Genomic DNA, 113,955 nt, shown 5'->3' on the forward strand with positions numbered 1-113,955 from the left:
CATCCACTTGAGCGCCTTGAGCGGCGCCTCGCGGTTGGCCCAGGGCTCGCAGTAGCTCACCGAGATCTGTGCTGCATTGGCAAAACTGGTTTCGAGCGCAGCATCGGGCTGGCGGTCGACCACGATGACCTCGTGACCGCGTTCAAGCAGGTGCCACGCCGTGCTGATGCCGATGATGCCGGCGCCGAGAACAATGGTTTTCATATGCGTAATGCCTTGTGAGCCTTTGCGTGCCACCCGCCCCAGTGCGGGACACGATGGGGCGCAGTGTGCGCGACATTGCATTCAACTAAAAGCAAAATTAAACTTACTCCAAAAACATCAGCGCACCTAATAAACGGTGCGGTAGAGACAACCCTCTTTTGTTCGAGCCCGAGACCATGAGCACCTACGATCCCGCCGCCCTGGAATGCCTTGCCGCCATCGTTGAAGAGGGCGGCTTCGAGCGCGCTGCGCAGCGCCTGAACGTCACACAGTCGGCCGTCTCACAGCGCCTGCGCGCCCTGGAGGCGCAGGTGGGCTCGGTGCTCATCGTGCGCAGCCGACCCCTGCGGCCCACGTCGGCCGGGCAGCTGCTGCTCAAGCACACCAAGCAGATGCGCCTGCTGCGCGCAGACCTGGAGCGCGACCTGCACGAGCTGGCGCCCAGCGCCCCGGGCGGCACGCGCGAGGATGAGCGCATCTCGATTGCCATCAACGCCGACAGCATCGCCACCTGGGCGATGGGCGCGCTGCACGAGCTGGTGCGCCAGCGCCTGCCGCTGGAAATCATCGTGGACGACCAGGATTTCACGCAGGAATGGCTGCGCTCAGGCCAGGTGCTGGGCTGTGTGACCACGCTCAAGCAAGCGCTGCGTGGGTGCAAGATGGTGCCGCTGGGCGCCATGCACTACGTGGCCGTGGCGTCGGCCAGCTATGCGGAGCAGTACTTGCCCCAGGGGCTCACGCCGCACAACTTTCGCGAGGTGTCGTTCCTGTCGTTCAACCGCAAGGACGACATGGCTGCCGAGTTTGTGGCGCGTGCATTCGGGCTCAAGCGCGTGGCACTCAATCACCTGTTCGTGCCGGGTTCCGAGGCGCAGATGCGCGCCGTGGCCGCAGGCTGGGCCGTGGGTGTGATGCCCGAGCTGATGGCGCGCGAGGCGCTGGCGGACGGCAGCATGGTGAATCTGGCACCGGGCCGCTCTCTGCCCATCCAGCTGTACTGGCACTGCTGGAACCTGGAGTCGGCCGTGCTGGACGCCCTGACGGCGGCCCTGACCGCCACCGCCGCGCGGACGCTGGAAGCGCCTGCGGCATGATTCCTGCAGGGTAAAACGTGAACGACGTAGTTGTATTGCAACTTAGTCATTTATTTTTTTACTGCAATGTATAAAATACAAGCCATGCAAACGCCGCAACCCAAAGTTTCGTTCAAAGAGCAGATGCACCAGGCGCGCGAGGATGCCATCCTCCAGTCCACCTGCCAGCTCCTGGGCGAAAAGGCCTTCGATGCCATGACCATGGACGACGTGGCCAATGCCGTGGGCATTGCCAAAGCCAGTCTGTACAAGCACTTCTGCAGCAAGGAGGAGCTGTGCAGCGCCGCCATGGTGCAGATTCTGGGCCGTGTGCAGGCCTACCTGGCAGATCTGCCCACCGAGATGCCCCCGCTTGAAAAGCTCCATGCGCTGGTGCGCTGGTCGCTGGAGCGGCTGCTGAGCAACGAAATGCCGCTGCTGCCCAGCCGCAACTCCACGCTGCGCGCGGTGCTGATGGCCAACAAGGACTACCTCAACGGCCTCGTGGCCGTGAGCGACCAGATTGGTGAATGGATCACCCAGGCCCAGGCACAGGGCGTGATCAGCCCCACCTTGCCGCCGCTGGTGGTGCTCTACACGTTGTATGCGCGCGCCTGCGACCCGGTGGTGAGTTTTCTCAAGGAAGGCGGCCAGTATTCCGATGCGGAAATCGTGGATCTGGTGGTGCGCACCTGTTTCGACGGGCTGGCAGCGCGGTAGTCGCGTCTCCTTTCCAGCGTTTCGTACGCACCCAAAAAAGAAAGCCCGGCATGCCGGGCTTTCTTGCGTGGGGCTCACGGGGCTCACAGCCACCGGCTTACTTGGGCAGGATCACCTTGTCCACGACATGGATCACACCGTTGCTGGTGAACACGTCGGCCATGGTGATGTTGCTGGTGCGCAGGTTCTGGTCGGTGATCACGAGGCTTGCGTTCACCGTGAAGGTTTGTCCCTGGACAGTGGCAATGGCGGTATTGATAGGGACCTCGGCCTTGAGCACGCGCGCGGGTACCACGTGGTAGGTCAGTACCGTGGTCAGCAGCGCAGTGTCCGCCAGCAGGGCTTCCTTGGTCACCCCCAGCTCGGCCAGCAGCGCTGCAAACGCGGCGTTGGTCGGCGCAAACACCGTGAACGGGCCGGCTCCTTGCAAGGTGGTGGCCAAGCCGGCCGCCACCACGGCTTCCACCAGGATGCTGAAGTCCGGCAGCGCCGAGGCGGTGGCGACGATGTCCTTGTTGGCTGGCAGCAGCACGCGGTCCACCAGATGCACCACGCCGTTGCTGGCCTGGATGTCCGTGGCCGTGATGGTGGAAACGCGGTTGCGACCATCGGTGATCTTCAGGCCGTTGGCCGACTCGATCTTGAAGAAGCCGCCTGACACGGGCGTGATGGCCTTGCCCAGGGGGACGTCTGCACGCGGGACCCTGCTGCCGAGCACGTGGTAGGTCAGTACCGCTGTCAGCAGGGGCTTGTCGGCCAGCAGGGCCTCCTTGGTCACGCCCAGCTCGCTGAGCAACGCTGCAAAGGCGGCGTTGGTCGGGGCGAAAACCGTGAGCATGCCGGTGCTCAGAGTGGGCGCCAGACCGGCGGCGACCACTGCTTCGACGAGGATGCTGAGGTCAGGATTGTTCTGGGCGACTTCGACGATGTTGCGCTGGGGCTCATCGTCGCCGCCGCCACAGGCCTGCAACAAGGTGGCGCTGGCGCCCACGGCGGCGGCCAGCAAGACGGTACGGCGGTTGAATGCGGTGTTCATGGGGCTTCTCCTCGCTAGTGGATGGTGGTGGAAGGGACGAGCGGTTAGTCCGCGGGCTTACTTGGGCATCAGAACGGTGTCGATGGCGTGGATCACGCCATTGCTGGCAGCCACATCGGTCGCGATGACTTTGGACTGGTCCACCATCACGCCCATGCTGGTGGACACGGTGATCTCCTGGCCCTGCACGGTCTTGACCTTTCCGGCCTTGACGTCCTTGGCCATTACCTTGCCGGGGACCACGTGGTAGGTCAGCACCTTGGTCAGTGCGGCCTTGTCAGCCAGCAGGCCGTCCAGGGTGGCCTTGGGGATCTTGGCGAAAGCCTCGTCGGTGGGCGCAAACACCGTGAAGGGGCCTGGGCCCTTGAGGGTGTCCACCAGGCCCGCAGCCTGCACGGCCGCCACCAGGGTCTTGAAATTACCCGCCTTCACGGCGGTATCGACAATGTCCTGGGCCATCACGGTGAAGGTGGCGCCTGCGGTCAGGGCCAATGCGATCAGGGTTTTTTTCATGGGTCGTTCCTCGGTTTCGATGGAAATGACACGCCAGGATGGGCGCAGGGAGAATGTATAACCAATTGGTCGTTAAGTAAACCAACAAGTTATATTGTAACCGATTGGTTTCATTTGGGCAAAAAAAAGCCCTGCCGGAGCAGGGCTTTGGTGGTGGGCCGGGCTGTTTGTGGTGCGGCTTAGCGAACGATCAGCAATGGCACCTTGCAATGGGCCAACACCTGTGTGGTGACCGAGCCCATGACCAAGGTAGCCAAGGCTCCATGGCCGTGGGAGCCCATCACCAGCAGGTCGAACTTGCCGCTGTCAGCCACCTTGGCGATGTTCTCACCCACGGCGCCCACCTTGACGACGCGCTTGGCGTCCACACCATGGCGCGCCAGGAATTTGCAAACGGGCGACAGGATTTTTTCCGCCTCTTCGGCGTGGTAGCTGTCCACCACTTCCTTGCCCAGAGCGGCGCGCGCGCGTGTCGGCAGCGGGGCCTGCACGGTGAGCGCGGTGTACTGGTGGTTGCCACCGAGCAGCTCCTCGTGAGTAGCCAGATAGGCCAGCATTTTTTTGGTGTAGGCGCTGCCATCGACAGCAAGCAGGATGTTCATGGTGTTCTCCGGAATAGGGTTGGGTCAGACTACCGTGCGCGGACTTCTGTTGTCTTGACCTGGGTCATGTTTTTCTTCTGCGCTGCGGGGCGGCAGAGCCCCGTCTCTTGATCATACGGGGATGCAGCATTGCGCCTTGAAAGCCGCCTGTTCGCCTTTGCGCGCATAGCCCAGGGGGTTGGCCACCACGCGGCACTGCCAGGGGGTGCCGTCGCCGTGAAAACCTTGCACCGTGTAGTCGCTCGGGGCGTGCAGATGGCCGTGCAGCCACAGCTGCGCGTGGGGCAACAAGCTGTCCAGGGCGTTGCAGAACCCCGCAGTGCCGGGCACCAGTCCGTAGCGTGGATCGGCACTGCGCAGGCTGGGTGCAAAGTGGGTTACGGCCACCGTGGGGCCCTCAAAAGGCACCGCAAGTGCTTGCGCCAGCCACTGCTGGCAGACCAGTGCGTGGTCGCGCATGGCTTCGGCCAGAAAGGGCTCTGCGTGGCGGGTACCGCCCGTCTTGCGCAGGTAGAAGTTCGCTGCGCGAAAGGCCTTGTCGCGCAGTTTCAGTCGCCTGCCAAGGTCGGTGCTGCCTTCATGGTCTGCGAGTGCATCGAAATCACTCCAGAGTGTGGTGCCCACAAAGCGCACACCTTGAAGCTCGACGGTCTCGCGCTCCAGCCAGGTGATTCCCAGGCGGTCACAGGTGCGGCGCAGCCGCTCGTGGGCAGCGTCGAAATCCTGTGCATCGTATTCGTGGTTGCCGGGCACAAAAAGCACGGGGGTGGGCCAGCCTGCGCCCCCAGGCAATGGTGAAAACCGGGCCAGGCCAAAGTCTTCGTCGCCCAGCTGCGAGCCTTCCTGGTAGGAGCCCACGTCGCCAGCAAGCACCAGCACATCGGCTCCAGGAGCCGGTTCGGGGACGAAGTGGGGATGCGCCTCAAGGTGCAGATCGGACAAAAGCTGGATATTCATGCTGGGCGCAGTCTACGGGTTCAGGCTGGGCGCCTCACTCCTCGGGGAAAGTCCGGCGCGCCGAGCGCGCCAGGGCGTGCAGCAGCCAGGTCATCGCGGCCTGCTGAGGCCCACGCCGGCGCCAGAGTGCGTCTACATGCACGGGTGGGACATCCAGCGGCAGGGCCCGCTGCACCAGCGCATCGGCAATGCCGGTCACGGGAACAAAGTGGCGGGGCAGCACCGTCAACAGGTCCGAGCCCGAGACTACCCGGCCGGCAGTGAAGAACTGGTTGACCGTGATCACCACCTTGCGCTCGCGGCCCAGGGATGCCAGGGCCTCGTCGATGAAGCCGAAGGGGCGCCCTGAGAAGCTCACGAGCATGTGGCGTGCGGCGCAATAGGTGTCCAGCGTCAGGGGCGCATCGGCCAGAGGGTGGCCTTGCCGCATCACGCACACGTATTCACCGTCGTACAGGCGGCGGCTTTCAAAGGCCACTGCGCCCCCGGATTGCGCGCGGGCGGTCAGGTCTGCCAGCACCGCTGGGAAATAGCCCACCGCCATGTCGGCCGCCTCTTCGTCCAGCAGGCGGCGGGGGTCGCGCGTGGTCAGGGGTAAGACGCGGATCGAAATGCCGGGAGCCTCCCGCTCGATGATTTCGACCAGGGCCGGGACCAGGGTGGCGGCCGTGGCATCGGCCATGGCCAGCACAAAGGTGGATTCGGCCGTGGCGGGCTCAAAGTGTCCCGGTGCCAGGGATTCTTGCAGGTGGGCCAGGGCTTCGCGCACAGGGGGCCACAGGGCCAGCGCACGCGCAGTGGGCTCCACGCCCTGGCCGCTGCGCACCACCAACTCATCCCCCAGCACATCGCGCAGGCGCCGCATGGCGTTGCTCACGGCAGGCTGGGTGACGGACAGCTTGTGCGCTGCGCGTGTGAGGCTGCGCTCGGCCATGACCTCGTCAAAAACACGCAGCAGGTTCAGGTCCAAGGAGCGGAAGTTCAAGGGCGTCATGGTCAATTCATCATCAATATGAATATCAATGATTCAAAATATAAACTTGAACATGCAAAGGGTAAACCCTAATATCACCCCATCGCCCGGCAATCTCGCCACAAGCGTTAGAAAAGGGAAACCGAAATGACCAGCTTTGCACACGTTGAGTACCCCACCGAACACCCCGGCGTTGTCCGCGCCGAAAACGCCGCTGCCGCCCTCAAGAGCGTAGCCGCCAACTTTGATGGCGCCCGTGGCGCTGCCACCCTTCTGCTCGCGGCCGTGGTATCGGCTTTGCTGGTAGTGGCCAACCAGGTCATCGACACCTGGAGCGAAGGCCACCTGCTCGCGGCTTGGATGGTGCTGTGGCTGGTCGCGTTTGCGGCCCTGGCTTTGCTGACCGCCCCCGCACGCCGTGCCGGTGCTGCCCTGCGTGTGGCCGCCCTCGGCTGGGCCGAAGCCCGCCGCCGCGCTGCGGATGACGAGCGTACCTGGCAAGTGGCTGTGAAGGACCCCCGCATCATGGCCGAACTGAACCACGCCATGGGCATTGCCACCGTGGAAGACATCCGCAAGTACTACTGAGAAGATGATGCACGGTTCGCCGTGCAGTGATCGGATTTTTTGAAGCCGTGGCGAGTGTTCGCCACGGCTTTTTTCATGGCCGCGGGACAGATCGCGCTGATCCAGTATCCGCATCCACAAGCGCAAAAAAACCGCCCCTCCTTTTCAGAAGGGGCGGTTGTCAGGACTGAGAAGATCCGGGAATCAGCTTGCCAGGCGCTTTTCGAGCGCAGCCTTGGTGGCGAGCAAAGCCGGGGGCAGGTGGTAAGCCAGCTGCTCAAAGTGGGCATCGTGCAGCTTGAACTCATCGGCCCAGGCTGCCTTGTCAATGCTGGTCACGGCAGCAAACTGCTGGGTATTGAAATCCAGCCCCGTCCAGTTGATTTCGGCGTACTGCGGAGCCACGCCGAACATGGTTTCCTGGCCTTGGGCCTGGCCTTCGATGCGGTCGATCATCCACTTGAGCACGCGCATGTTGTCGCCATAACCCGGCCAGACGAACTTGCCGGCTTCGTCCTTGCGGAACCAGTTTACGCAGAACACCTTGGGCAGCGCTTTGCCGGTGGCGGCGATTTGGCCTTCCATGTTCAGCCAGTGCTGGAAGTAGTCGCTCATGTTGTAGCCGCAGAACGGCAGCATGGCGAAGGGGTCGCGGCGCACCACGCCTTGGGCGCCAAAGGCGGCTGCGGTGGTTTCAGAGCCCATGGTGGCAGCCATGTACACGCCTTCCGTCCAGGTGCGGGCTTCGGTCACCAGCGGCACGGTCGTGGAGCGGCGGCCGCCGAAGATGAAGGCATCAATTGGCACGCCATTGGCATCGTCCCACTGGGGGTCGAGCGCGGGGTTGTTGGTGGCAGCCACCGTGAAGCGCGAGTTGGGATGCGCGGCCTTGGCGCCGGTTTCCTTGGCGATCTGGGGCGTCCAGTCCTTGCCTTGCCAGTCGATCAGGTGATCGGGCAGTTTGCCGGTGTCCTTTTCCATGCCTTCCCACCACACATCGCCGTCGTCCGTCAGGGCCACGTTGGTGAAGATCACGTCCTTGTCTAGGCTCTTCATGCAGTTGGGGTTGGTGTGCATGTTGGTGCCGGGGGCCACGCCGAAGTAGCCGGCTTCGGGGTTGATGGCGACCATCTTGCCGTCGGCGTTGGGCTTGATCCAGGCGATGTCGTCACCGATGGTGGTGACCTTCCAGCCGGCAAAGCCTGCCTCGGGCGGCACCAGCATCGAGAAGTTGGTCTTGCCGCAGGCGCTGGGGAAGGCCGCTGCCACGTGGTACTTCTTGCCGGCGGGGTTGGTCACGCCCAGGATGAGCATGTGCTCGGCCAGCCAGCCCTGGTCGCGGCCCATGGTCGATGCGATGCGCAGGGCCAGGCACTTCTTGCCCAGCAGCGCGTTGCCGCCGTAGCCCGAGCCGTACGACCAGATCTCGCGCGTTTCAGGGTAGTGCACGATGTACTTGACCTTGGGGTTGCAGGGCCAGCTCGTGGTGTCCTTCTCGCCGTCGGCCAGGGGGGCGCCTACGGTGTGCATGCAGGGCACGAACTCGCCTTCCACGCCCAGCACGTCGTACACGGCCTTGCCCATGCGGGTCATCAGGCGCTGGTTCACGGCCACGTAGGCGCTGTCGGTCAGCTCCACGCCGATGTGGGCGATGTGGCTGCCCAGCGGGCCCATGCTGAAAGGCACCACGTACATGGTGCGGCCCTTCATGCAGCCGTCGAACAGGGGCTGCAGCGTGGCGCGCATCTCGGCGGGCGCCATCCAGTTGTTGGTGGGGCCGGCGTCTTCCTTGGCGGCCGAGCAGATGTAGGTGCGGTCTTCCACGCGGGCCACGTCCGACGGGTCGGACCAGGCCAGGAAGCTGCCAGGGCGCTTGGCGGGGTTGAGCTTCTTGAAGGTGCCGGCATCGACCAGCTGCTGGCACAGGCGGTCGTACTCTTCCTTCGTGCCATCGCACCAGTAGATGCTTTCGGGCTTGCACAGGGCGGCCATGTCGGCCACCCAGGCGAGCAGCCGGGCGTTCTTCACGTAGGTGGGGGCGTTGAGATTCAGGCCCTGCATGGTGGGTGCGTTCATCGGGGAGCTTCCTAAGTTGAAAAAACGTTTTTTCAAAGGAAGCGGACCGGGCGGGTCACGGCGAGGCCTGGCGCAGTTGCGGTGCTGAGCGCTGCCTTTGAAAAAACGGCTTTCGTGCTCAGTCGGCGGGCGGGAGCGTGTGTCAGCCCCACGGGTGGAGGCTAGTTCCACGGATTCCGCGGGTCGGCTGGGATGTCAATTTTATGAACCTGCCGCCCTTTTGTCTGTCAGACAGGGGTCAAAACCATGCAAAAAAAACATGAGGTTATGCATGGCTGTGTCCGCTCCCTCGCCTCAAACGCTGGCCGAACCGCCCTTCCACCGTTCGTAGCCGCTCCTGCGCAGCGCGCAGGCCGGGCACGTGCCACAGCCGTATCCCCAGGCATGCAGCGTGTCGCGCACACCGTGGTAGCAGGTGTGCGAGTCGTTCACGATCAGATCGACCAGCGCTTGTCCGCCCAGGGACCGGGCCAGTTCCCAGGTCTCGGCCTTGTCCAGCCACATCAGCGGGGTGTCGAAGGTGAAACGCTGGCCCATGCCCAGGGACACGGCCACCTGCAGGGCCTTGAGCGTGTCGTCGCGGCAATCGGGGTAGCCTGAAAAATCGGTTTCGCACATGCCGCCCACCAGGGTGTGCAGGCCACGCCGGTAGCCCACGGCGGCAGCCAGCTGGAAGAACAGCAGGTTGCGCCCCGGCACAAAGGTGTTGGGCAGGCCGGCAGCGGTCATCTGGATTTCGGTGTCGCTGGTCAGCGCGGTGTCACTGATGTGGCCCAGCACCGCCAGGTCGAGCATGTGGTCGTCCCCCAGCTTGGCCGCCCAGTGCGGGAACTGCGCACGCAACGATGACAGCACCGTCTGCCGTGCCTGCAGCTCGATGTGGTGGCGCTGGCCGTAGTCAAAACCGATGGTTTCCACGTGGGCAAAGTTTTCCAGCGCCCAGGCCAGGCAGGTCGTGGAGTCCTGACCGCCGGAAAATAAAACGAGTGCGTGTCCGGGTCTCATGGGGTTCTCCAGGTCAGACGGGATGAGGGGGTGGTGCAGGACGAAAAAAAGCCCCGCGCTGCGGGGCTGTGGGTGACGGCCGCAGAAGCGTTCAGGCCATCGTCACGGCAATAAAGGCCAGCAGGAACATCATGATGCCACCCACCACAGGCAGCACCACGGGGACCAGGTGAACCACGTTTTCCACGGGGTCGTTCGATGGTGTTGCGGGGGCGTGCGAGGTGTTGTGGTCGGACATGGTGGGCTCCAGATGCTTAAAACTTGCGCAATTCTAGCTGCGACTGTCCCTTCAGGGCGCAAAACCCTGCTGTCGCTCAGATCAGATCGGCCTGCATGCCCGCCGTGCGCAACTGCCCCAGCACCTCATCCACATGGGTCTTGCCCCGGGTTTGCAGCACCAGTTCGATCTCCACGTTCTGCGCGGCCAGCATGGTGAAGGCGCGCTGGTGGTGCACCTCCTCGATGTTGGCGCCTGCGTCGGCCACGGTGGCGGTGATGCGCGCCAGCACGCCGGGCACATCGCGCGCGCTGACCTTGATGCGCGCCAGGCGCCCCGAGCGCACCATGCCGCGTTCGATGATCGCCGCCAGTAGCAGCGGGTCGATGTTGCCGCCGCACAGCACCAGTCCCACGCGCTTGCCCTTGAAGCGCTCGGGGTAGCGCACCAGCGCAGCCAGGCCCGCAGCACCAGCGCCCTCGACCAGGGTCTTTTCGATCTCCAGCAGCATCAGCACTGCCTGCTCGATGTCGCCCTCGTCCACCAGCACCAGGTCGTCCACCAGGCGCTTCACGATCTCCTGCGTGATTTTGCCTGGCGTGCCCACCGCAATGCCTTCGGCGATGGTGGATGTGCCCTGTGGATGGCTTGTTCCTTTGACGGCATTCACCATGGCCGGGAAGCGCATGGTCTGCACGCCGATGACCTCGATGCCTGGCTTGAGTGCCTTGGCCGCCGTGGCCACGCCCGAGATCAGCCCGCCGCCGCCTACGGCGATCACCAGCGTGTCCAGGTCGGGCACGGCCTGCAGCATCTCCAGGCCCAGCGTGCCCTGGCCGGCGGCCACGCCTTCATCGTCATACGGGTGCACAAAGGTCAAGCCCTGCGCATCGGCCAGCGCGTAGGCGTGGGCGCGTGCCTCTTCCAGGGTGTCGCCATGCAGCACCACCTCGGCGCCAAAACCGCGCGTGCGCTCCACTTTCACACCGGGGGTAAAACGCGGCATCACGATCACGGCGCGCAGGCCCAGTCGCTGCGCGTGGTAGGCCACGCCCTGCGCATGGTTGCCCGCACTCATGGCCACCACGCCGCGTGCGCGCTCAGCGTCCGTCAGCAGCGTGAGCCGGTTGCAGGCGCCGCGTTCCTTGAACGAGGCGGTGAATTGCAGGTTCTCGAACTTGAGAAACACCTGCGCGCCCACGATTTGCGAAAGCGTTTTGGATTCAACGCACGGAGTGTCCAGCACGTGGCCTTGTAGGCGGGTGGCGGCATCACGGATGTCTTGAAGGGTCAGCATGGGCCGATTGTGGCGCAGCGGCGTTCGCAGGGGCCCGACGACGTGTGATTTGGCATCAAATAGGCCGCTAGCGCTTATCTGGAAAGCGCTAGTCGCTATCATTTTTGAATTTGCTTGGGGCGGCTCACAAAACTCAGCGCAGCGGCCCTGGCCAGGCCTTCCGTCGCAGGCAGCATCGGCGGTTCGACAAGACGGAACAACGACGCCAGGGGAGTTTGTGAATCGCTCTTATTTGATGCCCAGCCTGCGCGCCAGCTTGTGCAGGTTGCTCGCGTCCACCTCCAGCGCACGCGCGGCTTGGGCCCAGTTGCCCTGGTGGCGGGCCAGGGCCTGCGTGATGGCGAGCCGCTGGCAGGCATCCACGGCGTCGCGCAGCGGGCCTTCGGCGGTGGTGGGGGTGGGCGGCATGGTGGCCACAGCGGGGGCATCGGCATCCAGGGGGGCGTGGGCCACGCTGGCGGCGTCGGCGTCCAGGTCGAGCAGCGCGGGCTCCAGCGTCACGATGTCGGCGCGACTCACGCCCCGGCTCAGGGCCTTGAGGGCGGCGCGGCTGACCACATGCTCCAGCTCGCGGATGTTGCCGGGCCAGGGGTAGCGGCGCAGTGCGTCCTGCGCGCTGGCCGACAGCCGCAGGCTGCGCAGGCCCAGGCGGGCACGGTTCAGTTCCAGAAAGCGGCCTGCCAGCAGCAGCACATCGTTGCCCCGTTCGCGCAGCGGCGGGATGGGCACGGGGTACACCGACAGCCGGTGGTACAGGTCGGCGCGGAACGCGCCATCGCGCACCTGCTCGCGCAGGTTGCGGTTGGTGGCGGCGATCACGCGCACGTCCACGCGGCGCGGTCGGTCGGCGCCCAGGCGCTGGATCTCGCCGTTCTGCAGCGTGCGCAGCAGCTTGGCCTGCACGGCCAGTGGCAGCTCGCCCACCTCGTCGAGGAACAGCGTGCCGCCCTCGGCCGCCTCGAAGCGCCCTGGCCGGTCGGCCACCGCGCCCGAGAACGCGCCGCGCACATGGCCAAACAGCTCGCTCTCGGCCAGCGACTCCGGCAGCGCCGCGCAGTTCACGTGCACCAGCGGGCGGGCAGCGCGCGTGGACTGGCGGTGCAGCAGGCGTGCAAACAGCTCCTTACCGACACCGGTTTCGCCCAGCAACAACACGGGCAGGTCCGAGCCCGCCACCACCGTGAGCTCGTGCAGCAGGCGCAGCAGGGGTTCGCTCTGGCCGACGATCTCCATGTCGCCATCGCCCGCGCGGGTGGTGCGCTCGTCGTCAGCGCTGCGGGTGTGGGGGGCGCTGCGCAGCGCCTGCACCTCGCGCTCCAGCCGCGAGATGCGCACGGCCGCCTCCACCAGCACCTTGCAGTCGGCCAGCGCGGCGCGTGCGGCCTCGCCGAAGGTGCCGGTTTGCAGCGCGTCGAGCGTCAGCACGCCCCAGGCCTTGCCGTCCACCCACAGGCTCACGCCCATGCAGTCGTGCACGGGCAGGGGCTCGCCCACCAGGGTGTCGAGCAGGCCGTCGTAGGGGTCGGGCAGGGTGCTGTCGTGGTCGAAGCAGGTCACCTCGCGCCGCGCCAGGATGGCCGCGAGCCGGGGGTGCTGGCTGACCACAAAGCGCCGGCCCAGCGCCTCGCGCACCAGTCCCTCCACGGCCACGGGGCGCAGGTGGTCTTCTTCCAGCTGCAGCAGGGCCACGGCGCCGCAGTGAAAGCGGGTGCGCAGGTGGTCCACCAGCCGCTGCAGGCGCACAGCCTGGGGCAGGTCGGTGGCCAGGTCGGCCAGCAGGGGGCTATGGTCCATGGTGATATTTACCTTCAATGGGTGAATTAAACCCCATTTGAGAAGGGTCAAAAAAACCATGACCAGTGTAAGTGGTTGATTTGATAGGCCTGCAGCCCTGGCCCGGCGCTTGCGATGTGGTCAGTGACACCGATTCACTCGTTCCAAAAAGCCATGACCACAAGACCCCGACCCCACGCCGCCAGCGCACGCTGGCGCTGCCCCTTCGTTGTTGTTCTGTTGAAGCAGGAGGCCCGCCATGGGTAACTACCGCAAGCTCTGGTTCACGCTGATCGGCGTGCTCATCGTCACCTTCAGCCTGCTGGGCTACTACGGCGCCGAGGTCTACCGCACCGCGCCGCCCATCCCCGCGAAGATCGCCACTGCAGGGGGCGAAGTGCTTTTCACCCACGACAGCATCCTCGACGGACAGACCGCCTGGCAGTCGGTGGGCGGCATGCAGCTGGGTTCCATCTGGGGCCACGGCGCCTACCAGGCACCTGACTGGACGGCCGACTGGCTGCACCGCGAGCTGCTCAACTGGCTTGACGTCGCCGCCGAGCGTGCGCATGGCAAGCCCTTTGCCGAGCTCGACGCCGCCGCCCAGGCCGTGCTGCGCGACCGCATGAAGACCGAGTACCGCACCAACACCTACAACCCCGAGACGGGCGTGGCCACGGTGTCCTCGGTGCGGGCCGACGCGATCGCGATGACCGCGCTGTACTACGACCAGCTTTTCAGCGACGTGCCCGCGCTGCACAAGACCCGCGAGCACTTCGCCATGAAGGAGAACACCCTGCCCAGCGCCGAGCGGCGCGCGCAGATGACGGGTTTCTTCTTCTGGACGGCCTGGGCCGCCGCCACCGAGCGCCCCGGCACCACGGCGACGTACACCAACAACTGGCCCCACGAGCCGTTGATCGGCAACAAGCCCACGGCCGAGAACATGGTCTGGTCGGTGATGAGCGTGGTCGTGATGATGGCGGGCGTGGGCTTCCTCGTGTGGGGCTGGTCCTTCCTGCGCAAGCACGACGAGGTGGAACCCACGCCACCCCAGCACGACCCGCTCTCGCGCGTGCCGCTCACGCCCTCCCAGCGCGGGCTGGGCAAATACCTGTTCCTCATTGTTGCGCTGTTCAGCTTTCAGGTGCTGCTGGGCGGCTTCACGGCCCACTACACGGTGGAAGGCCAGCAGTTCTACGGCATCAACGTGTCGCAGTGGTTCCCCTATTCGCTGGTGCGCACCTGGCACATCCAGAGCGCGCTGTTCTGGATCGCCACGGGCTTCCTGGCAGCCGGCCTGTTCCTCGCGCCGCTCATCAACGGCGGCAAGGACCCGGCCTGGCAGAAGCTCGGTGTGGACATCCTGTTCTGGGCGCTGGTCGTGGTGGTGGTGGGCTCGTTCGTCGGCAACTACCTGGCCATCGCGCAGATCATGCCGCCCGAGTGGAACTTCTGGCTGGGCCACCAGGGCTATGAATACGTGGACCTGGGCCGCCTGTGGCAGATCGGCAAGTTCACCGGCATCGCCTTCTGGCTGGTGCTCATGCTGCGCGGCATCGTGCCGGCGCTGCGCACCCCCGGCGGCGACAAGAACCTGCTGGCGCTGCTGACAGCGTCGGTGGTGGCCATCGGCCTGTTCTACGGTGCGGGCTTCTTCTACGGCGAGCGTACCCACCTATCGGTGATGGAGTACTGGCGCTGGTGGGTGGTGCACCTGTGGGTCGAGGGCTTCTTTGAAGTGTTCGCCACCACGGCGCTGGCCTTCATCTTCTCGACGCTCGGCCTCGTGTCGCCACGCATGGCCACGGCCGCCAGCCTGGCCTCGGCCTCGCTCTTCATGCTGGGCGGCGTGCCCGGCACTTTCCACCACCTGTACTTCAGCGGCACCACCACGCCGGTGATGGCCGTGGGCGCATCGTTCAGCGCGCTGGAAGTGGTGCCCCTGGTGGTGCTGGGCCATGAGGCCTGGGAACACTGGCGCCTGCAGCACCGCGCGAAGTGGATGGCCAACCTCAAGTGGCCCCTCATGTGCTTCGTGGCCGTGGCCTTCTGGAACATGCTGGGCGCGGGCGTCTTCGGCTTCATGATCAACCCGCCGATTGCGCTGTATTACCTGCAGGGACTCAACACCACGCCGGTGCATGCCCACGCTGCGCTGTTCGGTGTGTATGGCTTCCTGGCGCTGGGCTTCACGCTGCTGGTGCTGCGCTACATCCGCCCGCAGCTGGTGTTCAGCGAGCGGCTCATGAAGTCGGGCTTCTGGTGGCTCAACGCGGGCCTGGTGCTGATGATTGCCACCAGCCTGCTGCCCATCGGACTGTTCCAGTTCCACGCCAGCGTGAGCGAAGGCCTGTGGTACGCACGGGGCGAAGCCTTCATGCAGCAACCCTTCATGCAGACCCTGCGCTGGGTGCGCACCTTTGGCGACGTGGTCTTCATCGTCGGCGCGCTGGCCATGGCCTGGCAGGTGGTGAGCGGGCTGTTCGGCTCGCGCGCCCCGGCGCAAGCGGGCCCCTACCTGGCACAGGCCCGTCGCTGAAATGGACTGTGCGCGGCGGCTGCCACAAGCGGCCACCGCGCTCACACACCGTTTGCCCACAAGGACTGACCATGAACCTCGACAAATTCAAACACCAGCACACTGACATTCTGCGCAGCATCGCCACCTTGCGCGCCCTGGCCCAGGCGGGCGTGGAGGCCAATGCCAGCGCCATCGCGCAGGGCATCGTGGCCATGAGCGGCACCATCAAGCTGCACCTGGCCGTGGAAGACCAGGTGCTGTACCCTGCACTGCAGCGCGGCGGCAACGCCGAACTGGCGCGCCTGGGCCGCCAGTACCAAAGCGAGATGGCATCGATCGCCAGCGCCTACGATGCGTTTGCACGCCGCTGGAACACCGCCGAGGGCGTGCGCCGCGATGCCCAGGGCTTTCGCAACGAGGCCAACGTGGTGCTGCGCCGTGTGTTCGAGCGCATGCAGCGCGAAGACCATGACTTCTATCCGCGCATCGAGGAGGAAGAAGCCACCGCCTGCCATTGAGCAGCACCCTCCTGCACCCCACTGCATGCCTGCGCATGCACCTCTGATCCATCGGTAGGGCCTGACGGCACCTTCCTTTCTGCCGGCCCCTGTGCCGGCATTTTTTTACCCCTGCTTACCGCCTCGATTGTGTTGAATCAAACTACCTATAGTGTTTGATGGGTATCGTGGACACCATAGGTAGTGTTTTTAATCCGTTCCACAGATTGGTCGAACCCATGGCGTCCACCCTTGCCACCTTGCCCCGCGAAGTCGTTTTGCGCAGCGGCCAGCGCGTTCCGTTTGATGCCGAACGCATCCGCGCCGCGCTGGCCAGCGCCGGGCAGGCCTCGGGTGAATACGGCGCCGCCGAAGCAGCGTTGCTCACCGCCCAGGTCACCAAGGTGCTTATCCACCGCTTCCAGGGCGAGGCCCCCACCATCGAGCAGATCCAGGACGTGGCCGAGCAGACGCTGATCGCCGCCAACCACCTGGCCACGGCGCGTGCCTACATCGTCTACCGCGAGCAGCACGCCACACTGCGCGCCGACAAGCAGACGCTGGTGGATGTGGAAAGCTCCATCAACGAATACCTCACGCGCGCCGACTGGCGCGTGAACGCCAACGCCAACCAGGGCTACTCGCTGGGCGGGCTGATCCTGAACGTGGCGGGCAAGGTCACGGCCAACTACTGGCTGTCGCACGTCTACACGCCCGAGATCGGCGAGGCGCACAGGAGCGGCGACCTCCACATCCACGACCTCGACATGCTCAGCGGCTACTGCGCGGGCTGGTCGCTACGCACGCTGCTGCACGAGGGGCTCAACGGCGTGCCAGGCAAGGTCGAGGCGGGGCCGCCCAAGCACATGAGTTCCGCCGTGGGGCAGATCGTGAACTTCCTGGGCACGTTGCAAAACGAGTGGGCGGGCGCGCAGGCGTTCTCGTCGTTCGACACCTACATGGCACCCTTCGTGCGCAAGGACGGCATGGACTACGCGCAGGTGCGCCAGTGCATCCAGGAGCTGGTCTACAACCTCAACGTGCCCTCGCGCTGGGGCACGCAAACGCCGTTCACCAACCTCACGTTTGACTGGACCTGCCCCGACGACCTGCGCGAGCAGGTGCCGGTGATCGCGGGCCAGGAGATGCCCTTTGCGTACGGCGACCTGCAGGCCGAGATGGACCTCATCAACCGCGCCTACATCGACGTGATGACCACGGGCGACGCCAAGGGCCGGGTGTTCACCTTTCCCATCCCCACGTACAACATCACCAAGGATTTCCCGTGGGAGAGCGAGAACGCGCAGCTGCTGTTCGAGATGACGGCCAAGTACGGCCTGCCGTACTTCCAGAACTTCATCAATTCCGAGCTGGAGCCCAACATGGTGCGCTCCATGTGCTGCCGCCTGCAGCTGGATTTGCGTGAATTGCTCAAGCGTGGCAACGGCCTGTTCGGCAGCGCCGAGCAGACGGGCAGCCTGGGCGTGGTGACGATCAACTGCGCACGCCTCGGGTATTTGCATGCGGGCGATGAAGCCGGTCTGTTTGCCGCGCTGGACCGCCTCCTGGAGCTGGGCAAACAAAGCCTGGAGACCAAGCGCAAGCTGATTCAGCGGTTGATGGACCAGGGCCTGTTCCCCTACACCAAGCGGTATCTCGGCACTTTGCGCAACCACTTTTCCACGCTGGGCGTGAACGGCATCAACGAGATGGTGCGCAACTTCACGGCGGACCAGCACGACATCACCAGCGAGTGGGGCCATGCGTTTGCCTTGCGCCTGCTCGACCACGTGCGCGAGCGCATGACCGCCTTCCAGGAAGAAACCGGTCACCTCTACAACCTGGAAGCCACGCCCGCCGAAGGCACGACCTACCGCTTCGCCAAGGAAGACAAGAAGCGCTGGCCCGCCATCCTGCAGGCGGGCACATCCGAGCAGCCTTATTACACCAACTCGTCGCAACTGCCCGTGGGCTTCACCGACGACCCGTTCGAGGCGCTGATGCGGCAGGAGGCACTGCAGGGCAAATACACCGGCGGCACCGTGCTGCACCTGTACATGGGCGAGCGTGTCTCCAGCGGAGTGGCCTGCCGCGAGCTGGTGCGGCGCGCGCTGACGAACTTCCGCCTGCCCTACATCACCGTCACGCCCACGTTCTCCATCTGCCCCACGCACGGCTACCTGGCGGGCGAGCACCCGTTCTGCCCCCGCTGCGACGAAGAGCGGCTGGACGCCAAGCGGCGGCGTCTGGCCGCCTAGATCTTGAGCAAAAAGTGGCCCTGGCGCTGGATGGTCAAGCGCAAGCAGCTATCAAAACAGAAGCAAACCATTCCCTCCACCCCTGAAAGGACCCCGGCATGAGCCATTTCTCCGCTACCGAACACACCGCCATCTCCAGCGCCGCCGCCGTGCAACTCACCGACGACGAGCGCCAGCCCTGCGAGGTCTGGACCCGCGTGATGGGCTATCACCGCCCCGTGGCCAGCTTCAACACGGGCAAGCAGGGCGAGCACGCCGAGCGCCGCTTCTTTTCAGAGCAGACGCGTGGTGGAAGCAACGCCTGCTGAGGCGCCGCCAGCCGCGGCGCTGCGGCTGGGCGGCATGACACCGCTCACCACCATCGATTTCCCCGGCCGCCTCGCGGCCGTTTTGTATTGCCAGGGCTGCCCCTGGCGCTGCGGCTATTGCCACAACCCCGAACTGCTCGATGCCACCGAACCGCCCTCGCAGCCCTGGGCGCAGGCGCTGGCCTTTTTGGAAAGCCGGCGCGGCCTGCTGGACGGCGTGGTTTTCTCGGGCGGCGAGCCCACGCTGCAGGCGGGCCTGGGCGCGGCGCTGAACGCAGTGCGCAGCCTGGGCCTGCAGACCGCCCTGCACACCGGCGGCATGTACCCCGAGCGGCTGGCGGCACTGCTGCCGCAACTCGATTGGGTGGGTCTGGACATCAAGGCCCTGCCGCAGCGCTACAACGCCATCACCGCCACGCCCGGCAGCGGTGCGCGCGCCTGGGCCGGGCTGGAGGTGCTTCTGGCCTATGGCACCGACCACGAATGCCGCACCACCTGGCACGCGGGCCTGTTTGGTGTGGATGAGTTGCTGGACCTGGCCCAGGCCCTGGCCGCGCGCGGCGTGCGCCGCTGGGCGCTGCAGGAATGCCGCGCACCTGGCGCACCGGCCTGGGCGCTGACCACGGCGCACCAGCAGCAACTGGCCGCGTGGTTCCCCTCCTTCACGCTGCGCCGGGCCTGAGCGGGCGGGGCTCCGGGTTTGGTCGGTGCTTCGCGCAGATTTGTTGCGCTTCTAGGTCGAAAACAGAACGAATCTGCGAACTCGCGCTAGGAGTCGCTGGGTTTGATGCGCATCAGAGCCGCCTTGGTCACGCCGCGTGGATCATCCGCCACCGCCGCACACCGGCATCACCCGCAAGGAACACGTCCATGACCCCCCTCGGCCTCCAGCTGCTGCACGCGCTCAAAACCCATGGCGCGCGCGAAATCTTCGGCATCCCCGGCGACTTCATCCTCCCCCTGTTCAAGCAGATCGAGGAGAGCGGCATCCTGCCCCTGGTCACGCTCAGCCACGAGCCCTCGCTGGGCTTTGCCGCCGATGCCGCCGCGCGCATGCACTGCGGCCTGGGCGTGGTGGCCGTCACCTACGGCGCGGGCGCGCTCAACGTGGTCAACGCCGTGGCGGGGGCCTATGCCGAGCGCTCGCCGCTGGTGGTGCTGGCCGGCTGCCCCGGCGAGGTCGAGGCGCACTCGGGCCTGGTGCTGCACCACCAGGTGCGCCATGTCGATTCGCAATGGCGGATCTTCCGCGAGATCACCTGCGACCAGGTGCGCCTGTCCGACCCTGCCACCGCGCCCGCCGAGCTGGCCCGCGTGCTGCGCAGCTGCCGCGAATACTCGCAGCCCGTGCTCATCGAGGTGCCGCGCGACATGACGTTGCACCCCATGGCCGAGGTGCCCCTGCTGCCGCCCAGCCCCTTCAATGAAGCCGCCGTGGCCGAGTGCGCCGACGAATGGATGGCCCGCATCCAGGCAGCCCAGCGCCCCGTGCTGGTGGTGGACGTGGAGGTGCGCCGCTTTGGCCTGGAAGCCCGCGTGGCCGAACTCGCGCGGCGCCTGCAGCTGCCGGTGCTCACCACCTTCATGGGCCGGGGCCTGCTGGCGGAGGAGGGCGTGCACTCCGGCGTACAGCTGCACGGCACCTACCTGGGCGTGGCGGGCGCGCCCGAGACCAGCGCGCTGCTCGACGACTCCGACCTGCCCGTGATGCTGGGTGCCATCCTGTCGGACAGCAACTTTGGTGTGAGCGCCCAGCGCATGGACTTTCGCCGCGCGCTCATCACCGCGCACCGCGAGGCGCGCGTGGGCCACCACCTGTACCCGAACATCCCGCTGGCCGCGCTGGTGGAAGCGCTGCTGGCCCGCGCCCCGGCCGCAGGCGCCAAGCCGCCGCGCGCCCTGCCGCCCCCGCCCACTTGCCCCGAAGGCCTGGTGGCCGACGATGCGCCCGTGTGTGCGGCCGACCTCTCCCGCGCGCTCAACGACCGCATCCGCGCGCACGGCCCCATGAACATCGTCGCGGACATTGGCGACTGCCTGTTTGCTGCGATGGAGCTGCTGCCCACCCCGCTGGTGGCGCCGGGCTACTACGCGTCCATGGGCTTCGGCGTGCCGGCCGGCATCGGTGCGCAGGTGGCCACGGGCCAGCGCAGCCTGATCCTGGTGGGCGACGGCGCCTTTCAAATGACGGGCTGGGAGCTGGGCAACTGCCCGCGCCTGGGGCTGGACCCCATCGCCATCGTGCTCAACAACCAGACCTGGGAAATGATCCGCGCCTTCCAGACCGAATCGCGCTGCGCCGCCCTGGGCGACTGGCACCTGGCCCAGGCCGCCGATGCGCTGGGCGGGCGCGGCCACCGGGTGCACACGCGGGCGCAGTTCAAGGCGGCGCTCGATGCCGCGTTTGCCGAGCGCGGTCGCTTTCAGCTCATCGAGTTGATGGTGCCACCGGGCGACAGCACGCCCACGCTGCGGCGTTTTTCAGAAGGCATCCGGGCCCTGCGGGCGCGGGCGGCGTCGGGCGCCTGAGCGCGAAGGATCTGTTCACGTAGGCCCGCACGCATCGCATCGCGGGGCAGCAAAGCGCGGCAGCGGGGCTACCCCGCGCGCACCACGCGCAGCACGTCTGCCCCGTACGCCTCCAGCTTTTTCGCCCCCATCCCGCTGATGCCCTGCAGGTCGTCGAGCGTGCCGGGGTTGCGCTCGGCAATCGCGGCCAAAGTGGCATCGTGAAAGATCACATACGCAGGCAGGTTGTGCTCGCGTGCCACCTCGGCGCGCCAGGCCTTGAGGTTGATGAAACGCACCTGCGCATCGGGGCCAAGATTGGCGGCCGCGGCGGGCGGCGCGCTGCCCGTGCCCTTGCGGGTGCGCGTGCGTTTGGCCGGTGCGGACGACACCGACTCGCGCAACTGCACCGGCACCTCGCCCTTGAGCACCGCGCGCGAGCCTTCGGTGAGGCACAGCGTGTCAAAGCTGTGGCCGCTGTCCAGCATCACCTTCTGCAGGCCTAACGCGCCGGTGGCGATCAGCTGGCGCAGCACGCCGCGCAGCTGGGGCTCGGTCAGGTCCGCGCCGATGCCGAAGGTGGAGATTTTTTCGTGCCCGAACTGCGCGACCTTCTCGGTCTTCTTGCCGCGCAGGATGTCCATGATGTGCCCCGTGCCAAAGCTGATGCCGCTGGCCTGGTTCACGCGGTAGATGGTGGAGAGCAGCTTGCGTGCCGCATCCGTGGCGTCCCACACCGCCGGTGGGTTCAGGCAGTTGTCGCAGTTGCCGCAGGGCGTGGACTGCTCTCCAAAATACGCCAGCAGCCGCACGCGGCGGCAGTCGGTGGCCTCGGCCAGCGCCAGCAGCGCATCCAGCTTGCCGCGCAGCGCCTGCTTGAACTCCTCGCCCGCCGGGCTTTCGTCGATCATGCGGCGCTGGTTGACCACGTCATTCAGGCCGTAGGCCATCCAGGCATCGGCGTTCAGCCCGTCGCGGCCCGCGCGGCCCGTTTCCTGGTAGTAGCCCTCGATGTTCTTGGGCATGTCCACATGGGCCACAAAACGCACATCAGGCTTGTCGATGCCCATGCCGAACGCGATGGTGGCCACCATCACGATGCCTTCCTCGCGCAGGAAGCGATCCTGGTTCTTCTGACGCACTTTCGTGTCCAGACCCGCGTGGTAGGGCAGGGCGGTGATGCCCGCGTCGCTCAGCGTGGTGGCCAGCTCTTCCACGCGCTTGCGCGACTGGCAATACACCACGCCCGCCTCGCCCGCATGCTCGCGCTCGATGAAGCGCAGCAGCTGCGTGGTGACGTCCTTCTTTTCCTCGATGCGGTAGCGGATGTTGGGCCGGTCAAAGCTGCTGATGAACAGCCGTGCATCCTGCAGCTGCAGCCGCTCGACGATGTCCTCGCGCGTGAGCGCATCGGCCGTGGCGGTGAGCGCAATGCGCGGTACTTGCGGGTAACGCTCGTGCAGCAGCGTGAGCGCGCGGTATTCGGGGCGGAAATCGTGGCCCCACTGGCTGACGCAGTGCGCTTCGTCGATGGCGAACAGGCTCAGGTGGCCGCCGCTGTACAGGCTGTCGAGCAGGCCCAGGAAACGCGGCGTGTTCAGCCGCTCGGGCGCGGCATACAGCAGCGTGAGGTCGCCGGTCTGCAGGCGCAGCTCCACGTCCTGGGTCTCGTCGTAGCTCAGCGTCGAGTTCAGGAACGCCGCATCCACCCCCGCCTCGTGCAGCGCGCCCACCTGGTCGTGCATCAGCGCGATCAGCGGCGAAATCACGATGGTCACCCCGCGCCCCTGCTGCTGGCGCACGATGGCCGGCACCTGGTAGCACAGCGACTTGCCTCCGCCCGTGGGCATCAGCACCAGCGCGTCGCCGCCGCCAATCACATGCTCGACGATGGCTTGCTGCGGGCCGCGGAACTGTTCGTAGCCGAAGACATCCTGCAAGACAGACTGGGCAGGGGACAACACGGAAGACGGGCGAGACACCAAGCGAATACTCTGAAAATGAGAGCGCCCCACGCTGGACCCACCTGCGCTGGACGCCAATAAAGCCAAAAATTTGTGTGCGGGCCCGTGCTACGAACCGTGCGATGCAAGGCCCGTATTGTGCGCTGCGGGCCTGCGCCGCTGGTTGGGGGTCAGCGCAGCGCGCGGACAGCGCTTTCGATCACCTCAGGCGGGATGGCGGCAAAGCCCAGCCGCCATCCCGCGATGGGAGGCGCTGCATGGTAGAGCTCGCTGAGGCTGGGGGTTGCAATGCCGCGCGCCAGCGCGCGGCGCGTTTGCTGCTGCTCGCTGCCCTCGGTCAGCCGCACGGCCATCTGCAGCCCGCCCCGGCTGTCCAGCGGCTCGGCCCACGGCAGGTGGGTGTGCAGCGCCTGCAGCAGGGCGTCGCGCCGGCTGCGGTAGAGCTGGCGCATCAGCCGCAGGTGGGCCGCAAAGTGGCCCTGGTCCATGAAGTCGGCCGCCACCGCCTGCATGGGCTGCGAAGGGTGGCCGTCGTAGATGGTGCGGGCGGTCACCAGGGGCTTTACCAGCGGTTCGGGCAGCACCATGTAGGCCAGCCGCACCGAAGGAAACAAGGACTTCGAGAACGTGCCGATGTAGAGCACGCGGCCGTGCGCGTCGAGGCCCTGTAAGGCGGGCGTGGGCTGGTGGTCGTAGAGGAATTCGCTGTCGTAGTCGTCCTCGATCAGCCAGGCCCCCGTGGCCTGTGCGTGGTCGATGAAGGCCAGGCGGCGCTGCAGGGACATGGCGCGCCCGGTGGGGAACTGGTGCGATGGCGTGAGGTAGATCAGGCGTGGCGGCGTCTGGGTGGGCACCAGCTGGGCGCCTTCGCCGTCCAGCGGCATGTCCACCACCTGGGCCCCGCTGGCGTGGAACGCGGTGCGCGCGCCTGCGTAGCCCGGGTCCTCCATCCAGACGGTATCGCCTTCGTCCAGCAGCGTCGCGGCCAGCAGCTGCAGGGCCTGTTGCGAGCTGGTCAGCACCAGCACCTGGCCCGCATGGCAACGCACGCCGCGCGACTGCGCGAGGTAGCGCGCGATGGCCTCGCGCAGTGCGGGCAGGCCTTGGGGGTCACCGTAGAACAGCAGGGGCCCGGCGTCCTGGCGCAGGCGGCGCTGCATCAGCTGGCGCCACAGATCGACCGGGAAGGCCCCAAGGTCCGGGCTGCCCGCCACGAACGCGCGGGCGCGGTCGGGCTCGGCGCAACCGCCGGTATCGACCATGCGCTGCCCGCGCCGAGACAGCGCGGGCAGTGCCGCCGCCGGGGCCATACGGCCCGCCCGGGACCGCGCCGCCCCGGCACGCTGCATGTCGATGGCCACGAAGCTGCCCTGGCCGACATGCCGGTGCAGGTAGCCCTCGGTTTCCAGCTGGGCGTAGGCCGCCTCCACCGTGACCCGTGAAAGACCCAGGTCGCGCGCCAGATCGCGGGTGGAGGGCAGGCGTTCGCCCAGCACGGCCTGGCCGGTGCGCACGGCCTCGCGCAGCGCCGCGCACAGGCGCTCCCGGCGGCCGCCTCCGTGGGCGTCCTCCAGCAGCGTGAGCAACAGCCGTGGTTTCATCGGTAATTGGTCTTATTTGTGACGGAGGATTGGCATTATCAATCAGGCCAAATCGTCGGACACTTCATCCCACCGCAACACCACACATCCACACGAGAGGACTTTTCCATGACCCACGCCGCCCCCGTCTCCGCCCCCGCCTCCGCCGTCCTGGCGTTCCCCGCGCCCAGCCCCGAGCAGTCGCGGGACTTCATGGCCGCCAAGCTCAGCTACCACGCCGATGCCTGGGACGTGGCCGAAGACCTGCGCAACGGCATCGACGCCATCGTGGTGGTCGACACCCGCTCCACGGCGCATTACGAACAGGGCCATGTGCCGGGCGCCATCAGCTTTCCCCACCGCACCATGGACGAGCAGAGCACGGCGCACCTCGACCGCAGCAAGGTCTACGTCACGTATTGCGACGGCATCGGCTGCAATGGCTCGACCCGGGGCGCGTACAAGCTGGCGCGGCTGGGCTTCACGGTCAAGGAGATGCTGGGCGGGCTGGACTTCTGGATCCGCGACGGCCAGCCTGTAGCCACCGGCCCGGAGCGCGGCGCCATGCCGTCGGCCCGCCCCGCCATCGAGTGCGCATGCTGAGCCATCCGCCGCATCGCACCGGCTGGACCCTGCGCGCCGCAGGCGCCGCTGACGCGCCCGCGCTGGCCGACCTGTGCGCCGCCCACGCGGCGTACGAGCGCATCCCGTACAGCGCCGACGGCCATGCCCACCGGCTGGCCCAGGGGCTGGAGGCGGGGCGGTTGTTCGCCTGGCTGGGCTATTGGGGTGAGCAGGCAGTGGGATATGCCAGCGCCACGCTGGACTATTCGACTCTCGCCGCGCGCTCTTACCTGCATCTGGACTGCCTGTACCTGGAGCCTGAAGCGCGTGGCTGCGGCCGGGGCGCAGAGATGATGGCCGCTGTGCGGCACCGCGCCCAAATGCTGGGCTGCGAGGCGATGCAGTGGCAGACGCCCGTGTGGAACGAGGGCGCCATCCGTTTCTATGACCGCCTGGGCGCCACGCGGCTGGCCAAGCAACGCTACACGCTCGTGTGTGGGTGAGAAAGCCCCTGGGCCACCGGCAGCCCCGGGGGGCTTTCTACAATCGGGGGATGAAAACGCTTGCCTACACGCGCGCCGCGCAACTGCCCGACATCCTTGCCCAACGCATCGTCATCCTCGACGGCGCCATGGGCACCATGATCCAGCGCTTCAAGCTGGGCGAGGCGCAGTACCGGGGCGAAGGCTACAACGGCCCGGATGGGGCGGGCGACCGGTTCAAGGACTTCCCGCGTGACGTGAAGGGCAACAACGAGCTGCTCAGCATCACCCGGCCCGATGTGATCCGCGACATCCACGAGCGCTACCTGGCTGCAGGCGCCGACCTGATCGAGACCAACACCTTCGGCGCGACAACCATCGCGCAGGAGGACTACAAGATGGCCCACCTGGCGCGCGAGATGAATCTCAAGTCCGCCCAGCTGGCCCGCGCCGCCTGTGACAAGTTCAGCACGCCTGACAAGCCCCGCTTTGTCGCAGGCGCCCTCGGCCCCACGCCCAAGACGGCCAGCATCAGCCCCGACGTGAACGACCCCGGCGCGCGCAATGTGGACTTCGAGCAGCTGCGCGCCGCTTACTACGAGCAGGTGGAAGCGCTGGTCGAGGGCGGCTCCGACGTGCTGCTGGTCGAGACGATCTTCGACACGCTCAACGCCAAGGCCGCGCTGTTCGCCATCGACGAGTACTTCGAGAACAGCGGCCAGCGCCTGCCGCTCATCATCAGCGGCACCGTCACCGATGCCTCGGGCCGCATCCTCTCGGGCCAGACGGTCACGGCCTTCTGGCACAGCGTGCGCCATTCCCGCCCGCTGGCTATAGGCCTGAACTGCGCCTTGGGTGCCACGCTGATGCGCCCCTACATCCAGGAGCTGAACCGCGTGGCCGAGGACACCTTCATCAGCTGCTACCCCAACGCCGGCCTGCCCAACCCGATGAGCGACACCGGGTTTGACGAAACGCCCGAGATCACGAGCCGCCTGGTGCATGAGTTCGCGGCCGAGGGGCTGGTCAACATTCTGGGCGGCTGCTGTGGCACCACGCCGGACCACATCGGCGCCATCGCCAAGGCAGTCGAGAACGTGCCCACCCGCAAGATGTTCTACCCAGCAGAAGCCTAGAGTAGCTGCCCCCCTGAGTCGCCTGCGGCGCCTTCCCCCAAGGTGGACGCCGCCAGCGCGGCGGGGCGGCCCTTGCGCGGCGGCCTTTGGTCTGGGCCGCGCCGGTTTCGCGCGCTGCGGGTTTTGCAACGCCCACCCAAGGGTGAGAGATTCGCGCTGAATGAACGGTTTGTAGGAAAATTGGCACCTGGCGCTTGATGGTCAAGTGCCAGGTGCTATCTAATTAATAGCAATTGTTGCCGCTCTGAAGTGCGGCAACGCAGTGCCGTTCCAGGCAGCCCACCATGATCGACAACGCTATCTTGCCCGCCGACACGGCACCTGCCGACGATGCTGCTCAAAAAGCCGCCGCCCACGCCGCGCTCAAGCTCGAAAAGCGCCTGGTGCGCCAGGTCGCGCAGGCCATCACTGACTTCGGCCTCATCGAAGACGGTGACAAGGTGATGGTGTGCGTGTCGGGCGGCAAGGACAGCTACGGCTTGCTCGACGTGCTGCGTTTGCTGCAGCAGCGCAACGGCCACAAGTTCGAGCTGATCGCCGTCAACCTCGACCAGAAGCAGCCCGGCTTTCCGGCCCATGTGCTGCCTGAGTACCTGACCCAGGTGGGCGTGCCCTTTCACATCGAGACGCAGGACACCTACAGCGTCGTCAAGGAGCACATCCCCGAGGGCAAAACCATGTGCAGCCTCTGCAGCCGCCTGCGCCGGGGCATCCTCTACCGTGTGGCCGACGAGCTGGGCTGCACCAAAATTGCGCTCGGCCACCACCGCGACGACATGCTGCAGACGTTCTTTTTGAACATGTTCTTCGGCGGCAAGCTCAAGGGCATGCCGCCCAAGGTGCAGAGCGACCGCGGCGACCACCTCATCATCCGCCCGTTGGCTTATGTGGCCGAGGACGACCTCACCCGCTGGGCCGAGCACCGCAAATTCCCGATCATCCCCTGCACGCTCTGCGGCAGCCAGGAGAACCTGCAGCGCAAGCAGATCGGCCAGATGCTGCGCGACTGGCAGCAGCTGTACCCCGGCCGCATCGAGAACATGGCCGTGGCGCTGCGCAACCTGGTGCCCTCGCACTTCATGGACCCGCGCCAGTTCGACTTCAAGGGGTTGGTACCCAACGGCGTGGCCGACGCCGATGGTGACAAGGCCTTTGACGCCGAAGAACTGCCTGCGCAGGCCGTGGGCATGCTCGCGGGCCTGCCCCTGATGCCCCGCTGAACCCGACCCCCGACGATTTTTAGATTGGGCCACCCCATGACCACCCTCAAAGCCCCCGAACTGCTCCTGCCCGCCGGCTCACTCGACAAGATGCGCGCCGCCTACGACTTTGGCGCCGACGCCGTGTACGCCGGCCAGCCGCGCTACAGCCTGCGCGCGCGCAACAACGAGTTCCGCCTGGAGCAGATCAAGCAAGGGATTGACGAGGCGCATGCACGCGGCAAGAAGTTCTTTGTGACCAGCAACCTCATTGCGCACAACGACAAGATCCGCACCTACCTGCGCGACATCGAGCCCGTGATCGACTGCAAGCCCGACGCCCTCATCATGGCCGACGCGGGCCTGATCATGATGGTCAAGGAAAAGTGGCCCGAGCAGGTGGTGCACCTCTCGGTGCAGGCCAACACCACCAACTGGGCGGCCGTGAAGTTCTGGCAGAAGATGGGCGTGGAGCGCGTCATCCTGTCGCGCGAACTGAGCTTGGACGAGATCGAAAAAATCCGCCAGGAATGCCCCGACATGGAGCTGGAAGTGTTCGTGCACGGCGCGCTGTGCATTGCGTATTCGGGCCGCTGCCTGCTCAGCGGCTACTTCAACCACCGCGACCCCAACCAGGGCACCTGCACCAACGCCTGCCGCTGGAACTACGCCACGCACGACGCCGACATCGACCCCACCACGGGCGAAGCCATTGCGCAGAAGATGGAAGGCGACTTCAACTTCGAGGCCGCGCAGCAAAAGGCCGAGCAGTCGTTCTCCACCACCGGCAACGGCCAGCGCCACCCCAAGGCCGACAAGGTCTACCTGATCGAAGAGGCTGGCCGCCCCGGGCAGATGATGCCCATCATGGAAGACGAGCACGGCACGTACATCATGAACAGCAAGGACCTGCGCGCGGTGGAGCACGTGGCGCGCCTGGCGCAGATCGGCGTGGACTCGCTCAAGATCGAAGGCCGCACCAAGAGCCTGTACTACGTGGCCCGCACTGCCCAGGTCTACCGCCGCGCCATTGACGACGCCGTGGCGGGCCGCCCCTTCAACCCCGAGCTGCTGATCGAGCTGGAAGGCCTGTCCAACCGCGGCTACACCGGCGGCCTGCTGGAGCGCCGCCCCAGCAACGATTACCAGAACTACATCAACGGCCACTCGGCCACGCAGCGCAGCCAGTATGTGGGTGAGGTGTTGGGTGCTGAGGGGCAGGCCGATGTGGGCTTGCAAGGGGACTGGGTGCAGGTGGAGACGAAGAACCACTTTGCGGTGGGAGACCTGATTGAGGTGGTCCACCCGAGTGGGAATATCACCGTACGGCTGCAGGAGATGCGCAATGTCGAAGGCCAGCCGGTCAACGTAGCCCAGGGCAGCCCCGTGCGTGTGTGGATTGCGCTGCCTGCGCACTACAGCGGGGCCTTGCTGGCGCGCGTGATCGAAGCGCAACCGCTTGCACCAGCGGCTGCCGAGCCTGCCCTGGCTGCATAGCCTGCCAGGGCGCTCCTGTTTGCTGTCCGTTGGCTGCTGCCGTTGTGTGAGCAGATTGGACGGCCTACCAGGCGACTATTACATGCACCGTGGCCCAGGCCATGACGCCGTAGGCGCCCATTGCCGCCAGGGTGGTGGCCTTGGATGCTTGGCGGTCTCGCAGCAAGACCCAGAGCGCAAGGAAAGACATCGCATACATCACCGCAGACAGGATGTAGGCCTCGGGCGCCGGTACGAAGGTGGACGGCCCGCCGCGCCGTGGTGATGTCGCAAAGCCTGCGTGGGCCACGATCAGCGATCCGCCCAGCAGACCCAGCACCGCGAGCGCGGCGATCGAAATCTTGGCGGGTAGGTTCAACGGGGTAGGCGCTGGCATGGTGAGGGCGCCACAAGGTGGCGCGGTTGTGGGGTCGGGCTTCGGGGGGGGGGGCGGGTTTTTGGTAAATTACCTGCTAGCGCTTTACTGTATTGGATTTGTTGCTATCAAAATAGAAGTAATTGCCCTGGCGTGCAATCGCCTGCCCGTGTTCAGCCGGGGCACATCGCGCCAGGCTCGGGCTCTTTGCCGATGGCCAACACGTCAAGCACACCGAGCACATGCTCGATGAATGCACGACAGGGATGTGAGCTATCCGCCCACACCGCCGCTTTCACCAACACACCCAGAGGGCTCACGTCCTGGGGTTTCCACGACAAGACGGCCAGATTTTTGCGCCGCACCAAGGGCCGCACAAGGCTCGCTGGCACGCAGACGAGCATGTCGCTGTCCGCCAGCATGGCGTAGATGATTTCCGTCGAGCGGCTCGACACGCGACACAGTTCCGGCACCCCGCCTAAATCGTCGAACAGGCTATCCACCTGTTGTGGGCCCAGCCCTGTGAGTGGTGGGCTCAGCCAGCGTTGTGACAGCAGCTCGGCGGACGTGACGATTGCCTGTTGCGCCAAAGGGTGCTCAGGGCGGCAAGCGATGACGAATTCATCCGGCAGCGCGGCGTGAAACTCGAACCCCTGCGGCAGCGGGGTCGGTTCGCGGCAGATCGCCAGGTCCAGGGTTCCTTCCTGGATGCTCTCCAGCAGGTTGTCGATGGTGACTTCGTGAACATCGATGGCGGCGCTGGGGTGCAGGGCGCAATAGGCCGGGATGGCGGCCGTCAGCAACCCGTTGATGCCCGCCGCGATGCTGCCAATGCGGATCAGCGCGGACGCGGCCCCTTGCTGCATCAGCGCCGCATTGCCAGCAGCCGCTTGCAGGGGCACCAGCGAAGCGCGCAGCAGCGGTAGGACCGCCTCCCCCAGGCGGGTCAGGCGCATGCCCTTGGCGTGCCTTTCAAAGAGGGCGCCGCCCATAGAACTCTCCAGCTCCGCCAGCGCATGCGTCGCTGCGGGCTGGCTCAGGCCAATGGCAGAGGCCGCGCGGTGCAGGCTTTGCAAATCGGCAATCGCAATCGCCAACTGCAGGTGCTTGAGGCGCACACGGCCCAGGATGCGATTGAACAGGACGGAGGGCGTCAGGTCTGGCATGGGGTATTCAAAATTTGAATCTTGTTGAAAAAGAAGCATTGGCCCTGTGGTGACTGCTGTGCAACGATCGCGTGCCTTCGGGTGGACGCAAGCCTGCCCGGGGTTCATTCAACTAACGAATCTTATTCCCGCAGATGCGCAAGCTAGTGCGCAGGAACTCAGGAGACAAAACCCATGCCGTCATTGCAGCGCCCCACCTTGGGCGAGATCACCTCGCGCCCGTCCCGTTTCCTCATCGCCCCGGTGATGGCCGCCATCTTCGCCATGGGCCATGCCCACGCGGCCGATACCCTCGACACCGCGTGCAAGACCACGGCCGAGTGCCAGGCGCAGGTGGCCAAGATCCAGGGGGTGGTCAAAGGGGACGCCACCAGCGCGCTGTCCAAGTCGCAAGACACGTTCTACTGGTTCGGTCGCATCAACATGGCATCGACGGTGGTGAATGCCGAGCAGGGCATCATCCCCAAGGCCCAGGCGGGTCGCATCGCGCGCGGTGTTGAGCTGTCGATCACCCAGGCCACCACACCCGGTGGCAAGCGCCCCACCGACGTGCTGCAGGTCGAAAAAATTATCACGGATGCAGTGGGCCCGGAGGCAACGCTGATCCACACCGGGCGCAGCCGCCAGGACATCCATTCCACCTTGAATGCCGCGCAGTTGCGTCTGGAGATGCTGGACTTTGCCGATGCGCTGGACCAGGTGCGCGCACGGCTCATCAACACGGCGCAGGCCCACACCGCCACCTATGTGCCCGCATACACCAACGGCGTGCAGGCCATGCCCATCAGCTACGGGCACTATCTGATGGCCTGGGCCGATTCGTTCGCGCGCGACTCGGCGCGCATTCGCGAGGCCTACGCCCGCATCAACCTCAGCCCCATGGGCACGGCGGTGCTGTCCAACTCCAGCTGGGGGATCAATCGGGAGCGCCTGGCGCAGTTGCTGGGGTTCGACGGTCTCATCGTGAACTCGCTGGATGCGGGGCAGATCAGCACCTACGACATCCCCATCGAAGCCACGTCCATCGCCAGCTCCACCGCCATCCGCGTGGGGGCCTTCATGCAGGATGTGCACACCCAGTACCACCAGACGCGGCCCTGGCTGCTGCTGGCCAGCGGCAAGACCTACACCAGCAGCGCCATGCCGCAGAAGGCCAACCCCGGCATCATCCAGAACACGCGGGCCAAGGCCAGCGATGTGGTGGCCTCAGCCCAGGCGTCGCTGTGGCGGGCGCATAACGTCACGCCCGGCATGATCGACTACAAGAACACTTGGAGCCCGGCCAGCGCCAAGACCTTTGTGCAGGGCGTGGAGATGCTGCAGCAGTTTGCCGATGTGCTGGACTCATTGCGCATCGACCCCGCACGCGCGTTGGACGAACTCGAATCCGAGTGGACCACTTCGATGGAGCTGGCTGAAGCGCTGCAACGCAGCCATGGCGTGCCGTTCCGGGTGGGGCACCACTTTGCGTCGGATGTGGTGGTGTATGCCAAGGAGCGCAACATCCGGCCGAAAGACTTTCCGTACGCCGAAGCCGTGCGCATCTACCGCGAAGCGGGCAAAAAATACGACCTCAAGGACCAGCGCCTGCCGCTGGGTGAAGCCGCATTCCGCCGCGCTTTGTCGCCCGCAGACATGGTGACCACACGCACCGGCACAGGCGGGCCGCAGCCGCAGGAGGTCACGCGCATGGCGACCGTTGCCAAGGACACCCTGGCCAAAGACCGCGTGTGGTCGGGCGAAGCGCGGCAGCGGCTGCTGGCGGCTGAGGCAGCCTTGAATGCGGCGTTTGAGGGTGTGAAGTCGTTGCCTTGAGTGTGGGCTCACGGGCTGTGTGCTTCTGACAGGCCGAAGGGTTCGACCGGAGTGGGTCTCTCGGGCGGGCGATACTCACGCCCATCGCGAAGGGAGTCAACACACATGAGCACGACATCGAAAGCCCAGCAGCGCTTCCGAGTTCCCGCCGCGTTAGCGGTCGCCATAGCGGCTGCGGCGGTTGCCGCGCTGGCGGGCGTCAGCGCGTGGGCCCAGGCCCAGGCCCCGGCCCCGGCCCCGGCTGTAGCACCCGCCAAGCAGCGCTATGTGCAAGGCTCGTGGGTCAACCTGCGCGAGTCGGCTCAATCCCAGGCCCGCATCGTCGCCCAAGTACCCGCCAACACCGTGCTGCAACAGCTCACCGAGCGCGACGGCTGGTGTGCAGTGCTCTATGCGGGCGATGCCCGCCTGGGGACCCCGCTGGCAGAGCCGCTCCAGGCTCACATCGCCTGCAACCTGCTGGCCGACCAGCCCCTCACCCTGGCCCAGGCGGGCAAGGACGCGGCCCGCGCCTTTTGGGTGGCGCCGTCACCCAACCGCCTGCGCGCTTACGGCAACGCTCTGCCGCGTCCGCCAGCCCTGCAGCTGCCCGCGCTGGTCAAGAGCCACGCGCATGAAATGCCGGTGCAGTATCCCATGCGTCCTGAATGGGAGGCCGCCAAAAAGCTCATGCGCGCTGGCGTGGTGCTGCGGCCCGAGCAGGAGATCGACCGGGGCCGCCCCGTCAACCCGCTGGACGACCTGAAGCTGGCCACCCGTGCCGTGGACCACATTCCCGCCGTGACCCCTTTGGCCGCCAAGCCGACCTTGCCGACGATTGCCCCGTCGTACTTTCGCAGCCACACCAGCGTGGCCCTGCTGCATGAGACCGATGCCGACGGCCTGGCTGCCGTGGCGGGCGCCCGCATCAGCGTAATTCCTACCGGGGCGCCCGTGGGCCGGTTCAACCGCCACAATGGGCCTGAAATCGAATACATCACCGGCTTCTGGGACGTGGGCTCTGCCGACCAGGCCTTTGCCCCTGCGCTGACCCTTTATGCCATCACCCACCAGGGCCTGGTGGGGGCCCACACCGTGCGCCAGCGCTATTGGGACATCAGCAACGAAGACCATTACTGCGGCGGCCACTACCCCGGCCGTGGGTTCAACGACCCTGGCGAAGAAGCCCAGCCCGTGCGCGGCTATGCCAGGCTGTCCGACAGTGCCGAGGTGCTGACCCGCCTGGTGCTGCCCGGAAAGCTGCCGCCTGACGCGGTGAAGGTGAAGACCCGGCGATACGCCACGAGCTGGATGCAGCCCGCCGACCCGCCCATCCGGGACAAGCCCCAGCGCAAGAACACTGCCGTGCTGGTGCACGAGATCGACCTGGACCGCGATGGCATCGCAGACATCCTGCGCATCGACACCCCTTCGCCCGGCGGCATGAGCTTCGAGCCGATCTTTGAATGGCGCTGGTACCTCAATATCGGTGGCCAGTGGTTCCGGGCGGGGCACTGGGTGGATGAGGAGTGCACTTGATAGCTGAGCGAGGTGTGTGGGTGCCTCGACTCACTTTTGCGCTCCCTCGAAAGTCCTGCGATATCTGACTTCGCGGCCAACGATGTTGTCGTTCACCACGAACTCCGATGTTTCCGCAGAGACGAGCGTAAAAGTGGCGTACCGCATTCGTCCGCCAGAAAATTGACGTCCGTTCTCCTGCAGAAATCGGCGTTTGAGGTTTTTCCCGTCATAAGACCATTCGCCAGAAAGCTCAGTGCGCTCTATGCGGCCCTCTGAATTTGACATTGAAATGCTGTCGACGAATTTGCCATCGGCGCCTAGATAGAGCAACCGGAGCGACTTTTCCCCGTCCGTACCATCGTCCCTCAGCCAAGTACCGACTAATTTGCTTCGTGTTTCCTCAATGCGCAAACTATCAGCGTTTTCGCACCCTGCTACGAGAAATAAAGCAGCGATAGATAGGAAAAGAGCACGTGCCATCGACGTTCCTGTGTTGAAAATAATCGTACGCAATGCAGCTATGTGCGGCCGACAACGTGGCAGAGCGACCTTTGCGTTGGCACGAACCGCTCGCATGCAAAGTATCCGATGCGCGTACGGGAAGGTGGAAATTCGCATACAGATTCCGGTTAGACAGCTGCCGTCGTTTGGCTTGTCCTGGTGACCGCCGGTTGCCGCAACAACGCTCCCAGCACCAGTGCCTCCGCCATCACCTCCAACGCTTCTTCCAGCGTAGCCAGCAACTCCGGAACCTCTGGTAACCAGGGCCAATACGGCCGCACCTCGGGCCATTGGTCCACCGCAATGGCCACTAGCCCCACGGCAAACCCTGCCCACAGCAGGCAGCGGGTGCTGCGGTGGCTCAGTGCCCGGTGCAGCCGGGCCAGCGTGACCAACCCCACCAAGGGCACCGCCAGCATCGGCACCTCGCGCACGGCGCTCCAGCGGCATGCATCCATCCATTCGTGGCAGCGGAACTTCCACAGCTCGTGCAGCATGAACTGTTCGTCCAGCGCCAGCGCGCCGAAGGCCAGCACCAGCCACACACCCAGCCGCCAGGGCAGACAGCGTTCGGCCGTGAGGCGCAGCGCGGTGACGCACAGCGTGAGCAGCAGCGCGCTCGATAGCCACGATGCGGGCGAGTTGTCGGAGCGGAATGCGCGCTCCCAGCCCGGTGAAAAGATCCACGCGCTGAACAGCAGAAATCCCGCCACTGCGCCCAGCAGGGTGGGTGCGACCCAGCGGTGAGGCGCTGGTCTGGGGCCTGGCGTGTTGTCGGACAACGGGAGGGAGGGGTGCTGGGGCATGGCGGGGTTTGGAACCACGGGGTGCTGGCGTCGGGCAGGCAGGCGGGGCGATAAGATTTTGAATCAAATAGGCCGCTGGCGCTTTACTGTATTGTATTTTATGCTATGTATTTAATAGCGCATTGGTGAGCTGCCGCGCTGTGGGCAGCGCGCCCTGTTCACACTGGCGGAATCGCTACAGAATCGGGCATCCCTTTGCACGTACGGTATGTCCCTCCCCATCGACCCCTCCCGCAACGCGCTTCCGCCCGTGGCCCAGTTTCTGGCCGAGGCGGCGCTGCAGCGGCAGAGCGCACTGCTGGGGCTGGACAAACCCACGCCTGCGCCCGCACCGCTGCCCACGGCCGACCCGAGCGCGCCGCCGCCCACAACCACCTCGCCCAGCCCCCCCGCTGGGCCTTTGCCCGCACCGGCCGACAAGGCCAGCATTTCAGCCCAGGCGCGCGAGCAGTTGGGCGCGGGTTTTGACCCACGGCGCGAAGTAGCGGGCCATGCTGCCGGTTCAGGGGTGAAGGCGGGACCTGCGCCGCGTGGGCCGTTAACGCCGCTGGCGTCGCCCCCACTTCCCGCGGGGGCGCCAACGTCGGCACCCGCCGTGTCCACCCCTTCGGCGGCGTCGTTGTCAGGCGCTGACTGGCCTGCCACGGGGCTGGGTGCGCCGCTGCAGCGTTTGGTGAGCGCGCTCGTGGCGCAGGTCACGGCCCAGGCCGGGGTGCCGCAGCGCGTAGTGGCCGCGCAGCCCTGGCCCATTGGCATGGCGCAGGCGCTGGAGAGTGGGGCGCTGGATGCCGACCAGCCGCCGCTGCAGACCTGGCTGGTACGTCAGGGCGTGGTGTTGACACCCGAGGGGCCGCGCGGGCTGGCGCTGACCTTGCGTGCACCGGTGCCATGGCTGGCGACGCAGGCGTCGCCAGCGACCGGTGCAGCCGCAGCACAGGCCAGCGCAAACGCCAGTGCTGCAGGCGGCGCGCTGCAGGTGCCGTTTGCCGGGGGCGGCCAGCCGCTGCAGTCGGGCGTGATGGCTTTGGTGTTGCAGGGCATGGACGCCGCCGCACCGCGCACCAGTGCGCTGCTGGTGCTGGACCTGCAGCCGCAACTGGCCGCCACGGTGTACGGCCGCGACATGCTCCAGCAGGCCACGGGCCGTCTGGACCCGTGGACGCAGATGGCCGTGCTGCAGGCCAGCGGCCAGGTGCCGCGTGAGGATGAGCGTGCGCGCAATGGCGCATCCGGCCTGTGCGAAACGGTGGGCTGCCCCTATGCCGCGCGGGCTGAATGTGTGCAGCCGTTTTGCCTGGCAATGCGCGGCGTGCTGCCGCCCGAACCGGTGGGCCCGGCGTCCAGCGCTTGAGGGCAATCCGGGCGCCAGTCAGGCTCATTGCACACAGGCCATTTGCAAGCAATGGCCTGTGTGAGGTCAAATCCAGCCCTACCCCCTTGTTTGGTGAATCGAACGGAGAATCCAGGCCATGCGCGTGCTTCCCCTCTCCCCGTCCAATGCCTCTTTCCCCGCCGGTTTCGTCCCGTTGGACGGCACTCCGAAGGACTGCGAGGATTGCGGCAAGGCCGTGGGGCTGGGGTTTCAGTTTGACTACGCGTACCAGCCCATCGTGGACGTGGAGCGCCGTGTGGTCTTTGCGCACGAAGCACTGGTGAGGGGGCCGGGTGGCGAGGGCGCGATGACCGTGCTGGCGCAGGTCAACGACCACAACCGCTACCGCTTTGACCAGGCCTGCCGGGTCAAAGCCATCAAAGGCGCAGCAGAGCTGGGGATGGCGCAGCCGGTGTCGATCAACTTTCTGCCCAATGCGATCTACAAACCTGAGGTGTGCATCCGCACGACCCTGGAGGCTGCCAAGGCGAACGGTTTTCCGCTCTCTCAGATCATCTTTGAGGTGACCGAGGGCGAGCGCATTGAAGACGGCCCCTGGTTTGCCCAGATCCTGCGCGAGTACAAGCGCTGCGGTTTCCAGACCGCCATTGACGACTTCGGTGCAGGCTATGCGGGCATGAAGCTGCTGTCGGATTTTCAGCCCGACATCATCAAGATCGACATGGACCTGATCCGCAACGTGGATGCCAACCGCGCCCGCCAGGCCATCGTGCGCAGTCTTGTGCGGCTGTGCGAGGAAATGAACATCAAGGTCGTCGCCGAAGGCATCGAGACACCTGCCGAGCGTGACTTTCTGTTCGATGTGGGGATACACTTGATGCAGGGCTATCTGTTTGCCAAGCCGGCTTTTCGTTCGGTGGCCACGGTGGACGCTTCGGCGTACGGCAGCGCATCGCGCTGAACGCCCTCAGGCGGTTCACGCCGTCACCACGCGGTTTCGCCCGGATTTCTTGGCGGCGTACAGCGCTGCGTCCGCCCGTGCAAAGAGGCTGCACGCGCTCTCTGCATCCCGCAAGCTGGCCGCACCAATGCTGATGGTGGTGGGCTGGCTCAGCCAGCCGGCCTGGGCCACCGCAACACGCATGCGCTGGGCGACTTCGTGGGCGCCCTGTGCATCCGTGTGGGGCAGGATCACGGCAAATTCCTCGCCGCCCACCCGGGCCACGATGTCGATGATCCTGACGCAGCCGCTGAGCACCTGCGCGATGGACCGCAGCACCTTGTCGCCAGCCTCGTGGCCGAAGTTGTCGTTGATCTGCTTGAAATGGTCCACGTCCAGCATGAGCAGGCTCAGGGGCGACTGCGTGCGCTCCACCACGGCCAGTTCCAGCTCCAGGCTGTCGTCAAATGCCCGCCGGTTGCGCAGGCCGGTGAGCGGGTCGGTCCGGGCCAGCTCGTTGAGCGCCAGGTTCAGTGCGTCCACCTTCTGGATTTGTTCGACCAGCTGCTGGTTGAGCACCTCGGCGTCGCGCAATGCCCGGCGCAGCCGGATCTCGCGCATCGTGGAGTGGGCCAGTTCGACCAGGATTTCGATGTCCTTTTCCGTCCACTGCTTGGCCTTGAAATCAACCGCACAAAAGCTGCCCAGAACCTCGCCCGCTTCGGTTTTCAGGGGGATGCCTGCGTAGGCGCGCACCCCGAGCGACGCCACGGTGGGCACATCGCGGAACACGGGCAACTGCGTGGCATCTTCCAGCACCAGGGGCCCGTCAGACACCATGGAGTAGTGGCAGAACGTCCGCCCGGTGAGCTGTCGCAGTGTGCTCAACGGCTCGCCCATGCCAAATGTGCTTTTGTAGAAGTCGCGGTGCGCGTCGAGCAGCGAGATGAAGGTGACGGGAGCGCCAGTGATCGTGGAGGCCAGCCGGGTCAATCGGTCAAAGCTCTCTTCGGCGATGCTGTCGAGCAAGCCGGTTTCGCGCACCGCAGCCAACCGCAGAGGGGCGGTGAGCGCCGCCTGTATCAGGGCGTCGTCGGCAGGCAGGGGAGGCGGCAATTCCGTCATGGGTGTCGTACCGGGTACCGAGTTGAGCTACCGAAAGTTACACGATCCCCTCTGGCTGCGATGCTCTTGAGCGCAAAGACCCTCCACCCATGCCCCATCCTGGGTATTCGAAGTCCGTTTGAAGTCCCTTCGGGCGGATTCGGCGATGGGTTTTGAGGGGTTTTTTCCGAGCGGGCCACCGGGCAAGGCCAGCGCTGACACACTCGGCGTTTTGGAGACACACATGTTGATACAACTGATCTACGCGAGCCGGTCTTCGCGTGTGCTGGGGCCTGCAGACGTCAAGGACATTTTGGGGGCCTCGCAGCGCAACAACACCCGCGCCGGGATCACGGGCGCCCTGTGCCTGAACAACGGCATCTTTCTGCAGCTGCTCGAAGGTGACCGGGCTGCCGTCAACGCGCTGTACCACCGCTTGCTGAAAGACGGCCGCCACCGCGACACGGCGGTCCTGGACATGAGCGAAATTCCTTGCCGGCGCTTCACCGGCTGGTCGATGGGGCTGATTGCGTCACTCGAATCCAATCGCCAGCTGTTCCTGAAATACTCAGGGACTGCAGATTTCGATCCCTACAGCATGTCTGCAGTCACCTTGCGCAGTTTCTTCGACGAGATTCTGCAGAACGTACGCTGGCTGGAATGACCTGGCGACCCACTGCCCGCAACAGGCCGTGTAGGGCGGGGCGATTGCCGGGGCTCAGTGCCTGCCACTGCGCTCCAGTATGTCTGCGTGGCGTGAACGGGTGATCGGATAGGCCACCAGCAGCGGAATGGCCAGCACCAGGCACACCGCCGGCAGGATGCCCGTCATCAGCGTGATGCCCTGCAGCGCCGTGGCGGACTGCGCCACGTTGGGCACATAGCCCGTCACGTCCAGCATGCCAGCCACCAGCACGGTGGCCAGCGTGCGTGCCAGCTTGTCCATCAGGCCGTACAGGCCGTAGTACATGCCGGTCTTGCGTTCGCCCGTTTGCATGTGGCCGTGGTCGATGGTGTCGGGCACCATGGCAAAAGGCACGATCCAGTGGGCTCCCATGCCGATACCGACCACCACCAAAATGGCGGTGACCAGGCGCTGGTCACCCGGGCCCACCCAGTACAGCGCCACCAGCCCGGCCGCGCAGAACACCAGGCCCAGGATGTAGGCCAGGTTCTTTTCCCAGCGGTCGACCACGCGCTTCCACATGAACAACGAGAGGCCCACCACGCCCAGCAGGGTGCCCATGAAGCGCGGCAGGTCGCCCTTGTCGCCCTGCAGCTGGTAGATCACGAAATACGCGAGCGAGGCCTGCACGAGCGTGAGGCCCAGGCGCACCAGCGTTGCAGCGCCCATCAGCATCAGGAAGGGGCGGTTGTGCAGCGTGGTCCGCAAGGTCTCGCGCACCGACTCCCACATTGCGGGGGTATCGGCATCCACAGGCCGCACCGCCTGTTCCGCCACACTTTCTGCCGGTTCGCGCACGCGCCAGGCCACCACGGCGACGGCTACGCCCGCGACCAGCCCGAAACACGAGCCCGCCAGCGCATAGCCCGTGCGGGCGTCCGGGGCTGCGCGCACCAGCACGGGCATGAAAACGCTGCCCGCAAAAAAGCCCAGCAGGGCGCCCATCGATGAATAGGCCGTGAGGCTGGTGCGCTCGTCGTAGTCGCGGGTCATGTTGGCAGCCATGGCCTGGTAGGGCAGCTGCACTAGGGTCATGAGCGTGTCGAACACGGTGTAGGTCAGGGCGATCCACAGGAACGCGGCCCACGGGCTGAGGCCCGGGGGCACCATCCACACCGCTGCTGCAGCGATGGCGAGCGGAGCCGCGCCATAGATCAGATAGACCCGGTGGCGGCCAAGGCGCGAGCGGGTGCGGCCGGTCATCCAGCCAAACAGCGGGTCGTTGATGGTGTCCCACACCTTGCCCACCAGCAGCGCCGCGCCAGCCACGGCAGGCGCCACCAGGGCCACGTCGGTGTAGAAGATCATGAGCATGAAGTTCATGGCGGCAATCTGCATCTGCAGGCCGACATTGCCGGTGGCATAGCCCAGCTTGGTGCCCAGCGAGAGCCGGGTGGTTGGGGCCGTCATGGATGCGCGGCCGAAAGAGACGCCGTCGGGCTCGCAGTGGTGGGGGCAGGGGCCATGCGGGGCGGGGCGGCCTCCAGCATCAGGCGCACCTCGCGGCGCAGCATCTTGTTGAGGAAGCTGCGCGGGATCTCTTCGACGATGCGTACATCGTCCGGCTGGTGGTCGGCGGGCAGCTTGTGTGCCAGATACTGGGCAATGTCGTGCTCCAGCGCTTGCCAGTCATGCCCGGTGCGCCAGCTCTGGCGCAGGCTCAGCACCAGCACAGCACGGGCACCGTGCTGCACCAGGCAGGCCTCCTTGACGGCGGGGTGGGTGTGCGCCACCTCTTCCACCTCGCGGGGGTTGAGCCACTGCCCGTGGCGCAATACGCGGTCGGCGCTGCGGCCCAGCACATGCAGGTAGCCAGCCGCGTCGAAATAGCCCACATCGCCCATCACCACCCAGCCGTCGCGCAGCGTCTCCTGGGTTTTTTCGGGGTCGAGCCAATAGCCGTCAAAACGCACCGGCGTCAACACGGTGATGAGGCCCATCTGGCCCAATGGCAGGGGCGCAAACTGTTCGTCGCGGATGACCACCTGCACCCCGGGCATCACCCGGCCCACAGTGGAGAGGATGTCATTGCCCAGTGGCTGGCCCTGCGCGTCCACATGCTGGTGAGGCAGCAGCCAGGTGATGGGCGGCAGCGCCTCCAGGCAGCCATAACCTTGCTGGAAGATCGGCCCGAAACGGCGGATGGCCTCGGCAATCTTGGGCGCCGGCATCATCTCGGAGCCATAGGGCACGTGCGTAAGGGACGAGAGGTCGTACTGGCCCAGCGTGGGCTCGTCGAGCAGGTCGATGATGGCCGAGGGCGACAGAAAGGCGCGCGAGACGCGGTGCTTCTGGATCAGCGCGGCCAGCGTGGCGGCGCTGAAGTCTTCGGGCATCACGAGCGTGGCGCCCGCCAGCAGGGTGGGCAGCACCAGGCCCGAGCCAGGGCCGGTGAGGGGCAGGCCCAGCATGTTCACATCCTGGCGGCTGGCGGGGGGGCGGAAATCGATGGACTTGGAGATCAGCCGCACGCTGTCGAGGTACTTGCGGTTGCTGTAGCCGATGGACTTGGGCAGCCCCGTGGTGCCCGAGGTCATGTGCAGCGCAAAGATATCGTCTTCGTGCAGCGCGGCCGTGCCGGGGGCAGGCGCATGCTGCGCCAGTGCCTGCTCGTAGTCTTCGCCCAGCGCCAGCAGGTGTATCCCTGGCAGTTGTTCGCGCACGGCCTGGAGGATGGGCGCGCTCAGCAGCGGGTCGTGGATGAGCACCGCCGGCCGGACGCGGACCATGGTGGCCAGCGCCGCATCGGCCGGCAGGTGTTTGTGAAAGCTCGCGAAGATGGTGCCGTTCTCGAACGTGGCGAGCCGGGCTTCGTACTGTTCACCGGTCTCGGGCAGCAGGGTGAACACAACGTCGCCCTTCTTCACGCCCTGCGCCTGCATCCAGGCCTGCAGCCGCTGCACGCGCTCTTGCAGCTGTGCGTAGGTGAGGGTGCCACGCCGGTCGATGAGCGCGGGTTTGTGGGCATGGCGGCGGTAGGCCAGGCGTGCCACCGACCGCGCCGTGCGCAGGCGGCTGAGCAGAAAGCGCACCACCAGGCTGCGCAGGGATGGAAAGGCCACGGAAGTCTCCGACAGAAGGCATGGCCAGCCAGTCTTTCATGTACGCAGGTTGCAAGCCGCCACAATTTGTATGTGCACGTATCTTGTTGTTGCTGGCGTGGCTGTGCGGTCGGTTTGGACCAGCCAACGGCACACGGCATCCCGGCACCGTCGCTGCGGCGCCACAGCGCCACAGCGCATGTGTGCCAACACGGAGAAAAGCAAAAACCGCCAGGACCGGATCGCGGTGCTGGCGGTTTTGAAAGGGACTCGCCGCCTGGATGGGCGTGGCCTTTGCGGGGCGCGCAGCCCTCACACCAGTGCACCCGTGGAACTGGCTCCGCCAGGCCACCGGGTGCGTCCCCCTCGGGGGAAGCGGCGCAGCCGCTCAGGGGGGCTTACGGATACAGCCCGCGCATTTCGCGCGCATGGAGAATGCGCTGGCAGGCCACGATGAAGGTGGCGGTGCGCAGGCTCACCTTGTGCTCTTGCGCCACTTGCCAGATGCCCGCAAAGGCCTCCTGCATGATGCGCACAAGGCGGGCGTTGATCTCGTCCTCGCTCCAGAAGAAGCTGGAAAAATCCTGCACCCATTCAAAGTAGCTCACCGTCACACCGCCCGCGTTGGCGATCACGTCGGGCAGCACCAGCACGCCCTTGTCGTGCAGGATGTCATCGGCCTCGGTGGTCGTGGGGCCGTTGGCGCCTTCAATCACGAGCTTGGCCTTGATCTGGCCTGCGTTGTCCTTGGTGATCTGGCCTTCCAGCGCTGCCGGGATCAGGATCTCGCAATCCACGCCCCAGAACTCCTCGGCCTTCATCACATCGGCGCCGGCAAAGCCGCCCACGCCGCCACGGGTCTTCACATGCGCCAGCAGCGCGGGCACATCGAGGCCCTTGCTGTTGAAGATGGTGCCGGTGTGATCTTGCACAGCCACCACCTTGGCGCCTGCTTCGGCGAAGAGCTTGGCCGCAATGCCGCCCACGTTGCCAAAGCCTTGGACTGCGATGCGGGCACCTTCCAGCGCCAGGCCGGTCAGCTTGGCGGCTTCCACGCCCACGGTGTACACGCCGCGGCCGGTGGCCTCGACGCGGCCCAGCGAGCCGCCCAGGTCCACGGGCTTGCCGGTGACCACGCCGGTGGCGGTGGCGCCGGTGTTCATCGAATACGTGTCCATCATCCAGGCCATGATCTGGCCGTTGGTGTTCACGTCGGGTGCGGGGATGTCTTTGGACGGGCCGATCAGCAGGCCGATCTCGCTGGTGTAGCGGCGCGTCAGGCGCTCCAGCTCACCCATCGACAGCTTCTTGGGGTCCACGCGGATACCGCCCTTGGCGCCGCCGTAGGGCACGTTCACCGCAGCGTTCTTCACCGACATCCAGGCCGACAGGGCCATCACTTCCGACAGCGTCACGTCCTGGTGAAAACGCACGCCGCCCTTGCCGGGGCCCCGGCTCAGGTTGTGCTGCACGCGGTAGCCTTCGTAGTGGGCGATGGTGCCGTTGTCCAGCTCGATCGGCACGTCCACGATCAGGATGCGCTTGGGACGCTTGAGGGTTTCCACCCAACGCGCCAGGCTGCCCAGGTAGGGGGTGACGCGGTCTACCTGCTGCAGGTAGTTGCCCCAGGGGCCGAGGTGGTCGGCCTGCAGGTACGAGGGCAGGGGGTGGGATTGTGCGGCAGGGGCGCCGACGGGTTGCGACATGGTGAATTCCTTGTGGGATCAGTTCAGGCTGCGAAGCTTATGCCTGCCGCTGCACGCTGTCTAAGGCCGTAGTGTTTTGGTGCTATGCAATTAATGCATAACCACGGGAAAACACCGCCCAATGCGGCACTGCAGCAAAAATGTGACCAGTGAAAACGCCGAGAAGGCAGCGTGCTGCACTGCCGCACGAGCGGTCATTTCACCGTGAAGCCGGTCAGCGCGGGGTCGCCAGCCGGGTAGCGGAGGTCCAGCTTCTGCAGCACCTCGCGCAGCACCGTGGCGATCATCAGGTTGCGGTGCGTCTTGGAGTTGGCGGGCACGATGGTCCAGGGCGCCCAGGGCGTGTGGGTGGCAGCCAGCAGGGTGCCATAGGCATCTTGGTACTGCGCCCACTGCTTGCGCACTTCAATGTCGCCCATGCTGAACTTCCAGTGTTTGGCCGGGTCATCCAGGCGCTCTTGCAGCCGCTCGCGCTGCTCGTCAAACCCGATGTGCAGCAGAAACTTGAGCACGATGGTGCCCGTCTCGCTGAGCATGCGTTCAAAGTCGTTGATGTGCGCCAGACGCTGCTGGTGCTGCTCCGGCGTGATCCAACCGTTGACCACGGGCACCAGCACGTCCTCGTAGTGGCTGCGGTTGAACACGGTGATGTCGCCCGCCTGCGGCACCTGCTGGTGGATGCGCCAGAGGTAGTCGTGTGCGCGCTCGGTTTCGGTGGGGGCCTTCCAGCCCACGGCGTGTACGCCCAGGGCGCTCATGCGGCCAAACACGCCACGGATGGTACCGTCCTTGCCCGAGGTGTCGGTACCTTGCAGCACCACGAGCAGCTTGTAGCGCTTGTCGGCGTAGAACAGGTTCTGCAGCCCGTCCAGTTCCACCGCCAGGTCTTCGACGGCTGCCTTGTCCTGGGCCTTGTCACCCAGCGAGAAGGGTTTGGCGCCGGGATCGAAGTCTTCCAGTGACACGGTGTGCCGTTGGGGCTCGCGGCGCCGTTCGTCGGTCGCAGGCTCTGCAGGCGCAGGCTGCCAGGGCAGCAGGCGCTGCATCAAAGAGGACTTGCTCGGATCAAGCGGAAAAGGCATGGAGACTCCAGGCAGGGCAGCGGCAGTGGCGCTATTGGAACACTGCGGGGCCCTCAAAGATATCCGCTGTGCGCCGGTGCCTGCTGCCACTGGTCGTGTAGCCCATCCACCCGCACGATGGCCAGGCGCGCAAGGTCTTCGTCGGTCAGGCCATTGATGCAGCCCACGTTCACGCCGTACATCTCGCCCATCGGTGTGTCGGTGCCGTGGCCGAACACGCGCACGCCGCAGTGGCGGCAGAAGTAGTGGTGGTTCTTGTGGCTGCCGAAGGTGTACCGCGTGAGGTCGCCTTCGCCCCGGGTGATGCGAAAGCCCCCGGGCAGTGCCACGGCAGGCCAGAAGCGCGTGCGGCGGCAGATGCTGCAGTTGCAGCGGTAGGTGGTTTGGGCCAGGTCCAGCGCGGCCTCGACTTCGACGGCGCCGCAGTGGCAAGTAGCGGTGTAGGTGGAAGCAGGCATGGGTGTTCGTCCTGTCGTGGTGCTGAGGGTTGATGCAGAGGGAGCGGGTACATGATCGCAAACTTGGCGCTCGGCGGCATCCTCCTTGTGAACGATCCGGTGCGCTGGCTGCACCCGCCCCTGCACCTTCACCCGTGCGCCATGCGGTAGGCCAGCGGCGTCTGCCCCGTGGCCTGTTGAAAAGCGCGGTGCAGGCCCGCCTCGCTGGCAAAGCCCAGGTCCTCTGCAATGCGCTTGAGCGGCAGGGGTGTGTCGCACAGGGCCTCGCTCACCTGCCGCAGCTTGATGCGCCGCATCCAGTGCGCGGCAGAAAGACCCGTGTGCGCCTGCACCCGCCGCGCCAGCGTGCGGGGCGACAGGCCCAGCGCCTCGGCCAGCGCGGGCAGGCGCAGTGCGGTGGCGGGGCAACGCTGCACCCACAGCATCGCGCGCCGCAGTTCGGCGTCGGCCACTGCCATGAGGTCGTGCCCGGCAAACGCCGGGTGGGTGGTGCGCGGGCGGGGCAGCATCAGCAGCGACTGCAGATCTGCCAGGGCTTCTGCGTCCAGCCGCGTTGCCAGCGCCTGCAGCATCAGCGGCAGGTAGCCGTTGGCGCCTGCCGCGGTGGTGATGGGGCCGTCTTCCACCAAAGGTTCGTCAAAACGCCAGTGCACCGCGCCAAACTGCTGTTGCAGCGGGGCCCGCAGCCACCAGGTGGCCGTGGCGCCGCGCCCGCGCATCCGGCCGCTGGCCGCAGCCAGCGCTACGCCGGCGCAATAGCTCCACACCTGGGTGCGGCGGGGCAGGGCGCGCAGTGCCGCGATGGCGGGCGCGATGTGCTGTTGCTGCTGCGGCGCCTGCAGTCCGTCGGGCGAAGACAGCCACAGGCCTGGCACCAGCACCGCGTCCACCTCGGCCTGCACCAGGCTGACGCTGGGCGTGAGAGCGGGGCCTTGCCAGGTGGGCACAGGCTGCAGGTCTGCGCCGGTCCAGCAGGTGGTGATCACCGGGCGCTGCGCACGCAAGTTGGCGGCGCGGGCCAGGTCGGCGGTGGCAAAGAGGCCTGCGGGCATGCAACCGGGGTACAGCAACAGTGCCAGGCGCAAGGGTGGTGCAGGTGGTGCGGTGGTGCGGCGCATGGTGGCGGGGTAGTTTGGCTAGAAATGGAAAGAAATTGTCAAACCAGGCCATTCTCGCCGGGCGTTCGATTCCCAACAATCCACTGCATACCCACTGGCTTCGGAGCCCACACCATGCAGATCACCCAATTGCGCAACGCCACCGTGCTTCTTGAATTCCAATCCCAGGGCCGCCCCGTGGGCCTGCTGGTGGACCCCATGCTCGCCCCCCGGGGCAGCCTGCCCGCGCTGCGCTATCTGGGCACGGGCCGCCAGCGCAATCCCATTGTGGAGCTGCCTGGGGGCACCAATGCGCTGCTGGAGCGCGTGACCCACGCCCTCATCACGCACTGCCAACGCGGCCATTTCGACCACCTGGACCGCGCTGGCAAGCGCTTTCTGCGCGAACGGCAGATTCCGGTGATCTGCATGCCACGCGATGCCGACTACCTGGCGCAGCGCGGCCTGCTGGTGTGGCCGCTGGCGGGGCCAGCGCGCCAGCCGTGGGCGCTGGGCGGCCATGTCACGCCGATCCCGTGTGTGCACGGTACCGGCTGGGTGGGCCGCTTCATGGAGCACGGCCACGGCTACCTGCTGGAGCTGCCGGGCGGGCCCAGCGTCTACCTGGCGGGCGACACCATGCTCACGCCCACGGTGCGCGACTGCCTGGCGCGCCTTCAGCCCGAGGTGTCGGTGCTGCCTGCGGGCGGGGCCCGGTTCGATGTGGGGGCAGAAATCCTCATGGACGCCGCCGACATGGCCGAAGCCGCGCAGCTGGCCCACGGCACGCTGGTGGTGAACCACCTGCAGGCGCTGGACCATTGCCCCACCATGCGCGAAACGGTGCGCCAATTGGCGGTGGACGGTGGCTGGGCAGACCGTCTCTGGGTGCCGGAGGATGGTGACAGCAGAAGTTTTCCTTGTCGTGCAGCAGTTGATTGCTATTAAATGTATAGCTATTAGCGCTTGATAAATAAGCGCTAGAGTCCTATTTGGCTCAAAATACCACCTGCACCCCCGCCACCACCTGGCGCCCCAGGCCCGGGATCACGGTGAGTGCGCCCCACGAGGCCGTGTAGTACGCCTTGTCGAACAGGTTGTGGACGTCCAGCGTCAGGCGCATGCGCTTGTCGATCTGCCAGTAGCCTGTGATGCGCGCCGTGGTGTAGGCGGGCAGGCGGTAGGTGTCGGTGGCGGTGCCCGTGCGTTCGCCCACATGCACCAGGCCGCCGCCGATGCCGTAGCGGCCGCCCCAGGGCGCCTGGTCTTCGCGGATGGCAAACAGCCCGGCGCTCACGCGCGGCACATTCAGCAGGCGCTTGCCCAGCAGTGCGGGGTTGTTGTCGCGGGTTACCTCGGTGTCGGTGTAGGCCATGTTGGCGGTCATGCGCCAGTGGGTATCGATCTGCCCGGCCACATCCAGCTCCAGGCCCCGGCTTTGCACCTCGCCCGCCGCAATGCTGAAGTTGGCGTTGGTGGGGCTGCGCGTGAGCACATTGGTCTTGCGGATATCGAACAGCGCCACGCTCGCGTTCAGGCGCTGGTCGGCCGACTGCCACTTGGCGCCCAGCTCCAGCGCCTGGCCCTTTTGCGGGTCGAACGCCTTGCCGCTTTCATCGGTGCCTGCGTTGGGACGGAACGAGCGCCCGGCCGATGCGTAGACCGAGGTGTTGGGGTTGATCAGGTAGGTCAGCCCGATGCGCGGCGTGGTGGCCGAATGCTCCTGCACTTGGCGGGTGGCGGCCAGGCGGTTTTCGCTGTCCTGGTGAAAGCGGTCAAAGCGCACGCCCGCCAGCAGCTTCCACTTCGCGCTCAGGTCGATCTGGTCCTGCACAAATACGCCCGTGGCGCGGGTGCGGTCCACCAGGTCAAAACCCGGCGTGAGGTTGCCCACGGGCTGGTTGTAGACCGGGTTGTAGATGTCGATGGCAAACGGCTGGCTGGCCAGGCTGGAGTAGCGGATGTCCTGCGCCGCAGTGAGCCGCCAGGTCTCCACACCTGCCAGCACGGTGTGGCTGAAGCCGCCCGCTTGCAGCTTGCCTTCGACTTCGCCCTGCAGCGATGCATCGCGTGCGGGCAGGCTGCGCCAGCTGTCGCGGCGGGTCAGCGTGCGGCTGTCGGCGGCCAGGGTGCCGGTCAGGTCCACGGCGGCGCCATACAGGTCCGTCTCGCGGTACGACGCCCCCAGGCGCGTGCGCCAGCCCTGGCCCAGGTCATGGTCCAGCGTCAGCTGGTGCGTGTCGCCGTTGACATGCAGGTTCTCGCGGCTGGGGTCGCCCAGATACCGGTCGGACGGCAGCGCGCCCACGTTGCCCCGCACCTGCACGATGCCCCGGTCCAGCGGGGTGCGGATGCGGATGAACTCCGCCTCGTAGTTCAGCACCGTGTTGGCGCCCAGGTTCCAGGTGAGGGACGGGGCCACCACCATCTTGCGGTTGTCCACCAGCGCGGTACGGCTCGCGCCGTCCTCGGCCGCCACGTTCAGGCGGTAGGCAACGTCCGTGCCCAGCGGGCCGGTGGTGTCGAGCGTGGCACGGCGGTAGCCATGCCCGCCCACCTGCACACCCGCCTTGTGCGCGGGAGTGAACTGCGGCTTTTTGGTGACGATGTTGAGCGTGCCGCCCGGCTCGCTGCTGCCATACAACGCGGCCGCCGGGCCTTTGAGAAATTCAATGCGCTCGACCGAGCTCACGTCGCGCTGCGGGCCATAGCCCCGGTTGGAGGCAAAGCCGTTGAGCAGCTGGCCGCCGTCGGTGTTGCTGAAGCCACGGATCGCATAGTTGTCCCAGGTGCCGCCAAAGTCGTTCAGGCGGGTGATGCCGCTCACATAGTCCACGGTGTCGGCCAGGCGCGTGGCGCCCAGGTCTTCCATCAGCTGCTGGGGCACCACGCGCACGGACTGCGGGGTTTCGATCAGCGGCGTGTCGGTGCGTGTGGCTGCGGTGTTGCGCTGCACGCCCTGGTAGCCGGTGGTGGCGCTGCTGTCACGCACCTGCACTTCCGACAGGGCGGGGCTGGTGGGGACGGCGTCGGTCGGTAGAGCCGATGAAACAGGGGGTGCCGTCTGGGCCATGGCGGCGCTGGCGGTAAAGGCGCACAGCGCCAGGGTGGCGCGGGCCGTAGCAGTCGGCCGGGCGGGCCGGGGAATCGAGGGATGCATGGTGCAGATCGGTAGAGAGAAAACGGCGGGGCTAGCTCCCGCGCGCCGTGCAAACCGCCGCACGGGAGAGAGGTCGCGTTGAACGGGGCACGGGCGGGGTGCAAATGAAAGGCCGCCATTATCCATGCAAATGCAAACAATTCGCATTTGCTTTTGCGGCAACGCTCCCTTGCCTTCTGGGTGCGCATGGGGGCGGGCAGCGCCTGCCTTGCAGGAGCGCTCAGCGGGGTGCTGCCTTGGCCGCCGTGGCCATCAGCGCCACAAACCGCGCCGCGCCCAGGCCCAACGGCCGCTCCTTCGACCACACCACATCCACCCACAGGGCGGTGCCGTTGCTCAGGTTCTCAAACGGCATCTCCACCAGTCGCCCTGCCTCGATGCGCGGCTGCACCAGCGCCCGGGGCTGCCAGCCCCATCCAAGGCCTGCTTCGATCATGCCCAGCGCGGCCAGGTGGTTGTCGGTGCGCCAATGGTGGCGGGCAAACACAAAACGGGGGTCGGTTTGCCCCAGGTCGCGGCTGGCCACCACGATCTGGCGCGTGGTGGTCAGGTGTTCTTCGCGCAGCATGGCGCGCTCGGGCGGCTCGCCCCGGGCCAGGGCCGAGGCGCGCGCGCCCTGCAATACCGCATGGTCCGGCGCCATCACCGCCACCAGGGTTTCGGTGCCCACCTCCTGAAAACCCTCGCGCCCGTCGATGCTGGGCCGCTCGAACACCAGCGCCAGCTGTGCGCGGCCGCTGTGCAGCAGGGCCAGCGCATCCACCTGCGGGGCGGTCAGCACCTCCACCTGCAGCAGCGGGTATTCCGACGCCAGCGTGGCCAGGGGGCCTGTCCAGCGGGCGGCCAGCAGCTCGGGCGCGATGGCCAGCGTCAGCCGCTCTTCCAGCCCCTGCGTCAGCGCCAGCGCCTGGGCGTTGAGCTGCTGCAGCTGCCCGGCGAGCAACCGGGCCTGCGGTTCCAGCGCGCGTGCGGCGGCGGTGGGCCGGGGCTCGCGGCCGCTGCGGTCAAACAGCTGCACATCCAGCTCGGCTTCCAGGTGGGCAATGGTCATGCTCACGGCCGACGGCACCCGCGACAGCGCCCGCGCCGCCGCCGAAAATGAGCCGTGGTCCAGCGCTGCCAGGAACACCTGCACGCTGTCTGAAGAGAAGGCCATGGGTGTGATCTATCAAATAAACTGAAACAAGCTGACTTTATATATCAGCTGCAGGCACATAAAGTCGCCCCCATGGACAAGCAACCCACCCTTTTCGGCCTGCAGGGCCTCAAGCGTCGACTGATCTATGTGAGCCTGTACGAGCTGATCGCCATCGCGGCGGCCACGGCCGGGCTGGCCTTGCTCTCGGGCCAGGGTGCGGGCCATTCGAGCGTGGTGGCCGTGGCAGCCTCGGTGATTGCCATCGTCTGGAACATCGTCTTCAACTGGGCGTTTGAGCGCTGGGAAGCTCGCCAGCTCGTGCGCGGTCGCAGCGTTGCGCGGCGCGTGGCGCATGCCATCGGTTTTGAAGGCGGGCTGGTCTTCACCCTCGTGCCGCTGTTTGCCTGGTGGTTTGACATCACCCTGTGGCACGCGTTTGTGATGGACCTGGGGCTGATCGTGTTCTTCCTTTGCTACACCTTTGTTTTCAACTGGGTGTTCGACCACCTGTTCGGCCTGCCGGCGTCGGCCATGGAGCCGGTGTCTGTTTGAGGTTGCAAGATGTTTTGCTATTGAGTTAATAGCTATACATTCCCGTCAGACAAGCGCCAGATGCCAATTTGACCCATAAACCACCTGATGTGGCGCTGGCTCAGGAATATCGGACGAATCGTTCGCCCTGAGCCCGTCGAAGGGCCCTGGCTTTGGCAGGCTCAGCTCGCAGGGACGGGGCAGGTGTGGCCCATCCGGAAAATCCGAACTCAGGCCTGCAGTAGCTGCCCCGCAATGGCCGCAGCGGCGGTGCGTGTCTCCACCCCCAGCTTTTCAAAAATGTGCTCCAGGTGTTTGTTCACCGTGCGCGGGCTCATGCCCAGGATGTCGGCGATGTCGCGGTTGGTCTTGCCCTTGCTCAGCCACGACAGCACCTCGGTCTCGCGCGGGGTCAGTGCCACCTGCTGCAGGTGGCGCGGGGCGATGGCCTCGGGCGTGGTGCGGCTGAGCAGCAGCATCGACTCGGCCAGGCCGCTCGCGCCCAGGTGGCGGGCCAGCAACTGGCGGCCGTCGGCCAGCGCCAGGGTCTGGTCGCCGGTGGCTTGCGCGCGCACCAGCCAGGCAGCGGCGGCATCTGCGGGGGCGGGGTCGGCGGCAAAGGCGGCTTCCAGCCAGCGCAATGCCTGCGGGGAGCGCCAGGCCACGCGGCCCTGGCCGTCCAGCACCACCACCCCCAGCCCGGCCACGTCGACCGCCTCGCGCGCCAGCCGCGTGGCCTGGGCGTTGCGCACATGGGTGGCGAGCCGGGCCAGCACCTCCGGGATGCGCAGGGGCTTGACCACATAGTCCACCCCGCCACTGGCAAAGCCCCGCAGGATCTGCTCGGTGTCCGACAAGCCCGTCATGAACACCACCGGCACGTGCGACCAGGGCGGCGTGGCTTTCAACAGGCGGCACAGCGCAAAGCCGTCCATGCCGGGCATCACGGCGTCCAGCAGCACGCCGTCGGGCACGGTCAGGTCAAAGCGCTGCAGGGCTTCTTCGGCGTCGCGCGCGGCCAGCACGGCGTAGCCCTCGGCGGCCAGGGCGTCGCACAGCATGCGCAGGGTGTCCAGCGCGTCGTCCACCACCAGGATCACGCGCTGGCTGACCTGCTGGCCTGGATGGGATTCGTCGTTCATAGGGTTCCCTCTTCGGGCTCGCGCAGGTGGTGGGCCAGGGTCTCAAAGTCGAAGCGGTCGGCACTGGCCTGCAGCAGCGCCAGCGTGGCGGCGTGGCCGGGCAGGTCGCCGCGGGCGCGCCGCAGCCGCTCGCGCAGCGCGGCGGCCTGGCCAGACCGCGCCAGGCGGGTCAGGTCTTCGCGCAGTTCGTCGGGCAGCGTGGCCGGGGTGTCGTTCGGGTTGGAGGGGCCCGCGGCGGGCTCGGGGCTGGGCGCAAGCGGCGTGTTGTCGCGCACCCATTCCAGCTGCAGCGCGTGCTCCAGCGCCTGGAGCAGTTCGGATTCGATCACCGGCTTGCCCACAAAAGCCTGGCACTGCTGCGCCGCCAATCGTGAGGCCTCGTGCTCGAACAGATTGGCCGATACGAACACGATGGGCAGCTCCGACGCAGGCCGCAACTCGCGCAGCAGGGCGGCGGTCTGCCAGCCATCGAGGTCATCCATGGTGATATCGAGCAGCACCAGGTCGGGCGGTGTCTGGCGCACGATCTCGATGCATTCGCGCCCGCTGGCGGCCTCGCGCACCTCAAAACCCAGGGGCACCAGCAGGCCGGCCAGCAGCTGGCGCTGCAGGGGCTGGTCGTCCACCACCAGCAGCGTGCGCCGGGGCGCCAGGTACCCGATGACGGGGCGCAGCGTGGCGCGGCTGGGCGTGGTCCAGGCCGGGTCTACCGCAATGCTGGGCAGGTACAGCCGCACGGTAAAAGTGCTGCCCTGGCCGGGGGTGCTGGTTAGCGTGAGCTGGCCACCCATCAGTTCGGCAAGCAGGTGCGTGATGGTCAGGCCCAGGCCCGTGCCCGCCTCGCTGGCGCGGCGCCCGGCGCTGCCGCGCTCAAACGGCACAAAGATGCGCTCCAGGTCTTGCGGTTCGATGCCGATGCCGGTGTCGATCACCTCGATGCGCGAGACATGCTGGCGAAAGTCCATGCGCAGCCGCACCTCGCCGCGCTCGGTAAACCGCACCGCGTTAGACAGCAGGTTGATCAGAATCTGCCGCAACCGCTTGGCGTCGGCCCGTATCCACCCGGGCATGGTGCCCAGCGTCTCCACAACAAAGTGCAGGCCCTTGGCCTCGGCCTGCGGGCGCAGCATGGCTTCGATGTTCTCGATCAGCTCGGGCAGTGGCAGGGGGGCCATGTCCAGCCGCAGGCGCCCCGCCTCGATGCGCGCCAGCTCCAGCGATCCATCGATGAGCGCATGCATGTGCTGGCCGCTGTGCTGCATGGTGGACAACGTCTCGCGCATCCAGCCCTCGGTATGCGGGTTCTTGAGCAGGATCTGTGTGTAGCCCAGGATGCTGTTGAGCGGCGAACGCAGCTCGTGCGTCATGCCTGCCACGTAGCGCGTCTTGGCCTGGTTGGCGGACTCGGCCTGGTCCTTGGCCGCCTGCAGTTCGGCGTCGGTGCGCTTGTGGGCTTCGATTTCCTGCAGCAGCAGCTGCGTCTGCCGTTCCGACTCGTCCTGCGCCATGCGCCGGCTGTCGGTGCTCAGCACCACCCACCACGCGCACACGGCGGCCAGCAGCGCCAGCAGCGCAAACACCTTGAGAAACGGCATCTGTAGCATTTGGCCGGGCACCGGCGCCTGCAGGCTTTCCTGCACATACACCACGCCCACCAGAAACGCCATCACCGCGCACAGCGACACCATCACCATCAGGTACTGCCCCAGGCGAAAGTTCACCTTGATGGCCCAGCGCTGCGGCAGCAAGGCTTCCACCACGCTGCGCAACTGATCGGCCGCGCGCGAGCCGGTCTTGCAGCGGTCGTGGCAGCGCGATTCGAGCGAGCAGCACAGCGAGCAGATGGGCGCGGTATAGGCCGGACAGCGCGCCATGTCTTCGGACTCGAACTGGTTCTCGCACACGGCGCAGCGCACGATCTCGCCGGGCCGCCACTCGTTGCCGGGAGCGCGCGCCAGGTAGTAGCGGCCCTGCGTCAGCCAGGCCAGCAGCGGCGCCAGCGCCATCGACAGCACCAGCGCAATGAAGGGCGAAAACGCGGCCGCCCCTTCGCCCAGCAGCCCTGCATAGGCACAGCAGGCCACCGTGGCCGCCAGCACCATGGCGCCCAGGCCCACGGGGTTGAAGTCATACAGGTGCGCGCGCCGAAACTCGATGCCTTTGGGCGACAGGCCCAGTGGCTTGTTGATGACCAGGTCTGCCACCAGCGCACCCACCCAGGCAATGGCCACGTTGCTGTACACGGCCAGCACTTTCTCCAGCGCGCCAAACACACCCAGCGTCATCAGCAAGGTGGCGATCAACACGTTGAACACCAGCCACACCACGCGCCCCGGGTGGCTGCGGGTGACGCGCGCAAAAAAGTTGGACCACGCCAGCGAGCCCGCGTAGGCGTTGGTGAGGTTGATCTTGATCTGAGAGACCACCACAAACACCACCGTCACGGCCACCGCCAGGCCCGGCAGGCCCAGTGCCTGCATGACCTGGTGAAAGCCTGCGAGGAACATCTGCGTGGGCTCGGCCGCGCGCTGGGCGCCCACCTCGAACTGCAGCGCGGCAAACGCCAGAAAGGCCCCACCCGCCATCTTGAGCATGCCCATCACCACCCAGCCCGGCCCCGCCACCAGCACCGCGCCCCACCAGCGCCGGCGGTTGGCGGCAGTGCGCTCGGGCAGAAAGCGCAAAAAGTCCACTTGCTCGCCAATCTGCACCACCAGTGAAAAGATCACCGCCGCGGCTGCACCAAACATGAGCGGGTCGAACTGGCTGCTGCCGCTCTTGAGGCCCGACAGTCCCGCAAAGTCGCGGTACAGCTGCGGCTGGGCCAGCGCAATCCACACAAAGGGCAGCAGCAGCAAGAACAGCCACAGCGGCTGCGTCCAGGCCTGCAGGCGCGATATGAGCGTGATGCCGCGCATGGCCAGCGGCAGGATCACCAGCGACGACGCGATGTAGCACCACTCCAGCGGCCAGTCCACCACCATCTGCAGCGCCAACGCCATGATGGCCGCCTCCAAGGCAAAGAAGATAAAGGTGAACACTGCGTAGATCAGCGAGGTGATGGTGGAGCCCAGGTAGCCAAAGCCCGCCCCGCGCGTGAGCAGGTCCATGTCCAGCCCATAGCGCGCCGCGTAGTAGGCAATGGGCAGGCCGGTCAGAAAGATCAGCAACCCCACGGTGAGGATGGCCCACATGGCATTGCTGAAGCCGTAGTTCAGCGCAATCGCGCCACCAATGGCCTCCAGCGCCAGGAAGGACAGCGAACCGAACGCCGTGTTGGCCACGCGGAATTCGCTCCAGCGCCGAAAGCTCTTGGGCGTGTAGCGCAGCGCGTAGTCCTCCATGGTCTCGTCGGCCACCCAGGCGTTGTACTCGCGCCGGAAACGAAAAATCGTTTGTGGTGCGCTCTGGGCATCGGGTGCTTGTGGTGAGGCCATGCCCAGCACAAAGCAAGAAGCGTTCTAGGCGCGCACCGCGTTGGGGCGCTGCACTGGCACGCATTGCCCTGCACGGGAGCATGTGCAGGTCCTAGTGCAGGGCTCGCACCGGGGTGCGTACGCAGCCCTACGTTAATTGACGTATGGGCGCATTCAAGGGTTGTCCCTAACCTTCATTCCACAGCGCACACAACCCGCTTTGGTCCCGTCCCTTCATTCACACCGATCCTGCAAGGAGCGTCTTCATGAGCCACCCTTCCGACCCCCGCTTTAGTGACTCCGCCCAGGCCGAACCCGGCCGCCGTCGCATCCTGCAGGCGCTGGGCGCCGCATCCGTGGCGGGCCTGCCTGCCTGGTCGTTTGGCCAGCCCACGGCGCAGGTCAACACCACCAAGCTGGCCATCACCGACACCGAGGTCACCGTGGGCCAATTGCACTCGGCCACGGGCACCATGGCGATTTCCGAAACCGGCTCCATCCAGGCCGAACAGCTGGCCATTGACCAGATCAACGCCATGGGTGGCGTGCTGGGCCGCAAGATCAAGGTGATCAAGGAAGACGGTGCGTCGGACTGGCCCACGTTTGCCGAAAAGTCCAAGAAGCTGCTCATCAACGACCGCTGCGCCGCTGTGTTTGGCTGCTGGACCAGCGCCTCGCGCAAGGCCGTGCTGCCGGTGTTCGAGAAAGAAAACGGCCTGCTCTACTACCCCACGTTCTATGAAGGCCTGGAGCAATCCAAGAACGTGATCTACACGGGCCAGGAAGCTACCCAGCAGATTCTGTACAGCCTGGAATGGGCCAAGACCGAGAAGAAGGCCAAGACCTTCTTCCTCATCGGCTCCGACTACATCTGGCCCCGCACCTCGATGAAGATTGCGCGCAAGCACATCGAGAACTTCCAGAAGGGCAAGGTCGTGGGCGAGGAGTACTACCCGCTGGGCAGCACCAACTTCGGCTCGCTGATGAACAAGATCAAGGTGCAAAAGCCCGACTGCCTGTTTGTGGCGGTTGTGGGCGGCTCCAACGTAGCGTTCTACAAGGCGCTCAAGGCCGCGGGCATCACGGGCGACAAGCAACTGCTGGTCACGCTGTCGGTCACCGAAGACGAAATGACCGGCGTGGGCGGCGAGAACTTCAACGGTTTCTACTCGTCGATGAAGTACTTCCAGTCCCTCGACAACGAGAACAACAAGAAGTTTGTGGCCGCCTTCAAGGCCAAGTACGGCAAGGACGCCGTGATCGGCGACGTGACGCAGGCGGGCTACCTGGGCCCCTGGCTGTGGAAGGCGGCGGTCGAAAAAGCCAAGAGCTTTGACGTGGACAAGGTGGTGGCCGCATCGCCCGGCATCGAGCTGACCACCGCACCCGAGGGCTATGTGAAGGTGGACGCCAACCACCACCTGTGGAGCAAGTCGCGCATCGCCATGGGCATGCCGGATGCTTCGTTCAAGGTGGTGTCCGAGTCGCCTGCGCTGATCAAGCCGGATCCATTTCCCAAAGGTTATCAATAAACACCCCCTGAGGCGCTTCGCGTCTTCCCCCCTCTCTCGCTGCGCGGGAGGGGGACGACACCCTCAGTGCGGGGCGGCCCTTCCTCGGTATCCCTCGCAAGAGGCCGCCCCATGGCACCGCTGTTCGTTTTCCAACGCTGCCCACGCAGGAGCTGCAACATGACCTTTTCCGAAATGATGAACATCGGCCTGATGCAGGGCTTTGCGGGCCTGAGTCTGTTTGCCGTGCTGCTGCTCATGGGGCTGGGCCTGGCCATCATCTTTGGGCAGATGGGCGTGATCAACATGGCCCATGGCGAGTTCATGACCATTGGCGCCTATACGATCTACCTGGGCTCCACCCTCGCGGCCAACCATGCGCCGCAAATGATTCCGTATTACTTTCCGCTGGCCATCGTGGCGGCGTTTGGGTTTGCGTTTGTAGCGGGCTGGCTGGTGGAATGGGGGCTGATCCGCCACCTGTACAAGCGCCCGCTGGACACGCTGCTGGCCACCTGGGGCATCAGCCTGGCCCTGCAGCAATGCTTTCGCACTTTCATCGGCCCCAAGGAGGTCAGCCCGACCTTGCCCGACTGGCTGCTGGGTTCGTGGGCGCCCGCCGAGGGGCTGGACATCCCGATCAATGGCCTGTTTGTGCTGGCGTTGACTGCCGTGGTCACGGGGGGCGTGCTGCTGGCCCTGCACAGAAGCCGCTGGGGCCTGCGGGTGCGCGCCACGGTGAGCAACCGCATCATGGCCAACGCCATTGGCATCGACACCCAGAAGACCGATCGCCTGACCTTTGCCATTGGCTGCGGCATTGCCGGCGTGGCGGGCGCGGCGTTTACCACCATCGGCTCCACCGGCCCCACATCGGGCTCGCTCTACATCGTGGACGCCTTCCTGGTGGTGACCTTTGGCGGCGCGGCCAGCCTTCTGGGCACCGTGGTGTCGGCCTTCGGGATTGCGCAAACGCAGTCGATCACCGAGTTCTTCATGGCGGGCTCCATGGCCAAGATGATCACGCTGTCGCTGATCGTGCTGATCCTGATGGTGCGGCCACAGGGCTTGTTCGCCTCCAAGGTGCGCCGATGAGGGCATGCATGAACCTACTGCGCGAACCGATCTCGCGCCTGCGGTCCTCGCCGTACGGGTGTACGGCTCCGGTCCTCAACCCGACCTCGGCCCGCTCGCTACGGTTCCTGCACGCCCTCATACCTCTCAAAACCGGAGTCTCCGCATGAACGCCCTCAAAGCCTGGATCCTGCGCTACCAGCTCGCCAGCCTGGTACTGCTCACCGTGCTGCTGGCCGTGGTGCTGCCGCTGGCACTCGACATCTTTCGGCTGAACCTGGTGGGCAAGTACCTCACCTATGCGTTCGTCGCTATCGGCCTCGTGATGGTGTGGGGCTACGGCGGCGTGCTCAGCCTTGGGCAGGGCGTGTTTTTTGGCCTGGGGGGCTATGCCATGGCCATGTTCCTCAAGCTCGAAGCGTCAGACCCCATCAGCACCAAGATCCAGTCCACGCCCGGCATCCCCGACTTCATGGACTGGAACCAGATCACCGAGCTGCCCAGCTTCTGGATTCCGTTCAAGAGCCTGCCGTTTGCGCTGGCGGCCGTGATCGTCGTGCCCACGCTGCTGGCCTGGATCATCAGCTTTGCGATGTTCAAGCGCCGTGTGGGCGGTGTGTACTTTGCCATCATCACGCAGGCCGTGGCACTGATTCTGACGGTGCTCATCATCGGCCAGCAGGGCTACACCGGTGGCGTGAACGGTATGACGGATCTGAAGACCCTGTGGGGCTGGGACACGCGCACCGACAGCGCCAAATACATCCTGTATTACGTGTGCGTGGCGCTGCTCATAGGCTCCATCATCCTGTGCCGCTGGATACAGACCGGCAAGGTGGGCACGCTGCTGCTGGCCATGCGCGACAAAGAAGACCGCGTGCGCTTTTCGGGCTACGACGTGGCCAATTTCAAGGTCTTCACCTTCTGCCTGGCCGCCGCGCTGTCGGGCATCGGGGGCGCCATGTTCTCGCTGCAGGTGGGCTTCATGTCGCCCAGTTTTGTGGGCATCGTGCCGTCCATCGAGATGGTGATCTACGCCGCCGTGGGCGGGCGCATGAGCCTGGTGGGTGCCGTGTATGGCACCTTGCTGGTGAACGCGGGCAAGACGTATTTCTCGGAGAGCTTTCCCGAGCTGTGGCTGTTCCTCATGGCCGGGCTTTTCATCGGCGTGACCATGGCCTTCCCCATGGGCCTGGCGGGCCTGTGGGAGAGCCATGTGGTGCCCTGGTGGAAGGGCCGCCGCGAAGCGCTGCGCCAGGCATCGGAGCAAGGCCGACCACCCGCAGCGCGCCTGCCTGTGGATGCAAGCACCGCTGCGGCAGCGTCGCCAGCACCCGCCGCCACGCTGCCTGACGGCGTGAGCCGCCAGGGCGTCTGAACCCACCGGAGCACTCCTCATGAGCAACACCGACTTCGCGCTGGCCATTGAAGACCTGACCGTTTCGTTCGACGGCTTCAAGGCCATCGACGACCTCACGCTGTACATCGACAAGAACGAGCTGCGCGTGATCATCGGCCCCAACGGTGCGGGCAAGACCACGCTGCTGGACCTCATCTGCGGCAAGACCCGCGCCACGGGCGGCAGCATCAAGTTCAAGAACGAAGAACTCACCCGCATGGCCGAGCACAAGCGTGTGCGGCTGGGCATCGGGCGCAAGTTCCAGACGCCCTCCATCTACGAGAACCTGTCGGTCTTCCAGAACCTGGAGGTGTCTTACCCCGCAGGCCGCTCGGTGCTGGGCGCGCTGGCGTTCAAGTGCACCGATGAGGTCAAGGCGCGTGTGCAGGTGGTGGCCGAAGACATTGGCCTGGGCGACAAGCTCGATACCGAGGCTGGCTTGCTGAGCCACGGGCAAAAACAGTGGCTGGAGATTGGCATGCTGCTGATGCAGGAGCCCGAGCTGCTGATGCTGGACGAGCCGATTGCCGGCATGAGCGCGCGCGAGCGTGAACTGACGGCCGAGCTGCTGCAGCGCATCTGCAAGAACCGCGCGGTGATCGTCATTGAGCACGACATGGAGTTCGTCAAGCGCATTGCCCACAAGGTCACGGTGATGCATCAGGGAAAGATCCTGGCCGAAGGCCCCATGGAGAAGGTGCAGGCGGACCCCAAGGTCATCGACGTGTACCTGGGCCACTGAGCAACCCATTCCTTCACAGGAGCATCGCATGCTGGAAGTCAAAGATCTGTTTGTGGCCTACGGCCAGAGCGAGGCGCTGCACGGCATCTCGTTTGACGGCCGTGCCAACGAGACCGTGGCCATCATGGGCCGCAATGGCATGGGCAAAACCACGCTGTTCAAAAGCCTCATGGGCGTGATGCCCGTCAAGAGCGGCCAGATCACCGTGGCAGGCCAGGACGTGACGAAGGACGAGAGCTTTCGCCGCGTGGCCAAGGGCATCGCCTATGTGCCGCAAGGCCGCATGATCTTCCCGACCCTCACGGTCGAAGAGAACATCGAGACCGGGCTGGAAAACTCCAAGACGCGACAGATTCCCGAAGATATCTACGCACTGTTTCCCGTGCTGTGGGACATGCGTCGGCGCAAGGGAGGCAACCTCTCGGGCGGGCAGCAGCAGCAACTGGCCATTGCGCGAGCGCTCGTCACCGACCCCAAGGTGCTGCTGCTCGACGAGCCCACCGAGGGCATCCAGCCTTCCATCATCAAGGACATCGCCAAGGCGCTCAACGAGATTCGCAAGCTGCGCCAGATCACCATCGTGGTGAGCGAGCAGGTGCTCTCGTTCGCCATGGACGTGGCCGACCGACTGTTCGTCATCGAAGGCGGCCGCCTGGTGCACGAGACCGCCCGCGCCGACACCGACCAGCAGCGCATCAAAGCCTATCTGTCTGTTTGACGAAGTTCGCAGCTGCGTCAGCGCAACGTCCTGCCTTCAACCCCTTTCATCACCCACCCCTTCCAAGGAGCACGCCATGGCTGAAACCCTGATCAAGGTCGATCTGAGCAAGTCGCCCACCGAGAACGAGAACATCCACAACCGCTGGCACCCAGACATCCCCATGGCCTGCTGGGTCAATCCTGGCGATGAGTTCGTGCTGGAGACGTTTGACTGGACGGGCGGCTTCATCAAGAACAACGACAGCGCCGATGATGTGCGCGACATCGACCTGACCACGGTGCACTACCTCAGCGGCCCCGTGGGCGTGAAGGGCGCCGAGCCGGGCGACCTGCTGGTGGTGGACCTGCTGGACATTGGTGCCAAGCAGGACAGCCTGTGGGGTTTCAACGGCTTTTTCAGCAAGAACAACGGCGGCGGTTTTTTGACCGAGCATTTCCCGCAGGCGCAAAAGTCCATCTGGGACTTTCATGGCATGTTCACCAGCTCGCGCCATGTGCCGGGCGTGAAGTACGCTGGGCTCATCCACCCCGGCCTGATTGGCTGCCTGCCCGACCGCAAGATGCTGGAGCAGTGGAATGCGCGCGAGCAGACGCTCATCGACTCAGACCCCACGGCCGGACTGGCCAACCCACCCTCGGCGGGCACGGCCCACATGGGCCGCCTCACGGGCGATGCCAAGGCCAAAGCGGCTGTCGAAGGCGCCCGCACGGTGCCCCCGCGCGAGCATGGTGGCAACTGCGACATCAAGGATTTGTCGCGCGGCGCCAAGGTGTTCTTCCCGGTGTATGTAGACGGCGCCGGCCTGTCGGTGGGCGACCTGCACTTCAGCCAGGGCGACGGCGAGATCACCTTTTGCGGCGCCATCGAGATGGCGGGCTGGGTGCACATGAAGGTCACGCTCATCAAGGGCGGGATGGCCAAGTACGGCATCAAGAACCCCATCTTCAAGCCCAGCCCCATCACGCCCACCTACAACGACTACCTGATCTTCGAGGGCATCAGCGTGGATGAGAGTGGCAAGCAGTACTACCTGGACGTGAACGTGGCCTACCGCCAGGCCTGCCTGAACGCCATCGAGTACCTCAAGAAGTTTGGCTATTCGGGCGCGCAGGCGTATTCCATCCTGGGCACAGCCCCGGTGCAGGGCCACATCAGCGGCGTGGTGGATGTGCCCAACGCCTGCGCCACGCTGTGGCTGCCCACGCAGATCTTTGACTTTGACATCAACCCGAGTGCGGCGGGGCCGATCAAGCACCTGGATGGCTCGGTGGCCATGCCGCTGTCGCCCGACCTGGTCTGACAGTCAAACACCATTGCTGCAGAAGGACCCGCCATGCCCACCTACGACTACGCCTGTGCCCAGTGTGGCGGGTTTGATGCCTTCCGCCTGCTGGCCGACCGCAACGAACCCGCTGCCTGCCCAGACTGCGGCGCAGCATCGCCGCGCGTGTTTGCCACCGCACCGCGCCTGGCGCTCATGAGCGCGTCCGCGCGCAGCGCCATCGCCACCAACGAGCGAGCGCGGCACGAGCCGCAGCGCTCGGGCGACTACGCCCGCCTCAAACACCCTGCAGGCTGTGGCTGCTGTTCGTCATCGCAAAGCCGCAAGGCCACGGTGACGGCGACCAGCGGTGCCAAGGCGTTTCCGAGCAAACGGCCCTGGATGATTTCTCATTGATAGGGATGCTTCACCATGATTCACGGCGATATTTCAAGCAGCAAGGACACCGTCGGCGTGGCGGTGGTCAACTACAAGATGCCGCGCCTGCATACCAAGGCCGAGGTGCTGGACAACGCGCGCAAGATCGCAGACATGCTGGTGGGCATGAAGACCGGCCTGCCCGGCATGGACCTGGTGATCTTTCCGGAGTACAGCACCCACGGCATCATGTACGACGCCCAGGAGATGATGGACACGGCGGCCACCGTACCGGGTGAAGAGACCGAAATCTTCGCCGCCGCCTGCCGCAAGGCCAAGGTGTGGGGCGTCTTCTCGCTCACCGGCGAGCGCCATGAGGAGCACCCGCACAAGGTGCCGTACAACACCCTGATCCTCATGAACGACCAGGGCGAGATCGTGCAGAAGTACCGCAAGATCATGCCCTGGACCCCCATCGAAGGCTGGTACCCCGGGGACACCACCTACGTCAGCGAAGGCCCCAAGGGCCTGAAGATCAGCCTCATCATCTGCGACGACGGCAACTACCCCGAGATCTGGCGCGACTGCGCCATGAAGGGTGCCGAGTTGATCGTGCGGTGCCAGGGCTACATGTACCCCGCCAAGGAGCAGCAGATTCTGATGAGCAAGGCCATGGCCTTTGCCAACAACACGTATGTGGCCGTGGCCAATGCCGCCGGGTTTGACGGCGTATACAGCTACTTCGGTCACAGCGCCCTGATTGGCTTTGATGGCCGAACGCTCGGTGAATGCGGCGAGGAGGAATACGGCGTGCAGTACGCCGCGTTGTCGAAGAGCCTGATCCGCGACTTCCGCAAGAACGGGCAGTCCGAGAACCACCTCTTCAAGCTGCTGCACCGGGGCTACACCGGGCTGATCAACTCCGGCGGTGGAGACCAGGGTGTGGCCGCCTGCCCGTATGACTTTTACACCCGCTGGGTGACTGACCCCGAAGGCACGCGCAAGGCCGTGGAGGCCATCACGCGGCCCATGGTGGGCACCGAGGAGTGCCCGATCAAGGGTATCCCCAACCTCGACAGCGCAGACCGCTGCTGAGGCAACGGGATTCAGGGCCGTGGCCTGAGATCTTCAAACAGTGTTAACCGGCTGCGAGCCGCCCACACTGCACCCGATAATCGGCCCCCATGCGTGGGCCGTTCCTTTCTCTCCTGTGGATGTCATCGTGTGCACTGCTGTGCACCGTGCTCGCAGGCTGCGCGGCGAATGCGCCCACGCCACGCGGCGAGGTCAAGGGGGCCGCCACAACGCCCGCCGAGCTGGCCCAGTCCGACATGAACCGCGTGGCCACGCTGGCCATGCACGAGAACCTGGAGGGCTTGTTCCGCCTCATGGACAAGCTCTACCGCCGCAACCCCGCCGAATGGCGCAAAACCAGCGCCACCAGCCGCGAGCACGCCGCGGAGCAGGTGCGCACAGCCATCCTGCAGCGCCAGCCCTGGGCACCACTGCAGGGGCGGCGCGACATTGCCGCGATGGGCTTCGCGTTCGCGCCGGAGTTCAACGGGGACCGCGTGGCAGCCTTCATCCATGCCACGGCCGACATGATCATCACGGCCCATGGCGGAAAGATCGAATTCTTCTTGCTCGACGGCATGGATGCCCAGCACCTCTACAACGCCGCCCGCAATGTGGAAAGCGCCGTGTGGCTGCTGGCCCAGCGCCGCAACGCCCAGGGCCAGCCACTGCTGCTGGCGGACGAGATCGGCCCCCAAGGCCGCAACCTGAGCTTTGAGCGCGAGTTTGGCAAGATCATCGCGCGCCTCGACCTGCTGGCTGCCCTGACCACCGAAAAGTACCGCCGCGCCGCCATCAGCTATGTGCAGGGCATTGTGGGCGGCACGTTCCTGCAGTTCCTGCCGGTGCGTTGAGAGCGATTCAACCGCTTCAAACGCGGGACGCGCGGTCAGCGCGTGCCGCCATGCACGAAGATTCCGGGTGGAAACGTGGCGTTACACTTTGGTCACCCCTCCACTTCGAATCGGGACTTCGCCATGCTCCAACGTGTTTTGCTGTGGCTCACTGCGCTCTTGTTGGCCATGGTGGCTGCGACCGCGGCGCATGCCCAAGATGCGGACCTGTCCATCACGAAGACCGATGGTGTGGCCACGGCCGTCCCGGGCGGGTCGGTGACCTACACCATCACCGCCAGCAACGCAGGGCCGGACCCCGTCGTCGGCGCCACGGTTGCGGACACCTTTCCCGCCGTGCTCACCGGCACCTGGACCTGTGTGGGCGCAGGCGGCGGTACCTGCACCGCCGCAGGCAGTGGCAACATCAACGACAGCGTCAACCTGCCAGCGGGTGGATCGGTCACCTACACGGTGAGCGCCACGATCAACGCTTCTGCAACCGGAACGCTGACCAACACCGCGACAGTGACGTCCGCCGTGAACGACCCGGTTCCCGCCAACAACAGTGCCACCGATTCCGACACGCTCACGCCACAGGCCGATCTGGCCATCACCAAGACCGATGGTGTGACCACGGCCACGCCGGGCGGATCGGTCACCTACACCATCACCGCCAGCAACGCGGGGCCATCCAATGCGCCGGGGGCCACGGTGGCGGACACCTTCCCCGCATCACTTACCGGCACCTGGACCTGCGTGGGCGCGGGTGGCGGCACCTGCACCGCCGCAGGCAGCGGCAACATCAACGACACCGTCAACTTGCCCGCCGGAGGATCGGTAACCTACACCGTCAGCGCCACGGTGAGTGCAGCGGCCACAGGGACGCTGGCCAATACCGCGACGGTGACAGCGCCGGGCGGAGTGACCGATCCCGTCCCGGGCGACAACAGCGCCACGGACTCCGACACCATCACGCCGCAGGCCGATCTGTCCATTACCAAAACGGACGGCGTGACCACGGCCATACCTGGCGGCTCGGTCACCTACACCATCACCGCCAGCAACGCGGGGCCGTCCAATGCGTCGGGGGCCACGGTGGCGGATACCTTCCCCGCAGCGCTCACCGGCACCTGGACCTGCGTGGGTGCGGGTGGCGGCACCTGCACCGCCGCAGGCAGCGGCAACATCAACGACGTGGTCAATCTGCCAGCGGGGGGATCGGTGACCTATACGGTGAGCGCCACAGTGAGTGCTGCGGCCAGCGGAACGCTGGTGAACACCGCGACGGTGACAGCGCCGGGCGGGGTGACCGACCCCAATCCGGGCAACAACAGCGCCACGGATTCCGACACCATCGCATCGCAAGCCGACCTGACCATCACCAAGACCGATGGCGTGACCATGGCCAACGCTGGCGGCTCGGTGACCTACACCATCATCGCCAGCAACGCAGGCCCGTCCAACGCCCCTGGCGCGACGGTGGCAGATACGTTCCCCGCATCACTCACCGGCACCTGGACCTGCGTGGGCGCGGGTGGCGGCACCTGCACGGCGGCGGGCAGCGGCAGCATCAACGATGTCGTCAACCTGCCCGCGGGTGGATCGGTGACCTACACCGTCACCGCCACGGTGAGCGCGTCGGCCACAGGGACGCTGGTCAACACCGCGACGGTCGCGGCCCCGGGCGGTGTAACCGACCCCAACCCGGGCAACAACAGCGCCACCGATACCGACACCATCACGGCAGTGGCCGCGAGCGCGATTCCGTCGTTGTCCGAGTGGGCTTTGTGGCTGATGGCGGGCTTGATGCTGCTGGCCGCATTCCGGGGCCGCCGCCCAGTGCGCTGATCCCGGGCGGGCAACTTACAATCGCTCTTCGGCCCAAGGAGCGTTGCAGCGACTTGCCATGCCCGGTTTGGTGCATGGCGATTCGTCAGGCTTGGGCCCCGCGCACCCCGCCGTACACCGCAACGACGCTCACCTGTTTTTTTGCTGCCCCTGCACAGGTGAGTGAGTCCTATGTCTGCTGTATCCCTGCCCCCCATGAAGCTGTCCGGCCTGGAGCCCGTCTCCATTGGCGAGGGCACCTTGTTCGTCAACATCGGCGAGCGCACCAACGTCACCGGCTCCAAGGCGTTCGCGCGCATGATTTTGAACGGCCAGTACGAAGAAGCCCTGGCCGTGGCGCGCCAGCAGGTGGAGAACGGCGCCCAGGTCATCGACATCAACATGGACGAGGCCATGCTCGACAGCAAGGCCGCCATGGTGCGTTTTCTGCAGCTCATCGCGTCCGAGCCCGACATCGCCCGCGTGCCCATCATGGTGGACAGCTCCAAGTGGGAGGTGATCGAGGCCGGTCTGCGCTGCGTGCAGGGCAAGGGCATCGTCAACTCCATCTCCATGAAGGAGGGCGTGGACAAGTTCAAGCACGAGGCGCGCCTGGTGCGCCGCTACGGCGCCGCTGCCGTGGTCATGGCGTTTGACGAAAAAGGTCAGGCCGACACCTACGAGCGCAAGATCGAAATCTGCGAACGCGCCTACCGCATCCTGGTCGATGAAGTGGGCTTCCCGCCCGAGGACATCATCTTCGACCCCAACATCTTTGCCGTGGCCACCGGCATTGAAGAGCACAACAACTACGCCGTCGATTTCATCGAGGCCACGCGCTGGATCAAGCAGAACCTGCCCGGCGCCAAGGTGTCGGGTGGGGTATCGAACGTGTCGTTCAGTTTCCGTGGCAACGACCCGGTGCGCGAGGCCATCCACACCGTGTTTCTGTACCACGCCATCAAGGCCGGCATGGACATGGGCATCGTCAACGCGGGCATGGTGGGCGTGTACGACGACCTGGAGCCCGTGCTGCGCGAGCGCGTGGAAGACGTGGTGCTCAACCGCCGCCCGGATGCTGGTGAGCGCCTGGTCGAGATCGCCGAAACCGCCAAGAGCGGCGCCAAGGACGAAAGCAAGAAGCTCGAATGGCGCGGAACGCCCGAGCACCCCAAGACCGTGGGCGAACGCCTGTCGCACGCGCTGGTGCATGGCATCACCGACTTCATCACCGAAGACACCGAAGAGGCCTACCGCGAGATCCTGGCCAAGGGCGGCCGCCCGCTGCACGTGATCGAAGGCCCGCTCATGGACGGCATGAACGTGGTGGGCGATCTGTTTGGTGCGGGCAAGATGTTTTTGCCCCAGGTGGTGAAAAGCGCACGCGTGATGAAGCAGGCCGTGGCCCATCTCATCCCCTACATCGAGGAAGAAAAGCGCCAGGACGAACTGGCCGGGCGCGACGTGCGCAGCAAGGGCAAGATCGTCATCGCCACCGTGAAGGGCGACGTGCACGACATCGGCAAGAACATCGTCACCGTGGTGCTTCAGTGCAATAACTTCGAGGTGGTGAACATGGGCGTGATGGTGCCCTGCCACGAGATTTTGGCGCGCGCCAAGGTGGAGGGGGCCGACATCGTGGGCCTGTCGGGCCTGATCACCCCCAGCCTCGAAGAAATGCAGTACGTGGCGGGCGAGATGCAGAAGGACGAGCACTTCCGCATCAAGAAGATCCCGCTGCTGATCGGCGGCGCCACCACCAGCCGCGTACACACTGCCGTCAAGATCGCGCCGCACTACGAAGGTCCCGTGGTCTATGTGCCCGACGCCTCGCGCAGCGTGAGCGTGGCGCAGAGCCTGCTGGGCGACGGCGTGCAGAACTACGTGGACGAGCTCAACGCGGACTACGACAAGGTCCGCACCCAGCACGCCAACAAAAAGGCCACGCCCCTGTGGCCCCTGGCCAAGATCCGCGCCAACAAGACGCCGGTTGATTGGGCTGCCTACCAGCCCACCGTGCCGCGCGCGCTGGGCCGCCGCGTGTTCAAGAACTTCGACCTGGGCGAGCTGGCCAAGTACATCGACTGGGGCCCGTTCTTCCAGACCTGGGACCTGGCCGGCCCGTACCCCGCCATCCTCACCGACGAGATCGTGGGCGTGGAAGCCACGCGTGTGTTTGCCGATGGGCAGGCCATGCTCAAGAAGATCATCGAAGGCCGGTGGCTCACGGCCAGCGGCGTGATGGCCCTGCTGCCCGCCAACAGCGTGAACGATGACGACATCGAGTTCTATACCGACGACACCCGCACCGAAGTGGCCATGACTTGGTACGGCCTGCGCCAGCAGGCCGAGAAACACACCATCGACGGCGTGACCCGCCCCAGCCGCTGCCTGGCCGACTTTGTAGCGCCCAAGGAAAGCGGCATTGCCGACTACGCCGGTATGTTTGCCGTGACGGCGGGCCTGGGCATCGAGAAGAAAGAAAAGGCTTTCATCGACGCGCTGGACGACTACTCCGCCATCATGTTCAAGAGCCTGGCCGACCGCTTGGCCGAAGCCTTTGCCGAAGCCCTGCACCACCGCGTGCGCACCGACCTGTGGGGCTACGCTGCCGGTGAAGCGCTGAGCAACGACGACATGATTGCCGAGAAGTACCAGGGCATCCGCCCCGCGCCCGGCTACCCCGCCTGTCCGGACCACAGCGCCAAGACCGACCTGTTCCGCGTGCTGCAGGCTGGCGAGATCGGCATGTCGCTCACCGAAAGCCTGGCCATGATGCCCGCCGCCAGCGTGAGCGGCTTCTACATCGGCCACCCTGATGCCGTGTACTTCAACGTCGGCAAGATCGGCGAAGACCAGCTGCACGACATGGCCCAGCGCCGGGGCATGGATGAGAAGGTGTTGGAGCGGTTGCTGGCGCCTAATCTGTGATGCCGTTGGATGCAAATTGCTATTAATTGTGTAGCAATGTACGTTTACGGATAAAGCGCTGGAGGCTGATTCGGCTTGATTTTGAGGACCTTGTGACAACATGTCGCACCCGTTGCCCTCGTCCTTTGTCCCGCCCGTTTCCCCCCGCCCGTTCGGGCTGGCCCTGTCCAAGCCAGGGCGTCTCCGCTGAACAGTCCCTCGACAGGCAGGGCGAAAGCTCGGGCTGCCCGATCAAGACTCCTGGCCAGACTTTCCGCTAGATCGAACGCAGGGCTCCGTCCCGAGCCCTTGGTGTGGCCGGGCGGTTCTTCTCTCTGTGGGTAGGTGTTCTTCCCAGCTAGGGAGATTCCTAGCTAGGAATCGCCTGTATAGCTATACGAAGGTAAAACCGGTTCAATCACGTTCATCCCCCATGGCTGCATCAAGTGGCAGATGCCCCAAGGGATGGCCCGAGGCCCAGTGCCCATCGTGCCCAGGGATGGATCAATACCGACAGCTCTTCACCATGCAAATCACTACCAACACCAGTACTTGGGCACTGTCCGGCAGTGGCGCTGCTACAGCACCCACGGACCCCAGTTTGTCTCAGGAGACGGGCTTTGCTAACGAAAGCGCCGCGACGTCTTTGCAATCCGGCTTGATGCTGGCGCAGGCCGACACCCTCAACCCCACCGCCAGCAGCAACACCGCGCAAAGCGCCAACTCCACGCCGTTCTGGGGGGCTGGCACCGTGCCTGCGCCCAATGCCTTGACCGCGTTGCGGAATGCCGAGCGCGACCGGACCGATCCATTGCGCCTGGGCGTGAACGAGATTTACCGCGACGCCATTACCCTGGCTGCGGATCGCACGGGCTACCCACGCGCCACGATTGCGGCCGTGATATCTGCAGAAGCGGGCCCGCTGCGCGGCAAGCGTCTGGACGATGCCACCAACCAGCGCTTTTTTGGCGAGCTGCATCCGCAGCTGGACCCAAAAGCCAAGCTGGACAAGGCAGGGGCCGCCGAGTGGAAGGCCCTGCGCCGTGAACTCTCGGCCACCTGGGACCCGCAGAGCTACAACACCACCAGCAAGGCTGGGGGCTTGACGCAATTTCTGGAAAGCACCTGGATCGAATCGGCCACCAAGCCGGGCAGCTACGTCAATGAACAGGCCAAGTCCCTGGGGCAGGTGAACGATGCCAACCAGGTGGTTGACCGGGCTGCGCTGCTGGACTTGCGCTTTGACGCCACCACCTCCATCGTGGCTGCGGCTGAGCTGGACAAGGGTTACTTCGCCCAACTGAGCGCCCGCACCAACGACGATGGCACCCCTCTGGTGCCTGCCGATCTGCCCGCAGACAAGAAAGCGCAGTACATCTATCTGGTCCACCACGAGGGGGCGAATGGTGCCGCGCAAATCCTCAAAGGCACGCTGACCGATGCGCGCGCTGAAGGCCTGCTGAAAAACCACGTGGCTGATGCCGACAAGCGCCAGGCGATGATCGACGCCCACGACGGCAGTGCAGCCAAGGCTTACACGGCGTACCTGTGGCAGTACATTGAGCAGCGCATAGTGCCCGCCAACTTCCGTTGAAACGCCCGACTTCTGCCATGACTTGTTCCTTGTCCGCCCGACTTCGTCCCCTTGTACGTTTTGGTGCCGTGGCGCGCAGCGTGGCGTGTGCCGGAGCACCAAAAGCGCTGTGGGCCGCGCTGGCACTGGCCCAGCCCGTCTGCTGGGCCCAGGCCCAGGCGCCTGCTCTTGCCGCCAGTTCGACCTTGCCAGCCAGCCGCCTGGCGGCGCAGTGGGAAGGCCCGGCCTTGGTGGGGCAGTTGCAGTTACGACTCATCGTGTTGGATGCTGAACGCGGCGTGGTGGCGGCAGCGCTCACAGTTGGATCGCGGCAGTGCAGCGGCGGTCTGGACAGCCTGGGGCAGTGGCAACGAGGCACCTTGGTGCTCAAGCCCTACCGGCCCGAACCCGACGCTGCCGCTTGCGAGGTCCAGGTGCGGGTGGATGCCGACGGGCGCCGGGCCTGGGTGTCCGAGACGGGTTGCGGTGCCTATCGGGGCGCTGCCTGTGTGTTTGAGGGGCAGTTGCAGGCGCGGTAGAGGGAGCTGCTCGCTGCTGCAGGGGGCATGAAAATGGCGGCTAGCGCTTGCCGGTAAAGCGCAAAGTGCTATCTATTTAATAGCAAATGATTCAAACGCGGTCGTCGTGCGGCGCGCCCGAAAAGGTTGGGGCATCTGACGCGCCGTGCGGCACTTGCTCCCCCTGTGCCCCCGCCGCCATCTCCAGCTGCATCATGATCATGTTGACCAGCGTGTGCACAGTGGGGCGGCCGGTTTCGATGACGTAGTGGGCGGTTTCGCGGTACAGGCCATCGCGCTGGGCGTACAGGTCGCGCAGCTTGTCCATGGGGTTGCCGCCTTGCAGCAGGGGGCGGGTCCGGTCGTGTTTGACGCGCCGGTAGATTTCTTCGGGCGAGGCGCGCAGGTACAGCACGTTGCCAAACTGGCGCAGGGTTTCTCGATTTTCGGGGCGCAGCACGGCGCCGCCGCCGGTGGACAGGACCATGCCACCAGCTTGCCCGGCCACGTCGGCCAGGGCCTGCGACTCCAGGTCGCGAAAGCGGGCTTCGCCCTCGGCCTCGAAGAAGCTGCGGATGGTGGTGCCGATGGTCTGTTCCAGCCGGTGGTCCAGGTCGATGAAGGGCACCCCCGCCCGGTGGGCCAGCTGGCGGCCGATGGTGGATTTGCCGGAGCCGGGCATGCCGACCAGTGCGCAGCGGATCTGCATAGATAGGAAAAAGGATCTGGTTGACGGGCCTGCGAGTGGGGCGCTGGGCCTGCTGCATGTTTCCCGAGACTGGACGCCGAGTGTAAGCGCGCGGGCGCCCGCGGGCCTTCGGCGCAGGGCGCCACCAGCAGCCGTTGCGACTGGCGCGGCCCAAGCCAGTGGACGCCGAGCAAGGGCCGCCCTGCTGCGAGGGCATCGTCCCCCCGCCCGCCCGCGCGCAGGGCGAGAGCAGTGGGAAGCGGCGAAGCCGCTCAGGGAGGCCTCTCTCTCACAGTGCAGCGTAGACCAGCGCCGGATACAGCTCGCACAGGGTGCGCAGTTGGCCCGGCGCCTGGGTGAGCAGGATGGCGAACAGGTCTTCGGCGGGGTCTACCAAAAAGAAGGTGCCGCCCAGTCCGCTCCAGCTGTAGGTGCCTGCCGAACCGGGGCTGGATGCCAGGCCGGTGGCCTTGCGCACGGCCACGCCCAGGCCAAAGCCGTAGCCTGCGGGCAGGATGTCGCCCGCTGTGGGGATACTGCCCAGGTGGTCGGCGGTCATGAAACCGACGGTGGCGCGGCTGGCCAGGCGAATGGTGTGGCCGTCCGGGCCTTGTACGGTGCCCCGGCCCAGCATCAGCTGCAAAAAGCGTGCGTAGTCGCTGGCGGTGGACACCAGCCCGCCGCCAGCGGATTCAAACGCGGGCGGGGCCGAGACATCGATCAACGCCACCTCGGCCCCGGTCTGCGGGTCGCGCGCGAACGGCTCGGCCAGGTCGGCCAAGCGGTGGGGCAGTACCGAAAACCCGGTGTCGTGCATGCCCAAGGGTTCCAGAATACGGCGTTTCAGAAGGGTGCCCAGGCTCTCGCCTTCGACCACCTCCAGTACCGCACCCAGCACATCGGTGGCGCGGCTGTATTCCCAGCAGCTGCCAGGCTGGTGCACCAGCGGCAGCGGGCCGAGCGCGGCCACCAGCTCGGCATTGCTGTGGCGCCGCGAACCGACGCGGGCCGCCCGGTATTGGTCGGGCACCGTGCCGGCCTCCCACGCATAGCTCAGCCCGGCGGTGTGGCGCAGCAGGTCGTGCACCGTGGCTTCGCGCTGCACGGGGGCGGTGGTGCCGGTGGCTTCGTCGTACACCCGCTGGCCCGCAAACGCCGGCAGGTAGTGCGAGACAGGGTGCGACAGCAGCAGGCGGCCTTCTTCCATGAGCATCAGCGCCGCCAGCGAGGCGATGGGTTTGGTCATGGAATAGATGCGGAATACGGTGTCGGGCGCCATGGCGGGCGCGCCTGCCCCGGGCCGCTGGGCGCCCACGGCTTCGTGCAGCACCGTGCGCCCTTGGTGGTGCACCAGGGCCACTGCGCCGGGCAGCAGACCCTGGTCGACGTGGGTCTGGAGTGCGGCGCGCAGGTGGGCAAAGGCGTGGGGGTGCATGGGGCGGTGTCTCCGGGTGGATGGGTGTCGGCCCTGAGAATATCCGCGCGCGTGGGGGTTGGCGGGTCACCTGGGCAACAGGCAGGGCCACTGTTGCAGGGGGCTATGGGATCGATGTGGGATCGGGCCTACCGCAATTGCAGCGAAACGCGGGTGGACGCGCGGGGGCTGCCGCCATAGGCTAGCCGGATATGGCAGCACCCTCCCTGAAGCGCCGCGCACTGCGCCTTGTCAAACCCGTGTGGACCCTGCTCCAGCCTTTCTGGCGCGCCACCACGCTCTGGCTGGACGCCGACGGGCTGCGCATGAGCGCCGCCATGTCGTTCTACGGCATGCTCAGCCTGGCGCCCCTGTTGCTGTTGCTGGTGGGGGTGCTGGGCTGGTGGATGGACCGCAGCTATCTGGAAAGCAATCTCATCGCACAGGTGCAGGCTGTGATGGGGCAGCAGGTGGCCGACGTGGTGCGGCAGGCGATGGCCAGTGCGCAGGCCCCGGCCGAGGGGCGGCTGGCGTCGCTGGTGGGGTTTGTGGTGCTGGTCTCAGGCGCCACCGGGGTGTTTGTCGAGTTGCAGTCGGCGCTGGAGCACCTGTGGCGCGGCGAAGGCCCCCTGCCGCAGCGGGCCGCCTGGTGGCGCATGGCGTCGCTGCGCCTGCGGGGGCTGGCCTATGTGCTGGCGCTGGGTTTCTTGCTGCTGGTGTCGCTGGCGCTGTCCACGCTGATCCACCTGTTGGCGGGCTGGGCGGGCTCGCGCTTGGCGCTGGCGCCGCTGGCACCGGCCATGCAGCTGGTCAATGAAGTGGTGGCCTTTGGATTTGCCGTGGCACTGTTTGTGGGCCTCATGCGCATTGGCGCCGGGGCCAAGCCGCCGCCGCGCTGCATCATGGCTGGGGCCGTGGTGGGCGCAACGCTGTTCACGGTGGGCAAGCAGCTGCTGGCCTGGTACCTGGCCACGGCGGCGGTGGTGTCGGCCTATGGCGCAGCGGGGTCGCTGGTGGTGCTGCTGATGTGGATCTATTTCTCATCGGCGGTGCTGCTGTTTTCAGCCAGCTGCGCCCGGGCTTTTCAGGAGCTGGGTGCGCTACCGGCAGCGCGGGGGCGTCTGCATGTGCCGCAATAGGCTGGTTCTTAAACAGGTTCTTACGTCCTTTACAGACGCTACGCCCGGATTTCCGGGCTGGCTGGTTACGCTGGCGGCCATTCATCCAGAGCTTTCTGGATCTTTCGGAGAAAAATCATGAGTCTTATCGTTTCGCCTTCCACCAACACTTCCGCCGTTCCTGTGGCGCAGGCTGGCGCCTTTGGCGGCGGGGCCAGCCCTTCTCTCAAGTGGCTGTGGGTCGCTATCGGCGTGCTGGGCGTGAGTGTGGTAGCGCTGGGCACGACCCTGGTGGTGCAGAACGCGGGCAAGTCCGCCGCCGCCGACGCGCAACCCTTGGCCATGACGGCGCAGCCTGCGCCAGGAGCGCCAAGAGCTGAGAATTTGCAACAAAAACCGGCACCAGCGCCTGTTGGCAATAGAAATATTGCTACTAATAATGTAGCAAATCAACCGCCCGCAGCTTCGCAAGGTTATGCCGGGCAACCCCCGCAGCAATACCAGCCACAGCAGCAGCCACCGCTGCGCACTGCCGCACAGGCCCCCCTGTGTGCCACCTGCGGCCGCGTCGAGTCGGTGCAAGCCGTGCAGCAGGCGGCCCCGGCCACAGGCGTGGGGGCGGTGGCGGGCGGTGTGTTGGGGGCCGTGGTGGGCAACCAGGTGGGCAAGGGCTCGGGCCGTACGGCCGCCACTGTGCTGGGCGCCGTGGGCGGCGGCTACGTGGGCCACAAGGTGGAAGAGCGCACGCGCACGCAGACGGTCTACCAGATCGCGGTGCGCATGGAAGACGGCTCGGTGCGCCGCTTCACCCGCGCACAGCCCACCGCCGTGGGCACGCCCGTCGTGCTGCAGGGCAAGGGCTTCCGCGTGGACGATGGCGCCGCCATGCGCGCTGAAGAACCTTACCCGCGTGCACAGCCCGGCGCGGTGCGTGTGGCGGACACGTATTGAGTCGACCGCAACTCCCCCAACAGAAAGCCCGCTGATTGCGGGCTTTTTTGTGGGCTGAGTGTGGGCTACAGCACCACCGGGATCTCGGTCGCAGGCGGCGTGTTGCGGCTGCGGCCGCAGCGCACCAGGCCGTCGATCATCACCATGCCAATGCCCGGGATGTCGCCCAGCTGCACGCTTTCCAGCAGTGTGGCGCCAGCCGTGTGCTGGGCGCGGTCCATGAAGACGAAGTCGGCCGCGCGGCCTACCTCGATGAGGCCGCAGTTCAGGTTGCGGATGCGCGCCGTGTTGCCCGTGGCAAAGCAGAACACCAGTTCGGCGGGGATGTCGGCAAAGCTCGATATCAGCGCAATCATGCGCAGCATGCCCAGGGGCTGCACGCCCGAGCCGGCCGGGCCGTCGGTGCCCAGGATCACGCGGTGTGGGCACTTGAGCTCGATGGCGGCGCGCGCGGCCTGGATGGCGATCTTCTCGTTGCCGTTGTGCACCAGCTCGATCGCGCGGGACGACTTCTCACACAGCTCGCACACGTGCTTCCAGGGCAGGGAAGTGTGGCCGCCGTTGATGTGGCCGATCACGTCGGCATCGGCCTCCAGCACCACGTCCTTGTCGATCAGGCCCGAGCCTGGGATGGACGGCCCGCCCGTGTGGATGGTGCTCTGGATGCCGTGCTTGCGCGCCCAGGCCACCATTTGCTGGGCCTCGTAGCCGGCCTTGACGGAACCCAGGCCCACTTCGCCCAGCAGCGTCACGCCCGCGTCGGCCAGGTCCTTGAAGTCCTGCTCGGTCATGCCTTTCTCGATGACTGGGGCGCCTGCAATCACCTTCACGCCACCGGGGCGGAAGTTGTCGAATGAGCGTTGCGCGGTGATGGCCAGGGCCTTCAGGCCCACGATGTCCTTGGGGCGGCCGGGCAGGTGCACTTCGCCGGCCGACACCATGGTGGTCACGCCGCCGTTCATGGTCGAGTCGATCCAGCCGATCTGGTTCTGGCGCGGCGTCCAGTCTCCGAACACGGGGTGCACATGGCTGTCGATCAGGCCCGGCGCCACGCAGGTCTGGCGTGCGTCGATCACGGTGTTGGCGTGGTCGGTGTCGCAGTCCTTGTAGCGACCCACGGCCACGATAAGGCCATCATTCACCACGATGGTGTCGGCGTCGAGGATGGGCCGGTCCAGGTCGCCCGACAACAAAAGACCGATGTTCTGGATGACGACCTTGCCCGATTTGCCGCCTGCTGCTGCTTCTGCCATGGATTCTCCTCGTGGGGTGGTGGGCGGGGCACCACGCGGCACCCCGCAGGGAAAAATCTTTAGTTGATTCAGGCCGCTGCGACCCTGCCCTTGGGCAGGCTGGGGCCGGGCGCCACGGTGCGCAGCACGCTGTCGATGACAAAGGATTCCCAGTGCGCCAGCGCGTCGGGCGTCTCCAGGTCTTCGCCCAGAAAGGCCGACAGCGTGTGCCGGTTGGACATGTAGAAGTAGCCCGTGGCGGCAATCAGCAGGTACACATCGCGCGCCGACACGTCCTTGCGAAACAGCCCCTGCGCCTGGCCGCTTTCGAGCACGCGGCGGATCACCTCGATGGCGGGTGACGAGTATTCGCGGGCGCGCATCGACTTGGAGATGTGCTTGCCCTTGTGCAGGTTCTCGGTGTTGAGCAGCGTGATGAACTCGGGGTTCTTGCGGTAGTAGCCCACCACAAAGCGGATCACGGCCTGCAGGGCCTCCACCGGCTTGGCGGTGTCCAGGTCCAGTTTGGATTCCGCATCGTTCATGCGCCGGTAGGTTTCCTCCAGCACCTCAATGAACAGGCCTTCTTTGCTGCCGAAGTAGTAGTAAATCATCCGGTCGAAGGACTTGGCCGCCTTGGAGATCTTCTCCACGCTGCCGCCTTCGTAGCCGTAGCGGGCGAACACCTTGGTCGCCGCCTTCAGGATGTTGTCGCGCGTGGTCTGTGCGGCCTGTTCGCGCACACCCGTCTTGCGGGCGGATGCGGCGCGGGGGGACGCGGTCCGGGTCTTGGTGGGGGTGGCAGACATGGCGGGTCCTGGTGGATGAGGCGGGCCCCCGGTGCGGGGGCCGCCGGGGGATCACTGCTCTGCGAACGCGCGTTCGATCACGAAGTCGCCAGGCTTCGTGGTGTTGCCTTCCTTGAAGCCACGCTCTTCCATCATGTGCTTGAGGTCGCGCAGCATCTCGGGGCTGCCGCAGATCATCACGCGGTCTTCCACGGGGTTGAGCGCGGGCAGGCCCAGGTCGCGCGCCAGCTGGCCGTTTTCGATCACGGTGGTCACACGGCCCTGGTGCTTGAAGGGCTCGCGCGTCACGGTGGGGTAGTACTTGAGCTGCTTGGTGACCATCTCGCCCAGGAACTCATGCTGCGGCAGCTCCTGCGTGATGTAGTCATGGTAGGCCAGCTCCTTCACCTCGCGCACGCCGTGCACCAGGATGACTTCCTCGAATTTCTCATAAGTCTCGGGGTCGCGGATCAGGCTCAGGAACGGGGCCACGCCCGTGCCGGTGGACAGCATGTACAGGCGCTTGGCGGGCAGCAGGTAGTCGATCAGCAGGGTGCCCGTGGGCTTTTTGCCGACCACGATGGTGTCGCCCACCTTGATGTGCTGCAGGCGCGAGGTCAGCGGGCCGTCGGGCACCTTGATGGACAGGAACTCCAGGTGCTCTTCGTAGTTGGGGCTCACGATGCTGTAGGCGCGCAGCAGGGGTTTGCCGTTTTCGCCACGCAGGCCAATCATCGTGAAATGCCCGTTGGAAAAGCGCAGCGCGGTGTCGCGCGTGGTGGTGAAGGAGAAAAGTCGGTCCGTCCAGTGGTGGACCGTCAGGACGCGTTCGTCAAGAAAGGCGCTCATGGTGCGTTAGATGGAAAAGTTGGAAACAAATAAGAAATCTGGCTGAAGCTGGCTCAGATTCAGGGCCCCAAGCGCTCTACAGCGCAATGTCCAGGCCTGAAAGCTTGTGGCTCACAACCCTCCATTGTTCCGCATCTGGCAAAGCCGCTTTTCTTTTGGTGATTGTGGGCAGCGTGGGCGCCAGCTTTTTGTTGAACTGCAGGAAGATTTCCATGCCCTCGGGCAGGTCGTCTTCGGCATAGATGGCGTTGGCCGGGCACTCCGGAATGCACACCGCGCAGTCGATGCATTCGTCCGGGTCAATGACCAGGTATTCCGGTCCTTCTTTGAAGCAATCGACAGGGCACACATCGACGCAGTCGGTGTACTTGCACCGAATGCATGCGTCCGTCACAACGTGCGTCATTTTGGGGCTCCTCGTGCACCGTTTTTGGGGGTGCGAAAACACCATTGCAGAGTCTGGTTGATTCCGCTACATTGACATCAAATGTAGTGTTCACAACATTTAAGTTAAGTGAATGCTACACAAAATGCAAAGCGCATACAAGCACTTGCAACAAAGCAATGAATGGGTTGCCACGATGACTGAACACACCAAGACCGATGGGCTGCCGGGCATGGATGCGCCGGATCTGCCGCAGGTGCTCGAGCGCGCCCGGCCCCGCAACGAGCGCATGAACGCTGCCAAGGTCGAGTGCAATGCGTGCCCGGTGCTGTGCCAGATTTCCGAAGGCCGCGCAGGCGCTTGCGACCGTTACGCCAACCAGGCGGGCGTGCTGGTGCGGCTGGACCCGGTGGTGCTGCTGCGCAAGACGCTGAAAGCGGGCGAGGCCATGCTGGTGCCATTTGCGGGCCGCGCCGAGGCTGCAGAAGGTGCAGGGGAGGAGGTGGCTTCAGAACCCGCATGGAACGGCGATCTGCTGCTCTCTGAAGAGGTGTTCGTGACGGGCGTGGGCTCGTCCACCACCTACCCCGACTACAAGCCAGCGCCCTTCATCGTGGGCTCCAAAACCGATGGTGTGGACATGGTCACGGTGGTCACTGAGGGCATCTTCAGCTACTGCAGCTTCAAAGTGAAGATCGACACCGATCGATTCCTCGGCTCCGAGCAGGCCAACGTGCGTTGCAAGGGCGAGGTGGTGGGCCACGTTACCACGGCGGAATACGGCTCGCAGATGCTGTCGCTCGGCGGCGTGCACCACCTCACGGGTGGCACCAAGAAGGAGGGCCGCATCACCGCTGAGATGATGCAGGCGCTGGGCAACAAGCAGGCCGTGGAGTTCACCATCGACGGCGGCTCGCAGCTCGTCATCCAGGCCGGGCGCGCACCCATCGTCAACGGTGTGGCTGAACAGCGCATGCGCGTGGGCTGCGGCTCTGCGGCCATTGGTATCTTTGCGCGCCAGTTCTTCGGCCATGCCGACGAGGTGGTGGTGGTGGACGACCACATCACCGGTGTGCTTACTGAACACCAGGCGGGTCGCTGTCTGGACATGAAGCCTTCGGGCATCCAGATGCGCGGGCGCAAGTCCACACCGGGCCGCTACTTTCAGGTGGCCAACCCGGGCACCGGCTGGGGTGGCACCGACATTGCCGATCCGCTGTCCATCATCGAGGGCTGGGACGAATCCGTCGCCTGGCCGGGGTTGCGCCTCTTGATGACCTCCACCACGGGGGAGCACGCATCCTGGTACGTGCTGGACGAGCAATTGAACCCGGTGGAAGCCGAGATGCCCGTCGAGGTGCGTCGCATCGTGGAGCGCATCGGCGAAAACTGCGAGCCTTCGCTGGCGTCTGTGCTGTTCCTCGGCGGTGCGGGCGGCAGCCTGCGCGCAGGGGTCACCGAGAACCCGGTGCTGCTCACCCGCTCCATCAAGAATGCGCTGGTCAATGTGACCTGCGGCGGTGCCCCCGCCTATGTGTGGCCGGGCGGCGGTATCACCGTGATGGCCGACGTGCTGCGCATGCCGGACAACAGCTTTGGCACTGTGCCCACGCCCGCCATCGTGGCACCCATCGAGTTCAGCATGCGCCGCGCGGACTACGAAGCGCTGGGCGGGCACACCGAACAAATTCGCAGCCTGCGCGAAGTGCTGGAGCGCGGTGCGTGGCACAACGACGGTGCGCCGCAGGCGCGCGTGTGGCAGACCTTGCCCGCGGCCAATCCGTGGCCTCTGGGCCGCCCACCCCTGCTAGGCTGAGTGAGCCGCGCTGTGAACGCTTGCCGCAAACTCCTTTCCGACGGCCGCTGGCACTTCCAGCATGGCCCGATGGACCTCATCCTTCAGGCCGAAGGGGCGCGCGGCGCCGTGGCCCAGGCGCACGAGCGCGCCTGGCAACGTTTTGAAGGGCTGCTGCAGGAGCTGGTGAGTGAACTCCCTGGCCTGCGGGCGCCGGTGGGTGATCGCTGCGCGTTGCAGGGCGTGGTGGCGCGCCGCATGTGGGCGGCCTGCAGCCCCTACCGCGCAGGCTTCATCACGTCGATGGCTGCGGTGGCGGGTGCGGTGGCCCAGGAAATTCTGGCGTGCTACGACCAGCAGGGCATAGACCGCGCCTGGGTCAACAATGGGGGCGACATTGCGCTGCACCTGGCGCCGGGCCAGTCGGTCACGGTGGGGGTGTACGCTGACATCGCCGCACTGAATGCTGCACAGTTGCGCAACGGTTTGGTGCTGGATGGGCAGATCTGCATCGACAGCGCCATGCCGGTGCGCGGTGTGGCCACCAGTGGGTGGCGCGGGCGCAGCCAGTCGCTGGGCATTGCGGACAGCGTCACGGTGCTGGCGCGCACGGCCGCGCAGGCCGATGCGGCAGCGACCATTGTGGCCAATGCGGTCAATGTGCAGGACGCGCGCATTGATCGCATGCCCGCGTGGCTGGTGCGGGACGACAGTGACCTGGGTGCCATTCCTGTCACCGTGGATGTGCCTGACTTGCCCGAAGAGCAGGTTCGCCGGGCTTTGCAGCAGGGGTTGCAAAAAGCGCAAGAATTGCAGTCCAGCGGCCTGCTGTGGTTTGCGCTGCTGGCGTGCCAGGGGCAGTTTCTGGCGACCGCAGCACCGCAAGCCCTGGCCGGTGCTGTGTGGCCCCCACAAGCGGTGATGAAATCGGAAGTTGGTTCAGTATTTGCTTAACGAATTGCACAGGTCTCCAAAATGATCCAGATACGACGCGTTTTCACCCATCTTGAGGAAATCCGGCACGAATTCGGGCCGGTGGCTGAGGTGCCGCTGCTGCGTGGTGCCATCGGCGCGGTGCTGACCAACCCGTTTGCGGGCTGGTACGAACCCGACATCCTCCCCATGATGGATGCCCTGCAGGACGTGGGGCTGGACATGGCCCAGCGCCTGCTCAAGGCCATGGCTGTGCCCGCCGAGCGCATCGAGACTTACGGCAAGGGCGCCATCGTGGGGGCAGCTGGCGAGCTGGAGCACGGCGCGCTGTGGCATGTGCCTGGTGGCTATGCCATGCGCGAGCTGCTGGGCTGGAAGGGTGACCGCAACGCCTACGCCAAAGGCCTGGCCGAAGAGAAGACCGGGCAACCCGCCAATGCACTGTCTATCGTGCCTTCCACCAAGAAGGTGGGCGGCCCCGGCGCGGCGCTGGATGTGCCGCTCACCCACATCAACGCGAGCTACGTGCGCAGCCACTTTGATGCCATCGAAGTGCGGGTGCCCGGCGCACCCACATCGGATGAAATCGTCTTCATCCTGGCCATGTCCACCGGCGCTCGCATCCATGCACGCGTTGGAGGCCTCAAGGCCGCAGACATCAGCCAGTGGAACGGCCTGCGCTGATCCAAACCCAAGGAGATACCCACATGTCCGCCAAGATCCGCAAGATCATTGTTCAAACCGACGAAGTCCGCGTGGAGATGGGGCGCGACGTACAGCCGCCTGTGCGCAAGGCCCTGGCCATGGCCGTCATCGAGAACCCCTGCGCGGGCCGCTATGTCGAGAACCTCGACGAACTCGTGGCCATCGGTGAAGAGTTGGGCGCACTGCTGGGTGCCCGTTGCGTCGCAGCCCTGGGCATTGAGCCCGGCCAGGCACAGAGCTACGGCAAGGCCGCCATCGTGGGCGAGGCGGGCGAGCTGGAACATGCCGCCGCCATCCTGCACCCCAAGCTGGGGGCGCCACTGCGTGTGGCGGTCGAGAAAGGCGCTGCCCTGGTGCCGTCCAGCAAGAAGATCGGCGGCCTGGGCACCGCCATCGACGTGCCCCTGGGCCACAAGGATGCCGCCTATGTGCGCAGCCACTTCGACGCCATGGAGGCCCGCGTGGCCGACGCCCCCCGCGCCAACGAAATCGTGGTCGCCATCGTCGTGACCGACAGCGGCCGTCCGCTGGCACGCATTGGCGGTCTTCAGGCCTCCGAAATCAAAGGCGAGGATGGACTGCGCTGATCTGAGCGCGCACTACCATCCCGAGCAGTCTCACCAGTTCCCCTTCCCCAACCCACCTTTCAGGAGTTTCCCCATGACGATGCGACGAAACCTCATGCGTGCCACGGCCGCAGCCGCGCTGGCATTCACGCTGGCCCCTGTGGTGCACGCCCAGGATGTCATCAAGATTGGCGAGATCAACAGCTACAAGGCGCAACCCGCCTTCCTGGAGCCCTACAAGAAAGGCATGGAGCTGGCGGTCGATGAGATCAACGCATCGGGTGGGGTGCTGGGCAAGAAGGTCCAGCTCATCATCCGCGACGACAACGCCAACCCTGGCGACGCCGTGCGTGCTGCCGAAGAACTGGTGTCGCGCGAAAAGGTCGATGTGCTCACGGGCTCGTTCCTCTCGCACATCGGGCTGGCGCTGACCGACTTTGCCAAGCAAAAGAAATTCTTCTTCCTGGCCGGTGAGCCACTGACCGACAAGATCGTCTGGCAAAACGGCAACCGCTATACCTACCGCCTGCGTCCCTCCACGTACATGCAGGTGTCGATGATGGTGCCCGAGGCAGCGGCCCTCAAGAAAAAGCGCTGGGCGCTGGTGTACCCCAACTACGAGTATGGTCAGTCGGCCGTGGCCACGTTCAAGCAGCTGCTCAAGGCGGCCCAGCCCGATGTGGAGTTTGTGGCCGAGCAGGCGCCCCCGTTGGGCAAGGTCGATTCGGGTAGCGTGGTGCAGGCCCTGGCCGACGCCAAGCCGGATGCGATCTTCAACGTGCTGTTCGGTGCCGACCTGTCCAAGTTTGTGCGCGAAGGCAACACGCGTGGCCTGTTCCAGGGCCGTGAAGTGGTCAGCCTGCTGACGGGCGAGCCCGAATACATGGACCCGCTCAAGGACGAAGCGCCGAACGGCTGGATCGTCACCGGCTACCCCTGGTACGGCATCCAGACGCCTGAGCACAAGGCCTTTCAGACTGCCTACCAGGCCAAGTTCAATGACTACCCGCGCCTGGGCTCCATCGTGGGCTACAGCGCCATCAAGTCGCTGGCCGAAGGCATGAAGAAGGCCGGCTCCACCGACACTGAAAAACTCGTGGCAGCTTTCAAGGGCTTGCAGGTGCCCACGCCGTTTGGCCGCATCACCTACCGCCCCGAGGACAACCAGTCCACGATGGGCGGCTATGTGGGCCGCACCAAGAACGAAGGCGGCAAGGGTGTGATGGTGGACTACCGCTATGTGGATGGCAGCAAAGTCCAGCCCTCGAACGACGAAGTCAAGAAAATGCGCCCCGCCGACTGACGGCCGCGCAAGGCCGGGGAGGGTTCCCTCCCTGCCAACTGCCCCTGATCTCTGAACCATAGCGCAGGCGCCGACCTGCAGGGATGGACCTTGCCGTGACCCCGAAGGATGTGGAATGAGTTTTTCGAGTTTTATCGTTCAGCTGCTCAACGGACTGGCGGGGGCCTCCTCGCTGTTCCTGGTGGGCGCCGGGCTGTCGCTGATCTTCGGTGTCACGCGCATCGTCAACTTTGCGCATGGCTCGTTCTTCATGGTCGGCATCTATGTGGCCTATTCGCTGGTGGCCAAGCTGGGCACCGGCCTGGGCTTCTGGCCCGCGCTGCTGCTGGCGGCGGTGGTGGTGGGGGCGCTGGGCGCTTTGGTGGAGGTGGTGCTGCTGCGCCGCATCTACAAGGCGCCCGAGCTGTTCCAGCTGCTGGCCACGTTTGCACTGGTGCTGGTCATCAAGGACGCTGCGCTGTGGTTCTGGGGGCCAGAAGAACTGCTGGGCCCGCGCGCGCCGGGGCTGTCGGGCTCGGTCAACATCCTGGGGCGGCAGTTCCCTTCGTATGACCTGTTTCTGATCGTCGTGGGCCCGGTGGTGCTGGGCCTGTTGTGGCTGCTGCTCACCCGCACACGCTGGGGCACGCTGGTGCGCGCTGCTACGCAAGACCGCGAAATGGTCAGCGCCCTGGGCGTGAACCAGGCCTGGCTGTTCACGGCGGTGTTTGCTCTGGGCGCGCTGCTGGCGGGCCTGGGCGGTGCGTTGCAGTTGCCGCGCGAACCCGCCACGCTGGAGATGGACCTCAACACCATCGGCGCAGCGTTTGTGGTGGTCGTGGTGGGGGGCATGGGCTCCATTCCGGGCGCCTATGTCGCGGCCCTGTTGATCGCCGAAATCAAGGCCATCTGCATCTGGCTGGGCGTGGTGGACATCTTCGGTTTCAGCGTGTCGTTCTCCAAGCTCACGCTGGTGGTGGAGTTTCTGGTGATGGCCGTGGTGCTGGTCTGGCGCCCCTGGGGCCTCATGGGCAAGCCGCAGGGCGTGAGCCGCAACACCGGCCTGCCCGAGGCGCCTCTGCGCCAGCCCGAGCGCTGGTTCAAGCTCGGTGGCGCGGCGTTTGTGGTTGCGCTGGTGCTGTTGCCGTTGCTGACGACGGGCTCGCCATACCTCACGGTGCTGATGATCGACCTGCTGATTGCCGCGCTGTTTGCGGCCAGCCTGCACTTCATCATGGGCCCGGCGGGCATGCATTCGTTCGGCCACGCTGCGTACTTTGGCCTGGGCGCCTATGCCGCAGCGCTGCTGGTGCGCTCGGCGGGTATCCCCATGGAGCTGGCGCTGGTGCTGGCGCCGTTGGCGGCGGCGGCGGGCGCGCTGCTCTATGGCTGGTTCTGCGTGCGTCTGTCGGGCGTCTACCTGGCCATGCTGACGCTGGCGTTTGCCCAGATCACCTGGGCCATCTGCTACCAGTGGGACGGCTTCACGGGCGGCAGCAATGGCCTCACGGGCGTATGGCCTGCCGAGTGGCTGTCAGACAAGCGCAACTACTACTACCTCACGCTGGCCCTGGTGGTGGGTGGTGTGCTGCTGTTGCGCCGCGTATTGTTCTCGCCGTTTGGTTACGCGCTGCGGGCCGGGCGGGATTCCGTGCTCCGTGCCGATGCGATCGGCATTGACGTCAAGCGCATGCAGTGGACGGCTTTCGTGATCGCAGGGCTGTTTGCGGGCCTGGGCGGCGCGCTGTTCGCGTTCTCCAAAGGCAGCATCTCGCCCGAGACGCTGCATGTGGGCCGCTCGGTCGATGGCCTCGTCATGGTGCTGCTCGGCGGCATCCAGACGCTGGCGGGCCCTGTAGTGGGCGCCGTCACCTTCACCTGGCTGCACGACACCGTGGCGCGCAACACCGACTACTGGCGCGCCATGCTGGGCGCCATCATCCTGATCCTGGTGCTGCTGTTCCCGCAGGGTATTGCGGGGGCCATCAAGCAGATCTTCGACAACAAGCGCGAAGCCAAGAACATCAAGGAGGGCACGGCATGAGCCTGCTCAAAGTCTCTGGCCTGGGCAAGTCCTTTGGCGGCGTCAAGGCGGTGGATGGCATCCACTTCGAGCTGGCTGCCGGCGAGCTGCTGGCGCTGATCGGCCCCAACGGCGCGGGCAAGTCCACCACCTTCAACATGGTCAACGGCCAGCTGCCTGCCGATGCAGGCTCCATCCAGCTCAATGGCCAGGAGCTGGTGGGCCGCAAGCCGCGCGACATCTGGCGCATGGGTGTGGGTCGCACTTTTCAGATCGCTGAAACCTTTGCATCGCTCACGGTGGTGGAGAACGTGCAGATGGCACTGATCTCCAGCGACAACCGCCTGTTTGCGATGTGGCGCAAGGCGGCAGACCACAAGCGCGACGAGGCCCTGGCGCTGCTGGACCAGGTGGGTATGAAGTCGCAGGCCGACCGCCCCTGCAGCGTGCTGGCCTATGGCGATGTGAAGCGCGTGGAGCTGGCCATCGCGATGGCCAACAGCCCCAAGCTGCTGCTCATGGACGAGCCCACCGCCGGCATGGCGCCCAAGGAGCGCAACGAACTCATGGCGCTTACCAAGCAACTGGTGATCGACCGCAACATGGCCGTGCTCTTCACCGAGCACAGCATGGACGTGGTGTTTGCCTATGCCGACCGCATGATCGTGCTGGCGCGCGGGCGCCTCATTGCCGAGGGCAAGCCGCTGGAGCTGCGTGACCACCCCAAGGTGCAGGAGGTGTACTTCGGCACCGGCAAGACCTTCGAGAAAAAAACGGCAGCCGCTGCTGCAGAGGCCGCATGAGCATGACGACCAACGAACCCAAAGAGCTGCTGCTGCAGGCCAAAGGGCTGCAGGCCTGGTATGGTGCGGCGCAAATCCTGTATGACGTGGACCTGGACGTGCGCCGGGGCGAAGTCGTGGCCCTCATGGGCCGCAACGGCGCAGGCAAGTCCACCACGCTCAAGACGCTGATGGGCATGCTGTCCAAACGCAAGGGCCAGATCCAGTTCATGGGCAAGGACATCTCCAAAAGCGACCCGCACGACGCCGCGCGCCTGGGCCTGGGCTTTGTGCCCGAAGACCGCCGCGTGTTCACCGACCTCACGGTGATGGAGAACCTGGAGGTAGGCCGCCAGCCCGCCCGCACCTGGCCCGACGGCACCGCCGCCCCGGTGTGGACGCCCGAGCGCCTGTTCAAGCTCTTCCCCAACCTGGGTGAGATGCCCCAGCGCCCCGGCGGCCGCATGAGTGGTGGCGAGCAGCAGATGCTCACCGTGGCGCGCACGCTCATGGGCAACCCCTATCTGGTGCTGCTGGATGAGCCCTCCGAAGGCGTGGCCCCCGTGATCGTGGAGCAGATGGCGCACATGATCCTGGAGCTGAAGGAGCAGGGCGTGAGCATTCTGCTGTCCGAGCAGAACATGCACTTTGCCGAACTGGTGTCCGACCGCGCCTACGTGCTCGAAAAGGGCCAGATCCGCTACCAGGCCAGCATGGAAGAGCTGGCCGCCAACGAAGAGGTGCGGCGCGCTTACCTGAGCGTGTGATGCACCTGCGCAGCAGTGCGATGTGGTGCGCCGCACACGGGTGCTGTTGGTTACAAAAAACACCTCTTCAAACACTTGCGCGATGCGAGCACAAGCCCCGAAACTGGCGCCTTTGATGTAAGGAGCACTACATGAAGTGTCGAGGAGTGGAGGATGGATGCATCGACCGCCGGACTGCCATGGCGGGGCTGGTGGCAACAGCGGGATGGGCCTGGGCGGGGCCGGCCGCTGCCGAGACCGGAGTGACGGACACCCGCATCAAGGTGGGGCAGTCGGCCGTGTTCACCGGCCCTGCCAAGGATTTTGGGGTGGACTACAAGGCGGGCATTGCGCTCTACTTCGACAAGGTCAACAAGACCGGTGGAGTGTTGGGGCGCACGCTGGAGCTCGTCTCCCATGACGACGCCTACGACCCCAAGAAGACCGCAGAAAACACCACGCGCCTCATCGACGAAGACAAGGTGTTTGCTCTCATCGGCTATGTCGCCACGGGCAACCTGATCGCTGCCATGCCCATTGCCGAGAAGGCCGGTGTGCCCATGTTTGCCCCGCTGGTCGGCACCACATCGTTTCGCACCAACCACAACCGCTACCTGTTCCACGTGCGTGCCAGCTACGAGGCCGAGCTGCGCAAGATCGTGGGGCACCTGGCCACGCTGGGCATCCACAACATTGCGGTCATCTACCAGAACAGCGCATTTGGCAAATCCAACCTCGACACCTGCCTGCAGATTGCACAGGGGCTCAAGGTCAAGGTGGTGGAGTCCGTGCCCATGGAGATCGCCGCCACCGACGCCAAGGCCCAGGTGGCCTCGCTCACCAAGGCGCAGCCTGGTGCGGTGGTGATGATCATGGCGGGCAAGATGGTGGAGGTGTTCCTGCGCGACTACCGTGCCGGGGGCGGCGCCTCGCCGCTGTACACGATATCGGTGGGCATCACCGATGCGCCGGGCTCTGCGCAGCGCTTGAACGGCGGCATCGAAGGGCTGGTCACGGCCAGCATCGTGCCCTCGCCGCAGGCCAGCCGCCTGCCCATCGTGGCGGACTACCGCAAGGACCGCGTCGACGCGGGCGAGAAGATCGACAGCTACACCATGCTGGAGGGCTACATTGCCGCCCGCGTGTTTGTGGAGGGTCTCAAGCGCGCGGGCAAAGCGCTCACGCGCGAAGGCTTCATCAAGGCCATGGAAGACATGGGCACCACCAAGATCGGTGACTTTCCGCTGCAGTACGGCCCGGGCAACCACAACGGCTCCAACTTTGTGGATCTGGAGATGTACACGCGCACCGGCAGTCTGCGGCGCTGAGGGCACCCCAAAGAGACATGCACGCGCCCGCTTCGCTTCACACCATGGTCGTCAACGGCCAGCCTTGTGCCTTGCCAGCAAATACCTCCACCCACGCCACGCTGCTGCACGTGCTGCGCAACGACCTGTCGCTCAACGGCCCCAAGTACGGCTGCGGCCTGGGGCAGTGTGGTGCATGTACGGTGCTGGTGGATGGCATTGCCGCGCGGGCCTGCGTGATTCCGGCGCAGGGCGTGGCGGGCCGCGAGGTGACCACGCTGGAAGGGCTGCCCGGGCGCTGCAGCCGCACCGAAGGACTTCACCCGGTGCAGCAAGCCTTTGTGGACGAGCAGGCCGCGCAGTGCGGCTACTGCCTGAACGGCATGGTGATGATGGCCGTGGCCTTGCTGGAGCGCGACCCAGACCCCGACGAAGCCGCCGTGCGCCGCGAGCTGTCGGGCAACCTGTGCCGCTGCGGCACACATGTCGAAATCATCCGCGCCGTGCTGCGCGCGGCCCAGCTGATGCGCGAGGCCCAGGCATGAGCGCCACACCTGACAACGCCGCGCCCCTGCGCGCCCACAGCCCGCTCACCCGCGCCGACTTCCATGCTGCCCAGGGCGTGCTGCTGGTGGTGCGCAACCCACCGCCCGCGCCACCACCCGTCAAGGGCCAGCCCGCGCTCGTGGCGGGCAACCCGGCCGAGGGCGTGGAGATACTGATCGCCGTGTGGGACGACGGCAGCGTGACCGCACTCAACGGCCATGTGGACCTGGGCACCGGCATCCGCACCGCCCTCGCGCAGATCGTGGCCGAAGAACTGGACGTGCCGCTGGCCCAGGTGAACATGGTGCTGGGCGACACCACCCGCGCGCCCAACCAGGGCGCCACCATCGCCAGTGCCTCCATCCAGATCCACGCCAAGCCCCTGCGCACCGCTGCCGCGCAGGCGCGCCACTGGCTGGTGGCCCAGGCCGCAGAGCGATTGGGCGTGTCGGTGGATCAATTGCAGGTGCGTGCGGGGATCGTGCAGGTCACTGCAGACCCGTCGCGCCAAGTGGCCTACGGCGCGCTGCTGGTGGGCGCACACACCACGCTGGAGCTGGTGGATGCCACGACCACCAAGGCCGCCGCCGATTACACCGTGGTCGGCCAGTCCGTGCAGCGCGTGGACATCCCCGCCAAGGTCAGCGGCGAGCTGGTGTTTGTGCACGACATGCGCGTGCCCGGCATGCTGCACGGCCGCGTGGTGCGCCCGCCGTATGCGGGGGCGGACCATGGCGACTTCATCGGCAACACGCTCGAATCGGTGGACCAGCAGTCCATCGCGCACGTCCCCGGCATCCGCGCCGTGGTGGTGATCCGCGACTTCGTGGGCATCGTCGCCGAACGCGAGGAACAGGCCGAGCAGGCGCTGCGCGATTTGAAAGTGCGCTGGAAGGACTGGCCCGGCTTTCCGCGCCAGGACAGTGCCGAGGCGCTGGAACAAGCCATCCGCGCCAACCCCGCCACCCAGCGCCGCCTGGTGGACGAGGGCGATGTGGAGGGCGCCCTGGCCGCGCTGTCTGCCGACGGCCAGCCCATGCCGCGCACCTATGTGTGGCCGTACCAGATGCATGGCTCCATCGGCCCATCGTGCGCGGTGGCCGAATGGCGCAGTGATGACAGCACGGGCCGCCCGCGAATGACGGTGTGGGCTGGCACGCAGAACCCTCATGTGCTGCGCGCCGACCTGGCCCGCCTGGTGGGCCTGGCCGATGTGGACATCGACCTCATCCGCATGGAGGCCGCAGGCTGCTACGGCCGCAACGGTGCCGACGATGTGGCGGCCGATGCCGCGCTGCTCTCGCGCGCCGTGGGCGCCCCGGTGCGCGTGCAGCTCACGCGCGAGCAGGAGCATTTGTGGGAGCCCAAGGGCACGGCCCAGCTCATGCAGGTGCGCGGCGGGCTCAAGGCCGATGGCACCGTGGCGGCGTACGACTTCGAAACGTCCTACCCCTCCAACGGCGCGCCCACGCTGGCCCTGCTGCTCACCCGCACCATCGAGCCCGTGGCCCAGGCCTACGAGATGGGCGACCGCACCGCGCGCCCGCCCTACCAGTACGACAACCTGCGCGTGGCCGTCAACGACATGCCGCCCATCGTGCGCGCGTCCTGGCTGCGCGGCGTGTCGGCCCTGCCCAACTCGTTTGCGCACGAGTCGTATGTGGACGAACTGGCTACTGCTGCGGGTGTGGACCCGGTGCAGTTTCGCCTGCAGCTGCTGAACGACCCGCGCGCCGCCGAGCTGGTGCAGGCCACGGCCGAAAAGGCGGGCTGGATTCGCCGCACCGGCCCGCAGCAGCGCCCCTTGGATGGTGACTGGGTGCAGGGCCAGGGCTTTGCCTATGCCCGCTACATCCACAGCAAATGGCCCGGCTTTGGCGCCGCCTGGGCAGCCTGGGTGGCCGATGTGGAGGTCAACAAAAGGACCGGCGAGGTGCATGTGCGCCGCGTGGTCGTGGGGCACGACGCGGGCCTGATGGTGAACCCCGCCGGTGTGGAGCAGCAGGTGCACGGCAACGTGCTGCAGACCACCAGCCGCGCGCTCAAGGAGCAGGTGAGGTTCGAGCCCGTCAAGCAGGCCGTGGACAACCGCGAATGGGGCAGTTACCCCATCCTGAGCTTCCGCGAGGTGCCGGTCATCGAGGTCATGCACATGCCCCGGCAGGACGAGGCGCCGCTGGGCTCGGGCGAGTCGTCCTCCGTGCCGGGCACGGCAGCGATTGCCAACGCGATTTTTGACGCCACGGGCGTGCGCTTTCGCGCGCCGCCCTTCACGCCGGAAGTGGTGCGCGCGGGGCTTAGTCCTCTGCCCGGTGGTGCGGGCGAGGCCGCCTCCAGCGGAAGCCCGCCTGCGGAACAAGCCGAAGTGCTGCCCACGCTGGAACTGCCCGCACCCACCGTGCCCGCCAGCGCCACATGGCCCACACAGCGCAGCCCCTGGGCCCGCGCGCTCGCTCTCGTCGCCGGTGGCATCGCCATGGGCGCAGCGCTGCTGGGCTGGCGCCCCTCCATCGCACCCGTGGTGCAGACGGCGGGCGCGTCGGTTTACAACGCCGCCACCATCGAGCGCGGCCGCCTGCTGGCTGCTGCGGGCGACTGCGTGGTGTGCCACACCGCCCCCGGTGGCATGCCCAACACGGGGGGCCGCGCCATGGACACCCCGTTCGGCAAGGTCTACACCACCAACCTCACGCCCGACCCTGAGACGGGCATCGGCCAGTGGTCCTTCAGCGCCTTCCAGCGCGCCATGCGCGAAGGCATCTCGCAGGGCGGCAAACACCTGTACCCCGCGTTCCCCTACACCTCGTTCGCCAAGATGAGCGACGACGACCTGACCGCGCTGTACGCCTACCTCATGGCGCAGCCTGCCGTGCGGGCCGAGGTGCCGAAGACTGCGCTGGCCTTCCCCTTCAGCGTGCGCCCCCTCATGGCGGGCTGGAACGCGCTGTTCCACGACGCCACGCCTTTCAAGCCGGACCCGACACAGCCCCCCGAATGGAACCGGGGCGCCTATCTGGTGCAGGGCGTGGGCCACTGCGGCGCCTGCCACACGCCGCGCAATGCGCTGGGGGCCGAGCTGGGCGGGGCTGCGTTCCTCTCCGGGGCCATGATTGATGGCTGGGAGGCACCTGCGCTCACCGGCCTGTCGAAGGCGCCCGTGCCCTGGACGGCCGATGCGCTGTACGGCTACCTGCGCCACGGCCACAGCCCGCAGCACGGCAGCGCCTCCGGCCCCATGGCACCCGTGGTGCGCGAGCTGGCGCATTTGCCCGACGACGACATCCGCGCCATGGCGGGCTACCTGGCCTCGTTCACCGCGACGGAAGCGGCTACCCAGCCAGCCACCCTGCCTGTGCCTGACCCGCAGCAGCGCGCCCAAACCGCCGTGGCCCAGGCCGCTGCGCTGGCGCCGCAACCCGGCCAGGCCCAGCGCCTGTTCGACGGCGCCTGCGCCGCCTGCCACCATGACGGCGACGGCCCTCGCCTGCTGGGCGTGAATGTGCCCCTGGCGCTCAACAGCAACCTGCACAGCGACCGGCCCGACAACCTGCTGCAGGTCATCGTGCACGGCATCCGCGAGCCCGCCGCGCGGGACATCGGCTTCATGCCCGGCTTCGGCCACGCGCTCAGCGATGCGCAGATCACCGAGCTGGCGGGCTACATGCGCCAGCGCTACGCCCCCGGACGCCCGGCGTGGCGTGACGTGCCCGAGGCGCTGGCGCGTGTGCGGGCAGGGCCTGCGCATCCTTGATTTTTAGTGTTTTTGGCCGCTAGCGCTTGATGGATAAGCGCTGATAGCTATAAAAACAGGAATGATTGAAGCTGAAGGTGGCCTGGCACTGCCGCGCCTGTGGGCCATCGATGGCCCCGTGGGACATGAACAGCGCCGCCATTTCCCCTCACATCACCGCATTGCCCCCGTGCCACGTTGGCACAGTGGCATGGGGCCTGGTCCATGGTGGGGCAGGCCAGGGTGCTGGTGGGTCTGCGGGCCTGCAACATGCACCGTGATCCCTCGGCCCACCTGCTCGGTGGCCGAAGAAGACTTCCTCCAAGGAGAACACCATGCCCAATGCCGAAATGGAAATCCACGTGATCGTGCTGCGCATGATGCGCGAAGGCTATGCCGCACTGAGCGCGGCCCAACGAAGGGTTGTGGATGCGTTGATGGCCGTGTGTTGAGGGGCTGCGTCGGCAGCTGCCAGCCCCACGTCGCACCTTCTAGAGGGCGGTCAGTGTTTGCCGTCCGTTGGCGTGCCGCTATGCCCAATGCAGCAAGGCAGCATCTGCCTCCATCGCTTGTGCAATGAGGCGCATGTCGCGGTCGCTCACGACAAACAACCCAAAGCGGAACTTGCTGCCCCAGCGCTGGCGGTCGTCCACAAACTCCAGCGCGTCCAGCAGCGGCGCAATCGCCGCCTCGCGTGCAGGCACATAGGCCACGTCCCGCCGCGACGGCACAAACCCACCGCCCATATCAAACGCATACGGCGCGCCCGGCTGCACGATGCCAATCGAGACAAACGCCTGCAGGCGGTCCTTGCCCCCCAAGGTCACCGTCGGCGCGTAATACGCCACGCGGTCGCCGGGGCGTATGCGCTGCAGCGGCGCCACCTTGCCATGGCACACCTGCATGTAGCCCGCGCCTGGCGTGGCACAGCCCCGGCGGGCGTGCTGGGCGCAGGCCACGGCAATCCAGTTGCGGCGCGTGGTGGCCGCAGAGGCAGCTGCCGACACAGGCATGTCGCTGCGCGCAGGCTCGGCATCCGGCCAGAGAGGGTGTTGCAGCACGGCGTCGGTCATGAGAAAAGCTCCGGGTCAAAGAAGCCACCGATGGTGCGGGCGTGCTGCTGACACCGCAGTGTCAGTACCTTTGCAGCATCCCTGTCAGCACCGTACAAGCCTCAGACCAACTGCCCCCACTGCCACAACGCAAACCCGCCCAGCAGCAGGGCCGAGGCCCGGTTGATGCGCTGGCGCCAGGCCGGCGTGAAGCGCTGCCGTTGGTAGGAAATCGCGCCGGTCAGCAGCAGCCACCAGGCGGCAGAACCCACCAGCACGCCCGCCACCATCCACAGCGGCGACGGCAGGCTGGGCCGACCTGCCCCCAGCGAGCCAAACACCGCAATGAACGACACGATGGTGGCCGGGTTGGCCAGCGTCAATGCAAACGTGCCGGCAGCCAGGCCCAGCAGCCCCCGCGCATCGCGGGCCGGGGCGGCGGTGTGGGCCACCGGCGCGTGCCAGGTGCGCCAGGCCAGCACCAGCAGCAGTGCGCCGCCCCCCAGCGCCAGCGGCGTCTTGGCCTGCGTCAGCCCATCGATGAGCCAGCGCACGCTGAAGGCGCCCACGGCGCCATACACCGCATCGGCCGCAGCCGCGCCCAGGCCGGTGGCCAGCCCGGCCGCCAGGCCCCGCTCCAGGGTGCGTTGCATGGTCAAAAGGCCAATGGGGCCCACAGGGGCCGCGATGAGCACGCCGATGACGGCGGCTTGCAGAAACACGGTGATTGAGGTCAAGTCCATGCAGCAATGCTAGGTCGGCGGCGGGCGGTGGAGAATGCAGAAAATTCGGCGAATCCAGAATTGGGTTTCGTTTTTTTCTGTGCCCATTGATAAAGGCTTTTATGGAAGTGGATGACAAAGCCTGGCGCCTGATCAGCGCGCTGCAGGCCGATGGCCGCGCCTCGCTCAAGGAACTGGCCGAGGCCGTGGGCCTGTCGGTGCCCGCCACGCTCGAGCGCCTGCGCCGCCTGCAAGAGGCGGGCGTGGTGCGCGGCGTGCATGCCGACATCGACCCCGCCAAGGTCGGCTACGGCGTGCGCGCCGTGGTGGGCATCAACGTGCCGCAGCCCGGCAAGAAGGCGCTGATCGACAAGCTGCTCAAGTCGCCCCAGGTGCTCGAATGCCACCATGTCAGCGGCAACGACTCGTATGTGATGCAGGTCGTGGCGCGCGACCTGCCCGATCTGGAGCGCTTTCTGGGCGACATCAACGGCTATGGCGAAACACGCACGTCCATCGTGTTCTCCACGCCCATCCCGCTGCGCGGCCTGGCCCGCCCGGAGGCGGGCTGATCCACCCCTCAGAACGTGATCTTCACCGACGCCGCACTGCGCTGCGCGTCGCCATGGAACACCGCTTCGATGTTGTTGCCATCCGGGTCCAGCACAAAGGCGGCGTAGTAGCCGGGGTGGTAGGGGCGTTCGCCCGGTGCGCCGTTGTCGGTGCCGCCGTGGGCCAGCGCGGCTTGGTAGAAGGCATCCACCATTGCCCGGTCCTGCGCCTGAAAGGCCAGGTGCGTGCGGCCGGTGAGGTGGCCTTGCGCGGCAGGGCTGTCGGCTGACGACACAAACAGCTCGTCCGCCCAGAAATAGCCCTCGTCCGCGCCACCCATCGGCACCTTCAGCGCCCCCAGCGCGGCTGTGTAAAACGCCTGGCTGGCCGCCAGATCGCGCACAACGAGCTGGATGTGGTCAATCAGCCGGCCCCGGTGCAGTTCCTGTGTTTCCATGCGGTTGTCCCTTCTTCAAGAAAGTGCGTGCAAACCCACGCGGTTGCCATCCAGGTCATGGATGTGCGCAAAAAACCCCATGCCCGGTGGCAATGCCTGGCGGGGCAGGGCGACCTGGCCGCCCTGGGCTACGGCGCGCTCCAGTGCGGCGTCGAGCGAGGGCGAAGCATCCAGGTACACCAGTGTGCCGCTGCCCGATACCTGCGGTGCCGTCGCGCCCATCATCAACGCGCCGCCCACGCCGTCTGCTGCGCCGTCGTAGGGAAACACAGCACCTTCGCTGGGCCCCATGTTCTCGCGGCGCAGGGTCTGGCCCAGCACGGCTTCATAAAAAGTCTGGGCGCGGTCGAGTTGGGTGGTGGGGATTTCAAACCAAGCGATGGCGTTTTTCATGCAAAGGCTCCTTGTGTGTGCAAACTCAAAAAAGAAGCCTTGATGGTCGCGGCGGCCTGCTGACAGCGCAGTGTCAGCAGCGTGTCACCGGGCTCACGTGATGCGGCCCGGGCTCGATGCTGCCACCTGTGCGCGAAAGCTGCGCGGCGACAAGCCCGCATCGCGCGTGAAGGCGCGGGTGAAGTACGCCGGGTCGGCATAGCCCAGCGTGTAGGCAATGGTGGCCACGCCCAGGTGGGTGTAGGCCAGGTTGCGCCGTGCCTCGCGCATCAGGCGCGCCTCAATCAGCCGCTGGGCCGATACGCCCGTGGTGGCCCGCGACACGCGGCTGAGGTGCGTGGGCGACACGGCCAGCGCGCGCGCATAGTCCGCCACCTGCCAGTGCTCCAGAAAATGCGCCTCAATCAGCGCCTCCAGCCGCTGCACCAGACTGGACTCTGGTGCAGCGGTGTCGTCGGGGCTGTGGTCTTCAATGGCCCGTGCCACCCAGCCCAGCAGCGTGGCGCTCAGGCCCCGCAGCACCAGCGCACGCGCCTTGGCGCGGCCCGAGAACTCCTGCCAGATCTGCCCCATGGCCTGGCTGATGGGTGGGCTGGCGGTGACCACGGCGGGCCGCGCCAGGTCACGCCGCACATCGCCCACGCGCACAAAAATTTCGTCCATCAATTCATCGGCCAGCGTGGCCACCCAGCCCTGCGTGTGCTGCGTGAACCGAAACGCGTGCACATGGCCCGGCGGCACGTTGATGAGCGCACCAGCGGCCAGCGCGTGCTGCTCGCCATCCAGATGCGCCACGCCGCCGCCCGATTCGATCAGCAACACCTGGTGCAGCCGCGTGTGCCGGTGCGGCGCCAGCTCCCAGTCGTGCAGCACCGATCGCGCGGCAATCGTCTCGCAGTGCAGCACGTCGGGCAGGTGCTGCGACTCGCCGAACAGGCTGTACGACTGAATGCTGCTGTGGTTCTCGGCCATGTTCGAAAAGTGCATGTTCTGGCTCCATCCGTCCATTCAACGCGGCGACTGTGCCACGTATCTTTGGGTGGTCCGTTTGACCCATGTCATGAACGCACCAACCACACCAGGAGACACCATGAAAACCCAGGTTTGCATCATCGGCGGAGGCCCCTCGGGCCTCATGCTCTCGCAGCTCTTGCACCTCAAGGGCATCGACACCATCGTGCTGGAGCGCCAAAGCCGCGAATACGTGCTCGGCCGCATCCGCGCCGGCGTGCTGGAGCACGGCTTTGCCGCGCTGATGCGCGAGGCCCAGTGCGGCGAGCGCATGGACAAGGAAGGCGAGATCCACGACGGCTTCATCATTGCCCACGACGGCAAGATGGACCGGGTCGATTTGCACAAGTACAGCGGCGGCAGCTCGGTGGTGGTGTACGGCCAGACCGAGCTGACGCGCGACCTGTACGAAGCGCGCGACCGCATGAAGGGCATCGTCATCCACAACGCCGAAGACGTGCAACCGCACGACCTCAAAAGCGCCAACCCGTATGTGACCTACCGCAGCGGCGACGAGGTGGTGCGCATCGACTGCGACTTCGTCATCGGCGCCGACGGCTTCCACGGCGTGAGCCGCAAGTCCATCCCGCGCGACGTGCTCAAGGAATACGAAAAGGTCTACCCCTTCGGCTGGCTGGGCGTGCTCTCGCGCACCAAGCCCGTCTCGCCCGAGCTGATCTACGCCAAGCACGAACGCGGCTTTGCGCTGTGCTCGCTGCGCTCGCAGGTGCTGAGCCGCTACTACATCCAGGTGCCGCTGACCGACACGGTGGAAGACTGGTCCGACGAAGCCTTCTGGGCCGAGCTCAAGCGCCGCCTGCCCGCCGAAGTGGCCGCCAAGCTCATCACCGGCGCATCCATCGAAAAGTCCATCGCCCCCCTGCGCTCCTTCGTGGCCGAGCCCATGCGCTACGGCAACCTGTTCCTGGCCGGCGACGCCGCCCACATCGTGCCGCCCACGGGTGCACGGGGCCTGAACAGCGCCGCATCCGACATCTACTACCTGTACCACGCCATGGTCGCGCACTACAAGGATGGCGACAGCACCGGCCTCGAAAAATACTCCGAGAAAGCTCTGGCCCGCGTGTGGAAGGCCCAGCGCTTCTCATGGTGGATGACGACCATGCTGCACACCTTCCCGGATTCCATCGCGTACGACCAGAAGCTGCAGGACACGGACCTGGCGTATCTGTTCTCGTCGGAGAAGGCGCTGGGGTCGCTGGCGGAGAACTATGTGGGGTTGCCGTTTTGAGCATCCGGTAGCGCGCATGGGTGCGCTGCTTGCCGAGATGACGGCGCTGCTGGGCGCCTCATAGAAGGCACAACAACCAGTTAAAGGCTTGCATTGGGGTTCACCCTTGCAAGCCTTTTTTCGCGTGCGCGGATCGTTCAACCGGCGCACCTTCCTCACCAGGCGACCCAGTGGAAGCCTGCGCGGGATAGAAACGATAGTTTCGATTCCGACTTTGCACTTCGTCATCGCTGTGTAATCTCAACGATCTTTTCGTTTTCTTGTCTTCACACCCCTTTGCAGCATAAAATCGAAACCAAAGCTTCGATTTATGAAAAGAATCTCCATTCAGAGCGTTGCGGCCTTTGGCCAAGTGGTGCGCGCTGTGCGCAAAGCCGGTGGTGTGCGCCAAGACGATGTGGCTGGCAGCGTGGGTGTCAGCCACGTTTACTTGCGCGACCTGGAGCACGGCAAAGAGACGGTGCAGATGGGCCGCGCGCTGCAGGTGCTGGCCGAGCTGGGGATCCGCATGGAACTGGAGATCCCGGACGAAGCCTTTGAGAGATTGCAAAGCGACGCCGCACGACTCGCCGCCAAGAAGACCGCCTTTGAACAACAGGCTCAGCAGTCGCAGGAACTGATGCGTGCCGCAATCAAGCGTAAGAGCGAAGAAGAGGGCGGCAACCCATGAGCCAGCGGCAGTTGCAAGTCCAGATCAACGGTCAGCTGGTCGGCTCGCTGTTCGATCAGAACAACGTGTGGGGATTTCAGTACGCCGAGAGCTGGCTGCAGCAGCCCAGGCCCTTCGCGCTCTCTCCGGCACTCCCCCTCGCCCCCGAGCTTTTGCTGGACGGCGCCACGCTGCGGCCGGTTCAATGGTTTTTCGACAACCTGTTGCCCGAAGAACGGCTGCGGGAGGTCATCGGCAAAGAAGAGGGCATTGAGGCTGCCGATGCATTCGGCTTGCTGGCGCGGCTGGGGTCGGAGTCGGCAGGTGCCCTGGTGTTGCAGCTGCAGGGAGCCCCGGATGCACCCCAGGGGGCAGCGGAGCTGACGCGCGAGGCGTTGTCTGCACGCATCCGCAATTTGCCAAGGGCATCCCTCACCCACCAGGCCCCCAAGCGCATGTCGCTGGCCGGGGCGCAGCACAAGATGGTGGTGGTTTTTGACCCGGGCACCGGCCAATTGATGGAGCCCCTGAAAGGCAGCCCATCCACCCACATCCTCAAGCCCAACTCCACCGCCGATGGATTCCCGCATTCCGTGGCGAACGAGCTTTTCACGATGCGCCTGGCAGGCGCCTTGGGGCTCAAGGTGCCGAAGGTGTGGCGCCTGTACGTCCCCGAGCCGGTCTACATCATTGAGCGCTTCGACCGCAAGACAACGGCGCCCGGCGGGGCGGTGCAGCGTGTTCACACGCTCGATGGCTGCCAGTCCCTCAACGAGATGGCCTATGCCAAGTACCGCAGCGCCACCTTCGACAAGCTGCTGCAGCTCATTGAGCTGTGCCGCAACAGGGCAGCTGCGCGCCTGGACGTGTTTCGCTGGATCTTGTTCAACACGCTCGTTGGCAACTCCGACTGCCATCTCAAAAACATTTCGTTCTTGATCGACGACGAGGGTACGCGCGTTGCGCCCTTCTACGACCTGCTGTGCACGGCCGTGTACCACACCAAATCCATGGCCAACGAGCAAGCCGTGTGGCCTCACGAGAAGCTGGCCATGCCCATCGTGGGCGCCCATTTCTTCAGCAACGTGACCCGCCTCAGGCTGATTGAAACAGGGGTCGCCCTCAAGCTGGGTAAGAAAACCGCTGAGCGGGAGATTGATGCCATGGCGGGCAAGCTCGCCCAGGCCGCAGACAGCGTGATCCAGGCCATGGAGGCCGAGCATGTCAACTCGCCGCAGATGGGGCAAGCGTCGGGGGCCACACGTGGCGCGGAAGCGCACCTGCTGAGGGCCATTCGGCATGTGGTCATCAAGGACATGCTCGACCTGGTGCGCTGATCCCCAGGCAGTCGCCCTACAAAGCGATCTCCATCTGCTACGGGAAATTTAAGCAGAACTGATGCTTACGCCAAGGCGGCAGGCTCGATAGCATCACACCAAGTTTTCAGATCATTTGCCCAGTGGTGTCGGCGTCCGGTTCGACGATGGCTTGAACACGATGAAGCTGCTGACGCAGCGTTTTGAGGCAGAGTGCTTCACGGCAGATAGTGCCAATCAACAGCCAGGAAAATCTCCAAGATGGATTGGGTACCGATAGTCTTCATTGTTTTCAAGGTGGCCGTGTTTGGCACCGGCATGTTCTTTGCCATCAAGTGGCATTACGACCAAGGGAAGAAGGCGAAGAACGAAGTTAGCAGATCACCAGTACCGACTGAACGCACTCCGGGCGCATCGGAGTAGGCGGCTGATTCCTCGCGATGGCTTTTGCTGTGCTGATCCCTCAACGTGCGATATCACTAAAACCTCAGGCGTCGCTGTGTCTAGGCTATCGTTGCAGTGTTCCCAGCGCTGTGATTCGGTCGCCTACCTCCCATAGTGAGATAACCGCATGATGTTGGCTTGCATGATCAGGACACCATACATTCCCCACCTTTACGACGAAGCGGCTCAAGCAAAGCTCTGGTCGAGACAGGGCTGGCTGACAGTGGGTGTGGCGTCTTCGATTCCCTGGCCTCAGCAAGATGTCTGGGTGCTGTATGGGGGGGATGAGTATGTGCTACGAGGCTCAAGGGCGGGCGAGGAAAGACAAGCACCCTGCATCTCAACGCCTTGTCCCCGGGATGACGTCGATGTAGCGAAAACGCGCTGCTACCTGTTCGCCTCGGTGCTCGGATGGTTCAAGGGCGGATATGTCGATGTGACCGGATCGGTCTGGGGATCCGGCCCGGTGCTTTATGGCTCTCGAGATACCTTCACGACCATGCTCGATGGGACGAAGTTCTTCAGCTGCAACTACATGCCCGTTATTGGGGACGACCAGACTCGCAAGGCTTTGGCATTCATGCGAGAAGGCAGACGCCTGCGATACGTGCACGAGCCCTATTCGTTCCTAAGCTTTTTCAAGGTGGTGGAGTCGCAGTTCACCTCCGAGGACCGTAAGGCCTGGATTGGAGCTAATCTTGAGCTGCTTGAGGGTCTCGCAGCAAAGCGGGTGGAGGACTTGAAGGGGCAGGGCATCAACGTCAGCATGCACTTGTACAAGTCCGGCCGCTGTGCAGTCGCACATGCAAGTCTGGGTGATGCCATCATCGACCCGGATATTCCAGCAGACCGTCGGCGCATTGCTGAGGACCTAGATGTCATCGCCGGGTTGGCCGAAAGGTACATCAAGGTTGAGGCGGGGGTACCAGACGAGTCCGAACTCTACGAATCGCGGGACCGAACGGAGCCATGGCATCGGCTGTTGCCAGAGGAAACTCTTCGTAAACTCCAGGCGGGCGAAGTGGTCAAGGACATGGCAGCCTTAGGGCAGCTCCGGGTTAACAAGGTGTCCGTGCGCCTATGGGCGCATGAAACACCGGATTGCATGTATGACATGCAACTGGCTGCGGAAGCTTGCGGTCCCGGTGTGGTGTCTTTTCTAGCCATCAGCCGCCGGAAGACTGTATTCCTACGCTTCGCTGCGGATTTCGCGAACGGCACGATTCACACTCTTGTCGAAGAGGGTGGTGTGGCCGACCAATCCAACGAAGTTACAGAGGCTGACGTCGAACACTACACACGCTATTTCCACAGCGTAGTGGCAAACAGCCAAGTCGAGTTATGCATCGAAGGCGTTGACCCGGTACCGTGCGAAATCTTTGTCCCAGTGAACATCATGCCGCAGGCGCCGGAAAAGATGGTCGCTGCGGCGCTGGAGCAGTTCAGGAAGAGCAAGGCGCAGGCGCTTCGATAACGGAAGTAGCAAGGGCGTTAGAGGACACGCACGCTCAGATGTACCGACTTGAATAGAGTCGGAAGGCGTGGGGGGCTGATGACGGCTCAGCGAGCATGGCCGTGAACCCGACGGCCAGCTTCGGAGGGCGGCAACCAGCGCCAACCAGCCTGTGGATTAAACGGGGCAGTTTCACACCGGCAAGCAGCTCCGCCCGAAAAGCGATGAATGCCTGCGACCTCGCCACCAGGGCTTTTGTCTACTCACTCATGCAAAAAAAAGCCCGGCACAAGCCGGGCTTCCCACTTTCAATCCCCATCACTTGCAGCTAAAACTGCTCGCACTCTCCACATCCCCCGTCCCGTTGTAGCGCGCCACCTTGGGGTACACGCACAACGGCCGTGTCCGGTTGGCAGACCAGTTGGCAGGCAGCTCGTTGTTCACCACATTGGCTCCCGCACCGCGTGCCTTGGCCGTCACGCTGTCAGGCGCCTTGCCCTGCTCCACCCAGGCCACCAGCGGGGCCAGCATGTCGAACTGGTCGGTGGCGGGGCCGCCGGAGCAGTGGTTCATGCCGGGCACCAGGTACAGGCGGGCGAAGTCGTCGGCCTTGCCGCCGTGATTCGCCTGCACGCGGTCCATCCAGTTCGCGGTGTCGATGGGCGAGAACACGCCGTCGGCCACGCCGTGGTAGACCATCATCTTGGCGCCCCGGTTGCGCAAGGCGCCCAGGTCGGCGGGGTTGGGCGGCGTCATGTACGACCACGATGACTCGGTGTAGACCGGTGTGGTGGCGAACATCTTGGGGTAGTCCGTCTCCATGCTGAAGTTCATTGCGTACTGCAGGCCGGTGGTGGCCTTGAAGGCGTCCAGGGTGGAGGGCGGTGTGGTGAACAAGAAGGCCACGGCGCCCGCGTCGCGCGTGGTGGGGGCGTTGAAGTGCCAGAACGCAAAGTTGCTGCCTGCCACGCCGGGGTCGAACCAGGTGCCGGTGTACAGGGCTTCGCCCTTGCTGTTCTTGGGCCCGGCAAAGATGCTGGCCAGCACGTTCTTTTGCTCGACAGAGATGCACGACCCGTCCCGCGCGGTGTTGGCAGCGGTGCAGGTGGGCACGTCGCGTTGCAGGTTGAATGCGGCCTGGCAGGCTTGCACGTCGTTCACCTGGCCGTCGGTGGCGCCGTCCAGCGCGTCGCAGCGCTCCACGATCTTGCGGCCGATGAGCTGGAACTCGGCGGGGCTCACGGCCTTGGTCAGGTCGGGCTGGCCGTTCGCGTCCTTGGTGGCCACCTTGGCGTATTGCTGGGCCTTCCACAGCTGGGCCGTGGCGGCCTTGGGCAGGCTGAAGCCGGGGTTGCCCGCCAGCACGCCGTCGTACTGGTCGGCATAGCGCGATGCGGCCACCATGGCGTGGCGCCCGCCGTTGGAGCAGCCTGCGATGTACGAGCGGTCGGGGCCCTTGCCGTAGGCGCCCTTGATCAGGTCTTTGGCCATGGGGGTGAGGGTGCCCACGGCCTGGTAGCCGTAGTCGCGCCGGGCTTGTGGGTCCAGCCCGAAGAAGGGCGTGGGTGCGCCGTGGCCTGCGTCAGAGCTGAGCACGGCAAAGCCTTGCACCAGGCCGGGGGCCACGGGCGCAGCGCCGCTGACGGCGCCGAGTGCGGTCACCACGCTGCCGTCCAGCCCGCCGTTGGCCTGGTGCAGAAAGCGGCCGTTCCAGTTGACGGGCATGCGGATCTCAAAGCCGATGGCGTAGCTGGCGCCGTCCACGGGGCCGGTGCGCTCTTTCATCTTGCCTTTGACCAGGCAGTGCGCGGGCGCCTGTGTGGTGTTGCCCTGCAGAGTGATCGGGCCCTCGGCCACCATCTCTGCCGAGGTGATGCGCGTGTCGGACAGCGCGAGGCTTTGGGCCAGGGTGGTGCAGTTTTTCAGCGTGGCGGGTGTGGCGGCGCCCAATTGCGGCGGGGGTGTGGTGCGCGGCGCATTGGCGCAGCCTGCCAGCAGCGTGGCGGTGCCCAGAGCCATGGCCAGGGCCGACAGGGGGAGGGGGCGCGGGAGGGGGTGTGGCATGCGATGTCTCCAGATGGGCGGGGGAAGGGCGCAGTCAAAAAAAAGGCCCTGGCCGCAGTGGCCAGGGCCGGGGCACTACTTGCAGCTGAAGCTGCTGGCGCTTTCGATATCACCCGTGCCGTTGTAGCGCGCCACCTTGGGGTAGGCACACAGCGGGCGGGTGCGGTTGGCGGACCAGCTGGCGGGCAGGTCGGGATTGGCGCCGGCCACATTGCCCGCTGCTCTCACCCCTGCAACCACGCTATCGGGCGCCTGGCCTTTTTCCACCCAGTTGACCAGCGAGGTCAGCATGTCGAACTGGTCGGTGGCCGGGCCCATGCCGCAATGCGACATGCCGGGCACGGGGTAGTACCGCGCGAAGTTCGATGCGTCGCCGCTGTTGTTTGTGCGCAGGCCCTCATACCAGCTGGCCGTGTCGTTGGCCGAGAAGATCGGGTCGCTCACACCGTGGTAGACCATGATCTTGGCGCCGCGTTGCTTGAGCGTGGCCAGATTGGTAGGGTTGACGGGCTGCATGAATGCCAAGCCCGATTCGGTGTACACGCCGCTGGTCGCAGCCACCGAGGTGAGCATGGTGTCGATGGGTGTATTCAATGCAAACGCTGAGGCGCTGAAGCCTGTGGGGGACACTGGCGGCGAGCCCCAGGTCATGGCAGTCATCGCGGGGTCGATATTGGTGGAGACGAAGAACTCCCAGAACGACGAGTCCACAGCGTTGTGGCCAGTGTCGAAGGGGAAGCTCGCGTAGAACTTGTTGCCCTTGCTGTCCACCGCGCCCGAGAAGATGGGCGCGATGGCCGTCTTCTGGGCGGGCGTCAGGCAGCTGCCGTCCCGCGCGCCAGAGCACGACGGAATGTCGCGCTGGAAGTCGAAGTTGGCCTGGCAGGCCGCAGTGTCTTGCACGATGCCGTCCTTAGCCCCGTCCAGCGCATCGCACTTTTCAAGCACCTTGGCAGAGACCATAGCCCGCTCGGTGCTCGTAAAAGCGGTGGACAAGTCCGCTGGGTCGGTTGCGATGGTCGCGTACTGCTTGGCGCCGAACTGGTTGGCGATGGCCGCCAGCGGCAGGCGGTAGCCGGGGGCGCCAGCCAGGTAGCCGTCGTATTCACCCGGCATCCGGGTCATTGCCACGAAGGTGTGGCGGCCGGCATTGGAGCAGCCGCCGATGTAGGAGCGGTCGGGTTTTTTGCCGTAGGCCGAAGCGATCAGGTCCTTTGCCATCGGGGTCAGCTTGGCCACCGCTTGGTAGCCGTAGTCCAGCCGGGCCTGGGCATCGATACCAAAAGTCATGTTCCCCTGTCCGGCGTGGCCGGCGTCAGAGCTGATGACTGCAAAGCCTTGCTGCAGCGCCACGGTGGGCTGCGGCCCGGTCTGGGAGCCAATTGCGGGCCAGAGCACGCCGTCAGAGCCGCCGTTGGCCTGGTAGAAGAACCGGCCATTCCAGGCCAGCGGCATACGCATCTCAAAGGCAATGGCATAGCGCTGGCCGTCCTGCGGGCTGATGCGGGGAAACATCTCGCCGCGCACCAGGCAGTGTGCGGGCATGGGAGCATCGCCACGGGTCAGTGCCCCTGCAGCCACCGGCTCGGCCAGGCTGATCTGCGTGTTGGGGTGGGTGAACTTGCTGGCCAGGTCAGAGCACGTGGCCAGCGTGCCCGGTGTGGCCGCGCTCAGCTGCGGCAACCCCGCGTCCGACGACCCCCCGCCGCAACCCATGAGTAGCGCCACCGGCAGGGCCGACAGTGCGAGAGGGTGCAATCGCATTCTTCTTTTCGTACGGTTCATGCTGTTGTCTCCATTTTTTTGAGGCGCAAGGAATCCCGCAGCGCGGCCTCAACACGCTGTGGGAGGGAAAGCGGGAGATCGTCTGCTTGCGTCTGCTTGCTACTGAATCAATAGCTGATGGCGCTTGCCTATCAGGCGGTAGCGGCTTTTCTTGGCAAAGATTCGAACGCCTGGGTGATGCGTTGGCGGATGATGGCCGCACGCATCTCAAACTCAGGCAGCACCCACTGTGCGAAGGCGTTGGCAGGCTCGTGCCAGCGCGGCGTGTTGCTGGCGGCGGCAATGCGCTGCCAGGCCCAGTCCAGCAGCACCAGCGCCACGGCGCGCAGGTAGTCGTCGGCCACCCAGTAGGGCAGCTCGGCGTCGGACTGGGCAGCTATCGCCAGCGTTTGTGTGATCTCCACCAGCGCATGGCGGCGTGCGCTGGCCGCAGGGCTGGGCGCTGTGCCGGGCAGTGTGGTCAGCAGCGTTGCCAGGCCCTGGCCGCCATCGGCCAGCACCTTGCGCACCAGCAGGTCGATGGCCTGGATCTCGTTGGTGCCCTCGTAGATCATCGCCACGCGCGCGTCGCGCACGATCTGCTCGATGCCCCATTCGCGCACATAGCCGTGGCCGCCAAACACCTGCAGGCACGCGCTGGCGCCGTGAAAGCCCTGGTCTGTGAGCGCGGCCTTGAGCACGGGCGTGACCAGTGCACACCAGCGCTGGGCGGCGGCGCGTTCGCCCGCGTCGGTGCTGTGCTTGGCCACGTCCAGCTGCAGGGCGGTGTGGTAAGCCAGCACGCGCCCGCCATCGATCCAGGCGCGCTGGGTGTGCAGCGTGCGGCGGATGGCGGGGTGGTCTTGAATGAGGCTGGTGTCCTTGGCGCCGGGGGCGCGCATCTGGCGGCGCTCTGCGGCGTAGGCGCTGGCCTTTTGCCATGCGGCTTCCAGCAGGCCAATGCCTTGCAGGCCCACATGCAGGCGCGCGGCGTTCATCATCACGAACATGGCGTTCAGCCCCTTGTTGGGCTCGCCCACCAGCCAGCCGGTGGCGTCGTCAAAGCGCATCACGCAGGTGGGGCTGCCGTGCAGGCCCATCTTTTCTTCGATGCGCTCGCACACCACGGCATTGCGGCTGCCGTCTGGGAGCACTTTCGGTACGAGGAACAGCGACAACCCCTTGGGGCCCGCCGGTGCATCGGGCAAGCGCGCCAGCACCAGATGCACGATGTTGTCGGTCAGGTCGTGTTCGCCGCCGGAGATAAAAATCTTGCTGCCGTTCACCCGCGCGCTGCCATCGGGCTGCGGCACACCGCGTGTGCGCACCAGGCCCAGGTCGCTGCCAGCGTGGGCTTCAGTCAGGCACATGGTGGCCAGCCATTCGCCGGTGGCGACCCTTTCCAGGTACTGGGCCTTCAGGGCATCGCTGGCGTGGTGCTTGATGCACTCGTACGCGCCGTGCAGCAGGCCGGGCGCCATGGTCCAGCCGTGGTTGGCACCGGCCAGCCATTCAAACAGCACACATTCGAGCACTGCGGGCAGACCCTGGCCGCCGTCCTCGGGCGCGCACGACAGCGACGGCCAGCCCGCCTGCCAGAAGGCCTGGTAGGCATCGCGAAACCCTGCGGGCGTGTGCACCTGGCCCGCATCAAACCGGCAGCCTTCCTCATCGCCCGTGCGCTGCAACGGGGTGATGGCGCTGTCCACAAACTTGGCGGCCTCGTCCAACACCTGCGCAGCCAGCTCGCCATCGGTGTCGGCAAACGGCGCCAGCGCCTGCCAGCGGCTGGGCGCCTGCAACACGTGGGTCAGCAGATGCTGGATGTCGGCAAGGGCTTGGCGTGCTTGCATTAAATGCTCACTATTTGATAGCTATTGGCGCTTGATAGATAAGCGCTGGAGGCCGTTTTCTTCTGAATTTCGTCGGCACGAGCCTGGTGGCTGCTTGCGCCTTGGCTTCGACAGGCTCAGCCCGAACGGGTGGGTGTGGGGGTTGCGCCCGCCACCCGTCGATACCGGCGCGCCCCCAGGCGAGGGCCACCGCGCAAGGGCCGCCCCGCCGCGCTGGTGGCGTCCCTCCCAAGGGGGGAAGCGGCGAAGCCGCTCAGGGGGGATTCACAACCTTCAAGAATCTGCGGTAAAGCCAATCTTCTTGATCAGCGGACCCCAGGTGTCGTACTCGGCCTTCTGCCAGCGCGCTTGTTCCTCTGGCGTGGAGCCGTGGGGCATCAGGCCCACGATGGCCAGGCTGTCGATGACCGACTTTTCCTTCAGCGCAGCGTTGATGGCAGCGTTGGCCGCGGCAATCACGGGCTTGGGCGTGGCGGCTGGGGCGTAGAAGCCAAACCATTCTTCGGTGGTCAGCTCGGGGAAGCCCTGCTCGGCAAACGTGGGCACGTCGGGCACGTAGATGGAGCGCTTGGGGCCCGAGGTGGCCAGGATGCGCAGCTTGCCCGCCTTGTAGTTGGCGATGAAGTCACCGTGCGGCGTGACCATGGCAGCCACCTGGCCGCCCACCACGTCCGTCACGCCGGGGATGGAGCCACGGTAGGGCACGTGGCGCAGGTCCACGCCGCTGTTGATGCCCAGCAGCGCGCCCAAAAAGTGGGGCGTGGAGCCCGCACCGGGCGAGCCGTAGCTCGCGTCCTTGGGGTTGGCCTTGGCCCAGGCCAGGAAGTCCTTCACGTTCTTCACGCTGGCGGGCACCATGGGGCCCACGGCCAGGCCGTGGTGCATCACGGCGGCAATCGACACGGGCGCGAAGTCCTTGTCGGTGTAGTTCATCTTGCTGTAGATGTGCGGGTAGTTGGCAATGGCCGACACCTGCGCCAGCGCCAGCACCGAGCCGTCGGCGGGCGCTGCCTTCAGCGTCTCCAGCGCAATGCGGCCGCCCGCGCCGGGCTTGTTCTCCACCACGCCAGCGTTCTTGCTGAAGGCGCTGCCGCCCCATTTTTCTGCCACGCGACGGGCCACGGTGTCGCCCGAGCTGCCAGCCGGGAAGCCGAAATACACCTTCACCTGGTCTACCTGGGCGTGGGCAGCAAAGGGATGCAGGGCGCCCAGCGCGGCGCTGGCGCCAAAGGCCTGGACGAGTTGTCGGCGGGTGATGGTCATGGTGTTGTCTCCTGGTATGACGGGGTAAAACTCAAAAAATTTGAACGGGGCTTTTCACGCCCTCTCGTTATCTGGCAAATGGCGACGCATTTCCTGAGGCGCTCCAAACGGACGCTGCATAAGCCAGCGCCACCGTGGAACTGGCTTTGCCAGGCCACGGGTGGCGTCCCCCAGGGGGGATGGCGCGAAGCGACTCAGGGGGGCTTCTCATCTCGGCGCCATGCGCAGTGCGCCATCGAGGCGGATGACTTCGCCGTTGAGATGGCCGTTGGTCACGATGTGGCAGGCCAGCTCGGCAAACTCCTCGGGCTTGCCCAGGCGTGGCGGGAAAGGGATGCTGGCGGCCAGCGACTGCTGCACGGCCTCGGGCAGTTCCTTCATCAGCGGCGTGGCAAACAGGCCGGGCGCCACGGTGCACACGCGGATCGCGTGCTTTGCCAGGTCGCGCGCCATGGGCAGCGTCATGCCCGCCAGGCCCGCCTTGGAGGCGCTGTAGGCCTGCTGGCCCACCTGGCCGTCAAAGGCGGCGACGGAGGCGGTGAACATCATTACGCCGCGCTCGCCGTTGTCCAGCACGGCGAGCTTGCTGCAGGCGGCGGCAAACAAACGACTCACGTTGTAGGTGCCGATCAGGTTGATGTTGACCACGCGCACAAAGTCTTCCAGCGGCGCGGCACTGCCATCGCGCTGCACCACGCGTTTGGCGCTGCCGATGCCTGCAACATTCATGAGAATGCGCGCGGGGCCGTGGGCGGCGGCGGCCTTGTCGATGGCGGCCTGCACGCTGGCGGCGTCGGTGATGTCGCAGGGGCAGGCTACGCCACCAATGTCTGCGGCGACTTTTTCAGCCAGTTCGGCATTGCGGTCCAGCACCGCCACCTTGGCGCCCTGGGCGGCCAGTGCGCGGGCGGTGGCTTCACCGAGGCCCGATGCGCCGCCGGTCACGAGGGCGGCTTGTCCTTGAATCTGCATGGTGGTGTCCTTGGGTAGTCGTTCAGTTCAGGTCAATTCATTTCTGGGGCACGAGGGTGAATGGCAACTTGCCTTCGTGCATGGCTTCCACCAGGTTGGCGCGGTGCTTGAGCACGGCGCGCTGGTTGATGGAGCCCTTGTCGGTGATCTCGCCCTTGTCCAGCGAGGGCGGCTCGGCCATCAGGTGCATGCGGGCCACACGCGTGGCACTGCCCGTGGCTTGTGCGGCCAGCTGGTTGATCACCTGCTGAAAGTGCTGCTGCACGGGCGCGCTCTCCAGCACCTGTGGCAGGCTGGCGTCGCTGGGCAGGCCCGCCAGCGTGCGGATGTGGGGCGTAGGGATCAGCAGCGCGCCCACTTCCTTGAGGTTGATGCCGGTGATGACGGCGTCCTGCACATAGGGTGCGCAGGCCGCGATGATCTTGGCGCGCATGGGGCCCACGCTCACGAAGGTGCCGGTGCTGAGCTTGAAGTCCTCGGCAATGCGGCCGTCGAACTTCAGGCCCTTGTTGTGGTCGGCCTCGTCGATCCACTTCACGGCGTCGCCGGAGCAGTAGAAGCCTTCTTCGTCGAACGCCTCTTGCGTGGCCTCGGCGTTGCGCCAGTAGCCCTGCGTGATGTTGGGGCCGCGATAACGCACCTCGACCTTGCCATCCACGGGCACCAGCTTCAGCTCCAGGCCCGGCGTAGGCACGCCGATGTCGCCTGCCTGCACGTTGGGGCTGTTCACGGCCACACAGAAGGGGCAGCCCTCGGTCATGCCCAGGCCGGTGTTCATCACGATGCGCTCGCCCACCTCCTGCTCGGCCACCTCAAAGAGGGCATCCCAGATGGGTTGCGAGAGTGCGGCAGCGGCAAAGAAGAACATTTTCACGCGGCTGAGCAGGTTCTTGCGCAGCTGCGCGTCGGTCTTCATGGTGTGCGCCAGCACCTCGAAACCCGTGGGCACGTTGAAGTACACCGTGGGCGCGATCTCGCGCAGGTTGCGGATGGTCTCGGCCATGCCCGCGGGCGTGGGGCGGCCTTCGTCCAGGTACAGCGTGCCGCCGTTGTAGATGACGATGCCGAAGTTGTGGTTGCCGCCGAAGGTGTGGTTCCACGGCAGCCAGTCCACCAGCACCAGGTCTTCCTCGGCCAGCACGGGCATGGACTGGTTCATCTGCTGCAGGTTGGCGGCCCACATGCCATGTGTGATGATCACGGCCTTGGGCGCCTTGGTGGAGCCCGAGGTGAACATGAATTTGGCGATGCTGTCGCCCGTGATGGCGGCGTGCGCGGCGTCCACGGCGGGCGTGGCCTCGGTGGCCAGCAGTGCGCTGAACGGGGTGGTACTGCGGCCGGGCAGTGTGCCCTCGATCAGCGCCACCTCTACGTCGGCGCCCACCGTGGCGTTGATGGCGGCGGCAAAGCGCTCGCCGCTGCTCGCAAACACAAGGCCGGGCGTGAGGGTGTCGATGGCGTGGCGCAGCTTGTCGTAGTCCTTGCTCACAGTGGAGTAGGCGGCGGACACGGTGCACTGCGGCACGCCCGCCACCAGGCAGCCCAGCGACAGCAGGGCATGCTCCAGATCGTTTTCGCTGAGCATGACCACGGGGCGGTCGGCGCTCAGGTTGCGGTCGAGCAGCGCTTGCGCAATGCGGCGCGCACTGTCCCATGCCTCGCGGTAGCTGATGTGCCGCCAGTCGCCCAGGCTGCCGTCGGCGTTCTTCACACGCTGCGCCATCCAGGTGCGGTCGTGCGTCGTCTGCGCCCAGTGCGCCAGGCGGTCGGTCAGGCGCACGGGGTGGGGCTGCAGGTCTTGCGTGGCGCGCACATAGACCACGCCGTTGTCGCCCTGGCGGGTGGTGACCTCGGTCACGCCAAAGCGCAGCGGCCGGTAGCGGGGGGTGGGGGCGGTTGCCATCATGGGTGCTTTCAAGAACTCACTGGCGCGGGCGGGGGCTCGCATCTTCAGGCCTTCTGGACCTTGGCTGCCTTGCCGTCGAGGAAGGCGCGCACACGGGCCTTGGCTTCGGGCGCGCTCTGGGCGATGGCGGCCATCATGGCTTCGGTCATCAGGCCCTGGTCGGACGGCTGCTCGGCAATGCGGGGCAGCGCGTGCATGAGTGCGTAGTTGGTCAGCGGTGCGTTCTGCGCAATGCGCTGGGCCAGCTCAAAGGCCTTATCGAATGCGGTGCCGGTGGGCACGAGGTATTGGGCAAAACCCACACGCTCGCCGTCCACGGCGTTGTAGACGCGGCCGGTCATCATCATGTCGGTCATGCGGGCCGTGCCGATCAGGCGCGGGATGCGCACCGCACCGCCGCCGCCCACAAAGATGCCGCGCGAGCCTTCGGGCAGTGCGTAGAAGGTGGATTCATCGGCCACGCGGATGTGGCAGGCGCTGGCCAGCTCCAGCCCGCCGCCCACCACCGCGCCGTGCAGCGCGGCCACCACGGGCACGGGGCCGAACTGCACGCGGTCCAGCGCTGCATGCCACATGCGCGAGTGGTGCAGGCCCTGGCCCGCGTCGCGCTCTTTCAGCTCGGACAGGTCGAGGCCCGAGCAGAAGTGCTCGCCATCGCC

At 65.8% G+C, this 113,955-nt stretch carries 98 protein-coding genes and 1 riboswitch (2 of these 99 running past the window's edge); of the genes, 52 read left to right on the forward strand and 46 right to left on the reverse strand.

Annotation, left to right across the window (positions count from 1 at the left end; genetic code table 11):
- Window positions 1-204 carry the start of a D-amino acid dehydrogenase gene (locus KW832_RS20365; RefSeq protein WP_121507954.1) on the reverse strand. 1,140 nt of this gene lie to the left of the window's left edge, so only the first 204 of its 1,344 coding nucleotides appear in the window; it begins with the start codon at window positions 202-204; the stop codon falls past the left edge of the window.
- Window positions 205-380: 176 nt separating this feature from the next.
- Here KW832_RS20365 and KW832_RS20370 point away from each other — a divergent pair, with 176 nt between their 5' ends.
- Together KW832_RS20370 and KW832_RS20375 are read left to right on the forward strand one after the other, a co-directional pair.
- Window positions 381-1,301, forward strand: a complete 921-nt coding sequence (locus KW832_RS20370; RefSeq protein WP_055397292.1) for a LysR family transcriptional regulator ArgP — start codon at window positions 381-383, stop codon at window positions 1,299-1,301.
- Window positions 1,302-1,385: 84 nt separating this feature from the next.
- Entirely contained in the window at window positions 1,386-2,000 is a 615-nt protein-coding gene (locus KW832_RS20375) for a TetR/AcrR family transcriptional regulator (protein WP_055397245.1), read from the forward strand.
- Between the two features lie 97 nt (window positions 2,001-2,097).
- Here the strand turns inward: KW832_RS20375 and KW832_RS20380 are convergent, their stop codons facing one another.
- The 5 genes from KW832_RS20380 to KW832_RS20400 form a co-directional block, all read right to left on the reverse strand.
- Entirely contained in the window at window positions 2,098-3,036 is a 939-nt protein-coding gene (locus KW832_RS20380; protein WP_121421846.1) for a fasciclin domain-containing protein, read from the reverse strand.
- A 57-nt stretch (window positions 3,037-3,093) separates the two neighbouring features.
- Window positions 3,094-3,549 carry a fasciclin domain-containing protein gene (locus tag KW832_RS20385; protein ID WP_121421847.1) on the reverse strand — a complete coding sequence of 152 codons (456 nt, stop codon included), beginning with the start codon at window positions 3,547-3,549 and terminating at the stop codon, window positions 3,094-3,096.
- A 179-nt stretch (window positions 3,550-3,728) separates the two neighbouring features.
- Window positions 3,729-4,151 (reverse strand): universal stress protein, encoded by a 423-nt coding sequence (locus KW832_RS20390; RefSeq protein WP_055397239.1) that lies wholly within the window; start codon window positions 4,149-4,151, stop codon window positions 3,729-3,731.
- Between the two features lie 111 nt (window positions 4,152-4,262).
- Window positions 4,263-5,108, reverse strand: coding sequence for a metallophosphoesterase (locus KW832_RS20395; RefSeq protein ID WP_121421848.1), 846 nt, complete (start codon window positions 5,106-5,108; stop codon window positions 4,263-4,265).
- 34 nt (window positions 5,109-5,142) lie between these two features.
- Entirely contained in the window at window positions 5,143-6,102 is a 960-nt protein-coding gene (locus KW832_RS20400) for a LysR family transcriptional regulator (protein ID WP_055397236.1), read from the reverse strand.
- A 126-nt stretch (window positions 6,103-6,228) separates the two neighbouring features.
- Between KW832_RS20400 and KW832_RS20405 the strand changes: the two genes are divergently transcribed.
- Complete coding sequence (locus KW832_RS20405; RefSeq protein WP_055397233.1) at window positions 6,229-6,669, forward strand: hypothetical protein; 441 nt, start codon at window positions 6,229-6,231, stop codon at window positions 6,667-6,669.
- Between the two features lie 183 nt (window positions 6,670-6,852).
- Here the strand turns inward: KW832_RS20405 and KW832_RS20410 are convergent, their stop codons facing one another.
- The 5 genes from KW832_RS20410 to norR form a co-directional block, all read right to left on the reverse strand.
- Window positions 6,853-8,724 carry a phosphoenolpyruvate carboxykinase (GTP) gene (locus KW832_RS20410; protein WP_218301332.1) on the reverse strand — a complete coding sequence of 624 codons (1,872 nt, stop codon included), beginning with the start codon at window positions 8,722-8,724 and terminating at the stop codon, window positions 6,853-6,855.
- Between the two features lie 294 nt (window positions 8,725-9,018).
- Window positions 9,019-9,729 carry a 7-cyano-7-deazaguanine synthase QueC gene (gene queC, locus KW832_RS20415; protein WP_218301331.1) on the reverse strand — a complete coding sequence of 237 codons (711 nt, stop codon included), beginning with the start codon at window positions 9,727-9,729 and terminating at the stop codon, window positions 9,019-9,021.
- Between the two features lie 91 nt (window positions 9,730-9,820).
- Window positions 9,821-9,967, reverse strand: coding sequence for a hypothetical protein (locus KW832_RS20420; protein ID WP_199727054.1), 147 nt, complete (start codon window positions 9,965-9,967; stop codon window positions 9,821-9,823).
- A gap of 76 nt (window positions 9,968-10,043) precedes the next feature.
- Window positions 10,044-11,243 (reverse strand): threonine ammonia-lyase, encoded by a 1,200-nt coding sequence (locus tag KW832_RS20425; RefSeq protein ID WP_121507949.1) that lies wholly within the window; start codon window positions 11,241-11,243, stop codon window positions 10,044-10,046.
- A gap of 228 nt (window positions 11,244-11,471) precedes the next feature.
- Window positions 11,472-13,037: a nitric oxide reductase transcriptional regulator NorR gene (gene norR, locus KW832_RS20430; RefSeq protein WP_218301330.1), complete on the reverse strand. Its 1,566-nt coding sequence runs from the start codon at window positions 13,035-13,037 to the stop codon at window positions 11,472-11,474.
- 238 nt (window positions 13,038-13,275) lie between these two features.
- Here norR and KW832_RS20435 point away from each other — a divergent pair, with 238 nt between their 5' ends.
- The 6 genes from KW832_RS20435 to ipdC all read left to right on the forward strand — a co-directional run bounded on the left by KW832_RS20435 (window position 13,276) and on the right by ipdC (window position 21,132).
- On the forward strand, window positions 13,276-15,558 hold the full coding sequence (locus KW832_RS20435) for a nitric-oxide reductase large subunit (protein WP_218301329.1): 2,283 nt from the start codon (window positions 13,276-13,278) through the stop codon (window positions 15,556-15,558).
- Between the two features lie 71 nt (window positions 15,559-15,629).
- Window positions 15,630-16,058: a hemerythrin domain-containing protein gene (locus KW832_RS20440; RefSeq protein ID WP_055402463.1), complete on the forward strand. Its 429-nt coding sequence runs from the start codon at window positions 15,630-15,632 to the stop codon at window positions 16,056-16,058.
- Between the two features lie 218 nt (window positions 16,059-16,276).
- Complete coding sequence (locus tag KW832_RS20445; protein WP_218301328.1) at window positions 16,277-18,295, forward strand: ribonucleoside triphosphate reductase; 2,019 nt, start codon at window positions 16,277-16,279, stop codon at window positions 18,293-18,295.
- 98 nt (window positions 18,296-18,393) lie between these two features.
- On the forward strand, window positions 18,394-18,603 hold the full coding sequence (gene nrdD, locus KW832_RS20450) for an anaerobic ribonucleoside-triphosphate reductase (protein ID WP_218301327.1): 210 nt from the start codon (window positions 18,394-18,396) through the stop codon (window positions 18,601-18,603).
- A gap of 34 nt (window positions 18,604-18,637) precedes the next feature.
- On the forward strand, window positions 18,638-19,285 hold the full coding sequence (locus KW832_RS20455; RefSeq protein ID WP_218301408.1) for an anaerobic ribonucleoside-triphosphate reductase activating protein: 648 nt from the start codon (window positions 18,638-18,640) through the stop codon (window positions 19,283-19,285).
- A 188-nt stretch (window positions 19,286-19,473) separates the two neighbouring features.
- The gene (gene ipdC, locus KW832_RS20460; protein ID WP_218301326.1) at window positions 19,474-21,132 is read left to right on the forward strand and encodes an indolepyruvate/phenylpyruvate decarboxylase; all 1,659 of its coding nucleotides are present in this window, start codon (window positions 19,474-19,476) and stop codon (window positions 21,130-21,132) included.
- 68 nt (window positions 21,133-21,200) lie between these two features.
- On the opposite strand, the gene recQ is transcribed toward ipdC, so the two are convergent.
- Window positions 21,201-23,072, reverse strand: a complete 1,872-nt coding sequence (gene recQ / locus KW832_RS20465; protein ID WP_121507943.1) for a DNA helicase RecQ — start codon at window positions 23,070-23,072, stop codon at window positions 21,201-21,203.
- Window positions 23,073-23,245: 173 nt separating this feature from the next.
- Window positions 23,246-24,676, reverse strand: a complete 1,431-nt coding sequence (locus KW832_RS20470) for a PLP-dependent aminotransferase family protein (RefSeq protein ID WP_218301325.1) — start codon at window positions 24,674-24,676, stop codon at window positions 23,246-23,248.
- Window positions 24,677-24,784: 108 nt separating this feature from the next.
- Here KW832_RS20470 and KW832_RS20475 point away from each other — a divergent pair, with 108 nt between their 5' ends.
- From KW832_RS20475 to yegQ, 5 genes are all read left to right on the forward strand, one after another.
- A complete protein-coding gene (locus tag KW832_RS20475; protein ID WP_121507941.1) occupies window positions 24,785-25,258 on the forward strand; it encodes a rhodanese-like domain-containing protein in 474 nt (157 codons plus the stop codon).
- Window positions 25,252-25,722 (forward strand): GNAT family N-acetyltransferase, encoded by a 471-nt coding sequence (locus KW832_RS20480; RefSeq protein WP_121508878.1) that lies wholly within the window; start codon window positions 25,252-25,254, stop codon window positions 25,720-25,722. The genes KW832_RS20475 and KW832_RS20480 overlap by 7 nt, the downstream gene beginning before the upstream one ends.
- A 50-nt stretch (window positions 25,723-25,772) precedes the next feature.
- Entirely contained in the window at window positions 25,773-26,837 is a 1,065-nt protein-coding gene (locus tag KW832_RS20485) for a homocysteine S-methyltransferase family protein (RefSeq protein WP_218301324.1), read from the forward strand.
- Between the two features lie 284 nt (window positions 26,838-27,121).
- Window positions 27,122-28,057: a tRNA 2-thiocytidine(32) synthetase TtcA gene (ttcA, locus tag KW832_RS20490; RefSeq protein ID WP_218301323.1), complete on the forward strand. Its 936-nt coding sequence runs from the start codon at window positions 27,122-27,124 to the stop codon at window positions 28,055-28,057.
- A 36-nt stretch (window positions 28,058-28,093) separates the two neighbouring features.
- Window positions 28,094-29,533: a tRNA 5-hydroxyuridine modification protein YegQ gene (gene yegQ / locus KW832_RS20495; protein WP_218301322.1), complete on the forward strand. Its 1,440-nt coding sequence runs from the start codon at window positions 28,094-28,096 to the stop codon at window positions 29,531-29,533.
- Window positions 29,534-29,597: 64 nt separating this feature from the next.
- On the opposite strand, the gene KW832_RS20500 is transcribed toward yegQ, so the two are convergent.
- Both KW832_RS20500 and KW832_RS20505 read right to left on the reverse strand, forming a co-directional pair.
- On the reverse strand, window positions 29,598-29,909 hold the full coding sequence (locus tag KW832_RS20500) for a hypothetical protein (protein ID WP_147433788.1): 312 nt from the start codon (window positions 29,907-29,909) through the stop codon (window positions 29,598-29,600).
- A gap of 152 nt (window positions 29,910-30,061) precedes the next feature.
- Window positions 30,062-31,054, reverse strand: a complete 993-nt coding sequence (locus KW832_RS20505) for a LysR family transcriptional regulator (RefSeq protein ID WP_255577872.1) — start codon at window positions 31,052-31,054, stop codon at window positions 30,062-30,064.
- 174 nt (window positions 31,055-31,228) lie between these two features.
- Between KW832_RS20505 and KW832_RS20510 the strand changes: the two genes are divergently transcribed.
- On the forward strand, window positions 31,229-32,869 hold the full coding sequence (locus KW832_RS20510; protein WP_218301320.1) for an argininosuccinate lyase: 1,641 nt from the start codon (window positions 31,229-31,231) through the stop codon (window positions 32,867-32,869).
- Between the two features lie 105 nt (window positions 32,870-32,974).
- Complete coding sequence (locus KW832_RS20515; protein WP_218301319.1) at window positions 32,975-34,387, forward strand: SH3 domain-containing protein; 1,413 nt, start codon at window positions 32,975-32,977, stop codon at window positions 34,385-34,387.
- 30 nt (window positions 34,388-34,417) lie between these two features.
- Here the strand turns inward: KW832_RS20515 and KW832_RS20520 are convergent, their stop codons facing one another.
- Window positions 34,418-34,987 carry a hypothetical protein gene (locus tag KW832_RS20520; protein ID WP_218301318.1) on the reverse strand — a complete coding sequence of 190 codons (570 nt, stop codon included), beginning with the start codon at window positions 34,985-34,987 and terminating at the stop codon, window positions 34,418-34,420.
- An 11-nt stretch (window positions 34,988-34,998) separates the two neighbouring features.
- A complete protein-coding gene (locus KW832_RS20525) occupies window positions 34,999-35,676 on the reverse strand; it encodes a hypothetical protein (RefSeq protein WP_218301317.1) in 678 nt (225 codons plus the stop codon).
- Window positions 35,677-35,884: 208 nt separating this feature from the next.
- Here KW832_RS20525 and KW832_RS20530 point away from each other — a divergent pair, with 208 nt between their 5' ends.
- Together KW832_RS20530 and KW832_RS20535 are read left to right on the forward strand one after the other, a co-directional pair.
- Window positions 35,885-37,027 (forward strand): hypothetical protein, encoded by a 1,143-nt coding sequence (locus KW832_RS20530; protein WP_218301316.1) that lies wholly within the window; start codon window positions 35,885-35,887, stop codon window positions 37,025-37,027.
- A 118-nt stretch (window positions 37,028-37,145) separates the two neighbouring features.
- Window positions 37,146-37,970, forward strand: a complete 825-nt coding sequence (locus tag KW832_RS20535) for an EAL domain-containing protein (RefSeq protein WP_218301315.1) — start codon at window positions 37,146-37,148, stop codon at window positions 37,968-37,970.
- Window positions 37,971-37,985: 15 nt separating this feature from the next.
- Here KW832_RS20535 and KW832_RS20540 read toward each other — a convergent pair whose 3' ends face one another.
- Window positions 37,986-39,074, reverse strand: a complete 1,089-nt coding sequence (locus KW832_RS20540; protein ID WP_218301314.1) for a sensor domain-containing diguanylate cyclase — start codon at window positions 39,072-39,074, stop codon at window positions 37,986-37,988.
- Window positions 39,075-39,297: 223 nt separating this feature from the next.
- Between KW832_RS20540 and KW832_RS20545 the strand changes: the two genes are divergently transcribed.
- Window positions 39,298-39,717 (forward strand): BLUF domain-containing protein, encoded by a 420-nt coding sequence (locus KW832_RS20545; protein ID WP_055398776.1) that lies wholly within the window; start codon window positions 39,298-39,300, stop codon window positions 39,715-39,717.
- A 54-nt stretch (window positions 39,718-39,771) separates the two neighbouring features.
- Here the strand turns inward: KW832_RS20545 and KW832_RS20550 are convergent, their stop codons facing one another.
- The 6 genes from KW832_RS20550 to KW832_RS20575 all read right to left on the reverse strand — a co-directional run bounded on the left by KW832_RS20550 (window position 39,772) and on the right by KW832_RS20575 (window position 47,143).
- The gene (locus KW832_RS20550) at window positions 39,772-41,148 is read right to left on the reverse strand and encodes an MFS transporter (protein WP_218301313.1); all 1,377 of its coding nucleotides are present in this window, start codon (window positions 41,146-41,148) and stop codon (window positions 39,772-39,774) included.
- Window positions 41,145-42,800: a class I adenylate-forming enzyme family protein gene (locus tag KW832_RS20555; RefSeq protein WP_218301312.1), complete on the reverse strand. Its 1,656-nt coding sequence runs from the start codon at window positions 42,798-42,800 to the stop codon at window positions 41,145-41,147. Before KW832_RS20555 ends, KW832_RS20550 begins: the two co-directional genes overlap by 4 nt.
- 377 nt (window positions 42,801-43,177) lie before the next feature.
- Window positions 43,178-44,485, reverse strand: coding sequence for a Glu/Leu/Phe/Val dehydrogenase (locus KW832_RS20560; protein WP_055398770.1), 1,308 nt, complete (start codon window positions 44,483-44,485; stop codon window positions 43,178-43,180).
- 194 nt (window positions 44,486-44,679) lie between these two features.
- Window positions 44,680-45,567 (reverse strand): PPK2 family polyphosphate kinase, encoded by an 888-nt coding sequence (locus tag KW832_RS20565; protein WP_218301311.1) that lies wholly within the window; start codon window positions 45,565-45,567, stop codon window positions 44,680-44,682.
- Between the two features lie 53 nt (window positions 45,568-45,620).
- Window positions 45,621-46,025 carry a GFA family protein gene (locus KW832_RS20570; protein ID WP_218301310.1) on the reverse strand — a complete coding sequence of 135 codons (405 nt, stop codon included), beginning with the start codon at window positions 46,023-46,025 and terminating at the stop codon, window positions 45,621-45,623.
- A 128-nt stretch (window positions 46,026-46,153) separates the two neighbouring features.
- Window positions 46,154-47,143 carry a GlxA family transcriptional regulator gene (locus tag KW832_RS20575; protein WP_218301309.1) on the reverse strand — a complete coding sequence of 330 codons (990 nt, stop codon included), beginning with the start codon at window positions 47,141-47,143 and terminating at the stop codon, window positions 46,154-46,156.
- 114 nt (window positions 47,144-47,257) lie between these two features.
- Here KW832_RS20575 and KW832_RS20580 point away from each other — a divergent pair, with 114 nt between their 5' ends.
- Entirely contained in the window at window positions 47,258-48,070 is an 813-nt protein-coding gene (locus KW832_RS20580) for an MBL fold metallo-hydrolase (RefSeq protein ID WP_218301308.1), read from the forward strand.
- 49 nt (window positions 48,071-48,119) lie between these two features.
- On the opposite strand, the gene KW832_RS20585 is transcribed toward KW832_RS20580, so the two are convergent.
- The gene (locus KW832_RS20585) at window positions 48,120-50,282 is read right to left on the reverse strand and encodes a TonB-dependent siderophore receptor (RefSeq protein ID WP_255577873.1); all 2,163 of its coding nucleotides are present in this window, start codon (window positions 50,280-50,282) and stop codon (window positions 48,120-48,122) included.
- Between the two features lie 220 nt (window positions 50,283-50,502).
- On the reverse strand, window positions 50,503-51,438 hold the full coding sequence (locus tag KW832_RS20590) for a LysR family transcriptional regulator (RefSeq protein WP_121421883.1): 936 nt from the start codon (window positions 51,436-51,438) through the stop codon (window positions 50,503-50,505).
- Window positions 51,439-51,510: 72 nt separating this feature from the next.
- Here KW832_RS20590 and KW832_RS20595 point away from each other — a divergent pair, with 72 nt between their 5' ends.
- Complete coding sequence (locus KW832_RS20595) at window positions 51,511-51,972, forward strand: PACE efflux transporter (protein WP_218301307.1); 462 nt, start codon at window positions 51,511-51,513, stop codon at window positions 51,970-51,972.
- 209 nt (window positions 51,973-52,181) lie between these two features.
- Here the strand turns inward: KW832_RS20595 and KW832_RS20600 are convergent, their stop codons facing one another.
- Entirely contained in the window at window positions 52,182-53,093 is a 912-nt protein-coding gene (locus KW832_RS20600; protein WP_218301306.1) for a response regulator, read from the reverse strand.
- Window positions 53,090-56,530: an ATP-binding protein gene (locus KW832_RS20605; RefSeq protein ID WP_218301305.1), complete on the reverse strand. Its 3,441-nt coding sequence runs from the start codon at window positions 56,528-56,530 to the stop codon at window positions 53,090-53,092. Before KW832_RS20605 ends, KW832_RS20600 begins: the two co-directional genes overlap by 4 nt.
- 245 nt (window positions 56,531-56,775) lie before the next feature.
- Between KW832_RS20605 and urtA the strand changes: the two genes are divergently transcribed.
- The 13 genes from urtA to KW832_RS20670 all read left to right on the forward strand — a co-directional run bounded on the left by urtA (window position 56,776) and on the right by KW832_RS20670 (window position 72,354).
- The gene (urtA, locus tag KW832_RS20610; protein ID WP_121421885.1) at window positions 56,776-58,041 is read left to right on the forward strand and encodes an urea ABC transporter substrate-binding protein; all 1,266 of its coding nucleotides are present in this window, start codon (window positions 56,776-56,778) and stop codon (window positions 58,039-58,041) included.
- A 159-nt stretch (window positions 58,042-58,200) separates the two neighbouring features.
- Window positions 58,201-59,115, forward strand: a complete 915-nt coding sequence (urtB, locus tag KW832_RS20615) for an urea ABC transporter permease subunit UrtB (RefSeq protein ID WP_218301304.1) — start codon at window positions 58,201-58,203, stop codon at window positions 59,113-59,115.
- A 145-nt stretch (window positions 59,116-59,260) separates the two neighbouring features.
- Entirely contained in the window at window positions 59,261-60,472 is a 1,212-nt protein-coding gene (gene urtC, locus KW832_RS20620; protein WP_218301303.1) for an urea ABC transporter permease subunit UrtC, read from the forward strand.
- Window positions 60,473-60,491: 19 nt separating this feature from the next.
- Complete coding sequence (urtD, locus tag KW832_RS20625) at window positions 60,492-61,235, forward strand: urea ABC transporter ATP-binding protein UrtD (RefSeq protein WP_121507918.1); 744 nt, start codon at window positions 60,492-60,494, stop codon at window positions 61,233-61,235.
- 28 nt (window positions 61,236-61,263) lie between these two features.
- Window positions 61,264-61,953, forward strand: coding sequence for an urea ABC transporter ATP-binding subunit UrtE (urtE, locus tag KW832_RS20630; protein ID WP_057228091.1), 690 nt, complete (start codon window positions 61,264-61,266; stop codon window positions 61,951-61,953).
- A gap of 76 nt (window positions 61,954-62,029) precedes the next feature.
- Window positions 62,030-63,256, forward strand: coding sequence for a formamidase (gene fmdA, locus KW832_RS20635; RefSeq protein ID WP_218301302.1), 1,227 nt, complete (start codon window positions 62,030-62,032; stop codon window positions 63,254-63,256).
- Window positions 63,257-63,289: 33 nt separating this feature from the next.
- A complete protein-coding gene (locus KW832_RS20640; RefSeq protein ID WP_218301301.1) occupies window positions 63,290-63,634 on the forward strand; it encodes a zinc ribbon domain-containing protein in 345 nt (114 codons plus the stop codon).
- Between the two features lie 15 nt (window positions 63,635-63,649).
- Window positions 63,650-64,690 (forward strand): aliphatic amidase, encoded by a 1,041-nt coding sequence (locus tag KW832_RS20645; RefSeq protein ID WP_218301300.1) that lies wholly within the window; start codon window positions 63,650-63,652, stop codon window positions 64,688-64,690.
- 89 nt (window positions 64,691-64,779) lie between these two features.
- Window positions 64,780-65,523 (forward strand): hypothetical protein, encoded by a 744-nt coding sequence (locus KW832_RS20650; protein WP_218301299.1) that lies wholly within the window; start codon window positions 64,780-64,782, stop codon window positions 65,521-65,523.
- Between the two features lie 123 nt (window positions 65,524-65,646).
- The gene (locus tag KW832_RS20655; protein WP_218301298.1) at window positions 65,647-67,353 is read left to right on the forward strand and encodes an IPTL-CTERM sorting domain-containing protein; all 1,707 of its coding nucleotides are present in this window, start codon (window positions 65,647-65,649) and stop codon (window positions 67,351-67,353) included.
- 29 nt (window positions 67,354-67,382) lie between these two features.
- Window positions 67,383-67,491: riboswitch (S-adenosyl-L-homocysteine riboswitch) on the forward strand.
- 33 nt (window positions 67,492-67,524) lie between these two features.
- A complete protein-coding gene (gene metH / locus KW832_RS20660; RefSeq protein WP_218301297.1) occupies window positions 67,525-70,263 on the forward strand; it encodes a methionine synthase in 2,739 nt (912 codons plus the stop codon).
- A 505-nt stretch (window positions 70,264-70,768) separates the two neighbouring features.
- The gene (locus tag KW832_RS20665) at window positions 70,769-71,836 is read left to right on the forward strand and encodes a hypothetical protein (RefSeq protein ID WP_218301296.1); all 1,068 of its coding nucleotides are present in this window, start codon (window positions 70,769-70,771) and stop codon (window positions 71,834-71,836) included.
- A gap of 17 nt (window positions 71,837-71,853) precedes the next feature.
- Window positions 71,854-72,354 carry a hypothetical protein gene (locus KW832_RS20670; protein WP_218301295.1) on the forward strand — a complete coding sequence of 167 codons (501 nt, stop codon included), beginning with the start codon at window positions 71,854-71,856 and terminating at the stop codon, window positions 72,352-72,354.
- Window positions 72,355-72,445: 91 nt separating this feature from the next.
- Here the strand turns inward: KW832_RS20670 and KW832_RS20675 are convergent, their stop codons facing one another.
- Entirely contained in the window at window positions 72,446-73,042 is a 597-nt protein-coding gene (locus KW832_RS20675; RefSeq protein ID WP_055398746.1) for a shikimate kinase, read from the reverse strand.
- Window positions 73,043-73,310: 268 nt separating this feature from the next.
- A complete protein-coding gene (locus KW832_RS20680; protein ID WP_218301294.1) occupies window positions 73,311-74,456 on the reverse strand; it encodes a serine hydrolase in 1,146 nt (381 codons plus the stop codon).
- 191 nt (window positions 74,457-74,647) lie between these two features.
- On the opposite strand from KW832_RS20680, the gene KW832_RS20685 reads away from it, so the two are divergent.
- Window positions 74,648-75,574, forward strand: a complete 927-nt coding sequence (locus KW832_RS20685) for a YihY/virulence factor BrkB family protein (RefSeq protein ID WP_121507908.1) — start codon at window positions 74,648-74,650, stop codon at window positions 75,572-75,574.
- 117 nt (window positions 75,575-75,691) lie between these two features.
- Window positions 75,692-76,504 carry a glycine zipper 2TM domain-containing protein gene (locus KW832_RS20690; protein ID WP_255577876.1) on the forward strand — a complete coding sequence of 271 codons (813 nt, stop codon included), beginning with the start codon at window positions 75,692-75,694 and terminating at the stop codon, window positions 76,502-76,504.
- 65 nt (window positions 76,505-76,569) lie between these two features.
- On the opposite strand, the gene KW832_RS20695 is transcribed toward KW832_RS20690, so the two are convergent.
- From KW832_RS20695 to fdxA, 4 genes are all read right to left on the reverse strand, one after another.
- Window positions 76,570-77,757 (reverse strand): amidohydrolase family protein, encoded by a 1,188-nt coding sequence (locus tag KW832_RS20695; RefSeq protein ID WP_056643274.1) that lies wholly within the window; start codon window positions 77,755-77,757, stop codon window positions 76,570-76,572.
- Window positions 77,758-77,825: 68 nt separating this feature from the next.
- Window positions 77,826-78,545 (reverse strand): TetR/AcrR family transcriptional regulator, encoded by a 720-nt coding sequence (locus tag KW832_RS20700; protein ID WP_218301293.1) that lies wholly within the window; start codon window positions 78,543-78,545, stop codon window positions 77,826-77,828.
- Window positions 78,546-78,596: 51 nt separating this feature from the next.
- On the reverse strand, window positions 78,597-79,373 hold the full coding sequence (locus tag KW832_RS20705) for a ferredoxin--NADP reductase (RefSeq protein ID WP_055398734.1): 777 nt from the start codon (window positions 79,371-79,373) through the stop codon (window positions 78,597-78,599).
- Window positions 79,374-79,449: 76 nt separating this feature from the next.
- Window positions 79,450-79,779 (reverse strand): ferredoxin FdxA, encoded by a 330-nt coding sequence (fdxA, locus tag KW832_RS20710; protein ID WP_218301292.1) that lies wholly within the window; start codon window positions 79,777-79,779, stop codon window positions 79,450-79,452.
- 175 nt (window positions 79,780-79,954) lie between these two features.
- Here fdxA and KW832_RS20715 point away from each other — a divergent pair, with 175 nt between their 5' ends.
- The 11 genes from KW832_RS20715 (at window position 79,955) to KW832_RS20765 (ending at window position 94,194) form a co-directional block, all read left to right on the forward strand.
- Window positions 79,955-81,574, forward strand: a complete 1,620-nt coding sequence (locus tag KW832_RS20715) for a 6-hydroxynicotinate reductase (protein WP_218301291.1) — start codon at window positions 79,955-79,957, stop codon at window positions 81,572-81,574.
- Between the two features lie 12 nt (window positions 81,575-81,586).
- The gene (locus tag KW832_RS20720; RefSeq protein WP_218301290.1) at window positions 81,587-82,507 is read left to right on the forward strand and encodes a UPF0280 family protein; all 921 of its coding nucleotides are present in this window, start codon (window positions 81,587-81,589) and stop codon (window positions 82,505-82,507) included.
- Window positions 82,508-82,528: 21 nt separating this feature from the next.
- Window positions 82,529-83,170 (forward strand): amino acid synthesis family protein, encoded by a 642-nt coding sequence (locus tag KW832_RS20725; RefSeq protein ID WP_218301289.1) that lies wholly within the window; start codon window positions 82,529-82,531, stop codon window positions 83,168-83,170.
- A 23-nt stretch (window positions 83,171-83,193) separates the two neighbouring features.
- Entirely contained in the window at window positions 83,194-83,778 is a 585-nt protein-coding gene (locus tag KW832_RS20730) for an amino acid synthesis family protein (RefSeq protein ID WP_121421903.1), read from the forward strand.
- Between the two features lie 73 nt (window positions 83,779-83,851).
- Entirely contained in the window at window positions 83,852-85,060 is a 1,209-nt protein-coding gene (locus tag KW832_RS20735) for an ABC transporter substrate-binding protein (protein WP_055398805.1), read from the forward strand.
- 115 nt (window positions 85,061-85,175) lie between these two features.
- Window positions 85,176-87,083: an ABC transporter permease gene (locus KW832_RS20740; RefSeq protein ID WP_218301288.1), complete on the forward strand. Its 1,908-nt coding sequence runs from the start codon at window positions 85,176-85,178 to the stop codon at window positions 87,081-87,083.
- Window positions 87,080-87,865, forward strand: a complete 786-nt coding sequence (locus tag KW832_RS20745) for an ABC transporter ATP-binding protein (RefSeq protein ID WP_218301287.1) — start codon at window positions 87,080-87,082, stop codon at window positions 87,863-87,865. The genes KW832_RS20740 and KW832_RS20745 overlap by 4 nt, the downstream gene beginning before the upstream one ends.
- Before the next feature lie 2 nt (window positions 87,866-87,867).
- Complete coding sequence (locus tag KW832_RS20750; protein ID WP_218301405.1) at window positions 87,868-88,611, forward strand: ABC transporter ATP-binding protein; 744 nt, start codon at window positions 87,868-87,870, stop codon at window positions 88,609-88,611.
- Between the two features lie 131 nt (window positions 88,612-88,742).
- Window positions 88,743-89,918 (forward strand): ABC transporter substrate-binding protein, encoded by a 1,176-nt coding sequence (locus KW832_RS20755; RefSeq protein WP_176887866.1) that lies wholly within the window; start codon window positions 88,743-88,745, stop codon window positions 89,916-89,918.
- A gap of 17 nt (window positions 89,919-89,935) precedes the next feature.
- Window positions 89,936-90,442 (forward strand): (2Fe-2S)-binding protein, encoded by a 507-nt coding sequence (locus tag KW832_RS20760; protein WP_121507900.1) that lies wholly within the window; start codon window positions 89,936-89,938, stop codon window positions 90,440-90,442.
- Window positions 90,439-94,194: a molybdopterin cofactor-binding domain-containing protein gene (locus KW832_RS20765; RefSeq protein ID WP_218301286.1), complete on the forward strand. Its 3,756-nt coding sequence runs from the start codon at window positions 90,439-90,441 to the stop codon at window positions 94,192-94,194. Before KW832_RS20760 ends, KW832_RS20765 begins: the two co-directional genes overlap by 4 nt.
- Before the next feature lie 509 nt (window positions 94,195-94,703).
- On the opposite strand, the gene KW832_RS20770 is transcribed toward KW832_RS20765, so the two are convergent.
- Both KW832_RS20770 and KW832_RS20775 read right to left on the reverse strand, forming a co-directional pair.
- Window positions 94,704-95,246 carry an EVE domain-containing protein gene (locus KW832_RS20770; RefSeq protein WP_255577877.1) on the reverse strand — a complete coding sequence of 181 codons (543 nt, stop codon included), beginning with the start codon at window positions 95,244-95,246 and terminating at the stop codon, window positions 94,704-94,706.
- 101 nt (window positions 95,247-95,347) lie between these two features.
- Window positions 95,348-95,968 carry a LysE family translocator gene (locus tag KW832_RS20775; RefSeq protein ID WP_218301285.1) on the reverse strand — a complete coding sequence of 207 codons (621 nt, stop codon included), beginning with the start codon at window positions 95,966-95,968 and terminating at the stop codon, window positions 95,348-95,350.
- A gap of 101 nt (window positions 95,969-96,069) precedes the next feature.
- On the opposite strand from KW832_RS20775, the gene KW832_RS20780 reads away from it, so the two are divergent.
- Window positions 96,070-96,519 (forward strand): Lrp/AsnC family transcriptional regulator, encoded by a 450-nt coding sequence (locus KW832_RS20780; protein WP_121507897.1) that lies wholly within the window; start codon window positions 96,070-96,072, stop codon window positions 96,517-96,519.
- Window positions 96,520-96,527: 8 nt separating this feature from the next.
- Here the strand turns inward: KW832_RS20780 and KW832_RS20785 are convergent, their stop codons facing one another.
- The 3 genes from KW832_RS20785 to KW832_RS20795 form a co-directional block, all read right to left on the reverse strand.
- On the reverse strand, window positions 96,528-96,956 hold the full coding sequence (locus tag KW832_RS20785) for a VOC family protein (RefSeq protein ID WP_121507896.1): 429 nt from the start codon (window positions 96,954-96,956) through the stop codon (window positions 96,528-96,530).
- 15 nt (window positions 96,957-96,971) lie between these two features.
- Entirely contained in the window at window positions 96,972-97,349 is a 378-nt protein-coding gene (locus KW832_RS20790; protein WP_121507895.1) for a VOC family protein, read from the reverse strand.
- Window positions 97,350-97,442: 93 nt separating this feature from the next.
- On the reverse strand, window positions 97,443-98,336 hold the full coding sequence (locus tag KW832_RS20795; RefSeq protein ID WP_121507894.1) for a helix-turn-helix domain-containing protein: 894 nt from the start codon (window positions 98,334-98,336) through the stop codon (window positions 97,443-97,445).
- A gap of 103 nt (window positions 98,337-98,439) precedes the next feature.
- On the opposite strand from KW832_RS20795, the gene pobA reads away from it, so the two are divergent.
- The 4 genes from pobA (at window position 98,440) to mauJ (ending at window position 103,495) form a co-directional block, all read left to right on the forward strand.
- Window positions 98,440-99,612 carry a 4-hydroxybenzoate 3-monooxygenase gene (pobA, locus tag KW832_RS20800; protein WP_218301284.1) on the forward strand — a complete coding sequence of 391 codons (1,173 nt, stop codon included), beginning with the start codon at window positions 98,440-98,442 and terminating at the stop codon, window positions 99,610-99,612.
- Between the two features lie 310 nt (window positions 99,613-99,922).
- Window positions 99,923-100,282, forward strand: a complete 360-nt coding sequence (locus KW832_RS20805; protein ID WP_218301283.1) for a helix-turn-helix domain-containing protein — start codon at window positions 99,923-99,925, stop codon at window positions 100,280-100,282.
- Window positions 100,279-101,598 (forward strand): HipA domain-containing protein, encoded by a 1,320-nt coding sequence (locus tag KW832_RS20810; RefSeq protein WP_218301282.1) that lies wholly within the window; start codon window positions 100,279-100,281, stop codon window positions 101,596-101,598. The genes KW832_RS20805 and KW832_RS20810 overlap by 4 nt, the downstream gene beginning before the upstream one ends.
- Before the next feature lie 565 nt (window positions 101,599-102,163).
- Window positions 102,164-103,495: a methylamine utilization protein MauJ gene (gene mauJ, locus KW832_RS20815; protein ID WP_218301281.1), complete on the forward strand. Its 1,332-nt coding sequence runs from the start codon at window positions 102,164-102,166 to the stop codon at window positions 103,493-103,495.
- 297 nt (window positions 103,496-103,792) lie between these two features.
- On the opposite strand, the gene KW832_RS20820 is transcribed toward mauJ, so the two are convergent.
- The 7 genes from KW832_RS20820 to KW832_RS20850 all read right to left on the reverse strand — a co-directional run.
- A complete protein-coding gene (locus tag KW832_RS20820) occupies window positions 103,793-105,538 on the reverse strand; it encodes a tannase/feruloyl esterase family alpha/beta hydrolase (protein ID WP_218301280.1) in 1,746 nt (581 codons plus the stop codon).
- A gap of 75 nt (window positions 105,539-105,613) precedes the next feature.
- Window positions 105,614-107,302 (reverse strand): tannase/feruloyl esterase family alpha/beta hydrolase, encoded by a 1,689-nt coding sequence (locus tag KW832_RS20825; RefSeq protein WP_255577878.1) that lies wholly within the window; start codon window positions 107,300-107,302, stop codon window positions 105,614-105,616.
- A 152-nt stretch (window positions 107,303-107,454) separates the two neighbouring features.
- Entirely contained in the window at window positions 107,455-109,155 is a 1,701-nt protein-coding gene (locus KW832_RS20830) for an acyl-CoA dehydrogenase family protein (protein WP_218301278.1), read from the reverse strand.
- 273 nt (window positions 109,156-109,428) lie between these two features.
- The gene (locus KW832_RS20835) at window positions 109,429-110,418 is read right to left on the reverse strand and encodes a Bug family tripartite tricarboxylate transporter substrate binding protein (protein WP_218301277.1); all 990 of its coding nucleotides are present in this window, start codon (window positions 110,416-110,418) and stop codon (window positions 109,429-109,431) included.
- 207 nt (window positions 110,419-110,625) lie between these two features.
- On the reverse strand, window positions 110,626-111,390 hold the full coding sequence (locus KW832_RS20840; RefSeq protein WP_218301276.1) for an SDR family NAD(P)-dependent oxidoreductase: 765 nt from the start codon (window positions 111,388-111,390) through the stop codon (window positions 110,626-110,628).
- Between the two features lie 37 nt (window positions 111,391-111,427).
- Window positions 111,428-113,296, reverse strand: a complete 1,869-nt coding sequence (locus tag KW832_RS20845; protein WP_218301275.1) for a feruloyl-CoA synthase — start codon at window positions 113,294-113,296, stop codon at window positions 111,428-111,430.
- 44 nt (window positions 113,297-113,340) lie between these two features.
- Window positions 113,341-113,955: the 3' portion of a crotonase/enoyl-CoA hydratase family protein gene (locus tag KW832_RS20850; RefSeq protein ID WP_055399790.1), read on the reverse strand. It continues 171 nt past the right edge of the window; the window shows 615 of its 786 coding nt (coding positions 172-786); its start codon lies beyond the right edge, outside the window; its stop codon occupies window positions 113,341-113,343.

It is taken from the genome of Acidovorax sp. sif0632 (genome assembly GCF_019218805.1).
Classification (GTDB): Bacteria; Pseudomonadota; Gammaproteobacteria; order Burkholderiales; family Burkholderiaceae_C; genus Acidovorax; species Acidovorax facilis.

What these genes read in the sequence shown, in the direction of transcription:
- KW832_RS20715 (WP_218301291.1), top strand. Translation starts at nt 79,955, where the DNA reads ATGACTGAACACACCAAGACCGATGGGCTGCCGGGCATGGATGCGCCG.
- KW832_RS20500 (WP_147433788.1), bottom strand. Translation starts at nt 29,909, where the DNA reads ATGCCAGCGCCTACCCCGTTGAACCTACCCGCCAAGATTTCGATCGCC.
- urtC (WP_218301303.1), top strand. Translation starts at nt 59,261, where the DNA reads ATGAACGCCCTCAAAGCCTGGATCCTGCGCTACCAGCTCGCCAGCCTG.
- KW832_RS20830 (WP_218301278.1), bottom strand. Translation starts at nt 109,155, where the DNA reads ATGCAAGCACGCCAAGCCCTTGCCGACATCCAGCATCTGCTGACCCAC.
- KW832_RS20380 (WP_121421846.1), bottom strand. Translation starts at nt 3,036, where the DNA reads ATGAACACCGCATTCAACCGCCGTACCGTCTTGCTGGCCGCCGCCGTG.
- KW832_RS20730 (WP_121421903.1), top strand. Translation starts at nt 83,194, where the DNA reads ATGTCCGCCAAGATCCGCAAGATCATTGTTCAAACCGACGAAGTCCGC.
- KW832_RS20520 (WP_218301318.1), bottom strand. Translation starts at nt 34,987, where the DNA reads ATGCGAATTTCCACCTTCCCGTACGCGCATCGGATACTTTGCATGCGA.
- KW832_RS20745 (WP_218301287.1), top strand. Translation starts at nt 87,080, where the DNA reads ATGAGCCTGCTCAAAGTCTCTGGCCTGGGCAAGTCCTTTGGCGGCGTC.
- KW832_RS20550 (WP_218301313.1), bottom strand. Translation starts at nt 41,148, where the DNA reads ATGACGGCCCCAACCACCCGGCTCTCGCTGGGCACCAAGCTGGGCTAT.
- KW832_RS20670 (WP_218301295.1), top strand. Translation starts at nt 71,854, where the DNA reads ATGACTTGTTCCTTGTCCGCCCGACTTCGTCCCCTTGTACGTTTTGGT.
- KW832_RS20770 (WP_255577877.1), bottom strand. Translation starts at nt 95,246, where the DNA reads ATGACCGACGCCGTGCTGCAACACCCTCTCTGGCCGGATGCCGAGCCT.
- KW832_RS20675 (WP_055398746.1), bottom strand. Translation starts at nt 73,042, where the DNA reads ATGCAGATCCGCTGCGCACTGGTCGGCATGCCCGGCTCCGGCAAATCC.
- KW832_RS20725 (WP_218301289.1), top strand. Translation starts at nt 82,529, where the DNA reads ATGATCCAGATACGACGCGTTTTCACCCATCTTGAGGAAATCCGGCAC.
- fdxA (WP_218301292.1), bottom strand. Translation starts at nt 79,779, where the DNA reads ATGACGCACGTTGTGACGGACGCATGCATTCGGTGCAAGTACACCGAC.
- KW832_RS20485 (WP_218301324.1), top strand. Translation starts at nt 25,773, where the DNA reads ATGAAAACGCTTGCCTACACGCGCGCCGCGCAACTGCCCGACATCCTT.
- KW832_RS20505 (WP_255577872.1), bottom strand. Translation starts at nt 31,054, where the DNA reads ATGCCAGACCTGACGCCCTCCGTCCTGTTCAATCGCATCCTGGGCCGT.
- KW832_RS20835 (WP_218301277.1), bottom strand. Translation starts at nt 110,418, where the DNA reads ATGACCATCACCCGCCGACAACTCGTCCAGGCCTTTGGCGCCAGCGCC.
- KW832_RS20525 (WP_218301317.1), bottom strand. Translation starts at nt 35,676, where the DNA reads ATGCCCCAGCACCCCTCCCTCCCGTTGTCCGACAACACGCCAGGCCCC.
- KW832_RS20665 (WP_218301296.1), top strand. Translation starts at nt 70,769, where the DNA reads ATGCAAATCACTACCAACACCAGTACTTGGGCACTGTCCGGCAGTGGC.
- KW832_RS20685 (WP_121507908.1), top strand. Translation starts at nt 74,648, where the DNA reads ATGGCAGCACCCTCCCTGAAGCGCCGCGCACTGCGCCTTGTCAAACCC.
- KW832_RS20545 (WP_055398776.1), top strand. Translation starts at nt 39,298, where the DNA reads ATGTTGATACAACTGATCTACGCGAGCCGGTCTTCGCGTGTGCTGGGG.
- KW832_RS20575 (WP_218301309.1), bottom strand. Translation starts at nt 47,143, where the DNA reads ATGCGCCGCACCACCGCACCACCTGCACCACCCTTGCGCCTGGCACTG.
- KW832_RS20790 (WP_121507895.1), bottom strand. Translation starts at nt 97,349, where the DNA reads ATGAAAAACGCCATCGCTTGGTTTGAAATCCCCACCACCCAACTCGAC.
- queC (WP_218301331.1), bottom strand. Translation starts at nt 9,729, where the DNA reads ATGAGACCCGGACACGCACTCGTTTTATTTTCCGGCGGTCAGGACTCC.
- KW832_RS20385 (WP_121421847.1), bottom strand. Translation starts at nt 3,549, where the DNA reads ATGAAAAAAACCCTGATCGCATTGGCCCTGACCGCAGGCGCCACCTTC.
- KW832_RS20445 (WP_218301328.1), top strand. Translation starts at nt 16,277, where the DNA reads ATGGCGTCCACCCTTGCCACCTTGCCCCGCGAAGTCGTTTTGCGCAGC.
- KW832_RS20560 (WP_055398770.1), bottom strand. Translation starts at nt 44,485, where the DNA reads ATGTCGCAACCCGTCGGCGCCCCTGCCGCACAATCCCACCCCCTGCCC.
- pobA (WP_218301284.1), top strand. Translation starts at nt 98,440, where the DNA reads ATGAAAACCCAGGTTTGCATCATCGGCGGAGGCCCCTCGGGCCTCATG.
- urtA (WP_121421885.1), top strand. Translation starts at nt 56,776, where the DNA reads ATGAGCCACCCTTCCGACCCCCGCTTTAGTGACTCCGCCCAGGCCGAA.
- KW832_RS20395 (WP_121421848.1), bottom strand. Translation starts at nt 5,108, where the DNA reads ATGAATATCCAGCTTTTGTCCGATCTGCACCTTGAGGCGCATCCCCAC.
- metH (WP_218301297.1), top strand. Translation starts at nt 67,525, where the DNA reads ATGTCTGCTGTATCCCTGCCCCCCATGAAGCTGTCCGGCCTGGAGCCC.
- KW832_RS20700 (WP_218301293.1), bottom strand. Translation starts at nt 78,545, where the DNA reads ATGTCTGCCACCCCCACCAAGACCCGGACCGCGTCCCCCCGCGCCGCA.
- KW832_RS20775 (WP_218301285.1), bottom strand. Translation starts at nt 95,968, where the DNA reads ATGGACTTGACCTCAATCACCGTGTTTCTGCAAGCCGCCGTCATCGGC.
- KW832_RS20645 (WP_218301300.1), top strand. Translation starts at nt 63,650, where the DNA reads ATGATTCACGGCGATATTTCAAGCAGCAAGGACACCGTCGGCGTGGCG.
- KW832_RS20805 (WP_218301283.1), top strand. Translation starts at nt 99,923, where the DNA reads ATGAAAAGAATCTCCATTCAGAGCGTTGCGGCCTTTGGCCAAGTGGTG.
- KW832_RS20695 (WP_056643274.1), bottom strand. Translation starts at nt 77,757, where the DNA reads ATGGCAGAAGCAGCAGCAGGCGGCAAATCGGGCAAGGTCGTCATCCAG.
- ipdC (WP_218301326.1), top strand. Translation starts at nt 19,474, where the DNA reads ATGACCCCCCTCGGCCTCCAGCTGCTGCACGCGCTCAAAACCCATGGC.
- KW832_RS20400 (WP_055397236.1), bottom strand. Translation starts at nt 6,102, where the DNA reads ATGACGCCCTTGAACTTCCGCTCCTTGGACCTGAACCTGCTGCGTGTT.
- KW832_RS20690 (WP_255577876.1), top strand. Translation starts at nt 75,692, where the DNA reads ATGAGTCTTATCGTTTCGCCTTCCACCAACACTTCCGCCGTTCCTGTG.
- KW832_RS20435 (WP_218301329.1), top strand. Translation starts at nt 13,276, where the DNA reads ATGGGTAACTACCGCAAGCTCTGGTTCACGCTGATCGGCGTGCTCATC.
- KW832_RS20405 (WP_055397233.1), top strand. Translation starts at nt 6,229, where the DNA reads ATGACCAGCTTTGCACACGTTGAGTACCCCACCGAACACCCCGGCGTT.
- urtD (WP_121507918.1), top strand. Translation starts at nt 60,492, where the DNA reads ATGAGCAACACCGACTTCGCGCTGGCCATTGAAGACCTGACCGTTTCG.
- KW832_RS20480 (WP_121508878.1), top strand. Translation starts at nt 25,252, where the DNA reads ATGCTGAGCCATCCGCCGCATCGCACCGGCTGGACCCTGCGCGCCGCA.
- KW832_RS20590 (WP_121421883.1), bottom strand. Translation starts at nt 51,438, where the DNA reads ATGGCCTTCTCTTCAGACAGCGTGCAGGTGTTCCTGGCAGCGCTGGAC.
- KW832_RS20845 (WP_218301275.1), bottom strand. Translation starts at nt 113,296, where the DNA reads ATGATGGCAACCGCCCCCACCCCCCGCTACCGGCCGCTGCGCTTTGGC.
- KW832_RS20580 (WP_218301308.1), top strand. Translation starts at nt 47,258, where the DNA reads ATGCAGATCACCCAATTGCGCAACGCCACCGTGCTTCTTGAATTCCAA.
- ttcA (WP_218301323.1), top strand. Translation starts at nt 27,122, where the DNA reads ATGATCGACAACGCTATCTTGCCCGCCGACACGGCACCTGCCGACGAT.
- KW832_RS20760 (WP_121507900.1), top strand. Translation starts at nt 89,936, where the DNA reads ATGCACGCGCCCGCTTCGCTTCACACCATGGTCGTCAACGGCCAGCCT.
- KW832_RS20375 (WP_055397245.1), top strand. Translation starts at nt 1,386, where the DNA reads ATGCAAACGCCGCAACCCAAAGTTTCGTTCAAAGAGCAGATGCACCAG.
- KW832_RS20785 (WP_121507896.1), bottom strand. Translation starts at nt 96,956, where the DNA reads ATGGAAACACAGGAACTGCACCGGGGCCGGCTGATTGACCACATCCAG.
- KW832_RS20565 (WP_218301311.1), bottom strand. Translation starts at nt 45,567, where the DNA reads ATGCCTTTTCCGCTTGATCCGAGCAAGTCCTCTTTGATGCAGCGCCTG.
- KW832_RS20650 (WP_218301299.1), top strand. Translation starts at nt 64,780, where the DNA reads ATGCGTGGGCCGTTCCTTTCTCTCCTGTGGATGTCATCGTGTGCACTG.
- KW832_RS20605 (WP_218301305.1), bottom strand. Translation starts at nt 56,530, where the DNA reads ATGGCCTCACCACAAGCACCCGATGCCCAGAGCGCACCACAAACGATT.
- KW832_RS20390 (WP_055397239.1), bottom strand. Translation starts at nt 4,151, where the DNA reads ATGAACATCCTGCTTGCTGTCGATGGCAGCGCCTACACCAAAAAAATG.
- norR (WP_218301330.1), bottom strand. Translation starts at nt 13,037, where the DNA reads ATGGACCATAGCCCCCTGCTGGCCGACCTGGCCACCGACCTGCCCCAG.
- KW832_RS20810 (WP_218301282.1), top strand. Translation starts at nt 100,279, where the DNA reads ATGAGCCAGCGGCAGTTGCAAGTCCAGATCAACGGTCAGCTGGTCGGC.
- KW832_RS20680 (WP_218301294.1), bottom strand. Translation starts at nt 74,456, where the DNA reads ATGCACCCCCACGCCTTTGCCCACCTGCGCGCCGCACTCCAGACCCAC.
- KW832_RS20425 (WP_121507949.1), bottom strand. Translation starts at nt 11,243, where the DNA reads ATGCTGACCCTTCAAGACATCCGTGATGCCGCCACCCGCCTACAAGGC.
- KW832_RS20530 (WP_218301316.1), top strand. Translation starts at nt 35,885, where the DNA reads ATGTCCCTCCCCATCGACCCCTCCCGCAACGCGCTTCCGCCCGTGGCC.
- KW832_RS20640 (WP_218301301.1), top strand. Translation starts at nt 63,290, where the DNA reads ATGCCCACCTACGACTACGCCTGTGCCCAGTGTGGCGGGTTTGATGCC.
- KW832_RS20595 (WP_218301307.1), top strand. Translation starts at nt 51,511, where the DNA reads ATGGACAAGCAACCCACCCTTTTCGGCCTGCAGGGCCTCAAGCGTCGA.
- nrdD (WP_218301327.1), top strand. Translation starts at nt 18,394, where the DNA reads ATGAGCCATTTCTCCGCTACCGAACACACCGCCATCTCCAGCGCCGCC.
- KW832_RS20780 (WP_121507897.1), top strand. Translation starts at nt 96,070, where the DNA reads ATGGAAGTGGATGACAAAGCCTGGCGCCTGATCAGCGCGCTGCAGGCC.
- KW832_RS20470 (WP_218301325.1), bottom strand. Translation starts at nt 24,676, where the DNA reads ATGAAACCACGGCTGTTGCTCACGCTGCTGGAGGACGCCCACGGAGGC.
- mauJ (WP_218301281.1), top strand. Translation starts at nt 102,164, where the DNA reads ATGATCAGGACACCATACATTCCCCACCTTTACGACGAAGCGGCTCAA.
- fmdA (WP_218301302.1), top strand. Translation starts at nt 62,030, where the DNA reads ATGGCTGAAACCCTGATCAAGGTCGATCTGAGCAAGTCGCCCACCGAG.
- urtE (WP_057228091.1), top strand. Translation starts at nt 61,264, where the DNA reads ATGCTGGAAGTCAAAGATCTGTTTGTGGCCTACGGCCAGAGCGAGGCG.
- KW832_RS20370 (WP_055397292.1), top strand. Translation starts at nt 381, where the DNA reads ATGAGCACCTACGATCCCGCCGCCCTGGAATGCCTTGCCGCCATCGTT.
- KW832_RS20840 (WP_218301276.1), bottom strand. Translation starts at nt 111,390, where the DNA reads ATGCAGATTCAAGGACAAGCCGCCCTCGTGACCGGCGGCGCATCGGGC.
- KW832_RS20535 (WP_218301315.1), top strand. Translation starts at nt 37,146, where the DNA reads ATGCGCGTGCTTCCCCTCTCCCCGTCCAATGCCTCTTTCCCCGCCGGT.
- KW832_RS20410 (WP_218301332.1), bottom strand. Translation starts at nt 8,724, where the DNA reads ATGAACGCACCCACCATGCAGGGCCTGAATCTCAACGCCCCCACCTAC.
- KW832_RS20750 (WP_218301405.1), top strand. Translation starts at nt 87,868, where the DNA reads ATGACGACCAACGAACCCAAAGAGCTGCTGCTGCAGGCCAAAGGGCTG.
- KW832_RS20740 (WP_218301288.1), top strand. Translation starts at nt 85,176, where the DNA reads ATGAGTTTTTCGAGTTTTATCGTTCAGCTGCTCAACGGACTGGCGGGG.
- KW832_RS20600 (WP_218301306.1), bottom strand. Translation starts at nt 53,093, where the DNA reads ATGAACGACGAATCCCATCCAGGCCAGCAGGTCAGCCAGCGCGTGATC.
- KW832_RS20820 (WP_218301280.1), bottom strand. Translation starts at nt 105,538, where the DNA reads ATGCCACACCCCCTCCCGCGCCCCCTCCCCCTGTCGGCCCTGGCCATG.
- KW832_RS20765 (WP_218301286.1), top strand. Translation starts at nt 90,439, where the DNA reads ATGAGCGCCACACCTGACAACGCCGCGCCCCTGCGCGCCCACAGCCCG.
- KW832_RS20440 (WP_055402463.1), top strand. Translation starts at nt 15,630, where the DNA reads ATGAACCTCGACAAATTCAAACACCAGCACACTGACATTCTGCGCAGC.
- KW832_RS20655 (WP_218301298.1), top strand. Translation starts at nt 65,647, where the DNA reads ATGCTCCAACGTGTTTTGCTGTGGCTCACTGCGCTCTTGTTGGCCATG.
- KW832_RS20735 (WP_055398805.1), top strand. Translation starts at nt 83,852, where the DNA reads ATGACGATGCGACGAAACCTCATGCGTGCCACGGCCGCAGCCGCGCTG.
- KW832_RS20455 (WP_218301408.1), top strand. Translation starts at nt 18,638, where the DNA reads ATGACACCGCTCACCACCATCGATTTCCCCGGCCGCCTCGCGGCCGTT.
- urtB (WP_218301304.1), top strand. Translation starts at nt 58,201, where the DNA reads ATGACCTTTTCCGAAATGATGAACATCGGCCTGATGCAGGGCTTTGCG.
- KW832_RS20795 (WP_121507894.1), bottom strand. Translation starts at nt 98,336, where the DNA reads ATGCACTTTTCGAACATGGCCGAGAACCACAGCAGCATTCAGTCGTAC.
- KW832_RS20540 (WP_218301314.1), bottom strand. Translation starts at nt 39,074, where the DNA reads ATGACGGAATTGCCGCCTCCCCTGCCTGCCGACGACGCCCTGATACAG.
- KW832_RS20585 (WP_255577873.1), bottom strand. Translation starts at nt 50,282, where the DNA reads ATGCATCCCTCGATTCCCCGGCCCGCCCGGCCGACTGCTACGGCCCGC.
- KW832_RS20510 (WP_218301320.1), top strand. Translation starts at nt 31,229, where the DNA reads ATGCCGTCATTGCAGCGCCCCACCTTGGGCGAGATCACCTCGCGCCCG.
- KW832_RS20755 (WP_176887866.1), top strand. Translation starts at nt 88,743, where the DNA reads ATGAAGTGTCGAGGAGTGGAGGATGGATGCATCGACCGCCGGACTGCC.
- KW832_RS20570 (WP_218301310.1), bottom strand. Translation starts at nt 46,025, where the DNA reads ATGCCTGCTTCCACCTACACCGCTACTTGCCACTGCGGCGCCGTCGAA.
- KW832_RS20515 (WP_218301319.1), top strand. Translation starts at nt 32,975, where the DNA reads ATGAGCACGACATCGAAAGCCCAGCAGCGCTTCCGAGTTCCCGCCGCG.
- KW832_RS20705 (WP_055398734.1), bottom strand. Translation starts at nt 79,373, where the DNA reads ATGAGCGCCTTTCTTGACGAACGCGTCCTGACGGTCCACCACTGGACG.
- KW832_RS20420 (WP_199727054.1), bottom strand. Translation starts at nt 9,967, where the DNA reads ATGTCCGACCACAACACCTCGCACGCCCCCGCAACACCATCGAACGAC.
- KW832_RS20825 (WP_255577878.1), bottom strand. Translation starts at nt 107,302, where the DNA reads ATGCGATTGCACCCTCTCGCACTGTCGGCCCTGCCGGTGGCGCTACTC.
- yegQ (WP_218301322.1), top strand. Translation starts at nt 28,094, where the DNA reads ATGACCACCCTCAAAGCCCCCGAACTGCTCCTGCCCGCCGGCTCACTC.
- KW832_RS20475 (WP_121507941.1), top strand. Translation starts at nt 24,785, where the DNA reads ATGACCCACGCCGCCCCCGTCTCCGCCCCCGCCTCCGCCGTCCTGGCG.